The organism is Aureispira sp. CCB-E, from assembly GCF_031326345.1.
Classification (GTDB): domain Bacteria; phylum Bacteroidota; class Bacteroidia; order Chitinophagales; family Saprospiraceae; genus Aureispira.
Genome location: NZ_CP133671.1, coordinates 1,038,084 through 1,153,426, shown reverse-complemented (window position 1 = coordinate 1,153,426; position 115,343 = coordinate 1,038,084). Strand labels below are relative to the sequence as shown.

The 115,343-nt window shown below is 35.8% G+C and carries 83 protein-coding genes (1 of these 83 only partly in view); 40 read left to right on the top strand and 43 right to left on the bottom strand.

The window, feature by feature from the left end; all coding sequences use genetic code 11:
• Positions 1-10 precede the first annotated feature (10 nt).
• The 12 genes from aroB (at position 11) to QP953_RS04310 (ending at position 12,844) form a co-directional block, all read left to right on the top strand.
• A complete protein-coding gene (aroB, locus tag QP953_RS04365; protein ID WP_309554090.1) occupies positions 11-1,066 on the top strand; it encodes a 3-dehydroquinate synthase in 1,056 nt (351 codons plus the stop codon).
• Between the two features lie 5 nt (positions 1,067-1,071).
• Positions 1,072-2,151, top strand: coding sequence for a chorismate synthase (gene aroC, locus QP953_RS04360; RefSeq protein ID WP_309554088.1), 1,080 nt, complete (start codon positions 1,072-1,074; stop codon positions 2,149-2,151).
• A 95-nt stretch (positions 2,152-2,246) separates the two neighbouring features.
• Positions 2,247-3,587: a tRNA (N(6)-L-threonylcarbamoyladenosine(37)-C(2))-methylthiotransferase MtaB gene (mtaB, locus tag QP953_RS04355; protein ID WP_052594805.1), complete on the top strand. Its 1,341-nt coding sequence runs from the start codon at positions 2,247-2,249 to the stop codon at positions 3,585-3,587.
• 210 nt (positions 3,588-3,797) lie between these two features.
• Complete coding sequence (locus QP953_RS04350; protein ID WP_309554087.1) at positions 3,798-4,460, top strand: nitroreductase family protein; 663 nt, start codon at positions 3,798-3,800, stop codon at positions 4,458-4,460.
• Between the two features lie 110 nt (positions 4,461-4,570).
• A complete protein-coding gene (locus tag QP953_RS04345; RefSeq protein ID WP_309554086.1) occupies positions 4,571-6,271 on the top strand; it encodes a GldM family protein in 1,701 nt (566 codons plus the stop codon).
• A gap of 167 nt (positions 6,272-6,438) precedes the next feature.
• A complete protein-coding gene (locus QP953_RS04340) occupies positions 6,439-7,458 on the top strand; it encodes a hypothetical protein (protein WP_309554085.1) in 1,020 nt (339 codons plus the stop codon).
• Positions 7,459-7,466: 8 nt separating this feature from the next.
• Positions 7,467-8,498: a hypothetical protein gene (locus QP953_RS04335; protein ID WP_052594817.1), complete on the top strand. Its 1,032-nt coding sequence runs from the start codon at positions 7,467-7,469 to the stop codon at positions 8,496-8,498.
• A gap of 168 nt (positions 8,499-8,666) precedes the next feature.
• A complete protein-coding gene (gene hemC / locus QP953_RS04330) occupies positions 8,667-9,572 on the top strand; it encodes a hydroxymethylbilane synthase (protein ID WP_052594819.1) in 906 nt (301 codons plus the stop codon).
• Positions 9,572-10,258, top strand: coding sequence for a uroporphyrinogen-III synthase (locus tag QP953_RS04325; protein WP_052594821.1), 687 nt, complete (start codon positions 9,572-9,574; stop codon positions 10,256-10,258). The genes hemC and QP953_RS04325 overlap by 1 nt, the downstream gene beginning before the upstream one ends.
• On the top strand, positions 10,258-10,500 hold the full coding sequence (locus tag QP953_RS04320) for a 4a-hydroxytetrahydrobiopterin dehydratase (protein ID WP_052595041.1): 243 nt from the start codon (positions 10,258-10,260) through the stop codon (positions 10,498-10,500). Before QP953_RS04325 ends, QP953_RS04320 begins: the two co-directional genes overlap by 1 nt.
• Positions 10,501-10,504: 4 nt before the next feature.
• Positions 10,505-11,134 carry a 16S rRNA (guanine(527)-N(7))-methyltransferase RsmG gene (rsmG, locus tag QP953_RS04315; protein ID WP_309554084.1) on the top strand — a complete coding sequence of 210 codons (630 nt, stop codon included), beginning with the start codon at positions 10,505-10,507 and terminating at the stop codon, positions 11,132-11,134.
• A gap of 237 nt (positions 11,135-11,371) precedes the next feature.
• Positions 11,372-12,844, top strand: a complete 1,473-nt coding sequence (locus QP953_RS04310; RefSeq protein ID WP_309554083.1) for a hypothetical protein — start codon at positions 11,372-11,374, stop codon at positions 12,842-12,844.
• Between the two features lie 39 nt (positions 12,845-12,883).
• Here the strand turns inward: QP953_RS04310 and polA are convergent, their stop codons facing one another.
• The 5 genes from polA to gldN (QP953_RS04285) all read right to left on the bottom strand — a co-directional run bounded on the left by polA (position 12,884) and on the right by gldN (QP953_RS04285) (position 22,796).
• Positions 12,884-15,670 (bottom strand): DNA polymerase I, encoded by a 2,787-nt coding sequence (gene polA / locus QP953_RS04305; protein WP_309554081.1) that lies wholly within the window; start codon positions 15,668-15,670, stop codon positions 12,884-12,886.
• A gap of 277 nt (positions 15,671-15,947) precedes the next feature.
• On the bottom strand, positions 15,948-18,815 hold the full coding sequence (locus QP953_RS04300; RefSeq protein WP_309554079.1) for a hypothetical protein: 2,868 nt from the start codon (positions 18,813-18,815) through the stop codon (positions 15,948-15,950).
• Between the two features lie 787 nt (positions 18,816-19,602).
• The gene (locus tag QP953_RS04295; RefSeq protein ID WP_052594831.1) at positions 19,603-20,217 is read right to left on the bottom strand and encodes a hypothetical protein; all 615 of its coding nucleotides are present in this window, start codon (positions 20,215-20,217) and stop codon (positions 19,603-19,605) included.
• 206 nt (positions 20,218-20,423) lie between these two features.
• Entirely contained in the window at positions 20,424-21,788 is a 1,365-nt protein-coding gene (locus tag QP953_RS04290) for a hypothetical protein (RefSeq protein ID WP_052600389.1), read from the bottom strand.
• Positions 21,789-21,929: 141 nt separating this feature from the next.
• Positions 21,930-22,796, bottom strand: coding sequence for a gliding motility protein GldN (gene gldN, locus QP953_RS04285; RefSeq protein ID WP_052594833.1), 867 nt, complete (start codon positions 22,794-22,796; stop codon positions 21,930-21,932).
• 340 nt (positions 22,797-23,136) lie between these two features.
• On the opposite strand from gldN (QP953_RS04285), the gene QP953_RS04280 reads away from it, so the two are divergent.
• From QP953_RS04280 to QP953_RS04265, 4 genes are read left to right on the top strand one after another with little or no spacing between them, the layout of a single operon-like run.
• Positions 23,137-24,633: a cryptochrome/deoxyribodipyrimidine photo-lyase family protein gene (locus QP953_RS04280; RefSeq protein ID WP_052594835.1), complete on the top strand. Its 1,497-nt coding sequence runs from the start codon at positions 23,137-23,139 to the stop codon at positions 24,631-24,633.
• Positions 24,593-24,889: a TIGR03643 family protein gene (locus QP953_RS04275; RefSeq protein WP_052594837.1), complete on the top strand. Its 297-nt coding sequence runs from the start codon at positions 24,593-24,595 to the stop codon at positions 24,887-24,889. Before QP953_RS04280 ends, QP953_RS04275 begins: the two co-directional genes overlap by 41 nt.
• A gap of 37 nt (positions 24,890-24,926) precedes the next feature.
• Entirely contained in the window at positions 24,927-26,465 is a 1,539-nt protein-coding gene (locus QP953_RS04270) for a cryptochrome/photolyase family protein (protein WP_309554078.1), read from the top strand.
• A gap of 34 nt (positions 26,466-26,499) precedes the next feature.
• Positions 26,500-27,726: a DASH family cryptochrome gene (locus tag QP953_RS04265; protein ID WP_309554077.1), complete on the top strand. Its 1,227-nt coding sequence runs from the start codon at positions 26,500-26,502 to the stop codon at positions 27,724-27,726.
• A 155-nt stretch (positions 27,727-27,881) separates the two neighbouring features.
• Here QP953_RS04265 and QP953_RS04260 read toward each other — a convergent pair whose 3' ends face one another.
• The 12 genes from QP953_RS04260 to QP953_RS04205 form a co-directional block, all read right to left on the bottom strand.
• On the bottom strand, positions 27,882-28,613 hold the full coding sequence (locus tag QP953_RS04260; protein ID WP_309554076.1) for a GldM family protein: 732 nt from the start codon (positions 28,611-28,613) through the stop codon (positions 27,882-27,884).
• Between the two features lie 12 nt (positions 28,614-28,625).
• The gene (locus QP953_RS04255; protein ID WP_081909497.1) at positions 28,626-29,021 is read right to left on the bottom strand and encodes a GldM family protein; all 396 of its coding nucleotides are present in this window, start codon (positions 29,019-29,021) and stop codon (positions 28,626-28,628) included.
• 121 nt (positions 29,022-29,142) lie between these two features.
• Positions 29,143-30,756, bottom strand: a complete 1,614-nt coding sequence (locus tag QP953_RS04250; protein ID WP_052594847.1) for a GldM family protein — start codon at positions 30,754-30,756, stop codon at positions 29,143-29,145.
• A gap of 410 nt (positions 30,757-31,166) precedes the next feature.
• Entirely contained in the window at positions 31,167-31,994 is an 828-nt protein-coding gene (gene gldN, locus QP953_RS04245; RefSeq protein WP_309554075.1) for a gliding motility protein GldN, read from the bottom strand.
• A 170-nt stretch (positions 31,995-32,164) separates the two neighbouring features.
• A complete protein-coding gene (locus QP953_RS04240; RefSeq protein ID WP_309554074.1) occupies positions 32,165-33,760 on the bottom strand; it encodes a GldM family protein in 1,596 nt (531 codons plus the stop codon).
• A 185-nt stretch (positions 33,761-33,945) separates the two neighbouring features.
• Positions 33,946-34,554 carry a gliding motility protein GldL gene (gldL, locus tag QP953_RS04235; RefSeq protein WP_052594853.1) on the bottom strand — a complete coding sequence of 203 codons (609 nt, stop codon included), beginning with the start codon at positions 34,552-34,554 and terminating at the stop codon, positions 33,946-33,948.
• 803 nt (positions 34,555-35,357) lie between these two features.
• Entirely contained in the window at positions 35,358-36,620 is a 1,263-nt protein-coding gene (locus tag QP953_RS04230; RefSeq protein ID WP_052594856.1) for an SUMF1/EgtB/PvdO family nonheme iron enzyme, read from the bottom strand.
• 231 nt (positions 36,621-36,851) lie between these two features.
• Positions 36,852-37,823 (bottom strand): type IX secretion system membrane protein PorP/SprF, encoded by a 972-nt coding sequence (locus QP953_RS04225; RefSeq protein WP_063833046.1) that lies wholly within the window; start codon positions 37,821-37,823, stop codon positions 36,852-36,854.
• 171 nt (positions 37,824-37,994) lie between these two features.
• Positions 37,995-38,948: a protein kinase domain-containing protein gene (locus QP953_RS04220; RefSeq protein ID WP_052594859.1), complete on the bottom strand. Its 954-nt coding sequence runs from the start codon at positions 38,946-38,948 to the stop codon at positions 37,995-37,997.
• A 165-nt stretch (positions 38,949-39,113) separates the two neighbouring features.
• On the bottom strand, positions 39,114-40,487 hold the full coding sequence (locus QP953_RS04215; protein ID WP_309554073.1) for an alkaline phosphatase PhoX: 1,374 nt from the start codon (positions 40,485-40,487) through the stop codon (positions 39,114-39,116).
• 113 nt (positions 40,488-40,600) lie between these two features.
• Positions 40,601-41,875 (bottom strand): hypothetical protein, encoded by a 1,275-nt coding sequence (locus QP953_RS04210; RefSeq protein ID WP_309554072.1) that lies wholly within the window; start codon positions 41,873-41,875, stop codon positions 40,601-40,603.
• Positions 41,872-42,939, bottom strand: a complete 1,068-nt coding sequence (locus QP953_RS04205) for a DUF3089 domain-containing protein (RefSeq protein WP_309554071.1) — start codon at positions 42,937-42,939, stop codon at positions 41,872-41,874. Before QP953_RS04205 ends, QP953_RS04210 begins: the two co-directional genes overlap by 4 nt.
• A 328-nt stretch (positions 42,940-43,267) precedes the next feature.
• Between QP953_RS04205 and QP953_RS04200 the strand changes: the two genes are divergently transcribed.
• A complete protein-coding gene (locus QP953_RS04200) occupies positions 43,268-44,332 on the top strand; it encodes a hypothetical protein (protein ID WP_309554069.1) in 1,065 nt (354 codons plus the stop codon).
• Positions 44,333-44,357: 25 nt separating this feature from the next.
• Here the strand turns inward: QP953_RS04200 and QP953_RS04195 are convergent, their stop codons facing one another.
• The 4 genes from QP953_RS04195 to QP953_RS04180 all read right to left on the bottom strand — a co-directional run bounded on the left by QP953_RS04195 (position 44,358) and on the right by QP953_RS04180 (position 49,339).
• A complete protein-coding gene (locus tag QP953_RS04195) occupies positions 44,358-46,220 on the bottom strand; it encodes a putative porin (RefSeq protein ID WP_309554068.1) in 1,863 nt (620 codons plus the stop codon).
• Between the two features lie 536 nt (positions 46,221-46,756).
• The gene (locus tag QP953_RS04190; protein ID WP_052594871.1) at positions 46,757-47,308 is read right to left on the bottom strand and encodes a hypothetical protein; all 552 of its coding nucleotides are present in this window, start codon (positions 47,306-47,308) and stop codon (positions 46,757-46,759) included.
• A 184-nt stretch (positions 47,309-47,492) separates the two neighbouring features.
• Positions 47,493-48,971, bottom strand: coding sequence for a M56 family metallopeptidase (locus tag QP953_RS04185; protein WP_309554066.1), 1,479 nt, complete (start codon positions 48,969-48,971; stop codon positions 47,493-47,495).
• A complete protein-coding gene (locus QP953_RS04180; RefSeq protein ID WP_309554064.1) occupies positions 48,968-49,339 on the bottom strand; it encodes a BlaI/MecI/CopY family transcriptional regulator in 372 nt (123 codons plus the stop codon). Before QP953_RS04180 ends, QP953_RS04185 begins: the two co-directional genes overlap by 4 nt.
• A 515-nt stretch (positions 49,340-49,854) precedes the next feature.
• Here QP953_RS04180 and QP953_RS04175 point away from each other — a divergent pair.
• Positions 49,855-50,856, top strand: a complete 1,002-nt coding sequence (locus tag QP953_RS04175) for an SPFH domain-containing protein (protein WP_052594878.1) — start codon at positions 49,855-49,857, stop codon at positions 50,854-50,856.
• Between the two features lie 180 nt (positions 50,857-51,036).
• Positions 51,037-51,969 carry a sugar kinase gene (locus tag QP953_RS04170; protein ID WP_309554063.1) on the top strand — a complete coding sequence of 311 codons (933 nt, stop codon included), beginning with the start codon at positions 51,037-51,039 and terminating at the stop codon, positions 51,967-51,969.
• A 57-nt stretch (positions 51,970-52,026) separates the two neighbouring features.
• Here the strand turns inward: QP953_RS04170 and QP953_RS04165 are convergent, their stop codons facing one another.
• Positions 52,027-52,632, bottom strand: a complete 606-nt coding sequence (locus QP953_RS04165) for a hypothetical protein (RefSeq protein WP_156039695.1) — start codon at positions 52,630-52,632, stop codon at positions 52,027-52,029.
• Position 52,633: 1 nt separating this feature from the next.
• Positions 52,634-53,689, bottom strand: coding sequence for a hypothetical protein (locus QP953_RS04160; protein ID WP_309554062.1), 1,056 nt, complete (start codon positions 53,687-53,689; stop codon positions 52,634-52,636).
• 67 nt (positions 53,690-53,756) lie between these two features.
• Between QP953_RS04160 and QP953_RS04155 the strand changes: the two genes are divergently transcribed.
• The 4 genes from QP953_RS04155 to QP953_RS04140 all read left to right on the top strand — a co-directional run bounded on the left by QP953_RS04155 (position 53,757) and on the right by QP953_RS04140 (position 59,737).
• On the top strand, positions 53,757-54,299 hold the full coding sequence (locus tag QP953_RS04155) for a hypothetical protein (protein WP_052594886.1): 543 nt from the start codon (positions 53,757-53,759) through the stop codon (positions 54,297-54,299).
• Positions 54,300-54,472: 173 nt separating this feature from the next.
• Positions 54,473-55,738: a hypothetical protein gene (locus QP953_RS04150; protein WP_309554061.1), complete on the top strand. Its 1,266-nt coding sequence runs from the start codon at positions 54,473-54,475 to the stop codon at positions 55,736-55,738.
• Between the two features lie 321 nt (positions 55,739-56,059).
• Entirely contained in the window at positions 56,060-58,126 is a 2,067-nt protein-coding gene (locus QP953_RS04145; RefSeq protein ID WP_309554060.1) for a leucine-rich repeat domain-containing protein, read from the top strand.
• A gap of 72 nt (positions 58,127-58,198) precedes the next feature.
• Positions 58,199-59,737 carry a hypothetical protein gene (locus QP953_RS04140; protein WP_309554059.1) on the top strand — a complete coding sequence of 513 codons (1,539 nt, stop codon included), beginning with the start codon at positions 58,199-58,201 and terminating at the stop codon, positions 59,735-59,737.
• A 107-nt stretch (positions 59,738-59,844) separates the two neighbouring features.
• On the opposite strand, the gene QP953_RS04135 is transcribed toward QP953_RS04140, so the two are convergent.
• The 3 genes from QP953_RS04135 to QP953_RS04125 all read right to left on the bottom strand — a co-directional run bounded on the left by QP953_RS04135 (position 59,845) and on the right by QP953_RS04125 (position 62,815).
• Positions 59,845-60,549, bottom strand: coding sequence for a tetratricopeptide repeat protein (locus tag QP953_RS04135; RefSeq protein ID WP_309554058.1), 705 nt, complete (start codon positions 60,547-60,549; stop codon positions 59,845-59,847).
• 136 nt (positions 60,550-60,685) lie between these two features.
• Positions 60,686-62,095: an HTTM domain-containing protein gene (locus QP953_RS04130; protein WP_309554057.1), complete on the bottom strand. Its 1,410-nt coding sequence runs from the start codon at positions 62,093-62,095 to the stop codon at positions 60,686-60,688.
• A gap of 9 nt (positions 62,096-62,104) precedes the next feature.
• Positions 62,105-62,815: a hypothetical protein gene (locus QP953_RS04125; RefSeq protein ID WP_309554056.1), complete on the bottom strand. Its 711-nt coding sequence runs from the start codon at positions 62,813-62,815 to the stop codon at positions 62,105-62,107.
• A 393-nt stretch (positions 62,816-63,208) separates the two neighbouring features.
• Between QP953_RS04125 and QP953_RS04120 the strand changes: the two genes are divergently transcribed.
• A complete protein-coding gene (locus QP953_RS04120) occupies positions 63,209-65,719 on the top strand; it encodes an AAA family ATPase (RefSeq protein ID WP_309554055.1) in 2,511 nt (836 codons plus the stop codon).
• Between the two features lie 4 nt (positions 65,720-65,723).
• On the opposite strand, the gene QP953_RS04115 is transcribed toward QP953_RS04120, so the two are convergent.
• A complete protein-coding gene (locus QP953_RS04115) occupies positions 65,724-66,284 on the bottom strand; it encodes a hypothetical protein (protein ID WP_309554054.1) in 561 nt (186 codons plus the stop codon).
• A 94-nt stretch (positions 66,285-66,378) separates the two neighbouring features.
• Positions 66,379-66,969 (bottom strand): hypothetical protein, encoded by a 591-nt coding sequence (locus QP953_RS04110; protein ID WP_052594904.1) that lies wholly within the window; start codon positions 66,967-66,969, stop codon positions 66,379-66,381.
• A 159-nt stretch (positions 66,970-67,128) separates the two neighbouring features.
• On the opposite strand from QP953_RS04110, the gene QP953_RS04105 reads away from it, so the two are divergent.
• Positions 67,129-67,920 carry a hypothetical protein gene (locus QP953_RS04105; RefSeq protein ID WP_052594907.1) on the top strand — a complete coding sequence of 264 codons (792 nt, stop codon included), beginning with the start codon at positions 67,129-67,131 and terminating at the stop codon, positions 67,918-67,920.
• Between the two features lie 75 nt (positions 67,921-67,995).
• Here the strand turns inward: QP953_RS04105 and QP953_RS04100 are convergent, their stop codons facing one another.
• The 3 genes from QP953_RS04100 to QP953_RS04090 form a co-directional block, all read right to left on the bottom strand.
• Complete coding sequence (locus QP953_RS04100; protein ID WP_309554053.1) at positions 67,996-69,702, bottom strand: TIGR02594 family protein; 1,707 nt, start codon at positions 69,700-69,702, stop codon at positions 67,996-67,998.
• 266 nt (positions 69,703-69,968) lie between these two features.
• A complete protein-coding gene (locus QP953_RS04095) occupies positions 69,969-70,691 on the bottom strand; it encodes a YARHG domain-containing protein (protein WP_309554052.1) in 723 nt (240 codons plus the stop codon).
• A 32-nt stretch (positions 70,692-70,723) separates the two neighbouring features.
• A complete protein-coding gene (locus QP953_RS04090; RefSeq protein WP_309554051.1) occupies positions 70,724-72,016 on the bottom strand; it encodes a pentapeptide repeat-containing protein in 1,293 nt (430 codons plus the stop codon).
• Between the two features lie 555 nt (positions 72,017-72,571).
• Between QP953_RS04090 and QP953_RS04085 the strand changes: the two genes are divergently transcribed.
• Entirely contained in the window at positions 72,572-73,540 is a 969-nt protein-coding gene (locus QP953_RS04085) for an arginase (RefSeq protein WP_052594916.1), read from the top strand.
• A gap of 98 nt (positions 73,541-73,638) precedes the next feature.
• Positions 73,639-74,727 (top strand): hypothetical protein, encoded by a 1,089-nt coding sequence (locus QP953_RS04080; protein ID WP_309554050.1) that lies wholly within the window; start codon positions 73,639-73,641, stop codon positions 74,725-74,727.
• Positions 74,728-74,841: 114 nt separating this feature from the next.
• Here the strand turns inward: QP953_RS04080 and rpsT are convergent, their stop codons facing one another.
• Complete coding sequence (rpsT, locus tag QP953_RS04075; RefSeq protein WP_052594920.1) at positions 74,842-75,099, bottom strand: 30S ribosomal protein S20; 258 nt, start codon at positions 75,097-75,099, stop codon at positions 74,842-74,844.
• Between the two features lie 560 nt (positions 75,100-75,659).
• On the opposite strand from rpsT, the gene QP953_RS04070 reads away from it, so the two are divergent.
• The 3 genes from QP953_RS04070 to QP953_RS04060 all read left to right on the top strand — a co-directional run bounded on the left by QP953_RS04070 (position 75,660) and on the right by QP953_RS04060 (position 80,911).
• Positions 75,660-78,719: a 2-oxoglutarate dehydrogenase E1 component gene (locus QP953_RS04070; RefSeq protein ID WP_309554049.1), complete on the top strand. Its 3,060-nt coding sequence runs from the start codon at positions 75,660-75,662 to the stop codon at positions 78,717-78,719.
• A 123-nt stretch (positions 78,720-78,842) separates the two neighbouring features.
• Positions 78,843-79,403 (top strand): SRPBCC family protein, encoded by a 561-nt coding sequence (locus tag QP953_RS04065; RefSeq protein ID WP_052594922.1) that lies wholly within the window; start codon positions 78,843-78,845, stop codon positions 79,401-79,403.
• Positions 79,404-79,822: 419 nt separating this feature from the next.
• Complete coding sequence (locus QP953_RS04060) at positions 79,823-80,911, top strand: mannose-1-phosphate guanylyltransferase (protein WP_052594924.1); 1,089 nt, start codon at positions 79,823-79,825, stop codon at positions 80,909-80,911.
• Positions 80,912-81,120: 209 nt separating this feature from the next.
• Here the strand turns inward: QP953_RS04060 and QP953_RS04055 are convergent, their stop codons facing one another.
• The 6 genes from QP953_RS04055 to gcvT form a co-directional block, all read right to left on the bottom strand.
• Positions 81,121-81,438: a hypothetical protein gene (locus tag QP953_RS04055; protein ID WP_052594926.1), complete on the bottom strand. Its 318-nt coding sequence runs from the start codon at positions 81,436-81,438 to the stop codon at positions 81,121-81,123.
• A gap of 142 nt (positions 81,439-81,580) precedes the next feature.
• Positions 81,581-82,327 (bottom strand): tRNA pseudouridine(38-40) synthase TruA, encoded by a 747-nt coding sequence (gene truA / locus QP953_RS04050; RefSeq protein WP_052594928.1) that lies wholly within the window; start codon positions 82,325-82,327, stop codon positions 81,581-81,583.
• Between the two features lie 34 nt (positions 82,328-82,361).
• On the bottom strand, positions 82,362-82,571 hold the full coding sequence (locus QP953_RS04045) for a heavy-metal-associated domain-containing protein (RefSeq protein ID WP_052594930.1): 210 nt from the start codon (positions 82,569-82,571) through the stop codon (positions 82,362-82,364).
• Positions 82,572-82,833: 262 nt separating this feature from the next.
• Positions 82,834-83,277 carry an Hsp20/alpha crystallin family protein gene (locus QP953_RS04040; RefSeq protein WP_052594932.1) on the bottom strand — a complete coding sequence of 148 codons (444 nt, stop codon included), beginning with the start codon at positions 83,275-83,277 and terminating at the stop codon, positions 82,834-82,836.
• Positions 83,278-83,606: 329 nt separating this feature from the next.
• A complete protein-coding gene (locus QP953_RS04035) occupies positions 83,607-85,373 on the bottom strand; it encodes a hypothetical protein (protein ID WP_309554048.1) in 1,767 nt (588 codons plus the stop codon).
• 259 nt (positions 85,374-85,632) lie between these two features.
• The gene (gene gcvT / locus QP953_RS04030) at positions 85,633-86,724 is read right to left on the bottom strand and encodes a glycine cleavage system aminomethyltransferase GcvT (protein ID WP_052594936.1); all 1,092 of its coding nucleotides are present in this window, start codon (positions 86,722-86,724) and stop codon (positions 85,633-85,635) included.
• A 745-nt stretch (positions 86,725-87,469) separates the two neighbouring features.
• Between gcvT and QP953_RS04025 the strand changes: the two genes are divergently transcribed.
• The 3 genes from QP953_RS04025 (at position 87,470) to QP953_RS04015 (ending at position 98,118) form a co-directional block, all read left to right on the top strand.
• Complete coding sequence (locus QP953_RS04025) at positions 87,470-90,913, top strand: S8 family serine peptidase (RefSeq protein ID WP_309554046.1); 3,444 nt, start codon at positions 87,470-87,472, stop codon at positions 90,911-90,913.
• 615 nt (positions 90,914-91,528) lie between these two features.
• Positions 91,529-95,026, top strand: a complete 3,498-nt coding sequence (locus QP953_RS04020; protein WP_309554045.1) for a S8 family serine peptidase — start codon at positions 91,529-91,531, stop codon at positions 95,024-95,026.
• A gap of 56 nt (positions 95,027-95,082) precedes the next feature.
• Positions 95,083-98,118: a CHAT domain-containing tetratricopeptide repeat protein gene (locus QP953_RS04015; RefSeq protein WP_309554043.1), complete on the top strand. Its 3,036-nt coding sequence runs from the start codon at positions 95,083-95,085 to the stop codon at positions 98,116-98,118.
• 143 nt (positions 98,119-98,261) lie between these two features.
• Here the strand turns inward: QP953_RS04015 and QP953_RS04010 are convergent, their stop codons facing one another.
• The 4 genes from QP953_RS04010 to QP953_RS03995 all read right to left on the bottom strand — a co-directional run bounded on the left by QP953_RS04010 (position 98,262) and on the right by QP953_RS03995 (position 102,410).
• Positions 98,262-98,510, bottom strand: a complete 249-nt coding sequence (locus tag QP953_RS04010) for a hypothetical protein (RefSeq protein WP_052594943.1) — start codon at positions 98,508-98,510, stop codon at positions 98,262-98,264.
• Positions 98,511-98,691: 181 nt separating this feature from the next.
• Complete coding sequence (locus tag QP953_RS04005) at positions 98,692-99,645, bottom strand: DUF4382 domain-containing protein (RefSeq protein WP_052594946.1); 954 nt, start codon at positions 99,643-99,645, stop codon at positions 98,692-98,694.
• 652 nt (positions 99,646-100,297) lie between these two features.
• The gene (locus QP953_RS04000; RefSeq protein WP_052594947.1) at positions 100,298-101,260 is read right to left on the bottom strand and encodes a D-2-hydroxyacid dehydrogenase; all 963 of its coding nucleotides are present in this window, start codon (positions 101,258-101,260) and stop codon (positions 100,298-100,300) included.
• A gap of 106 nt (positions 101,261-101,366) precedes the next feature.
• Complete coding sequence (locus QP953_RS03995; RefSeq protein ID WP_052594949.1) at positions 101,367-102,410, bottom strand: lipopolysaccharide assembly protein LapB; 1,044 nt, start codon at positions 102,408-102,410, stop codon at positions 101,367-101,369.
• A 694-nt stretch (positions 102,411-103,104) separates the two neighbouring features.
• On the opposite strand from QP953_RS03995, the gene QP953_RS03990 reads away from it, so the two are divergent.
• From QP953_RS03990 to QP953_RS03960, 7 genes are all read left to right on the top strand, one after another.
• The gene (locus QP953_RS03990; RefSeq protein WP_052594951.1) at positions 103,105-104,523 is read left to right on the top strand and encodes a hypothetical protein; all 1,419 of its coding nucleotides are present in this window, start codon (positions 103,105-103,107) and stop codon (positions 104,521-104,523) included.
• A 373-nt stretch (positions 104,524-104,896) separates the two neighbouring features.
• On the top strand, positions 104,897-105,841 hold the full coding sequence (locus QP953_RS03985; protein WP_309554041.1) for a DUF6427 family protein: 945 nt from the start codon (positions 104,897-104,899) through the stop codon (positions 105,839-105,841).
• A gap of 229 nt (positions 105,842-106,070) precedes the next feature.
• Positions 106,071-106,517 carry a protein-disulfide reductase DsbD domain-containing protein gene (locus QP953_RS03980; RefSeq protein WP_052594955.1) on the top strand — a complete coding sequence of 149 codons (447 nt, stop codon included), beginning with the start codon at positions 106,071-106,073 and terminating at the stop codon, positions 106,515-106,517.
• A gap of 422 nt (positions 106,518-106,939) precedes the next feature.
• Positions 106,940-109,504 carry a protein-disulfide reductase DsbD domain-containing protein gene (locus QP953_RS03975; RefSeq protein WP_052594957.1) on the top strand — a complete coding sequence of 855 codons (2,565 nt, stop codon included), beginning with the start codon at positions 106,940-106,942 and terminating at the stop codon, positions 109,502-109,504.
• Between the two features lie 210 nt (positions 109,505-109,714).
• Entirely contained in the window at positions 109,715-111,412 is a 1,698-nt protein-coding gene (locus QP953_RS03970; protein ID WP_309554040.1) for a M3 family oligoendopeptidase, read from the top strand.
• Between the two features lie 161 nt (positions 111,413-111,573).
• On the top strand, positions 111,574-111,873 hold the full coding sequence (locus tag QP953_RS03965) for an HNH endonuclease (RefSeq protein WP_052594961.1): 300 nt from the start codon (positions 111,574-111,576) through the stop codon (positions 111,871-111,873).
• A gap of 155 nt (positions 111,874-112,028) precedes the next feature.
• On the top strand, positions 112,029-114,521 hold the full coding sequence (locus QP953_RS03960; RefSeq protein WP_052594963.1) for a zinc-dependent metalloprotease: 2,493 nt from the start codon (positions 112,029-112,031) through the stop codon (positions 114,519-114,521).
• A 74-nt stretch (positions 114,522-114,595) separates the two neighbouring features.
• Here the strand turns inward: QP953_RS03960 and QP953_RS03955 are convergent, their stop codons facing one another.
• Positions 114,596-115,343: the 3' portion of an outer membrane beta-barrel protein gene (locus tag QP953_RS03955; protein ID WP_052594965.1), read on the bottom strand. 170 nt of this gene lie beyond the right edge of the window; 748 of the gene's 918 nt are visible here — the last part of the coding sequence; its start codon lies off the right edge, out of view; it ends in the stop codon at positions 114,596-114,598.

Here is a 115,343-nt window from a genome sequence, read left to right as displayed (position 1 = left end):
AAAACACCGTATGATACAACTACAGGATTATTCTATTCATTTTCAAGATAAAAATTTTGCGCTCCTAAGAGAACAACTAACAACAAATGCTTACTCTAAAATTTTTGTCTTAGTAGACAGCAATACCAACCGACACTGTTTGCCCATTCTTCAGAATGCTCTAGAAGGGATAGAGTTGCATATTATTACCATACAAGCTGGAGAAATTCACAAAAATATAGAAACCTGCCAATTCATTTGGAAAGCTCTGATGCAACAAAAAGCAGATCGAAAGTCTGTTCTTTTGAACTTAGGAGGTGGTGTTATTGGCGACATGGGAGGCTTTTGCGCCAGTACTTTCAAGCGTGGAATTGATTTTATACAAATTCCAACCACATTGTTAGCTCAAGTAGATGCGTCTATTGGTGGTAAGTTAGGGGTTGATTTTGAATTGGTCAAAAATAGTATTGGTTTATTTAACAATCCCCAAGCCGTCTATTTGCATACCGATTTTTTTAAAACATTACCCAAAAACGAACTGTATAGTGGTTATGCAGAAGTTGTCAAACATACTTTGATTCAGAATAAAGAGGCATTTCTACAGCTCAATCAAATGGATTGCATAGAGCATTCTGATTGGGAATCGTTGGTAAAAGATTCTTTGTATATTAAGAAATCCATTGTTGAACAAGACCCTTTCGAGGAAAACATTCGCAAAAGCCTTAACTTTGGGCACACCATTGGGCATGCCATCGAAAGTTTGAGCTGGGAAACAGATGCACCTTTACTACATGGAGAAGCCGTTGCAATTGGTATGATTGCAGAATGCTATTTGAGCTACAAACTACTTGGTTTGCCCCAACATGAATTGGATTTGATTGGGCAATATTTAAAATCATTATACGCTAAATTTGACCTCCATAAAATTCATTCCACCAATATTATCACCCTCATTCAACAAGATAAAAAAAACGAACACCAACAAATCTGTTTCACTTTATTGAATAAGATTGGTGCATTCAAAATCAACATACATGCTTCTGAGGCACTTATTTTAGAATCCTTAGCGTATTATAATAATCTATAAAAATCATGGCAGGCAACACATTTGGAAAAATATTTAAAATTACCACCTTTGGAGAATCACATGGAACAGGTATTGGAGTTGTTATTGATGGCTGTCCAGCAGGAATAGAATTAAATTTAGCTTATATTCAACACCAACTCAATCGCCGCAAACCAGGACAATCCAAAATCGTCACACAACGCAAAGAGGCAGACGAATTTGAAATTCTATCGGGCGTATTTGAAGGCAAAACAACGGGCACCCCCTTAACACTATTCATTGCCAATACCAATCATAAATCAAAGGATTACGATCATATCAAAGATAAACTTCGTCCCTCTCATGCCGACTTTACTTATCGACAAAAATACGTCAATAGAGATTACCGTGGTGGTGGTCGTGCCTCTGCTCGTGAGACCGCAGCAAGAGTAGCAGCAGGGGCCATCGCTCAACAAATTTTGGAACAAAAAGGTATCGTCATTACCGCTTATGTCAGCCAAGTTGGTCCTTTGGAAATACAGCAACCTAAAGAAGAATTGGATTTTTCGCTAATTGAAGCAACCCCTGTACGTTGCCCAGATATTTCAAGAGCAAAAGAAATGGAGGCGTACATTAAGCAAATAAAAAAAGAAGGCGATACAACAGGCGGTGTCGTTAGTTGCGTCATCCAAGGTTGCCCAGTCGGATTGGGAGAACCTATTTTTGACCGTTTGCATGCTGAACTAGGCAAAGCTATGTTAAGTATCAATGCTTGCAAAGGCTTTCAATATGGTTCTGGATTTGACGGGGTTTGTATGAGAGGTTCGGAACACAATGATATTTTTATCAATGATAATGGTACAATTAAAACCACTAGTAATTACTCTGGCGGGATTCAGGGTGGTATTTCTAATGGTATGGATATTTATTTTAGAACTGCTTTCAAACCTGTTGCAACTATCATGCGCCCTCAACCTTCTGTTGATGTTAATGGCAATTCGGTTACTGTAACGGGCAAAGGTCGACACGATCCATGTGTGGTACCAAGAGCAGTCCCGATTGTAGAGAGTATGGCAGCACTAGTTTTGATAGATTATTATTTATTAGCGAGGACAGATCACTTCTAATATGACCATCTACTAACAATACTGTAATTACAAATTAGGAGAGTTCTACAAAAAAGCATATTTTTGTGTTTTGTTTTCATAAAAAATAAATTGTTGTGGCAACACCAAAAACCGTAGCTTTTCACACCTTGGGCTGCAAATTAAATTATTCTGAAACTTCCAGTATTGGACGTTTATTTGAAGAAGCAGGATATAATGAAGTAGCATTTAAAGAAGCTGCTGATATTTATGTAATTAATACTTGCTCCGTAACAGATTTTGCAGATCGAAAATGTCGAAAAACTGTTCGAAAAGCACTACGCCATTCCCCTAATGCCTTTGTAGTAGTGGTTGGATGTTATGCCCAATTAAAACCAGATGAAATTGCAGAAATACCAGGCGTTGATCTAGTCTTGGGTGCTGCTCAAAAGTTTAGAATTCTAGATTATGTAGATGACTTGAGCAAAGCTCCTTCCAAGGGAATGGTAAAGGCAGGCGACGTCAAAGAAGCTAATGAGTTTGTCAATGCTTTTTCGTTTGGCGATCGCACCCGCTCTTTCTTGAAAGTACAAGATGGTTGCAATTATAAATGTTCTTTTTGTACGATTCCTCAAGCTAGAGGTGCTAGTCGAAGCAATACCATTGAAAGTATTGTCCAAAATGCACAAGAAATTGCAGCTATGGGTATTAAAGAAATTGTACTAACAGGGGTTAATATTGGAGATTTTGGCAATGGTACGGAAGTTATTGAGGGGCTAAAGCCTAAAAAAGAGGCACTTTTTATTGATTTAATCAAGGATTTAGATTTGGTTGAAGGGATTGAGCGTTTTAGAATTTCTTCAATTGAGCCCAATCTATTGACGAATGAAATCATTGAGTTTGTAGCCAACTCCAACCGCTTTGTACCTCATTTTCACATTCCGTTGCAATCAGGTAATAACAAACAATTGAGAGCCATGCGCCGCCGTTACAAACGAGAATTATATGCCGACCGAGTAGCTTCTATTCGTCAGCATATGCCGCATTGTTGTATTGGTGTTGATGTCATTGTGGGTTTTCCTGGCGAAACCGATGAAGATTTTAAAGAGACCTATCAATTTATTCAAGAACTAGACATTTCTTATTTACACGTTTTCACCTATTCTGAACGGGCTAACACCCCTGCTGCCGAAATGGATGACGTTGTCCCCGTCCACATTCGAAGAGAACGAAACGAAATGTTGCGCATTTTATCTGAAAAGAAGCGTCGTCATTTTTATGAGCAATATATTGGCACTCAGCAAGTCGCTTTGTTAGAGGGTAAAAATGTAGAGGGCAAAATGACAGGCTTTACTCAAAACTATATTAAGGTTGCTGTTGATTATGATGAAAAACTTATCAATCAATTAGTTCCAGTACAATTGAACCAACTGACTCATCGAGAAGAGGAGTTGATGGTTGATGCTATTATTTTATAATGTTATATTAAGTAGTACTCCGTTGAAAAATTAACGGAGTTTTGTTGTATTAGTAGTTCGTTGATTTTTTACTTTTTTAGCTCGCTGCGCTCGTGAGATCGCAAGCTTAGTTACCAAAAAGATAAAAAAGCACATTTATATTAGTTTTTCAACGAACTATTGTTGTATCAAAAGCTAAAAATATTCTTGTAACTATAAAAAACACCACCAATGAGCAAGTATCCATTTATCCCTCATTCTCGCCCCGTCCTTTCTGACGAGCAACTGCTAGAAAACTCTAAAACTTTTTATGAAGAGATGGATACTCGTCGTACCGTGCGACATTTTTCTAGTCGCCCTGTTCCCAAAGAGGTGATTGAAAATATCATCAAGACAGCTTCGACGGCTCCTTCTGGTGCACACAAACAACCTTGGACATTTGCAATTATTAGTTCTCCTGACATGAAGCGCAAAATTCGAATTGCCGCAGAAAAAGAAGAGCAAGAAAATTATCATGGAAGAATGTCTGAAGAATGGATTAGAGATTTAGAACCCCTTGGCACGGATGAACACAAACCATTCTTGGAAGATGCTCCTTATTTAATTGCGGTCTTTAAGAAAGCTTATGACATTCATCCAGAAGGCAAACGCAAGAATTATTATGTAAATGAATCGGTTGGATTAGCCGCAGTTTTTTTGATTGCAGCCATTCATCAAGCGGGTTTGTGTTCCTTAACGCACACACCTAGCCCAATGAATTTTCTAGAACAAATCTTAGAACGTCCTAAAAATGAACGAGCTATCTTATTGTTGCCTGTCGGCTATCCGTCAGAAGAAGCGGTTGTTCCAGATATTCAACGCAAGCCACTAGAAGAAGTTTCTGTTTGGTATTGAACTTAGTTGATGCATTCAACCTAGGCGCAATATCATCACTTCGTTGAAACTACAACATTAGTAGTTAGCTACGCTGCTACTATTGAACATAAAACCTTAAAACAATTGACATGAAACTAACACTAACTTACCTGACCTTTTTTGTACTTAGCCTTGCTAGTATTTTCAGCTCCTGTGAGCAACCCCAAAACCCAATAAACTCCCCTTCTCCCGATGATGAAAAAGTACTTACTAAAAGGGAAGAGACCACTCCTTTATCTTCGACTACCTCCTATAATGATTTTATAAGTTCGATGCGTAATTTAAAAGCAATTAATACTTATATCGAATCGTCTAATCAGCAATTGGTCAGTTCAATGGATGCAACGGTAGTACATAAACAGCAATATCAACCACTGGTTTCTACTGCTTTTCAAATACAAAGCTTAACCACCGAATTTCATCAATATATCTATGCTTTAAAGGATTTGATGGCGCAAGAATCAAAAGGAGTTTATACACAATTTGATAGTGAAGCCAAAGCAAATTCTGACCTTATTGGAATGCCAAAAGATGGTGAGAACAAAGAAGTTGTTGAGCAAGTTTTTATCACAGGAAAATACGGCGGCGTGAACACTCAGGAACAACAAGGTCCTGTTCTCTACAACAAGTTAAATCAATTAATAAAAGACTATCTACATGTTGTTGGTAATCTCTGGAAAGACGGTGGTATTCGGGCAACTATATTTGCTGATCCCTACAAAAAAGAAGCCTTTGTCAAACGTATCAGTGAAGCTATTTTATTAAATACTTTTCATAAAAGCCTTGGCACATCCAATTGGGTGGAAGATAATTTTCAAAACAAAACGCTCCAAGAGGCTTATCTTAGTCTAACCTCATTGCAAAGTCAGGTTAACTTATCGGCAGCAGCAGTATTAAAACCGTTGTCTGAGCAAATGGGTAAATTAGAACTTACTTACGATCGGTTTGATGTCTTTACACAGTCTTCGAAGTCTTATGTTTTGTTAGGCGAAACTTATGAGAGTGAAATAATGCTAGGCGCCTATTCTTCTCAAGCCAATTTTGCGGTTTCTGTTGATGGACGTGGTCTTTCTGTCATAGATGGAAAAGCAATCTATTCTACTCCTACATCTAAGGTTGGGGAACACAAGTATACTGCCAAAATAGCTGTTCAAAATCCATTGACAGGAGAAACAGAAACCTTCAACAAAACATTCAAATATGAAGTCGGTCAACCTGCATTTACTGCCTCTGCCGACAAGCAAAATATACTATACATTGGCGTTGACAATCCTATTACGATTGCAGCAGCTGGTGTTGCTTCTTCAGCTCTAAAAATATCTGCTGTTGGCGCTTTCTTAAAAAAATCAAGCGCTACTACAGGATACATCGCTCAGGTTCAAAAACCTGGAGAGGTTATCATCACAGTAAAGGATATACAAAAAGGACGTGCATTTCCATTTAAGTTTATCGCTAAAAAAATCCCCAATCCTGTGCTTAAATATGGTACTTATACCGATGGGACGATTTCTTCAAAGGATTTCAAAGCACAAACTGAATTAATGGCTGTACTAGAAGACTTTGACTACGATGCTCAATGTACCATTCAATCTTTTAGGTTAACGTATACTAGAAAACGACAAGATGCCGTAGAACTAAATGGAAAAGGAGGGCATTTATCTGGACAAATTAAAAGTGCGATTCAACAAGCCAAACCTGGTGATCAGTATGCTTTTACAGACGTACATGTCCGTTGTTCTGGAGACAAAAGTACTCGTCGAATCAGTGGTCTAGCATTCGCTATCAAATAATATATATAGCATCTTGTATTCTTTTTAGAATTTTTCATTATGAGATCGTAAAGCATAAATTGTATTATGTTTTACGATTTTTTTTGATCTTATTTTCTTTATAACAGGCGAACGTACAAGCATTAACAAAAAACTTTCTTTTAAAGTCATCCCTTAATTCCATTTCTATGAAAAGCACCTTGATTTATATTCTTATAACTCTTGCCTGTTGTACAATGAGTTGCCAAACAAGTTCCTCCGATACAATGATTCTACAAACGTTGCTTCAAAACAAGCATCGGCAAAAAAATACGCTAATAATACAAGACAATACCTCCTCCATGTTAAAATCATTGCAAGAAATCACTGAATATAAAACACAATGTCGCCCTTTGTATTCAAAATGTTATGAAATTCGCCAATTAGCAGACAGTCTTTCAGAATACATCGACCATCTAAAAATAGACCTCATTAATTCTTCTGGAGGTTATTCCAACTCAGACGCCCCCTTACCTATGATGTTAACTAAAATTCCTAAAAATGCCCAAGCAACAGAAATTGTTCAGCAAATGCTGCTCACCGATAAGCAGCAAGTTGCTCCAACTCAAATCATAACTCGTAAGATTCAATTCTTCTATCAGTTCTGTATAAACTTGCTCAACGACTCTTGGAAAAATGGAGGTATTAAAGGGACTATTTTTGCAGACATTACCAAAAAAGAGGCTTCTAGCCAATCCATAAAAAAAGTATTAAATAGTCCATTTCTTTATAAAGTTAGAACAATCCCCGATCAATTAGATCAACAACTTCAAGGCAAATCATTGGCAGCAGCTTTATCACTGCTAAGTCTCATTCAAAACGACATTTATCTTCAAGCACATCATATTACAAACTTCTTTTCTGCTCAAATATCATATATGCATCACTACACCTTCTTGCCTGGCTGTATCTCAGCAGCTAAACAAAGTGTCCGTTTGGGCGAAACCTATCATGCTAAGATTTTGTGTGGAATACCTACCAATGTTGATATAAAATCTGCCCGTATAAATGGAAAACATACAACTATTGATAATAACAAAGTACTCTATTCTACCCCTGTTACTCATGTTGGAGGGCACACTTATCAAGTTAATTTGACGTTCTCAAATCCTTACACCAATACGATTGATAGTCTGGAAAAGAGCTTTTATTTTAATGCCAATCACTAATATCCATCATGAAAACATTATCATTTAGTTTAATAATTATAATAGGCTTGCTCACAACGGGTTGTCAACCCTCTTTTGACAATCACACAATTATCGAATATTTAGATTCTACTCAGAGCATGGAAGAAAGCAATGCATTGTTAGAGCAATCTAGTCGTCGATTAGTGTGGGACATTGCTGAAATGGCTAGAGAAAATTTGGAATTAAAACCCTTGGAGGACAAAGCTAAAGCATTTTTAGAAATAGGAAAAACATTGGATACATACATTGAACAACTGAAAGACTCTTTACTTGGTCCAACAAACCATCTATTTTTAAAAGATAAAGTATCTGTCTCTCAACAAATATCCATGTCTCAACTACAACTTGCTAAAGACAAAGCTATTGTAGAAGCACTATTTTTCAGCAACCTGTTTAATGGAACATCACAATTACCACAGGCGACCATTTTAGATTCAACCATTCAACATGTTCAGCACTCTTACCTTGACTTACTAGAGTCCTGTTGGGAACGGGGAGGTCTCCCTAATACTGTGTTCACTCAAGCCCGTCAAAAGGATAGTATGGTTCATTATTTGACACAAGATTTGCATTTTTATGGTGCTCAAGAAGCTCAGAATTGGGACACATTTTGCTTCAAAAATCAACCTATGGCTGCTGCTCTTCTAACATTAACTACTATTCAAAATAGTATTAAAATTTTTGAATATACAATAGTCCGTTTTTTAAAACAACAGACGACTTATGGGGCTCTTGTCTACGATAAGTTTGAGCTTGTTGCTCAAAGCACCTCTCCTAATCCTCGCTTAGGAGAGCACTATGAAGCTCAGATTAGTCTGGTCACCTATGCTTCTAAAGCGTCTATGCAAGTCGTTATTGACAATGATACAATTCCCGCTATTGATGGAAGCGTCTATTATAACATCCCAACCTCTAAAGTAGGTTGGCATCGGTATTCTGTTCATTTTATTTTGACCAATCCATTAACTAATGAAAAAGAAACTTGGAACCGAAACTTTGCTTTTGAAGTCATCCCTTAACCCTCAAAATGTCATCAAATTTCCATTAAATAAAGAAAAAAAACTTTTAGCTATCAATTTTCCTTTGAAGTCGTGAAATAAAGATAAATTTGTAGTGGAAACATCCATTATACAATAGCAATTGTAAATTTAGCAACTGCTTTTTTACAACTTGACAGATTTTATACAATGAATAAACTAATCATAGGAACTAGAGGGAGCAAACTCGCTCTTTGGCAAGCATACTATACTCAAGACCGTTTAAAAGAAATTGGCGTTGAATCAGAGTTGAAAATTATTAAAACCAAAGGAGATAAAATTCAACACCTGAGCTTTGACAAAATTGAAGGCAAGGGCTTTTTCACAAAGGAGATTGAAGATGAACTGTTAGCAGGAACAATTGATTTGGCAGTACATTCTATGAAAGATATGCCTACAACACAACCAGAAGGACTTTCTTTGGCGGCAATCTCTTACAGAGAAGACCCCGCAGACTGTTTGGTCATTCGCAAAGACGCAGCTACACAAGGTAAAATACTTCAATTGCCAGACAATCCCATAGTTGGTACTTCTTCTGCCCGACGCAAAGCGTTGATCAAATCCATTCGCCCCGATGTTGTACTCAACGATATTCGAGGCAATGTTCCTACCCGCTTACAAAAACTAAAAGAAGGTCAATTTGACGCTATTCTATTAGCAATGGCTGGCATCAAACGTTTGCAGCTGGATATGAGTGCCTTTGAAACCATTCGCTTAAACCCTAAAGAATTTGTCCCAGCTCCAGCACAAGGGGTCTTAACATGGCAAACGAAAACAGACAACATGGAAGTACGTAGAATTTTGCGTAAAATTCATCGTTCTGACGTGTTGCAATGTACCAATGTAGAACGCAAAGTTTTAAAATTATTAGATGGAGGTTGCCACTTACCACTGGGCGTATATTGTGAAACAGATGATATGGGCTACTATCATGTTTCTGCGATTCTTTCTGGAGGTTTGGATCAAGAACTAAATGTTGTCAATCTTTCTTCTAGTACAACTAATAATTTGGCGGAAACTATTTTTGAGCAATTGAAGCAAGGAGTAAACTTATAATGCAACCGACCGAACAACCAACCATTTTTATCTCTAGAGATTTAGAGCAAGACAGTGTTTTCGCCCAATACGTTGCTCCCAAGGCAACAATTATTGGGAGCTCTCTCATCGAATTTAAAGCGGTACATTTTGATAAGTTACCTACTTGTGATTGGTTGTTTTTTTATAGTAAAAAAGGGATTCATTATTGTTTATCTCAGCTAGAGGAGAAAGCGTCACTCCCACCTATTGGTGTGATTGGACAAGCTTCTGCTGATTTCCTGTACTCCAAATATCAAATTCAAGCCCAGTTTGTAGGAACAGGACATCCAGAAGAAACGGCTCTAGCTTTTTCAAAATTGGTACAGGGCAAGAAGGTTGTATTTGCACAAGCATTACATTCTAACCAGTCTGTACAACAATTGTTGGATAAAAATGTTATTTGTTATAATATGATAACGTATCAAAACGAGGTAAAAATTGACTTCAAACTCCCTCCTGTTGATGTATTGGTTTTTACAAGTCCTTTAAATGTAAAAGCTTATTTTGACCAATACACTTATCATACTTCGCAAAAAATAATTAGTATTGGTCGTGTTACAGCCAAAGCACTAAAGGCAATTGGAATTACGACTTTCACCATAGCAACAGCGCCCAACGAACGTGCTTTGGCAGTTGCTTGCTTACAAGCTATCCAACAAAAATGATGTTTAAAGAAGAAAATAATTGCTTAAAAGCTAGTTTTAAATTTAATGATTTTATTACTGCTTTTTCTTTCATGACAGAAGTTGCCTTTTGGGCAGAAAAACAAGCCCACCATCCTAACTGGAGTAATGTTTATGATACAGTTGAGATTGAATTGACGACACATGACGCAGGCAATACGGTTACAGAAAAAGACCATCAGTTAGCTAAAAAAATAGCTCAACTTTACGAAAAATATAACTAAATATATGGATACTATTTTAAAGTACTTTCCTGATTTAAGCCCTACTCAAATTGAACAGTTGAGCCAATTAGGAGATTTGTATACCGACTGGAATAGCAAAATTAATGTTATTTCTCGCAAAGATATTGAGAATATTTACCCACATCATGTCTTACATTCTATGGGCTTAGCCAAGGTTTTTCAATTCAAAGATGGTAGCAAAGTGATGGACTTGGGTACTGGTGGTGGTTTTCCTGGTATCCCTTTAGCTATCCTATTTCCAAAGGTCGATTTCTTATTAGTTGATTCTATTGGTAAAAAGGTTCGTGTGACACAAGAAGTTGCAGATGCGATTGGCTTGGAAAATGTACGCACTCAACAAGCTAGAGCTGAAGAACTAAAAGAAAAATTTGACTTTGTCGTTACGCGTGCCGTAGCAGTATTACCTAAATTGGTCGCATGGACACGTCGAATAATTAGTGACAAACACCAACATGGCGTACCGAATGGAATTTGGGCACTCAAAGGGATTGATCGTGCGACTGAAGAAGCAAAAGCATTGGGAAAAGGTGCTTACACAGAAATATATCCAATGAGTGATTTTTTTGATGAGGAATTTTTTGGAACAAAATGTGTAATCTATACTCAAAAGTAAATATAGTTTCGTGCCTTTCTAGCGGACTATTGTAAAACGTAATGGTCTATTCCCCCGATTTTAGTTGTCTTGCCAGTTGTATAGTAACATCATCGGAGACTTTTATTTTTTGCGAACTTTGTTTGGCAGCGACATACCTTCTGCCAAACTCCAAGGTTTCATTTACGCTTGATTAGATAAACATCCATTTTATAGACCTACTCGTCATAAAAGGATACGACAGAATGGAAGATCGACATGAACAAAGAAATAAAACACCTCTACCAAGAACTTACCCCTGCTCACAAAGAAGCACTGCAACTTACATTCAAAAAGTCACCTAGAATGCTTCGTTATATCCAAGCTTTGGATGATTTAGGTTATGTTTCCACTCAAAAAGCCATACAGCTGATTTACTCGGACGATACAAGGCATATTGATGATGCAACCTTAATGAATCGTTTCTACAAATTGAGGCGAAATTTGCACCTGCACTTGCTTCAAGTCTGCCAAAACAATTTAAAAAGTTCGACAGATGAAGAGATAGAGTTAAAGTTTTTGCAATTGTTATCACAAAAAAATGAGCATGCTTACCTTTTAGAAAGAGCCCAAAAATTAGAAAAAAAGTGTTGGGAAGATAACCTCTTTGAGTTATTACCAGATTTACTAAATCTCATTATTTCTGCCTTGCATTTTTATCAACCTGAAAACACCAAAAAGATAGCTGCTTATATAGAAAAACTAGATCAGGCCAATGATCTACTTTCTGCTCTCCATAAGTTCAAAAATTATATTAATACATTTCGATTACAAACAATAACTGCCAATAATTATGAAGAACTCGCAACACATTATTCTTCTATTATTAATAAAATGCGACGCAAAGCAAACCTACTAAAACCATATGCTAGGTTTAATTTAATTTATCATTATACTGGATTTCTTGTTGGTAGTCAACTATACAATATCGTTTACAAAACAGGTAATGTGCTCTCTCGTCATTTGAACCAATTGGAAAAGCTGCTTGCACAACATCCTCATATGCCCATCGTCAGTTATATTCCCAACCATCGAGTATATAGCCTCAATTCTATTCTTATTAATCGTGCTGTTTACTGGTATCAAAAAGGAAATTCTACTAAAAGTTATGAATCTATTCTCCAATATGAGCAACTAATTGACCAGCACCCCGATGTTTACATTAGGAATACCGTCAACGAATTTCACAATATTCTGCTCTGTTGTTGGGGAGCCAAAGAGTACAACGCTGTTTTAAAATACGCTCAAGAGTTAAAAACATTTCAATCCATCAACTCCTCTATTGAACGAGAGATGCCCTATTATATTTATGAAATGATGGCGTATACTGGCTTATATCCTAAAAAGAAACATACCAATCCTCTAAAATTGATTGCCTTGGGGGGCAAATTTCTTAAAAAAAGTGACCAAAGTTGCGTATGGATGTATGAAGCTGTCGGTTCTTTTGCCTTAGTATATGGCTTTTTTGAACAAAGCAGGTATTATCTGGAACATCCATTATTATTAGAATTCCAAGCAAAAATTCCTAAAGACTTGCGTACTGTTGAGTTGTTAAATTTGGCTGAAGCAGATGACAAACGAGGACTTCATAGCTTCTTACTCAAGATCAAGGCAAAGAAAAAAGAAGTATATCCTCGTACACTCTTGACCCACTTTAATGAATTAGAAATGCTTACAAAGTTATTTTTATGATAACTTTATAAGCATTTTGTTTTGTTCTCTTTTATTGGATTAATGCGCTTCAAGCCAATTGGCACCAGTATCCATTCCAACCAAAATAGGTACTTCTAATCCTGGCAATGCATTTTTCATATGCTCATCAATCAAGGCTTTGGCTTGCTCTAACTCGTTGAGTGGAACATCAAAAATCAACTCATCGTGTACTTGTGAGGTCATCTTAGTTTTTAAACCTGCATCTTGTATTGCTTTATGAATTTTGATCATTGCCAATTTAATCATATCTGCCGCAGATCCTTGAATTGGCGTATTAATAGCATTTCGTTCGGCATGAGAACGCATCATAGAATTTTGAGAATTCAAGTCTCTCAAGGTACGGCGTCTACCTTTTAACGTTGTTACATAACCGTCTATTCTAGCTTGAGCCACGACGTTTTCCATATAATTTTTCAGCCCTTCGTACTCATTAAAATACTGACTAATCAAAGCCTGTGCCTCGGAGCGTTTGATGCCTAAATTTTTAGACAAGTTCGTTGCTCCTGCACCATAAATGATACTAAAGTTAACTGTTTTGGCATTGTAACGCTGCTCTTTGGTTACCTCATCCAATGACACATCATAAATTCTAGCAGCAGTAGCTTGATGAATGTCCAAACCATCTTGAAAAGCTTGAATCATAGCCTTATCGCCACTAATTTCGGCAACTAAACGCAATTCAATTTGAGAATAATCCGCTGCCAATAAAATATGTTGCTGATCTTTAGGAATAAATGCTTTTCGCACCTCTCTTCCTCGTTCAGAACGAATTGGAATATTTTGTAAGTTGGGGTTTTGTGAGCTCAATCGCCCCGTTGCGGTCAAAGCTTGATTGAACGAACTGTGTATCCGCCCTGTTTTCTTGCTCACTAATTTCGGCAACGCATCTACATAAGTAGATTTTAGTTTTGCCATAGATCGATAAGTCAACAAATCAGCAACAATTTCATGTTCTTGTGCTAGTTCAGACAATTTTTCCTCATTGGTTGAAAACTGTCCTGTTTTTGTTTTCTTCCAACGGTAAGGAATTTCCAACTTACCAAACAAAACCTCTCCTACTTGTTTGGGAGAATCTAGATTAAATGTATTGAGCCCCGCCGCATCAAATATTTTCTTCTTAATATCAGCAATTTCTTGATCTAATACTTTGGAGTAATCTTTTAAAAATGCGACATCCAAATTCACACCATTGTACTCGATTTCAACCAAAACATCAATTAATGGCTCTTCTATTTCGTTGTACAGCTGAAGCAAGTCTCCTTCCAACAACTTATCCAACTCCAATTTGATTTGTAGGGTAATATCAGCATCCTCTCCAGCATATTCTTTAATTTTTTCGGGTGCGACATCACGCATAGACAACTGATTTTTGCCTTTTTTACCGATCAATGTCTCAATTGCTACAGGAGAATAATTTAAGTACGTTTCTGACAAATACGTTAGGTTGTGTCTATTTTCTGGTTCCAATACATAGTGCATCAACATTGTATCCCAGTACTTTCCTTTCACCTCTACCCCGTACCATTTCAACATCAAAACATCGTATTTGATATTTTGTCCTATCTTATCAATTTCAGGATTTTCAAAAAGGATTTTAAACTCAGCAATAATGCCTCTCGCTTCCTCTTGATTTTCAGGAATAGGTACATAATACGCTTCATGAGGTTTAACCGCAAAAGCAATTCCCACTAATTCTGCTTCACTCACATTCAATCCTGTTGTTTCTGTATCGAAACAAAACCCTTTTTCCGTTCCAAGCAAAGCAATTAATGCAGCGCGCTGTTCAGCTGTTTCAACCAAGTGATATTGATGTTCTACATTAGCAATATGCTTATCAGCGATACTGCCAACTTTCGCAGGTGCTTTTTTTGTAGATGATTTTTTAGCTACTACATTTCCAAAAAGATCCGTTTGTTTTCCTTCTGTACTCGAAGCAGAGGCTCCAATAATACGCTTCATCAATGTTCTAAATTCCAATTCAGCGAATAGTTCTTTTAGAGCATCTCTATTAAAGTCTTCTACTTTGTATCGTTCCGCATCAAATTGAATGGGACAATTCGTGTCAATAGTTGCCAATTGCTTAGACAATAAAGCATCTTCTCTCCCTGCCTCTACTTTTTCTTTTTGTTTTCCTTTTAATTTATCTGTATTGGCTAAGATACCTTCAATAGAATCAAATTCTGCGAGTAGTTTCACGGCAGTTTTAGCCCCAACACCTTTAATACCTGGAATATTATCCACAGCATCTCCTTGCAATCCCAAGATATCAATAACTTGATCCACTCGTTTGATTTGCCATTTTTCCAAGACTTCTTTTTCGCCTAAAACACTCACAGCATTCCCCATTCTGGCAGGTTTGTACAAAAACACCTTGTCCGATACCAATTGGGCATAATCCTTATCTGGCGTCATCATGTACACTTCAAAATCCTCCTTTTCAGCCTGTTTGGCCAACGTCCCAATTACATCGTCTGCCTCGTACCCTTCACAGAATGCCACAGGAATATTAAAAGCCTCTATAATTTTTTTGATATAAGGAATAGCTGTTGTAATATCTTCAGGTTGCTTTTCTCGATTGGCTTTGTATTCTACATACATTTCATGTCTAAATGTAGGACCAGGCAAATCAAAGACCACTGCAATATGACTTGGTTTTTCTTTTTTGAGCACATCCCACAATGTATTTGTAAATCCCGTAATAGCGGAAACATTCAAACCTTTTGAGTTGATCAATGGTCTGCTAATAAATGCAAAATGAGCTCGGTATATTAATGCAAAAGCATCTAGTAAAAATAATTTTTTCATAAAAATATAGGCATTTTTTTGTTGCCGTAATCTATTCCGTGTCCTTAATAGGATGAAACTTAACGTTTTTAAATTTTAGCAAAAGTACAAAAAAAGTAAGCAAAGACGCTATTAATTTACAGTCCATTCTTTACGAAAAAGAACAGAGGCTCTATTCAAAGATATTGCTTTAATCTATAAGCAAATTTAATTCTAGCTAGTCCTTGATTGCTCTTCTGATAAAAGTAATTTTCGATTGCTTATCAATTATTTTAGAATCACTATACTAGATTTCGATCTACCGAACCAAATTAATCAACACTTGATAATCATCGTATTTTGCATTTCCGCCCTTCATTTCCAAAAGATCCATAAATTCAGAAGGATCCATTGCATTTTGGCTAATTAACTCTTCCAATTCTTCATGTGTTAGTTCGGTTCGAACTTCAATTTCGCCTGCTGCAATTTGCTTCATTCGCCACTGGTATGTTTTCTCGATGCGATCCCAAATCGTTTTATGAACCTCTCTAAAATCTACGTCTTGTGCAACTACTTCTGCATTCTTAAAAGCTATGTTATTCCTAGCAATGATTTTTCCAGACTCGATAATAAAATAGGCGGTATGCGCCCATCCTTCGTGTCGTTCCAACAATTTTGAATAAATAACCAATTGCAAATCCTCCCCATTTCTCAACTGTTCTTTTCGATAGGTTGCTCCACCCCACTTCAAATCAACAATTGCCTTCTCGTAAGACGTTCCTTTTTTTCGTTGCAACACCAAATCAACCACACCTTTTAATTCTTGTGTAGCTACTTTGCCACTAATTGGAAGTTCTGTATCTACTATTGTCCAACCATTTTCTTGAATAGCAAAAACCAAAGCCCAAGCAGCTTGCTTAATCCGATTGGTCAAACCAATTCGCTCTGCCTCTTGCCCATACATTAATAAGACCGCTCCTTCTCGTTCAAACAAGTCGGATATATGCCCTTCTACCCACTCTACCACTTCCTCTTTTGACCAAGTTTTTTCTGAAGTTTTGATGGTATTAAAAAGCCCTTCAAAAACGCTGTGTGCTATATTTCCTTTTAAGATACGATCTTTGACAACGCTAAGCATGGATGACTTTTTGAACTTCACTTGATAGCGAAAAATCCATTGATAAGGATAATACAGCAAAGAATCTAAGCTAGAGTAGGATTCCGTTTCGGTTTGTTGAATGTTTTTATCACTTGGGATATAAAAATAAGGCTTGGGATGCCCTAATACATTTGGCATCAAAGAAATAAATCCAGGTAAAGTATAAAACTGTCCTAAAAATTGAATATTCTCTTGTGTGTCTAAGTTAACAATGATTCGACTCAAGTCGTTTTCACCCAAAGCAGCACACAAATCTCCCCACAAAGGGTGTGGTAGTTGTTCTTTACCTTCTATATATTGAGGCATTACCAAAATCAACCGCCTTTGTGTTCGCAACACGACCTGCATGCGTTGCCAAAGCAACCTAAGATTTTCTTCCGATGGCGTTTCGATTGGCACATCTTCCTTTTCCAAATACGTGCGTTCCTTTCGATACCATCGTGCAAAACCTGTTTCCCGTTCTATATCTACAAAATTCCACCAAAACACATCTTCTGCCGGTCGAACAATGGCACTCCCCTTGTAAACATAAGGCAAATGCCCAATTTCTTCTGATCGAAATCGAATAGCGGCCGGTTCGTTAATTGTTCTGACCAAGCGTTCCAATCTTAGATTGGATAAATGCGTATCATTCTCAGGTAAAGCTTCCAATACCTGTACGATATTATTTGATTGAATTCGCAAGCCTTCCAAGGCAGGTAGTCCATTCTGTAAATCTTCCTTGTAACGCTCAATTTCTTGAATTTTATTGTGGGGAGTACTAGGACTATCTAGTTTTTTTTGAAGGCTTTCGATCAATTTTTTGTGTTCATCTTCCTGCTTTCTCGCCCAAATAGACACATATCGGTACAAATCAATTACCTCTGATTTGGGAACAGCTTTAGTCGTGTCGTAGCGTCGTCTAGTAAACCAAAAGCGATACTCCTCTTGCGCTTTTTCTTTTTCTTCCTCTAAAGCCGCTCGATTTTCTGGATTTTCTTGTATTTTTTCATCATAATAATCAAAAAATTGACGCACCATGGCATTCCATGCCCCACTAAATAAACCTGGTTTTTGAGCCATAATTTTAGCAATACCTCTTGCTAAAGCAGGGTGAATAGGTGTATTGGGCAAAGAGACGAACTCCAATATTTTGTAGGGATTAATTGGACGCCACAAGAAGGTGCTTACTAATTTTAAAATTTGCAAAGTTGGTCGTGCAATAGAAGCAGATAAAATCCCCAAACTTGGTAGCCCTTCTTCAACCAAAGTATTGTCTAAGGTTCTATTTTTATCTGGAATCAAACAAACAGGTCGATAAGAAGGATTTTCAACAAAGACTTTCGCCCAATATTCTGCGGCATATGTTTCTCGCTTGGCTTGAATAATAATTAAAGAGCCATCTGCTTTTACCTGATTTCGCTGGTAAGGTTCTTTTAATAAAGCTTTTTGAAAGGTTTGTAAATCACCTGCCTCTTTTGCTATTGAATGCTTTAACTCTATTAAATCAATGCCTGTATTTTGCAGTGTTCCCAACAGTTCTTGCAAATGTGGCGGCAACAAGTACAACGGTTCATTCAAGTAAATTTTATCCACAGGCAAAGGCAGTATATTTACAAAATGTAAAACTCGACGAAAACGCTCTGCGAAACCATCAAAAAGAGCCGTTGGCTCTCCATTTTGGACTAAGTTTTCAATCTCCACTAATGTCCGAAGTCGAGTGGGCATATCTTTTTGATATGCAAAGTTCCACCCATTTATCAATAATTCATCCCGCCGTTGCAACAAAGCAATGGCTGTTGCCATATTATCTGCTTCAAAAGAAGCTCGGTAAAAAGCATTTGGGTTTAATTCCAGATGCACCGTCAATATTTGGCGATATTGCTCATACCTCAAATAGTCGTGACGTTCTGGATAACTAATTCCTAAATGTTTTTCTAGATAAGTAATTAGACTATTACTATTACAACACAAGTCGACCTCTTCCGGTATTTTGATATAAGTTGGAAAGGTTCTTTCCTCTATTTCTAATCCAAATTGTATAATCATGTTGAATATTTACTCTAATCTGCCGAAATCACGTTTAATTCTAATTGAATGTTTATTGTTTTTGAACGATTACTTAATATAGTAGTTCGTTGATTAGCTCCCTGCGGTCGTGAGATCGCTATCGCTTAGTTGTTTACTTTTTTACCAAAAAGATAAAAAAGCACATTTATATTAGTTTGATAATCAAAATTTTAACATAAAACACAACAAAGACACAACTTGCTGATTATCAAACTAATAAAGTTTAGCTTCGCTGCTACTGCGTGGTTTCAACGAACTATTGTTAATATCAATAGACTCATTTCATTAGACTACAAAACAAAAGTCTTTTGATTCTTATCCAACTACATTACTCCATTAAAAAATCAACGGAGTATTACAACTAGAAACACCCAATAAATTTAAGCACAAATAACTTGTACTTTAGCTGTTAACTTCTCCAAACAGTTTGAAGAATGTTTCTCAAACCTCTATACATCACATTTGCCAAACATGAAGGTAAACAATCCTACTTCATTCTCCAATCAAGTTTCTATTTTTGAGTATTCTGATTATAGACTGTTGTCTAATTCATCAAAGAACTAACCTTCCAATGCCTCAAAAATAAGTTGAAGCTATTAAAATAACAAAGGCGCAAGCCTCCTTAACTTGCGCCATTTAACTGGGTTAATAGATCATTTTTAGTAGAGAAGTAAGTAAAAATGGCTAACAGTTAGCAAAGTAGCACGGAAAATTAATAACTGTTGACCATTTTAGTCTTATTCCGTTAGTATACTATAGCATACTATCAAGAACACTTTCTATTGTGAAATCCAATGGGCAGTACTTCCGTTTCAACTTGTTGAAACATTTCGTCCTTTAGGTATTTAAACTCATCTATGTTCACAATATTTTGGTTCTTTAGCCAATCTAGATTATGCATTTTTTGGTCGTAACAGTCTACGCAATCCCAATATTTTTCAACTAAAAATATTTTGCGTTGCTCTAACAATTCAGTAATAAATTCATCTGCTTGTTTTTTATAATTGGCATCTCTAAAAAAGCCAATAGAGCCATTTTCTATCGTATCTAAGTATAAAATTTCTTGTGCATTTCTATAAACAATATAAAATAAGAGACTAGACATAGCTACTCCTAGAATTGGTGCAAAAAGATTCGTAACGCTGCCTGTTCCATAACCTATAAAATTTGCCATAGACAACCAAAACAAAATAGAAGCCGCTACAAACAAAATATAATTAGGTTGGCGCCTAGTCCTTCGTTCGCCAATAATATCTTCATACCTCAACTCTACTTCATAACCACTCAATAAACCCATCTCCTTAAAATGTAGAATTCCATCATCTAATCTAAATTCTTTTTCTTTCCATAATCTTTTTTGAACCATTTTACGAGTCTCCATTGTCAAGATTTTTATTTGTAGTAATAGATAGTATCTCTGCCAATATTTCTATTTGTTTATTGTTAGTATAGTATACGTTTTTTGAAAAATTTTGTTTCAACAAAAAGATGCAAAATTCAACAAAATAAAACTTTTTTGTTTACAAAAAAACAAAAATCTATCAACTACCTCATTAAAACACTTTCTTGTTTTAAAAAAAACATGAGTCATCCCGAATTTTCTAAAGCACATTGACAAAATAAAAATGTTAAGATAAAATGGATGGCTTTTCTAAGTCTGTAAATCGGCATCGAAGTCTTTCGGTGCCGATTTCCTGTTCTAGGACACCAAATATTAATGATAGTAGTCATAGTTGCTCTAAAGTTCCTCAACATCCGAAACAAAAAATCCATTACCAAAGTAACTAACATCAACATTTTAAGACGATTTTCAAAGAACCAAAGCCTAGGAGACTCCATACCCAACTCTGATTTTCCATATCTAAAAACCTGTTCAATATCCCATCGTTTCATATAAGAATAGAACATTTCCCATGCTTTGCCACAAGTGTCAATTACTTCATTGGTTAGCAAGTACATAGGAGAAGTGCCTTTGCGTTTATCACGAACAATAACGAGGTATAAATCTGTTTGGGGAAACCATGGATGAGCTACTTTTCGGTAGAGTATTTTGACGCTTCTCGTTTCTTTCCGAATATTATCCCATATTAGGCGATGATCCTTAGCTTTTTGTCCCAGAGAAAGACGATAGGTATTTTTCTTCACTCCATTTTCATCAATCAAATTATTAAGCTTTTTCCAACGAACTAGAAACTTTGCTTTAAAGTTGAGCATACGTTCTACAAAAACACCATTGGCATAACCTCTATCAAAGACATGAAGCACATCCGCTTGTGTAGATGCTACACGTTTATTTAGAGCATTAAACATCCGATAAAATATCTCCGAACTTTCCTCTTTATGTTTACCTCTTGTGGCAAACCAACGCATTTTAGATATTTGAGGAACTTCCTTCGCATGCAAGGAGGTTAAAACTGCACCCGACCACTCAAATCCAGGAACACAAATACGTTTATGCTTATCATAATAACCTGGTTTTATTCGTGTTAACCGTTGACTCTTCTTACTGTGTACTGGGCTTAGCCCTTCACTAAACCAACTTTCGGGCTTTTCTAGTACACTATCATCCCAGAGCATCAACCAACTTTTTCCTAATTCTTGCTTATCTTCCAATCTAGCAACAAACTCTTCTTCTAAATGTTGATCTATTATTTGGTAATCCCATTTCTTACTGCGAAATAAATTACTCACACGTTTTACTCCTGCTTTAGCTTTTTTAGGACCAAGAACTAAGGCGCCTAACTCGGTCAATAGCAAGGCATCTGAACGATTTCTTGACATTAAAACTGCTATAAATACATTATAAAATGTACGCACCAAACGTTTATCTAAATCTTCATCTAGTTTTAAGAGTAATTTAGACAAGTATTGATGTGAGCGATGTAAAATTGTCCATCCTGCTCCATTCTCTTTATTGATATTTTCTGTATCTTGTAGTTTATTATAATACATAGGAATCTCTAATTTTTTGTGGTAATTAAATCTAGTAGATTCCTATCTTTTTTCCAAAAAAAAAGTCATCGCCGAAAAATTCGGGATGACTCATGTTTAATAATAAAAACGCTAATTTTTATGTAAGAGGTTATTTTACTTTTAGTACGTCCAAAGATCGTGTTCAAAATGAAAAATCCCTTCTTTTATTTTATCAGACTCCAATAATACAGCCATTGGTTCGTTCTTATAATCTTTAATTCTACGATCGTATACGTTAGACTCTTTGGTAATGTAGCCTGAGAACATACGAGCTTCAAAAATATCTTCCCAACTCATACGAGCAGCGTCATTTTCTGTATTAAACGCCTCTGTGCGTGCTAAGGTCTCTCTTAATTCTGGGTAGTATGCCCAAAACATAGGTCCTGAATTTAAATAGTTTCCATTGTCATCTCTACGATCTATAATTGGAGCAATTCCCAAAATGCGAACATCCATACTTGAGGTTTCTTCATCAAAGAAATAAACTTCCTTGATACGATATTTCGTGATGTCTTCCCAATTTAATTCATTGCGAACAATTACGGTTTCTTCTGTAAAATCTTCTGGTCTAAAAATAATTGTTGTATCAATAGAAACGCCTATTGTTTCTGCTTCGGCTTGAGTCATTGGTGTAGAAAATTCACTACCAAAAGAATGGTGATACAAGGTGATGTCTCCTGATTTTCCTGCTTCAATCAAGATATTGATAAATGGAGCTTGTTCATTTCTAAAAATATGGTTTCGCTTTTCACGTGTATCAATCAATCTCCAAACACGTTTTTCCCAAAATACATCCTTTTCATGGATATAGTCGTATGGCAACACTTGTTTTTCTTTGTGCAGGTAACGATCATAAAAACCATCTCTAGGACTTGCTTTTTCTATATTTCCTGATTCTGTTACATTGTTATTCTGCGCAAAAGTTGTTGTCCCAACTAAAAAACAAAAGCTCCATACAAAAGCAGACATTATTTTTTTCGTCATCATTTTTTTTCAATTTTAATTATTAACTAATCAAAAGTGTTGGAGTAAAAGGCAAAGAAACTCGTTAGCACTCTTTGTAGTCATAATTACCAAGCTTCAAAAGGTTACAATTATTCAATTTATTTTTTTTAGTTTTTAAAATAAAACGCTTAGTGACAACTCTATTTCTTGATTCTGAATACGTTCTATTTCTTCAAGCCTTAACCTATTAAAGCTTTATAGGCATATATATAGTATTGTGATAATCAAAATCAATGAGCATCTTTAAATTGATTGATTTTTAATTCGGTAATTAAAAAATTAGTGTGAACATTATTGTACAACAATGGTTAAAATTATACTTATGAAAAAGGAAATTAACATAGTATGGTTAAAAAGAGACGTTCGTTTGCACGACCACTTACCACTTCACAATGCAATATTGGATGGGGTTCCTATTCTGTTGGTCTATTGTTTTGAACCTCCATTAATAGATATGCCTTTATACAGCCAACGGCATTGGCAATTTGTTGTAGAAGGACTTAGAGACTTGCACCTTCAACTCAGAACACTACACCCACACAACCTTCAAGTTATTAAAGGTGATTTTTTACGTTTTTTAATCGCTTGTCAAAAACACTTTAGAATAAAAGCGCTCTACTCTAGTCAAGAATCAGGCATACAATGGACATTTGACAGAGATAAGAGGATTAAAAAATTTTTAGAAAGTAAAAAAATACCTTGGTACGATTATGCTACAGAAGGCGTTAGGCGTGCCGTTTTTAATCGAGACAATTGGTTTAAAGATTGGTATATCTATATGGAAACAAGCATTCCAGTTACAGATTATACCCAAGCGGAATTTATAGCTCTGCCTAGTAATTTATCAACGACTTTTGATGCTACCCATTTTACCAAACAATTTCCTACTATCAATAAAAAACAAGCTTTTCAAATAGGCGGTGAACGACTTGGATTAAAAATCTTGAAAAGTTTTTTAGATAAGCGTTACGAGCACTATAGGTGGCATATTTCTAAACCACTAGAAAGCAGAACAAGTTGCAGTAGGTTATCGCCATATTTGGCTTGGGGACATATCAGCCTCCGAAAAGTTTATCAAGCAACCAAAATAAGACAAGCACAACATACCAATGGAAAATTATTGCGTGGTTTTATAGATCGATTGACTTGGAGAAGTCACTTTATTCAAAAGTTTGAAGATGAAATTACCATGGAGTCTTTACCTTTAAATCGAGGCTATACTGCTCTAACAATAGACCATAATCCATCTTACATAAAACGTTGGAAAGAAGGTCAAACAGGATATCCTTTAGTAGATGCGTGTATGCGTTGTTTGATTCGAACAGGTTATATTAATTTTAGAATGCGAGCCATGCTTGTTTCCTTTTTCACCCAACATCTTTTGCAAGATTGGAAGATTGCAGCAGAATATTTAGGCGCATTGTTTTTGGATTTTGAGCCAGGAATTCATTTCCCTCAAATTCAAATGCAAGCAAGCATTACAGGAATTAACATCGTTCGCATATACAATCCTATAAAACAATCATTGGAACACGACCCCAAAGGTTTATTCATAAAACAATGGGTGCCTGAGTTGCAATCCATTTCTCATGAGTACATTCATATGCCCTGGACATTGCCTCCCTTAGAAGCATCTAGAATCAACTTTGTACTCGGCAAGCATTATCCGCTGCCTATTGTTGATACCGCCCAAACAGGCAAACGAGCAAGAGATTTATTTTGGTCTATAAAAAAAGACCCTATTGTTAAACAGGAAACAAAAAGAATATTAAAAATTCATGCAAATCCAAGAAAAACAGCTAAAAGAACTGAGTCCTAGAGAAAAGGATAGAATTATAGAAATGGCTTGGGAAGATCGCACTACTTTTGATGCAATTGAATTTCAGTTTGGACTCTCAGAAGCTCAAGTTATTCAATTGATGCGCCAACAAATGAAGCCTTCTAGTTTTAAAATGTGGCGCAAACGAGTTTCTGGTAGAAAAACAAAACATGCCAATAAAAGAAACTTTGAAGCAGGACGCTTTAAATGTTCTCGGCAACGCTCTGTCTCCAACAATAAAATTTCTAAACGATAAATCAATAGTTAGCTGTGCTGCTACTAATAAATAATACATGAGGACTTATACTACTTTGCGGTTAATATTAGGTGATCAACTGAACGAACAACATTCATGGTTCAGACAAGTAGATAATCAGGTACTTTATGTCATGATGGAAATTGAGCCCGAAAGTGCTTACGTAACCCATCACATACAGAAAATTGTTGGCATTTTTGGAGCAATGCGTCAATTCAATACTCAGCTGAAGGCAAACGGGCATGCTGTCTGTTATTACAAAATATCTGATCAGAATAACCAACAATCGTTTGCTGATAATGTTGATACATTAATACACCAATATCAAATTCAACATTTTGAATATCAACTACCTGATGAGTATCGTCTAGATCAACTGCTTCGCACTTATTGCAATCAACTAAATATTACCTCCCTAGCAGTGGATTCCGAACATTTTTATACTCAAAGAGAAGACTTAACGCTCTTTTTCAAACAGAAGAAAGCAACCATTATGGAGTCTTTTTATAGAGCCATGCGCAAAAAGCACGACATCTTAATGGAGGATACCGAACCCGTTGGAGGAATTTGGAATTATGATAAAGAAAATCGCAAAAAAATCCCTCGAAAGCATTCTATCGAAGCACCATACCTGCTAAAGCATGATGTTGGTTCTATTTATAAAGACATCCAAACTGCTAACTTAAAATATATTGGGCATATTGTCCCCAAAGCATTTATATGGCCCTTAAATAGACAAGAAGCCCTAAATCTTTTAGACGATTTCCTACAACGAATGCTTCCTTTTTTTGGTCTTTACCAAGATGCAATGCATCAAGAACATTGGAGTTTGTACCATAGTCGATTATCTTTTTCACTTAATATTAAACTTATTTCGCCTAAAGAGGTTATAGTAGCTGTAGAAAAAGTTTATCGACATAACAAGGTGGTTGATATTGCTCAAGCAGAAGGTTTTATTCGCCAAATATTAGGATGGAGAGAATTTATGCGAGGAATCTATTGGAGAGAAATGCCCGGCTATCAACAGCTTAATAAATTAGATGCTCAAAGGGATTTGCCAGCTTTTTTTTGGACAGGCAACACAAAAATGAATTGCCTACAAAAAGCGATTCAACAATCCCTAGATTATGGATATGCTCATCATATTCAAAGGTTGATGATAACAGGTAACTTTTGCCTGATTTCTGGCATCAATCCTACGGATGTGGACAATTGGTACTTAGGTATTTATATGGATGCTTTTGAGTGGGTAGAAATTACCAACACTAGGGGAATGAGTCAATTTGCTGATGGTGGTATTGTTGGCACCAAGCCGTATTGTGCTTCTGCTAATTATATCAACAAGATGAGCAATTATTGCCAAAATTGTCATTACAATAAAAAAGAAAAAACAGGAGATAAAGCCTGTCCTTTTAACGCCTTGTACTGGAACTTTATTCATCAACACAAAAACCTACTAAAATCTAATCCTAGAATGAGTATGGTATATCATATCTGGGAAAAATTTGGCTCAAAAGAGCAGGATATTATATTACAACAAGCTTCTAAATATTTAAATAACATTGAACAACTGTAATCTAAATACTTGTCTATACCTCTTTCAAAACAACTTGCGTTTACAAGATAACCCATCTTTGTACTACGCCTACTTCCATTTTTGGAATGTAGTCCCTGTACTTGTTATTCCCGAAAAAGCAAATACTCATTTGAATGAAATTGGTCAAGAAATGGGCACATTTAGACGGCAATTTTTAATAGAAGCTGCTCTCGATTTAAAAGCATCTCTGGCAAAAGAAAAGATTGATTTAATCATTCTAAAAGAAGATAAAAATCTAGTTTCTAGACTCAAAACTATTTGCAAAACTTATGACATAGAATATACGGTTACTTCCTATCCTAGAGGAACCTATGAAGGAAACTTGTTAGGGGCTTTCTGTGAGTTCACGGCTGTTTTTACTTGTGAAGATGATAATTTGGTTGCTATGGAAGAATTACCTTTCACAGAATTGCCCAAAGTATTCACCCCTTTTCGCAAAGAAATGGAAGCCAACTTGGATATCCGTGACAAAACTCAAAAACCATTGTTAAAAAAATTCAAAGACAGTCATAAATTTTCAGATACCCTAGAACTGATTCAACACCCCAAGCACCCTAATTCTGCTTATCCTTTTATGGGTGGAGAAACGGCTGCTCATGAACGACTTAATTATTATTTGTGGGAATCTAAAGCTATCACGGATTATAAAGAGACTCGAAACGAATTGATTGGCGAAAACTATTCCTCCAAACTTTCGGCTTATTTGGCTTTAGGCAATTTATCTCCCGTACAAGTATATTATGCGATTAAAGACTTTGAGGCACAAGTAGAAAAAAATGATAGCACCTATTGGTTATTATTTGAATTGCTTTGGCGGGAATATTTCTTGTTAGTAGCTCTTCAAGGACACACCAAAATTTACTCTATCCAAGGAATTCAGGATAAGGAACCTAAGAATTATTCCAACGATATTAAGAAATTTGAGCAATGGTGTATAGGTAATACCGACCACCCGTTTATTAATGCTAACATGAAAGAATTGGTTGCTACAGGCTATATGAGTAATAGAGGACGCCAAAATGTGGCGAGCTATCTTGTTCACCATCTAAAAATTGATTGGCGTTGGGGAGCTTCATTTTTTGAGAAACACTTGATTGATTATGATATTTCACTCAATTGGTGCAATTGGATGTATGTAGCAGGTGTGGGTAATAATACTCGTAATAAAGTATTTAATCCAACCCTTCAGCAAGAACGCTATGATCCAGATGGTACGTACTGCAACTTGTGGAATCAATAATATATTTATAGGATCAAAAATCTATTTTGAATGCCCTACTACAATGGGCATTCAAAAGTAGTATCATTCATTTTTTGAGAAGCATTTGATTGATTATTATAAAGATATTTCTTTTGTAAAAATATCGACAGCGTATTAAGTTTTGTCAGCTTCTGCTATTTAATCTGAAATGCCAAGCCATTGATTTTTCTCCCAATAATATCTCCAGGGCAACGTACTTTTATATCTGCAAACGCGTATTGATCTCCTGGTTTGGCTTTTTTGATTACATCTGCAATAGTTCCCGTAAAACGTCCGCCAATCCCTTTATATTCCAGCACATCACAACTTTTACAAGCGTAATACAACGTATAGGATTGTATGGCACATCTTAGGTCCATATCAAAATTATTCAACCTTGCTACCAAACCTGGTTGAGCTTTAAATTCGCCCGACCCAATTAAGCCATTCATTTTATTTGCTAAAACAACAACAGGATCAGGGATTCGTTTTACTCTGAAATTAGCGGTTTGAGACTGACCAGTACTTTTATTAGTAACGGTTATGGTTGCTTGCCCAGGCTTCTGACAAGTTACGGTATAATGCCCGTTTCCTTGTTGGGTAATTATCGCTCCTTCTGATTTGATAGATAAATTATTATTATCCAATCCTGATGCAGCTACCGTAATAGGGTTTTCAACACCGATATAAAATACATTCATCTTGTCTGCTGCTACCGCTAATGTTCCTATTCCTGAATTAGGGTCTTGCACACTAGTTTTCCCTATAAAACTATAATCATTACTAGGCGGAAAGACGCACAATAGCCCCTCCATAAAAACACTTAAATTACTAGCAAGCAAAATCATAAAAAAAGCTGTAACCCCTATTGATTTGATTGTGTTCATAAACAAATCATTTTATCGTATTTTGAAATATAGGCTATTGGCAGGACGCCCAACCGTATCGCCTGGGCATTTTACTTTTACATCGGTAAAGGTATATTGGTCACCCGAAGCAGCTTGTTTGATAATTTTGTTCACCATCCCTTTGAATTTTCCTCCTTTCGCTTTTAGAACAATGGGATCTTTTCTTTTTGCTGTATAATACAAAGTATAAGAATCAATAAGGCATTTGGCATCAAAATCAAAGTTATCTAGCCAAGCAATTAAACCAAGTTGTGCCTTAAATTCAGCCGCAGTAATATTTCCAGTTTTATTAAAATTTGCAGTAGCAGGTACAGTACTCGTGCTAGACATCAATACAGTGCTCAATACCACCAAAGGTAAAAGCATCCTTCTTTTTGTGAATATCATAATTTTTCAGTTTAGGCAAAAGAAGGGCTATGCTGTTTTGGGCAGCACAACCTTCTCTCGATTCATTATTTAAAGGGTGGGCAGAATGAACTCCCCAATTGGAATAAGTAACAATCTTTTATTATCGAATTGTAAACGACAAACCATTCACACGGCGCCCCACAGTATCTCCAGGACATTTTGCTTTTACTTCTGTAAACATATAGGTATCACCAGGCTTTGCTTGGCGCACTACTTGAAGCACTTGTCCTGAAAATCTAGTTCCAGAACCTATTATTTCAACTGGATCTTGACGCTTTCTAGTATAGTACAATTTGTAACTTTGAATAGTACACTTAGCATTAAAATCAAAGTTTTCTAAATTAGGTATCAATCCTAATTGAGCTTTAAACGTTCCAGATTTAATGGGACCATCTACCTTGCCAGCACATTTAACCACAGGATCAGGAATTCGTTTTACTCTAAACTCAAAATCTGTTTTTGCCAAACCACCTCCAGAAAGTGTGATTTTAGCCATTCCAGTTCTTTTAGCCGTCACTATACGTTTTGCACCTGAGCCCTTCATTGTAACCCCAGTACTGGTTACTTTTAGCTGAGAAGATGGCACCCCTGCTGCCGTAACAGTAATTGGATTTTCCACTCCTACATAAAACACATTCATTTGATCTGCCGAAACCGTTGCCGAACGCATCCCAACCTCATACTCAAATGTACTCGTTCCTGTTTTCACTTCACCTGTCAAAGGATTTCTAACTTTACAACCCAAAGTAAGTTTTTTACTACCTGCAGAAGTGGTGTTTTGAGTTAGAATAGCCTTTCCATCTGCTCCAATTTTCAACGGAGAACCATTAACGGTAAGTTGTATATTGGCAGGATCCAATTGAGAACTATAAGATCCCAATGAAATTTCTGCTTTAAAAGGTTCTCCTTTTATGACATAAGATTTTTCGGCATTGATAACAGGAAAAAACTGATCAATTACGATCGTTTTGCCTCCTGCAATCGCTGTCAAATCATTAACCATGGTAGCTTCTGCACTTCGGGCATTAGATTGAATTTGGCTCAACAAAGGCAACACAGCAGCCAAAGGCATTTGTCTAAATTTAAAATCTGCCCAACTTTTCTTATCACTATGTGTCCACTCATCGTCAATATTAAGCGTTATGTTTTTTTCTAAGCCTTTAATTTTCAGCTCTATTTCTTCTTCTTTGAGATCAAATGCTTTTCCATGCTCTCGCAATAAATTGGTATATAACTCCAACAAATGCTGTTTGGATGTTATAATCTTTTGCTCCAACTCATTGCCTTTCCCACCGTCTACTAAAATTCGAGTGGTGATGTCTTTATTTTTTTTGCCTTTAGGAACCATTTCCCCATGGCTCTCTATAAAGTCTCCATCATCTTTTTGACCATTTATATTTCCACCTTCATCAATCAATTGATCTCTGATTTCTTCAATATAGGTAATCAAAGCTTTGGTAGTGTTTCGAATGTCTTTTACAGCAGGTACAATTGGTTTAAAGTTCTGCTTTGATTCATCTGCTAACAATTCCTCTAAACCCTTTGCGGTCGCATCCAATTGCTTATTAACAATATTCATAGAGTCCTGATTTCCTTTATCTAAGGCAAAAAAAGCATTAATAATCTCCGCAGAAACATTTAAAGCTAACATAGCCGTTAACACTAAGTACATCAAATTAATCATTAACTGTCTCGGTTCTTTAGGTATTGACATAGTTTTATTTTTTCTAATTAATAAATAAACCCATGACAGCTAAATTTTTCTTTATACAACCCACCTTTTGTAGGCATATCTATTGCTTTTTTGTTAATCCATCATTTTAATGAAACAGATACATGATGTTATACTTGACACTAAACATAAATAGTAATTATCAAGTCAATAGGATCTATTTTAACCAATCACTAAATGCAATAATTAGCAGGATAACGGTAGGGGGTTATACTACAAAATTATTGTTAAAGAGCAATGATGAATAACTTGTATATCCTTATAATTCTACTTTCACGAAAGGTTACAGTTTGGAACAGCATAATTGTATTTTTATAAAAAAAATTGCCAACCCGCTACGCAGATTGGCAATTTTCATCAATATCAACTCTTAAAGAGTACTTTATCCGATTTTAATAAGACCAAAGATCATGCTCAAAATGGAAGATTTGTTCTTTAAGTTTATCAGATTCTAATAACATATCCATCGGATTTGTTTTGTAATCCTTGATTCTTCTATCATACACGTTAGATTCTTTGATAATATAAGAAGCAAACATTCTCGCTTCAAAAATATTTTCCCAACTCATACGTGCAGCATCATTATGAGGATTAAATGCCTCATGACGCGCTAGGATACTACGCAACTCAGGATAATAAGCCCAGAACATTGGTCCTGAATTTAAGAAGTTACCATTATTATCAACACGATCAATAATTGGCGCTAAACCTAAAATACGTACATCCAATGTAGAGGTTTCTTCATCAAAGAAGTACACCTCTTTGATACGATATTTTTTGATATCCTCTGGGTTCAAATCATTTACTACTACCTGTACAATTTCTTCGAATGTTTCAGGGTCAAAGGTAATGATTGTATCTACTGAGCTACCCAAGTTTTGCATTTCTTCTTGTGTCATAGCTTGAGAGAACTCATCATCAAAAGTATGATAAAGCGTAATATCTCCTGTTTTGGCATGTTGTAGAAGGATGTTAATAAATGGCTCCTTCTCATTTTTGAAAGGATGATTCATTTTCTCACGAATATCTATCAGACGCCAAATTCTTCTTTCCCAGAATACATCTTTTTCGTGGATGAAATCATAAGGGATAACTTGTTTCTCTGTATATAAATATCTGTCGTAGAAATTATCTCTTGGTTTAACTTGATCTGTGTTACCAGATTCTGTTACATTAGGATTGTTTTCAGGTTGAGCCCAAACAAATGCAGGCGTTATCACTGTTAGAACCAGTCCTAAAACGAAGAATCGTAAAAATTTATGATTCACATTCATTAGTTTAATCGTTTTGAGTATTACCGAATAATAAAATTACAAAAAGTTGGTTGCTTACGTTATTAATAACGCAAAACAACCAACTTGTATTTTATCAATCTCAAAAAAATTTGAAATTATCTAATCTTGAAAGTCAAACCGTTTACACGACGACCAGCACTATCACCTGGACATCTAGCTTTTACGTCTGTAAATGCATATTGATCACCTGGTTTTGCTTGTCTAACAGCAGAAGCAATTTGACCAGAGAAACGACCTCCTTTTCCTTTTAGTTCTACTGCATCTTGACGTTTACGTGTATAGTACATAGTATATGATTGCACTTGACATCTCGCATCAAAGTCAAAGTTTTCTAACCATGCAGCCAAACCTGGTTGAGCTTTGAACTCACCAGATCCCATTAAACCATCCACTTTCTTACCTAATTTTACGATAGGATCTGGAATACGTTTAACACGGAACTTAAATGGAAACTTCTTACCGTTTTTAGTATCAGTTACAGTAATTGTTGCTTCACCTGGTTTTTTAGCTGTTACGATATAGCTAGTTTTTCCTTTAGATTTCAAAGTACCACCAGTCATAGAAACTTTCATAGCTGAAGTTGTGATACCAGCAGCAGCAACTGTTACTGGGTTGTCAACACCAACATAGAATACATTCATCTTGTCAGCAGCAACGTTCACAGAAGGTTGACCTACTTCGTAAGAGAATTCTTTTTTGAATGTTTCTACCTCACCTGTTTGTGGATTTTTTACAGAGATAGTAGCTGTATATTTCTTCTCACCTACACTAGATCCAGAAGCTGTATACTTTGCTTTACCATCTACTACATTTAATCTGCTACCACCAACAGAAACAGAGAAATCAGCTTGAGAAGAGTACGCTCCCAATGCAATTTCTGATTCGTACTTTTCACCTAATAAGATGTAAGGCTTAGAAGACTGAGAAAATACGTCAAACTTATCATAAGTCAACTCCATTTTACCCATTTGACTAGCCAAGAAGTTAATCACAGCAGCCTCAGAAGTTCTTGCATCGTTTTGGAATTTACGCAACATTGGATAAATCGCAGCTACTGGCATGTGCCCAAAAGTAAATTCTTCCCATGATTTACCTTCGTGTTGTTCTGGATTATATTTTTCGTCTGCAACTAAAGTCATTTCAGACTCCAAACGCTTCAATGTTTCGTCTTTTTTGTTTTTATCAGCAAAGATAGTTCCTTTGATACCACCATTGTCCCAAAGACCACCTACGAAATCAAGATAAGCTTGTTTTAGCTTTTTAATTTCAGCAGCAAGAATTTGACCTTGAGGTTCTTTTTTCTCACTACCATAGTCTCCAGATACAAAGATACGTTGAGGAGTATCTTTATCTTTTTTACCAATAGGTTTTCCTGCCAATTCAGGATGACCTTGTGACTCAGCCTCTTCAGCAGTATAAGCTCCACCAGACTCTTCTACCATACGCTCTCTCAAACCAGTAACGAAAGTATTGAATCCAACAGTAATATTTTTAGCCTCTTTTGCTTTTTCTACTAAAGGTTGGTATTGTGTTTTAGTTTTTGCAGTTTCCGCCATACTCTCAATAACACTGGTTACGGAGGCCTCTACAATTTGATTATTTTTCTTTATACCCTTATCGAGCATAAAAAACGCATTTATGATTTCAGCTGATACATTCAACGCTAACATAGCTGTCAAAACCAGATACATCAGGTTAATCATCAGCTGTCTTGGTTCCTTAGGAATTGACATGCTTCTTTTTTTTTTGTCTAATTAATGTTTTTTCTTCTGTTTTCTCCAATCAGATTAAATGGTTTCCATACTGAAATCAACTATGGTTATAACGCATCAATCTATTAAAGTTACAGTTTTTTGCCTCTTAAAAAAGAAAGATATTATCCTTTCATAGCAGTTAGCATACCACCGTATACTTTGTTCATGCTAGATAAGTTACCATTTAATTTCTTAAGCTCTTCTCTGTAAACATTTACGTCTTCAGCAGAATCCGCAACATTTTGAATAGCGTTAGAAAGAACAGATACAAATTTACCAGTCTCTTTAGTTAATTTTCCTACATCGTCAAAATCAAGACCAGCAAAGATATCCAAGCTCTTCATAGTTTTAGACATAGTTTGTAGCTCTGCTACCATTTGGCTTTGTTGAGACTCCAATGGAGTAACAGCAGTTTTCATTCCGTTCATTGCCTCAATTAAAGCTTCTGGATTTGCAGATCCACCACCACCGTTACCAGCTTGGTCGCTAATATCTACACCTGCTTTATCCAACCCTGGGTACAATTGCTCCCAGTAGTAATCTTTGTGTGGAGGAAGTACTCCTAGCATTAAGAATAGGCATGCCTCTGTAATTAGCCCAACAGTTAACATCTCAGATGCAAAAGGCCAACTTTGAATCTTAAAAAGAGCACCGACAAGTACAACAGCTGCACCCACACCGATGATAAGATTCTTTACATAAGCAAACGTTGAAGAATGTATGAAACTCATGATTTAAAAAAGTTTAAAAAGGTTATATAAAATATAAAATAAAGGGTCTCTAGAAAGAATTCGGATGGTGTTTTTGTTGATAAAGCAAAACATCACTTTCCAAAAACTTTCGTAAGTATAACACTATTTTATATAAAGGTTACACTTTTTGAAAAAAAAAAAGTTTTTTTTTTCAAAAAAAATGCGTCTTAAACAGTTTACACCTTCGATTCATAAACAGATAAAGCAATTTATCCAAACTAAATTTTGTCTTTTTTTTCATCCTCAAAGTTTCCTTTCTATTTGCCTGTTTTTTGTTTTATCAAATGCTATTTTTAGCACCTCCTACAACAATAAGCTAATCAACAAAATACACATAAACATTTTGATTTTTAAAATTATTTTTTTTGAAGTAGAACACTTACTTTTATTTTTTTTGAAACGATAAGAATGTACATCAAACGATTGCAATTAAAATCTTATTTGGTCTTTGCTAAAAGACATGTTTCTAACCTTTTATTTTGATAAAAAAAGGAAATTCTATTTTTTCGACTATTTTGTCAAATTTTTGACATAAAATGCTATTTCTAAATTTTGGCATTTCTCCTATTTTGGATTCAGACGAGGAAATTTATTTATAAAAGGCAAGATTTTGTGTCTAAAGAATCGAAACAACTAGCAACAATAATTCCTACTCTAGATTACTAAATAAACATACAAGAGCAATATAAATTTGACCTGTAAGTAACCTTCATAGAATAGAAAAAGTCGTATTACTCATTCGTGAGCAATACGACTTTTTTATTAGAATCAAACGGACTAGTTTAGTTAAAATCATTCATTGAACGTCCCAAGAATGTCAATACATTACGGAAACCGATGTATGATTTTGTTGTATCTTGGAATTCCCAGTGACGAGTTCCTGTTTGAATGTAGTACATAATATCTTTCCAAGAACCACCGCGAATTACTTTACGTTTCCAAGCTGTAGGATCTTCTTCTTGAGCATCAAAACGAATATCTGGTTGCAAATCGTGCAAGAAAGCATAAGCATTCTCATAATAAGCAGAAGAAGTCCACTCTGCTACGTTTCCAGACATATTGTATAATCCATAATCGTTTGCAAAGTAAGCATCTGCACGTACTGTGTACAATCCACCATCTGCAGGATAATCTCCACGACCTGGTTTGAAGTTAGCTAACAAACATCCTTTGGCATTACGCACATAGTAACCTCCCCATGGGTAAGGTGCCATATCATGCCCACCTCTTGCAGCGTATTCCCACTCATGCTCTGTTGGCAAACGGAAATCTTCTGTATTTACTTCTTCAAAGTTGTTCCAAAGGTTTGTTCTCCAGTAAGAGAAAGCATTTGCTTGTTTCCATGCAATACCTACAACAGGATAATCATCAAAAGCAGGATGCCAGAAGTAGTTACGCGTCATTGGCTCATTATAAGAGTAAGAGAAATCGCGAATCCATACTAAGGTATCTGGATAAATTCTTGTTGCATCTTTTTTGATATAATCTGAACGATTGTGTTTTTCTTTAGAATGTCTGTTATAGTCATCAGACCAAGAGAAATCTTGTGCCGCTCCTTTCCAATCGTACCATTGGTAATCAAATACCAATTGACGAATATCTAAGTTACGAGAGCTACCAAATTGTTCATCTCCTTGATAGAACATTCCGTCTAGTTCTCCACCAGCAGAATAATCTAACTCTTGTTCCCAATCTACTCCTTGGATTCCTCCAGGATAATCTCTAGTATGACCCAATTGAATGTGAGCAATAGAATCGCGTACCCATTCTACAAATTGACGATACTCATTGTTTGTAATTTCGGTATCATCCATAAAAAATCCTTGAATAGAGATTTGTTTTGGACGTTGTACTAAAGAAGAATTTACATCTTGATCACTTGGTCCTATATGTAAAGTTCCAGAAGGAACATACTGCATACCATAAGGTTGGATAGGCTTCCATGTTGGTCGTTCTAATATCCCCGTCAATTGACCAGATTCTACTTTTGCACATGAAGCAAAAAGTAAAGTGATGAATAAAATAGCTAAAATTTGTTTTTTCATGTTCGCACCCGAGTTTAAAACCGTTTTTCTTAAAAAAGCACTAACTATATTTTATTGGAAAGGCGACCGCAAATATAGCTGTAAAAAAGTTAGTTATCAAATAAAAGGCTTGTTTCTTATCAGACAAGGCAACATCTGATGATAATATTAGAAACGTGTTTTGATTACTAACGGTAATAATGGTCTTCTTATTATCTACTTTCGTAAACTTTCAAAGTTTTTTTTGTGAAATTATAAAAATCTAGGGTTATAGATAATTTTTGAAGGTATTTCTTTCCCAATTTTTTTATTAAGATTGTAATTTAACACTACTTCATGAGATCCACTGTTGTAAGATTGAAGACTTCCTACAGACAAATCATAGGAGTAGGCTAACATTATATTTTTGGTAATTTGCATTCCTACAAGAAAGACAACAGCATCTGTCGAAGTATTATCATACCCTCTAAACGCTACTCCTCCAAAAATATTGTTGTTCCATTTTAAAATAACGGCAATTTCTGGTTGAAATTTTATAAAATCTGTTTTTAAGAGAAAAGAAGGGTGCAAATAGAACTTGTCTGTCAACTTGATATTTCCAGCAGCACTAAAGAAATAGCCTCTATTGTAAGTTACAGAAGCATCTGTTGCCAAATCTAATGTAGGCTGGGTCAGATTAATAGCAGCTACTCCTATTTCAAAAAAACGATGTTTGTAATAAGCCGCTGCATCCATACTAAAAGACATTCCTGTTTCATTCGCTATTGGCACATTAGGGTCGTTGTGGTCAATTCCTAGTTCGTAGTTTCCTTCGGGTGTAAGCAACTTAGAACCGTCCAAACTTTTTTGCAAAAATCGCCCTGCCACTCCCAACGACAGCTTTCCACTTTTGCCTAAGTCTACAATATAACTGTAAGAGCCTCTAATGGATAAGTTTTGATAAGCTCCTATGGCATCGTATTCAAATCCCAATCCAACTCCACTACTGATATATTCAATTGGCAAATGTGCATTAAAATTGATATTAAGAGGACTACCAGGAAATCCGACCCACTGTTTTCTAAATACGCCTGTTATACTAAGCGATTCATCTAAGCCATTATAGGCATTATTATAAGCATACTTATTTAGCATGTACATAGAATATTGAGTCGGTTGCTGCGCCCAACTTTTTGTTGTGATAAACAATAAACAACCAAACAGTATATAGTTAAGTCTTTTCATAAGTAAAATTATAATAAGTGTTTGCTGATCTATTTTAACAAACCACCAACAAACCAGTGATAATTAACAGTTTTTTTTAGTTTGGTTACACTAATTCCCTAAAACTATACTAGCAGACTCAATTTCCCAAGACTAATTTTAAGCAAGGTACCTTTTATAAAGAAGCTCTCTTTATCCCAAATAATAGCCTAGTATTGCTGCTAAGATAAATAGTAGAACGACCTGCCACCAGACTACAGGTCGATTGGGTTTTCGCAAAAATCGTCTCGTCTCAATTGTCTCCTCTTCTTCCAAAACTAAAGGCACATGAGTTGGTGGTTCCCAGTTTTTTATGACCGCAATAATTTCTCCACAATTGCCCCAGCGCATTTCTTTTTCTCTTTTAAGGCACTTTTCGACAATTTTTTGATAAGGTTGCGGGATTTCATCCAACAAACCTAATTCCCAATCCTCCTCTCCCACAATTCTATCTTGTATTTTAGCATTGGTTAAACTGGCACTTTTCTCACCAAAAGGCAAACGTCCTGTCCACAATTTATACAACAATACACCATATGCCCAGATATCGGTTTGCTCACTAACTTCTGCCGTCTGCTCAAACTGCTCAGGTGCTAGGTATTCGTAGTCTGAAAAAAACGCTAATGGAACTTTATTTTTGTTGCCATAATTGATAAACACAGGAACATAATTACCAAACTCTTTTTGCAATAGAATGTGCCTAGCAGATAAATTTTGCCACACAATTCCTTGGGCATGCAGATAATAAAGTCCATCTAAAACTTGATCTGCAATCAACTTCTTGTCTGCGTTTTCTAAGTACAGTTGTTGGTTTAAATCTCCTAAATTTAACAATGGCATCAAGGCAATTGTTGTTATAATCCCCTCTGCAAAACGATAATTTTCCGAATAAGGCATTAAGTTGGGATGTTCCAACTCCTTAGCTGCGTGATATCGCTCCTCAAAAATCCCTTGATCAAAGTTAGGATGTACTTCACTAATTTTGGCTGCCCAAACCTTATTTGTTTCTTTATCTATAGTCTTATAAACGCTCCCAAAGTTTTTTTGGTCCAGTGAGGCGGTTTGATCTACCTCGTATTTTTCAAAAAAATCCTTTAAAGTTTTCATTGGTATTTCTTCCTTCGTCACGATATTAACGATATGCTATACAATTTTGGGACAATCATGGTTCAATTCTTATTGTTTGTTCTCAACCTTTCAACAAAGCTCTTCTATTTTATTAGATTTGTCAAGTCCCCTTTTGTTTTTGTATAGAAGTTATAAAAAACGGTACTATTCATGCCATTTACTCCAATCACCTGTAATTGCTAAGGTCAAGCCAGGCACTTGAATATTTACAAATAGCGTTTTTCCCGATGGAGAAAAACAAACACCTGCAAATTCGGATTGATAACCTATGTTTTCAGCAATTTGATAAAATTTTCCTTTGGGAGTAATTCCAAAAATTCTCGGCTTAATCCCATCCTCACAAAACACCACATCGCCCCAAGGGGCAACTGTTAAGTTATCACAATACCTAAGAACAGAAGTATCGTTGGGTTCTGCGTACAACTCTAATCTACATTCATTCCCTTTTCGTTCCTCCTTATACGTGCCCTCGTATTGGCTTGGTATATACTTAAAAATTTGCCCTGTTTTTAGTTGACCACCATTGGTACAGGCAAAGTACAGTTCTTTTTCACCAAACCAAATCCCCTCTCCTCGTGCAAAAATAGCACTGCCTGTGGCATGTCCACGAATCCTCAGATCATCTTTGTCTGTATCTACATCTTCCATATCAATCCACTTAACAGCATACTTTATTCCTGGTTTTAGCCGAGCTTCGTCCCAATTGCGCGTATCCATTCCTGATTTCCAAACAAATGCCAATGCTTGCAACTTACCACGCTTGTGCAATTCTCCTTTTACATTTGGAATAAAACGATAAAACAGACCTTCGTGTCTATCTTCTGTTAAATAAACAATACCTGTACGAGGATCGACCGCAACAGCCTCGTGATTAAAACGCCCCATAGCTTTGAGAGGCACAGGGTATTTTAATCCTATTTTTTCGGTTGCAGGCACTTCAAATACGTAGCCATGCCTTTTTTCATGTACGTCATCTTTAATATAAACGTATTCCTCACAAGTCAGCCACGATCCCCAAGGTGTCACCCCTCCAGCACAATTTCGCCCAGTTCCTGCCAAACTCATAAACACTTTTTCTACTTGTTGTGTTTTTTCATTATAAATACTAGTAGTAGTCCCTCCCAAATGAGGATACTTATTATATCCCATGTCATAAATTCGTTTTGAATTTGCTCGGTGCAAATATTGATTGCTATATCCAAAGGGGGAATCGGTCAAATAGCCTGGTGAGTTTTCATGATTTCGAATTAAAATGACTCGACCATTTTTTCCTTCAAAAGTCCCCATTCCATCCCCTCTTCCTGGCAACAATAAGCCATCGTGCATGGTTGAGCCTTTCTCTGCAATAATCTTAAAAGAAAACCCTTTGGGTAATTTCAATATTCCTTGATCTTCTAAAGGTCCATACCCATTTACCAACAAATCGTGTTTGAGTTCATGTGCAAAAGTTTGCAATCCAGAAAATCCTAAACTGACAGCCCCCATCATTTTTAAAAAACTTCTACGCGTTGATTTCATATTGTTTATTTTAAGAAGTAGTTAGCGATGCTGCTACTTCGTGGTCGTTGATTTTTTAAGCTATACCAAAGATGGCATCTCCAACCATGGCAATAGCATTTCGTTCTTTAGGCTTATTCCTCAAAACCATGTTTCTTTTTTTTATAACAAATGACTGCAAGGAATACTAATATTGTTAAAGATAATAATTGAAACGTCCATCGCCAATTACCAACTCGTTTTTCTGCTGCTTGGATAGGAACAACATTCGCCCATGCAATAAATGCATCTGCAATGGGTTCCATTCCTAGTACATATCTTTTCTCTTCATTAGAAGTATAAGCAACACCAAAACTCTCTATACAATTTCTCAAACCTATTGCTGTTTCTGTTTGGTTGTATAGTGCCATTGTTCGTTGCCCTACTAATGATGCCGCTCCCCCTATCTCTAAAATAATTGGTCCTGAATCAACATCTTCCATCCCTTTCTTTCCTTTAGGATATTCTCGAATCCCAGGCAAACCAAAACGATAATCTAAAAATTGCTTTTGGTATTTTTCAAATTGTTTGCGAGCAAAAGTAGTATCTAAATCCAATAAGAAATTAAGCATTAAACTTTGTGATGACCCCTTAGCTCCTTCGATCACTTCTCCTGTTTCAAAATCAACTTCATGAGGAATTAGTCCCGTTGTTGTATCCAAATGCTGTTCTACTTGTCGCAACCATTCTTCAACAAAGTTTTGATAAATGGGAGTATCTAGTTGATTGTATAACCTCAACGATGCTATTGCAACAACATTATCAGCAGGCCAAGCCAAACCTTTGTAGGACTCCAAATAAGTTTTGCCGCTTGTTTTATACGCCGTATAAATCTGCTTTGATTGTTCTTTGAATTGTTCATACTGTTCAGAAGGAGGATCTAGAGGGGCATGAAGTAACAACTTCTGACCCAACAAGTAGTTTTTCCAGCCCAAGTAAAAAATACCACGTTTAGGAGTTAATGCATACGGAAAGTTCATTCGTGCATATTGACTATCCAGCTCGTCCAATACCCAATTTATTTTTTTGAGCCCCAAAACTCTTGTTGGGTGTGTAGAAGGGAGTTCTGCTATAAAATCTGCCCACGTTAAGCCATATAACACATTGAGAAAAATAAATCCTTCAGGATATTTTTCCTGCGCTAACTTACCTCCTCCCTTTTCTAACATAGTTCCAAGGTAATTGAGTTGATAATGCACATCTTTATTAATCCCCTCTGTATAAGTTGGCTGATAAAACAACCGAACATTAAGGTAAATTAACAATAGGCATACTAAAAAGATTAGTAGGTAAAGTATAAAACTAACGACAAGCTTTAACATACCTTTAAAAAAGTGCATCAATGACTGAATTTTACGGAGATGTTTCATTCTTGCAAATTAAGTCTCGATTGAGCTTCTGAGTGACGTTTGCTCTGTTCATAAGCTTGGATTCTATCTCTTGCATTTTCTCTAATATTCTGAAAAAAGAAACTATAATCGTACAAGTGATAATTTCCTTTTCCCATTGGCATTTGCAACGTAGACTGATTGGCTGGAGGCGTAATTTTCAAAGCATCATTTTCTATTTTTGCATCACAATAATCTAAAATAATTTCATCTATTTTTGTCTTTTTGTTGGGTTGTAGCGCCCCTAAATTTTCTGTTTTGGGAACGTATGTCGTATCTAGATTCCAAGACAAAGGATTGACACACACAATCGGTTCTCCTTCTCCAATTTTTTCAACCAAACTCAATTTGGGATTCCCACTTTCCGTGTTCCACGAAACAAGGCAGCCCGTTTGGGTTGCCGTAGAACAAACGCCAATAGGTAAACTTTCCTTTACATAATGTTCTTTGATGGGCCAACCTAGTACATAGGCAACGATCAATTTGGATTTTATCAAAGAATCTTGCAATACTTCTGCTAACAAGCGTTGACTGTGGTAAGAACCTTGACTATGAGCAGCTAAAATAAAAGGTCTACCTTCGTTCAGGTGTTCTATATAATAGTAAAACGCTTTTCGAACATCTTGATAAGCTACTTCCAAAGCTTTTTTGCCATTCTCTTTTTTATCAACAAAAGAATAAAAAATAGCTTGTCGGTACTTCGGTATAAACATTCTACAATCTTTATAAAATGTGGCAGCTTGATAATTTAACGGCAATACCCTCGTCCTCCAATTAACATGCTCATCGTCCAACGCTTGATTCCATCCTTTGCCTGTAATATATGTGGTAGGGTGCACATAAAATACATCTGTTGTTTTATCTTCTCCTCTTAGATGGGGTTTGTGCCAATTGTTATAATCCGAATAATCGGGCGCTGGCGGAACCTTCTCCGTCTGAAACTTAACTGGTGGTTTGATAAACACCATCAACGACAAACGACTGCAAGAAGTTAACAAGGTGCAGTTGATTATTAGTATAGATAATTTTAAGAGACTAGTTTTCATCGTTGGTATATTTTGATTAGAAGAAGGTAAGATATTTATTATTATTTTTTTTTATTTTAACAATTTTTAATTCTATCTAGTTTATCACAAGAGTTTTAACTGTTTCATCAATCTAATCAACCAACTTCCTGCACTAAGGATCATCCCCCATAGATTTTATGTAAAAAAAAATACTATAGCGCACCATATAACCCTATTTGCGATAATCATTGCTATATCTAAAATAAATTTAGTTGAGAAAAGTCAATTATTTTTTGTACCTTTCCGAGTGTATATTTTTTTAAGAATTCACTTTGTTTTGTTGTCAACAAATTAACTTCCTTCCAATATGAGTTTCCATTCTGCATTTGATGCTTTTGTTCGTTCTTGCAAACAATACCAAAAACAGGTTGATGAAAAAGGACTTCATTTTAATGAGCCTTATCAATCCATCTATTTGGATATTAATAAAGTATTAAAGATTCATACCGAACAGAAACTTGAATTAGAAGCCATGGCAGCAGGGGAACAAAGCGCTCCTGGTTTTCCTACCTTGACACCTGCTAGAAGGGAGTATTATGAGCTAGAAGCAGAGGTTCCTTCTTTTTTGGCTAATGGAGGTACAGCATATTACTACCTGCAACGTTACAAAATCGCCTGTACCTACTTGGTCAAAACGTTTAGTTATTCGACTTATAAAGGTGACTGGGAAAAAATGCGTCATTTGGGAAGCTGGTTAGCAGCTATTTATAACCAACAACAACAAAGCAACTCTAAAGATTCTTTAGAAAATAGCTTGGAAATCATTAAAGATTTAGGTGACTTTGATAATTTGGATATCAAAGAATTGCAACGCTTGGAGGAAGAGGTTCGCAATATTCAAGCTTTATTGGTAGAAAACTCTAACCTACAAGAAGAGTTGACAGCTGAGGATGCCAAGTTGTTGCAAGAAGCTGCGGATTATATCAAAACCAAAGAAGATGTATTAAAAGGACTGCCTGAAATAGATGATAGTTTTAAATACGACGAACCGCCTGTGATCGAAGTGGTTGCTTATCGTTGTAAACAACTAACTGTTTTGCTTGACCATTTTCATGAAAACCACCCTAAAGAAACGCTTGTCACCGAACTAACAGCCTTCAAACAAGAATTGCGAGATAGCTTTGATTTGCACGTTGGCATTTGTGCTGATATTTACAATTCGCTTATCGATGCCTTGGGATCATTACAATCGTTAGACATTAAAAAGCTTTGTACAATACTCCACAAGGGATTAGAACAATTTCTGAACGAAGAATTTTTGTACGAACGTTATGGTTCTACAATCTCCGTGAATCACATTATCGCTACCCAAGGTATCCCCGATACGATTCACTTGGAAGTCTTATTACTAATCGCTATAGGGGCTATTTAAATAAGAAGTCGTTCAACAATGGGTTCTAATCAAACAAACGCCAAGAAATGCCAAAACGCACCACAAAATTTGTCACAGGATGACGATAGGCAGTTGCATAATTTCGTTCGTAAACAAAATACAGCAAATTTTCAGCCCGTGCAAAAAATCGGAATTGCCAAATTCGGAAACTAGCATAAAAATCTAAACGAGGATCAATGCTTGTTGTAAAACTGTTTTGATTGTAAAAAGCCCCTGTTAGAGGAGCGTATCCATCTGCCTTATAAGGCGTATGATAATAAAACAAAACTCCAACTTTTGCCAACATCGCACGTTTAAATATATAACTTTGGAAATACAAATTATGCTTTAGCAACAGCTCTGGCAATCGAACATACTCTTCCCCTGCCAAAACAGGCTGCCAAATGACTTGATTGTCTAAGTTCAACTTCCAAATTCTAAAATTCCCCTGTGCTTTTACTTGTAAAATATTGACAGATTCTGTCGCTTGATGTACCTGACTAGAGTCATAATAAATCCAATTGCTCAAGGTGTGATTGAGTACCTCGCCTTTAAAATCTAATCCCCAGTTTTTCCGATCTAACTTGTAAGTATAAGTTCCTCCAAAATTAATTTCTTGAACCTGTTTGAATGATAAATTATTATCCCAAATTTGATCCCAAGATACATACAGTTGTCGATCTATCAAACTAGGCTGGTAGCGCTGAAACAAGGCACTCCCTTCTAAATAGCCCAATACCCCCAAGTCATATCCAACACGACCTTTAGCAAAAAAGTCCAACTGTCTTTCTGCCCAAGTCAAACGCCCTTCTAACCTATATTTAAATTTAAACTGAGGATTGTTTTGGGCAATCAGCCCGGCTGTTATATTGTGAATATCAAACGTGATTGGCTCTTGATATACAGCATTCCAACTATGGCGGACATAGGCTTTTACCCAAAGTGGTGCTGAAGTAAGACTACCTCCCAATGCTTGCCTAAAACTCAATTCGTTTTCTAATAATTGATGCCTTATAAACTGCCTTATGCCTCTAGGATTGACATAAGCGATTCCATAAATTGCGCCATTGGTTGGAGGCAATTTATCAAAAAATTTATATCGGTTAAATTGGTAGGTTATTCGATGACTCCACTCATTTGTAGCAGCTGTCTTAGCTTTTATAGAGTCTGTTTTATTGTTGTACAAAAAATGCGTATAACTAACTTCGGTAAGGTTATATTGTGTTTGAGCGGTTGTACTGTTAACATTCACATTTGCCAAAAAATCTGTTCCTAAACCAATAACAGTATCTTGCAATACACCTCCATTATTTTCATGTTTAATGGCATTGGTAAAAAAGTTGAGATAACCATGGTACTTAAAGTCATTGGAAAGAAAACGAAGGGTTGCCCCTACATTTTGATTTCGTAGTCGTTGATGGCTAAAAAAACCTGTTTGGTTCGCCAAACTATATTGTAATGCTAGATAAAAATTTTCGCTAAATTTATGGGCAAAATCTGCTTTTACAAAGTTGTTCTTTTGATTTATTTGCGAATAATACAAATCTGTATAAGGGCGGTTATCTTTTATTTGATAATACTTTATATCGTTGCGTCCTAATTGATATAACTTAAATTGGTCTAAGCCCACTCTAAATCCTCCTTTTAGTTCAGGCTGATAGACTAGATCAAAACTTGGTGTTGCCAACAACCCTGTTAAACTTACGTACCATTTTCTTTCGTTCCAAGTTGCATTTACCTCTTCAAATTCATATAAACTTGAATCTACTAGTAGTCTTTCCGTAGGATTGGATAAGTAAGTGTAATAAACCTTTGTGGTATCTCCTATGATTTTTATTTTCTTACTCTTTCTAGAAGCAACTCTCTGCTGTGCTTGCAAATCAGACATTTCAGCAAATAGACCAATGAAGCAAATCAACCCGAGTATTAATCTACCTTTGGTTATATAATCGTTATAATTGACCAATGTAATTTAAATTTATAGTTAGGACTCAAATTCCAAAATTACACAGTTTTCAAGAAAGTTCAGCTTTTTTCGGAAATAGCTAACATTACTTTATTAGATTTTAACATTACATTCCTAATAATTAATAGTTGGTTATATTGCTTAGTAGTTCGTTGATTAGTTCGCTACGCTCATGAGGGCGCAAGCTTAGTTTTTTACTTTTTTACCAAAAAGATAAAAAAGCACATTTATATTAGTTTGATAATCAAATTTTTAACGCAAAACACAATAAAACTATAACTTATTGATTATCAAACCAATAAAGTTTTTCAACGAACTATTGGTTGCTAGTCTATGTTTTTTACAAACTAGTGTATAACTTTAGTAAAAAAAAGCGAAGCCTTTCTGGAAGACTTCGCTATCAAGTTTTATTTATAATTGGTTCGTTTGCTTTGTTTAATGCTATTCTCTGTTAGAATCTAAAACGCATAGCGTGCTGTAATAGCAGCCTCGTCGTACCAGACGCCCAAGTACTCAAAAAAGTGGAAACTAGGCTTTATATCTGCTTGCAAGGTTAATGGGATTTTCTCAAAAGTATACTCAACACCTGCAACAAAATCAAGCCCTGTTAAAACATAGGGTCGAGTATCATCATCAAAATAAGGATGATCTACATATCCTCCCCATACACCGACATGTCCACCACCACCAATAAACCAATTAAACCCTCTTACCCTTCCTATGGGAAAATGCCATTCGAATAAAGCGGTAAGGTTAACGCCTGGTGTAGTATTCCAATGTCCATAAGCATATCCTCTTGGGACAGGACCTCTTCTATAAGGCCCAAAATAGCGGCTGGTTACTAAGCCTTCAAATGCGACACGCTCTGCAAAAAAATGCTTTAAAGAAAATCCATAGCTAGGTCCTAATCGACCACCTATTGACGTATTGTAATTTTTTTGGGCATGCGCCTGTTCTGTACTCACTAACAATAAAATGGTAGCAAGCAATGTACTAATTGCATATTTCATAAACTAAAAATTTGTTTTGTTCTATGAACGATTATTATCTATAAATTCGTGTGTTTGGATGTATAATTTTATCATTAAAAATTATACTGATAACAATCATCACTGAGTATCTGATTAGACCTGTAAATAAAACACTTTTTTAGTCTTTTTGTTTAAAATCAAAAGTTTTTTTTAATGACAGCAGTTATCTATCCGCTCTAAAACGACCTTCTTTTTTGAGTCTCTCTACCTCCTTATTGGCAATTGAAACATAGGAAGCATCTATCTTATCAGCCTGTTCTTTTGACATCAATGCACGAGTGGCCACTAAACGTGCTAAATCTTTTTCTTCAAGTCTTTTTTCTTCGTTCGGCTGAGCATTATAATGTCTTATAATAGCATTAAATTCTTCCATCATTCCTACGGTTGCCTCCCTTTTAGGAAACTTTTTAGGTTGAGCTTTAGGTGATGGATAAGCCTCTGGGAATGGCTTTGGACTTGGTGGTGGTGGCGCTAGCGGAGTTGGAGGGCAAGGTGGTGGTGGTGGCGGTGGAATGTCTCCATTAGCAGCCATACTAATTCGTACTTTATTGTCTTGATCTAAATACACCAATGTTCCTTCAGGAAGAGGTTTTAGTTCCTTCGATTGATCTTGCATTGGTGGCGGTGGTGGCAACATACGCTTCTTTTCCTCAGTTAAGGTATTATAAGATTTATATACCTTCTGATCCTTGTTTCTAGAAATTACAAAGGTTGCATGTTGAAAATACATCTCTTTCAACTCTAGTTCTTTTTTTATCTCCGTTTTACTTGGAGTTATTTGGGCTTCTACTTTGTTGCTAAACAAAACTAGTAACCCACAAAATAGCGGTATGGTCATTGAAGCAAGGGAATACGCCTTTAACCATGAAGTGTTTTTTGTCATCATTGTTAAACGTTTTTTAGTTGATAAAAAATTAAAATTACTGGTTAGTGATACAGATTGTTTTTGTGCTATTTTATCTAGTAAAAGATGTTGGTAGGAGGCTATTGTGGGGAACTCTTGAATCACTTGGCTGTCTGCTAAAAATTCGTGATTGAGTTGAATTACTTTTTTATACAGTATTAAAATAGGATTAAACCAAAAGAATACTTGAAGCACTTCTACCACTAGTACATCTATGGAATGCCATTGACGCACATGAGCGAGTTCGTGTAAGTACAACTCTTCTTCTATCTTTCCCATCCGATATAACTCTTCAGAAACAAAGATGTATCGACCAAACGTATATGGCAGATTATCCCCATGCAACAAAACTAATTGGGCACCTCTAAAATTTACCTGCTGGTGCTTTTTAATTGTTTGCCACAAATTATTCAAGTGATAGCTCAACCGAATCATCAAAATAAATACAACTATGCCATACCCCATTGTCAGATAATACATCCAATTCCAACTTTTTTCTTGAGGTACATGATTCGCTGTCATTATATTTTCATCGAACAAGTACACAGGTATAGACTCTATTTCTGAAACAATTACAGTGTATTCAATACTAATAAGTGGTACAATAAAAGAATACAGCAATCCAAATAACAAAAACCACCGATTAAATACAGCCATTTTTTCTCGTTCTAAAAACAATCGATAGCCCCCTAAAATAAGTCCTAGGCACAATCCTGATTTTAAAATATAAAGCATCATTCGTCTTTCTTTTTAATCTCTTCATCAATGACTGCTCTTAAGGCTTCCAATTCGTCTTTTGTCAAATCTGTTGATTGTGTAAAAAAAGAAGCAAATCGACTGGCAGAGTTTCCAAAAAAATTTTGAAGCAAGCCTCTAAAGTGCTTTCCAAAATAATCCGACTTACTAACTAGAGGATAGTACTTCCTAGACTTTCCAAACGTTTTATAATCTATAAATCCTTTGTCTCGAATTCTCTTTAGCAAAGTAGCTATAGTTGTTGTTGCTGGCTTAGGCTCCTCATAGGCTTCTAGAATGTCTTTCATAAACACATTTTCCAATCGCCAAATATGCTGCATTAGTTCTTCTTCTGTCTTTGATAATTTCATAACTAGTTGTTCTTATTCTATAATTTAGTAGTTAGCTGCGCTGCTACTTCGTGGTCGTTGATTTTTCACGAAGTATTGATTAAGTATCGTAATTGTTCCTTCTCATTTCAAAACTTACTCTACAAATGTAGAATAAAAAATTTAATTCTACAAGTGTAGAGCTAAAAAATAACATTTCAACTAAAAAAAAGTCCCCAACCTCTAAATAAAACTCATGCATAGTATTAGGTTATTACAGCACTAACAAACAATTAATTTTCAGTATATTACCATAATTTAGATCTTTTTATATTCTATGAAAATAAATTCTTATTTTTCTAATGATCAGACTTTTACAACAGCAAAGACACTAAGTCTACATTACTGATAATCAATACTATGAAACTTTCACAAAAAGTAATATGAGGTCAAAATAAAAAAACAAATAAGATAGGGAACTAAATAAACTTATTCTTAGTTTAAAAAACAAACTAAGTAAAAAATAACTTTTAAATAGACAACAAAATCAACACATTATGTTTGGATTTAAATTTATCAAATTCGATGCAATGACTTATGTCCTTCAGTATAAAAATGGAGGTATTAAGCAAGAAGGCAGAGGGCTTTCATTTTGGTATTATCAGCCAACAACTTCCATTGCTGCGATTCCAATGGGTAGTGATGATGCTCCCTTCATTTTTGAAGACTCTACCAAGGATTTTCAAACGGTTACCGTGCAAGGGGAAATCACTTATCAAATCACAGATCCCAAACGATTGGCGGATTTACTCGATTTCACAGTCAATTCCAAAGGGAAAAGAATATCCGACGATTATCAAAAATTATCACAACGTATTATTAATGAAGCACAAGCCGCAGCTAGTGTTTTTCTAGGTAATAACACCTTAAAAGATGCGATGGCAGGTTCTAAAGTTCTAGAAAAAGCCATTCTAACACAACTTCAAAACTCAGAAGCCATCCAATCAATAGGTATTCAGCCACTAAGTATCATTGTACTATCTGTAAAACCTACTCCTGAAATGGCTCGTGCATTAGAGGCTGAAACTCGTGAAGCGCTGCAAATTGAATCGGATGAAGCAATTTATAAACGTCGCAATTTTGCTGTAGAACAAGAACGTGCCATCAAAGAATCAGAGCTGAATACAGAAATTGCCGTAGAGGAAAAGAAGAAGCAAATTGCCGACAAAAAAATGGAGGCAGAAATCAAAAAGGCAGAAAATGATAGAGCACTCCGAGAAATGAAACTCAATGCAGATATTGCCGTAGAGGAAAGTCGCAAACAGCTTATTGAATTACAATCAGAAAACAAACGAAAAGCAGCTGATGCAGAAGCTTACCGACTAGAAAAAATGCTTGCTCTATACAAAGGTATGGATTGGAAAACCATCATGGCTTTGAATGGCAAAAGTGATCCCAAATTAAATGTGGCACTTGCCTTTAGAGAACTAGCCGAAAACTCAGGCAATATACAGAATCTCAACATCAGCCCTGATTTACTCAGCGATCTAATCAAGTAAGTAAGTGGACAGAAAAAAGTATAGTTAAAAATGTAATTGTTTTTAGTGCTGTTCAAAGAAAAGAATTGAAGTTTTAGCGGGCTAAAACGAGATTTTTTGATGAAGAACAGTGCAAAAAGAATTCTATTTTGCCTATAAATTTTTATGAACGATTACTTAATATAAATTAAACAACAAATCATGGGGTTACAAAAAGATAACTTAATCATTATTAAGGGCGAATCTAGAATGAAGCAACTCAAAAAACGCTTCAATACCAAGAAGCAGGCTAAGTTCTATATGAGTAGCAAAGGTATCAATATAGATCAGGTAGAAAGTGAAGATGAGGCCATAGAGCGTTCGGTCGAAGCAGCTCAAAAAATATCCACCAACATGATGCGGACGCAAGTGGTCGAGCAAAACTTTTTGCCTAATTTCTCATTTGGAGAGGATGATGTTGTTGTTGTTATTGGGCACGATGGATTAGTTGCCAATACCGCCAAGTATGTGCACAACAAACCAATCTTGGGGGTCAATCCTGATCCCGAATTATACGATGGCATTTTGCTGCCTTTCACATTAAACAACTATCAAAAAGCGGTTGAAAATGTCAAAAAAAACAACTACCTGTCCAAAAAAGTGACCATGGCAGAAGCAAAACTCAACGATGGGCAAAGGCTACTAGCGTTTAATGATTTTTTTATTGGGCACCAGTCTCATAAATCGGCACGATACAAAGTCCATTTTCAAAATAAAGAGGAAAATCAGTCTTCTAGTGGCATCATAATTTCCACTGGTGCAGGGTCAACGGGTTGGCTGAGTTCTTTGATTAATATGGCCAACTGCATTTCTGCCCAATTTGGAAATAGCACCTCGATACAGCAACAACGACTATCATGGGAAACCGATCAGCTTGTTTTTATTGTTCGAGAACCGTTTTTGAGCCGTGCTTCTAATATCCAATTAACGACTGGTTTTATCACCCATCAACATCAGTTACAACTAGAATCAAGTATGCCTAAAGAAGGTGTTATTTTTAGTGATGGTGTGATGGATGATTTTATAGAATTCAATTCTGGTGCCATTGTGCAAATTGGCATTGCTAAAGAGAAAGCGATTTTGGTAACGGGCTAATATGGGTACAAAGAGTTGATGCCTAACTAGTATTGGATAGTAAGTTATTCTTTATCATCAAGATATTTCTAAGAACTTTACTTCCCATACTGTTTCATTCGTCCGTCCAAATTGCTTGGTTACTCTCTTGAGTAAAAACTTGATTCGAACAAGTACTTCTTTCTCTTTTTTAAACTGTGTTGCGCCTTTCTTTTTTATTTGAATTTGTTGGTAATAAGCTAATTCTCCTTGATAAGTTTCTCTTGATAATGGATGTAGTTTTTGCTGTATTTTCACTTTCCTACTTCCTACTTTCAACTCATAAGGAGCTTGTTTTAATAAGTCGCTTAATAGACGTTGGGGCACACACTTTTGCGGCTCAATAGAAGTGGCATTAGACAACCAGTTACAAGACAAACTAGCATTGGCATCAAAATTAGACAGGGCAGCTTCCATCGCTGCTTTACGTAATTCTAAGTTGTATTGAGAGCTGCTTATAATCTCTATATAATCCAATACATCCTGAAGTTTTAAGACCGCTTGTTCTTCATAAACGGCTAAATTTTCCCGTTCCAATTGTACAGATTTCAAATCAGACAAAGCATGGTCAGGTACAGCAACCGACTGCCCAAAAGAAAATACTGTTGCCCCAATCAACACGATAGTTACCAATATCTTTTTCATCTTATTTTTCATTTTGTACAAATCGGATTTCAATGATTTTCTTGCCTTTGTATTTGGTTTCTAGAATATTGATATTTTGCAAGCTTTTAATTGGCATGGTCATTTTATTGATAAATTCCTCTTTATTATACAAAGCCATGCCTCCGCCTGTTTGACTGTGGATTTGAATAATTTGCGCTTCGTCACTCAACATTACATCCAATTGCGCCCGTCTTTCCTTCCAATCTTTCATTTTATTCATCGAGAAATAATGAATCATCAAAGCATAATCGTCTTTTTTTAGCGCAATTCTCTCTTGCTTCTTGGCACTACTAATAGAACGATGAATCAACAACGGCTGGTAATAAAGTGCTTCGATCTTTAATTTTATTACCTCCCCTTCTACATTTTCTACCCGCAAGCAGCTCAAACTATCTACGGTTAAAGCAAGCGGTGATTCCCCTTTCTTTAACAAGAAAGCCTCAATATTCTTAGCTGCAATTGGCATTCCGTCATCCTGATCAACAATGCAGAACTGATAAGTTGTTTCTTTATAAAAAAATGAGCCCAATAAAAATACTCCTCCTATTACTAATGCAAGCAATGGTAGTAAAATAGTTGTTAATTTAGAGGAAGGTCTTGGAGTATCATCAAGCCACTCTTCCTTCACAACAGGCTCTAGTTCTAGATTACTCAAAAAAGCTTGCCAATCTGCAACACCAACATAACGAGATAATAAATTGAGCATATCTATTCGAGGAAGCTTTTCATTTTTCTTTACTTTCAAATGGGTATAAAACCACTTCTCACTAACATAGCCACCTACTGTTTCACTTAAAGTATCTTGGAACAATTTAATTTGCTTTCCTTTCCACTCGTGAATGGATTCTTGACAAGAAATCACTTGCTGCCGAAACGTTGCTTCTACCTCTTGCTTTAGCAACTCAAAGCCTCTTAATTGTTTTTCGGTCATGTTGTATAAATTTCTAATCTCATAATCGCCTGTTTTCTTCAACTCTACACCATTTTTTCTTTGCAAAACCCTTGTAAAATAGTTTACAAAGCGTTTACAAAGCATTTTTTAGCCGTTTTGGGGTGCGAATACTACTTTTGGTTTATTCTTTTACAAAATAAATAATTATTCCATGAAATCAGTTTTCTTAAGTTTTGGGCTTCTATTTATTGGCTTCAGTTTATGTTCTGCTCAAACCAAAAAAATTGCTTTGCGCAGCCACAGTGGCGCCAACTCAAGTTTTACAATTTATGTTCCAGATGAATTTGGTTTAGGACCTATTGACTATCGGATTCCGTCCCAAGTTAAAAAGAAAAAATGTCCGATTAACATCAAACCAATTACATCCAATAAGATTCCTTTAGAGGATTCTTTGGAGAAAATTCAACCTTGTAATCCTCCAAAATTTAACAAAAAATCCCAACAACGTCCTATTCATTCCAAACCTAAACCAAACCTCCTCCCCAAAAAATCACATCAAACCCTACAAAAAGATTCAACAGTAGATAAAACAGAAACTGTCTCTTCCTCCAACGACACCACTTCTATAAAACTAACTACTGTTCCCCCTCAAAAATCTAGGGCTCTTATTTTAATCCTCCTCTTATCTACAATTTCACTGATAGGTTTCTTTTCTATTCTGATGAAACCGACAGTTTCTAATACGACTCACTAGCTTTATCGGTAGCCATTCAGACCATTACAAAGCCCCCCTTGCACTACGGATTATAAGCAGGTAATCTAAAAATCATGTATTAATCTAAGATTAAAATAGCACTTTATTCATTGTACTGCTTTGCGGTTTCTGTCATTTTTTCTGAATGGCTACTACTTATCAAAAAACATACTATGTCTATTAAATCTGCGCTTGGTAATAAGTCCTCAATAAAACAATACACATGGAGAAGCACCATCTTATTTGTTTTATTATTTACCATTAGTTTTTCCACCCCTACTAATTATATTCCTACCTTTCGAACGTACTCTGACCCTTTTTTTGAGCAGCTTGTCTTATGGACAGGGCATTTTATTTTTAATCTCCAAGAACCATTTATTTATCAATTAACATCAGATTCGACAGGAGCATATCTTCATACCTTTAACTTATTGATTATTTCGGTTGTTATAGCTTATTGCTGGAAACAACGACAACCCAAACTTAATGAGGCTAAATTAGCCTATGCATTCTATACATATGTTCGGTACTACTTGGCATTGCAGTTATTTTTATATGGATTTAACAAAGTATTCAAATGCCAATTTTTCCTACCAGAACCGAATACATTATACACATTTGTTGGGGACACTCCTAAAGACTTGTTGTTTTGGTCTACTATGGGGAGTTCCTATATTTATACATTTTGGGGAGGCGCGTTGGAAGTTCTTGCAGCCAGCCTGCTGTTATTTAGAAAAACCTATTTGATTGGTAGTTTATTTGCCCTAGGAATTTTGAGCAATGTTCTTGCTATCAATATAGGATTTAATATTTCTGTAAAACTCTATGCTAGTTTTTTTCTCTTCCTCTCGTTTATTTTGATTCTACCTTACCTCCCTTCACTATATGCTTTTTTTATTCATCAAAAATTAGTCCCTCCTAAGATTTGGTGGCCTGCATTTGAACAGCATCCCAAACGACTTGTATATGCTACGGTCAAAACCCTTTCAATTTGGCTTATCTTATTTGAATGTCTTATTCCTTATTTTGAAGCGAATAACTTCAACGACGACATGCAAGCTCGTCCTCTTTTTCATGGTGCTTATGAAGTCAACTCTTTTTTAGAAAATGATGTTCCTATACCTGCCCTATCTAACTTCACCAAACGCTGGAAAAGGGTATTTGTACATCGTCGCAATTATTTTATTGTTCAAACCATGGATGATAAGATGCAAGATTACAAATTTCAATACAATCCAGAAGAACAACTATTCTATTTGACTCATACAGGCACTTTAGTTGAATATCCTTTCAGATATCAAGTGACCAATACGGGGGATTTAATATTGATTGGAAACCAAGAAGGACAATCTATAGAAATACGGTTAAAAGAGTTAAATTGGAGAAAAATGCCCCTTTTAGCTCCTAATTTTAGTTGGACAATTGATGCCATTCAATAAAAAAAGGCTAGAGTACCTTGCAGTACTCTAACCTTAGAAAACTAAACCCTAAAACCCATGAGCTACAAATATAGTAATATTTTTTTCTTTTACAGCTATTCTCTCATTTTTTTTATAAAAAATAATTACTAAGGCACAAAAAGACACTTAAACAACTAAAAATAAATGACTTACCAAGATATTAATGTTGTTTTATAACCTACTTTGTTATTTTTTTAATTATATTGTATAATAATTCTTCTAGCAAGAGTTCCATTTACCATCAATGAAGGTGTAGGATTCCCCCTAATAGCTTCACTGGAAAATTAACACACATAAGGTATGCGTGATTATTTATATTGCTGTGTAAAATGGTTAATTATTGTTTGTTTGCTTTTAAGATCTACCACCTCCTTAATAATATCTCAAACATTATTACCCCAAAATCTTCTAGCTTCACAACTAGAGTATACTTCTATTGCCCAAATAGAAGCTGCATTGTCGAAAGGTAAAAACATCTATCGCGTCAATCTGAGTAATCAAACCCCTAAATTAACAAGCATTCCAACCATTATCTTTACGCTTCAACACTTGCAAGCACTCAATTTGGAGGGAAATTATATCTCTATACTGCCTAACGAGCTAACAAACTTAAGCCATCTCCAATATTTAAACTTATCTAATAATGGCGTACAAGGTTTTCCAAAAGATCTAAAACCTTTAAAAAATTTACAAAAACTCCATTTAGAAAAAAATGGTTTACAAAAACTACCAACTGCTATAGGGCAGCTTGAGCATTTACAAGTATTACTATTAAAAGATAATGAATTAGAATCCTTGCCTTCAGAAATTGGCACACTAAAACAGTTGCAAACACTCAACCTAAAACGCAATCGATTGCACTCTATCCCCAAAGAAATTGGTCAAATCGAGACTTTAGAGGTACTTAATTTGAGTTCTAACCAACTACAAGCTATTCCTCTACTACATTTGCCTGCCTTAAAAATATTGGATATAAGCTACAATAGGCTAGATACGCTTTCTGATGTTATTAACAATCTTCAGCAATTGCACACACTCAATTTATCCAACAATCGCCTCAATTCTTTTCCTAAACAGATTTTGAGTTTAGAACAATTACAAATTTTGGATGTTTCTTCCAATCAAATTCTAAGCCTCCCCGAAACACTTCATCAACTGCAAACATTAAAGCACTTGTATGTCGAACGCAACCGATTAAAAGAACTTCCGTTGACGATTGGGAACTTACAACAACTTGAACACTTAGGATTAAAAAGCAATCGGCTACAAAATCTTCCTGCTTCTATTGGTCGGTTGACCTTGCTCCAAAATTTGAATTTGACGAATAATCAACTTCAAGAGCTGCCCTCAACAGTAGCTCAACTAACCTCACTCACGAGCTTAAAAATAAGCAATAACTCCATAAACACCTTTCCTGAAGTCTTAGTTGCCTTACAAAAACTAGCAAGCTTAGACCTCTCCTTTAATAAAATCGAAATTATTTCTGATAAAATCCTAGCTTTAAAATCGTTAAAGACACTCAATTTGAGGGGTAATCAACTCACTTTATTACCACAAAATATAGCTTACTTCAATCAGTTACAAAATTTGAATTTAGCTGAAAATAAGTTAACTCATCTTCCTTCAAGCATTGGAAAATTACCCCAACTTCAAGTATTAACCCTTGAAAATAATCAACTAAGTCACCTTCCTAATGAAATTGGTACCGCAAGCAGCTTAACTCACTTAATGGCGAGAAACAACCAACTTCAAAATATCCCCGCCACCATTGGGCAGCTAAAACAACTACAACTACTTGACCTTAGTAAAAATCTTTTATCCGAACTACCACAAGAATTTAAGCACTTAAAAACCTTGCAAAGCTTAGATCTTAGCAAAAATCAATTCGCATCCTTTCCTACTGTGTTGTTTCATTTAAGCAACTTGGTTGAATTGGATTTAAGTAGAAATACAATTTTAAGTATTCATGGAAATCTTGCCAATTGGAAAAAGTTAGAAAAATTAGATTTGCATGCGAATAATATCAATAAAATTTCCACAGACCTTAGCCCCTTAGAATATTTAAGGGAAATCAATCTTGAACGCAATGAATTGAGTGATTGGCCGATAGGTTTTGATCAACTAAAACGATTAGAAATTATTGAAGTGACCAACAATCAGTTGACAACAATTCCTGAAAGTTTCAAAAACCTAACGCATTTAACAGCACTCTATATCAACAACAATAGGTTAACGCAAATACCTGAAAGTTTGGCCCAGTTAAAAACATTAAAGATGCTCTACCTAATGGGCAATCCCTTAGACACTTCAACTGTGACCATCGAAAAAATCCACCAATGGTTACCAGAAACGAATACCGATTTATAAACTATTTAATACACCTTGATTTGTGCTTTTTTAGTAAATCTATAAAGTATCAAATTGAATAAACCTCAAGTTATGATAAAAAAACTATTACTTTTTTCTACACTAGGCTTCTGGGCTGTTCAAACCAACCTACAAGCACAAAATGTAGGGATTGGAACCAATGCCCCCACCGAAAAACTGCACGTTGTAGGAAATGCTAGAATTACGGTGCTTGGAGGCACAGGAACTCGCATGGTTGTTGCCGACCCCAATGGCGTTCTTGCAACTCAGGCAATCCCAGCAGGAGGAGATATTACAAGCGTTACAGCAGGCGCAGGTCTCGTCGGTGGAGGAACTACGGGAGCAGTTACCTTAACAGCTAGTGCCGACAATGGATTGTATGTCAATGCTGGTGCTGACCGCATTCGTATGGGGGGTGCTTTAGTTGAAAATACTACTATTACACAAGGCAATTTTAATTTAACATACAACCTTTCTGGAACGGGTGATTTTGTCGTTCAAGATAATGGAATCAATAAATTTACAGTTCTAGATAACGGCACCTCTCGATTTGGGGGCGATGTAGAGTGGCGAGACGAAAACACAGGAGGTACCTTGTTAGCTAACTTATTTGACGATGGCGATGATGGTCGCTTCATTATTAGAGAAAACGGTGCTACATCTATTGATTTGGATGCCAACACACAAGTTATTTTCAATGAACAAGGACTAGATCGTAACTTTAGAATAGAATCTGACGGGATTGCGAATATGTTTTTTGTCGATGCAGGCACCAACCGAGTTGGTATTGGTACAGGCACGCCTGTTGATCGTTTGGAAGTAGCTGGTGGCCGAGTAGAATTTACCGCAACAACTGATGCAACAGGTACTGCTGGCTCTGGTGTTTTAGAAATTGGGAACACCTTAAGAATTGATGGCAATGAAATGATTACCAATGCCAACACACCTCTCTATTTGCAAAGTGATAATGGTGGAGACTTAATTGTAGATGGCAATAGTCTGATGGTAGATGCTAGTACCAATCGAGTCGGTATTGGAACAGGTGCTCCTAGTAGAACACTGGATGTTAATGGTACAGTTCGTATTCGTGGTGGTGGTGCCACTGCTGGTGATGTCCTACTATGTCAAGATAATGCAGGTAATGCTATTTGGTCTAATGCAGGTTATGGAATGGTTCCAATCGGATCCATTGTTGCTTGGCACGGAAATATCGGTGGGGGACTTCCTGGTTTACCTGCTGGTTGGGTGGAATGTGTCGGGGGAACTGTTGTAGATGCAGCTAGTCCTATCAATGGTCGTCCTATTCCAAACCTAAACAACAATACAACTTCAGTCTCTGGTGATGTATCTAGGGGTCGTTTTTTAAGAGGAAGTACTGTCAGTGGACAATTTCAAAATGATGATGCCAATAATTTTGAACAGGTACAAGCCGATGACTCGGATCAAGGGATAATCAATGGTGTTAGCACAATAGATGATGATGGAAACTGGGGTAGTTATATGGCAACGTCTAGAGATGGTGGCGATAGAGATCCTTTGCGGTTTAGAGTAGCAGGTATTGAAAACCGAGTAACGAATATGAGTGTTCGTTGGATTATGCGAATTAAATAAGCAGCTCTCACTCTATATCATGTGTTCGTAGCCTAATATTAATTCTAACACCAACTTTTAAGATGCGCCTAGATGAAACATTACGTTTTAGGCGCATTTTTTATTTGTTACTGAATGGTTGTTTTTTGCTGCATCAATTGTAATAATATTTGATAGTTTTGTTGAGCTAGAATAAACGAAGTATTATCCTGAAATAATTTTTTATACGTTCTTTGAGCCGCTTCCAAATCGTTTGCTTGTATTTGTATTGCCCCTATAAAATTTAAGCTAGCATGATAATAAGTAACGAGTTCGCTTTCTCCATTTTCTAAAATGATTTCTCGTTGTAACAATTTAGCCAAAGGATCATCAAGGTTCTTCTCCATTTGCAAGACGGCATTCCCCAAATCACCATGTGCTTTATATAAAACTGCCATCTCATAACGATACTCTAAGGCTCTTTTAGGTTCTACCTCAATCAAAGCCATATAAGCAGCCACAGCATCAACATAATTTGTTTGTTCAACCAATGATTTTGCTTTTAACAACAATAGTTTTCGTTGTTCTAATTCATTAGCCTCTTTTAGAGCTATATCTACGGCTTTTATAGCGGAGTCGTAAGCTCCTACTTTGAAGTAACAATCGGCTAACCTTTTGTACACGCTGTTGTTGTTAGGATCTAAATCTTCGATTTCATGCAAGTACACAATAGCGGTATGATAATCGTCTAAACTGAGTGCTCTATTGTATTTGTTCTCAATATGAGAAACTGTTTCTGGTGCCACACAAGCCCATAACAGCAAAAAAAATGAACAATATATCAAGTATTTCATAACTCTATTTTGGGGGTATATAATCATGCTTGTCCAATACATTATTCCTATAATGTAACGAACCGTTTATTCTTCTTTATTCTTCCTTAGTAGTTAGCTAAGGTGCTACTTCCTAGGACAGCCTTAAATTATCAGATTACTTAAAATAACCATCTTCATCTGAATAGCGTAAAATCCAATCGTTGTGTTTCCAGTAATGCGTCTCGACACTTGCTAAATCAACATCGGGATGAACAATGGGCACAAAAGGGCGCTTATTTCTTGAGACAAGTATTTCACCTCTAATTTCAACATTCTTAAAACCTGCCAACTCAGCTTCTTTTTTTAGAAATCGAGCAAACTGAGGCACTAAAGTCGGCCAGATTCCTAAACTCTTAACCTGTCTAGGGGATAAAAAATTCTCAGGTACTAATTCAGAATAACCCAACTCTACTGTTTTTGTATCGTCCATTTCGACAACACTCATTTTAGCATAAACATCACTACTACCAGACATCATATGCCAGCTGTATAATTTTCCTTCCTTCGTCCAAAAAACACTTCCATCTATTGCCCAACTTCTAAAAGGGAATAACAACTGAAAAACAACAAATACTCCCAAGCTTATCATTACGACTGATTGATATACCAGTGACGCTGTTTGTTTCTCTACAACTTCGGCTTGTCCTTCGAGCTGTTTGTTTCTAAAACGTTTGTTAATAAATGCAGCTAATTCAACAGGAGGAATAAATAAAACAAATGACAGCAACATGGTATAAGGAAACGTTCCTATTCTCAAAAACAAAGCATTCGTCATATTAAAACTAACGACAAGAATAAACGCCAGCCACAATGTTCTTCGACATAATAAAAGTCCTCCTATGAATAGGTCAAAAAATATTCCTCCCCAAGTAATTAACATCGAGCAAGGATAAATAATGTGATGTTTGACCGACCAACCTTTTAACGCAAAACTATTCTCTACCAAAGAATAACCTGCCATATTATCAATCCAATCTTTATTTTGCAACTTAGAAAGTCCTCCATAAAAGTAGATCACCAGAAACTGGAATCGAAACAAATACAACTGCCACCTAGGAATTTTTCCACTCAAGCCCAAACGCCACTTATCAATTGAAAATGCCTGATGTGCATCGGTTGTAGCAAAAAAAATAGCTACTAGTGCGTAGGCATAATAATGATTGTTCCAATAAGAAACGTCAATTAAAAATACATAGATGTAGACAACTGCCATTGCAATACTAGCAAACCGATAATAAACTCCTAACAGTAACATAACAGCCAAAATACAGCCAAGATACAAGGTAAAATTCATGAGTCCTGGCGGAAGAATTTCTAGCCATTCAAAACCAGGGTATCTAAAATGAAAAATAGGATCAATATAGCGCAGTTTGCCAAGATTCGTCCACAAAATGAGCTTCCCAAAAAAGTAAAACATAATCACGCCCCAAGCCATTCTAAAAAGAGCTAAAGACTCAGCAGGAACAGACTCAAAAAGGTGTACTCTTAAACCAACTTTTTTATCGATGTTAGCTACTTCTGTCATATACAAGTTTTATTTCTTGGCAGTACTTGCTTTTAATTGTTCCAACAATTTTTTGTTTCCTGCGGCCAACTTAAAGGGAACCCCCAAACGAGTAATTTCATCATAAATAGCGGTGGCAGCATCAAAATCATTGGTTTCAATTTTTATATATCCGATATAATTGAGAGCCGCTAAATAATAAGAGACATTATCTTCTCCCCAATCCGAATGAATTTTAGTTAAAGTTGTTTTACTCGTTGGCAAATCCCGCACCTGTTCCATTGTTTGAATACCATTCTGAATATCTCTTGCTTGAAAATACAGGACACCAATTTCATACAAATATTCCAACGCCTTCGTTTTATCTAGCCCTTTGAGTACATTGTAGGCAGCTATTGCTTCTGGATAGTTTCGAGATGCTGTCAATGATTCTGCTTTTAATGTCCATAAAACTAGCTGTTCTTCTAGAGTTACTTTAGGTATTAACTCCTCTGCAACTTTGATTGCACCAGCATAGTTTTTAGTTACCTTGTATAATTCTGCTAATTGTATCGCTGTAGAATCAAGATTGGGGTTGATTGCTAATAGCTCGTGGGCATAGTAAATAGCCGTGTAATAATCATTATAACCAATTGCTTTGTCCAATTGTACTTGCAACTGTTCTGTAGATGTAGTATTATTGTTGGTACACGAAACAAAGAGACCAAACAGAATGCTGTATAAGGTTATTTTGAGGTTCATAGACTTTTTTGTATTAATTTAGTAGAGATTATCAATAGCTCGGGTTTTAATACGCTCTAGTTTTTGAAGGAGTTGTTATTAGTTAGTCATTCGCACTCCACGCCCTCACAAAACCACTAACTATCAACAAAATACACCTTCAATCAGATTAATATTTTGTCATCCTAATGGTGCTAATAGATAATTTCAACGACCACAAAGTAGTCGTGCAGTTAACTAACTATTGTATTAAGAGAATCCTAACAAATATAACATTATTACGCAATTTTCCTTCTATAAAATTTATAACAATCTTATTTCTCGTAAATCGACATTAACAAAATAAAATATCGCCCAATACACATTCCTTAATAAACCACTAATACGAATCAACTACAAAAAACCAATATATTCATGGAAACTTTTATTGGAATTATACACCGAGTAACTTATCACAATACAGAAACGGGGTGGACTGTTTTAAAAGTTAATCCAATGCAAAGTTTGCACGAGTTAAGAACGGTTACAGTCCATCAAGCCAATGTTTTTGCGGGGGCAACGATGGAATTTGAAGGAGAATGGGTACAACACCCTAAATTTGGCGAGCAGTTCAAAGCTCATAAAATTATTGAACGAAAGCCCGCTACTGCCTCTGCTTTAGAAAAGTACTTAGGTTCAGGAATGATTCGTGGAGTAGGTCCCAAAATTGCAAAGCGCATTGTCAACTATTTTGGAGCAGATACCTTAGATATTTTTGAATATAAAATTGAACGGTTAACGGAAGTTCCTGGAATTGCCAGTACAAAATTGCAGCAAATTACCAATTCATGGGTCGAGCATCGAGAAATTCGAAATGTGATGCTATTTCTTCAAAGTTATGGCATTAGCACCCTATTTGCAGTGAAGATTTTTAAGCAATATGGCAACGATGCGATCCGTATTGTTCAAGAAAATCCTTATCAATTATCCAAAGATATTTATGGCATTGGTTTCTTTTCTGCTGATAAAATTGCCTTGAATATTGGTTTGGAAAAAGACAGCCCTCAACGAATACGAGCAGCAATTAGTCACGTTTTGGCGGCTAGTAGAGAGCAAGGACATTGTTATTTGGAGTTAGCAAATATTCAATTAGAAGTAAAAAAATTATTACAACAGGATTTTACAACATTGGTTCTTCAAGAAATTGTAGGTATGGAGGCTGATAACGAGCTAAAAACAAGACAACAAGATACCTTAACGTGCTACTACTCCAAGAGCTTATACTATGACGAACTCAATACCGCTCATTTAACCAAACAACTACGCCAACAAAAAATCCAAATTGATCTAAAAAGAGTAAACAATTGGCTAGGACGTTATAATCAGCGTCAAAAATTTCCGCTTAGCCAAGAGCAATATCACGCTGTACTAGGTGCTGTAGCGCAGCCTTTTTCTATCTTAACAGGAGGTCCTGGTTGTGGAAAGACCACCACCACAAAAGCCTTGGTTCAACTCCTTCGTGCTATGAAAAAGCGTATTTTATTAGCCGCACCAACTGGTCGAGCTGCACAACGCATGGCTGAAGTTATTGGTATGGAAGCTCAAACCATCCATCGTTTATTGGTTTGGCAACCTGGCTCTGGGCAGTTTCAAAAAAACGAAGAAGAGCCTTTGGAATGTGATTTCATTATTATTGACGAATCGTCTATGTTAGATATTTCTCTGGCTGCTTCCTTACTCAAAGCCATTCCAACTAAAGCCCAAGTCTTGTTGATTGGAGATGCCGACCAATTACCTTCGGTAGGCGCAGGAAATGTTCTAAAAGACTTGATAGATAGTCAAGTTATTCCTACGTACCAGCTCTTGAAAATTTTTCGCCAAGCACAAGAAAGTCGCATCATTCAATACGCACACCAAATTAATAAAGGACAAGTACCTAAAATTGAGTCGCCTATTCACCAAACTAATGCATGGGAACAAGGTATTGATTGCCTATTCATTGATTCGGACGAAGCGACCAAAGATCAATTGAAATTCATCCAGAAAATCAACAAAACGATGAAAGAGGTGCTTGAAAACAATAATATTGCCTTTGTCAAGGAATCGGATGAAACCTACAAATCTGTTCAAATGAAAAAAGATTTCTACATCCAAGAAACTTCAGAAAAAGAAATAGATGCGATTCGACGCAAAGGAGTTCGTTCTTATGTTTTTAATATTCCTGATAAATATTTAAATGCTGATTTGAATGCGCTTTTAAAATCGTCAAGTGAAGCAACAGCTTTAAAACAAGTTTTGCAAAATATTCATCCGTGGTCCTCGCTTCATTATGGTTTGACCGCAGCAGAAATGATCGTTCGTTTATACACCAAAACAATTCCTAACAAATTCTCTACTCTATTAGAAACACAGATTTTAGCTCCCATGAAAGTAGGCAGCATGGGAACCAACAATCTCAATCAGTTGATTCAAGCAATGGCAAACCCCGCTCAACAAGGCAAAGCGTCCATCGAGATGGGGAGCCGTGTCTTTAGAATAGGCGATCGAGTTATTCAACGCCGAAACAATTACGATTTAGAAGTTTTTAATGGTGATATTGGAATTATTACGTCCATCAATTCTTTAGATATGGTATTAGCTGTTCAATATCAAAATGGCTCTGAAACTAGAATTGTTGAATATCAAAAACAAGACATTATTGACCTAGAGTTAGCCTATGCCATTACCATTCACAAATCTCAAGGAAGTGAATTTGATATTGTTATCATTCCATTGGTTTTACAACACTTTAGCATGTTGTATCGCAACTTGATTTATACAGCATTGACCCGAGCTAAAAAAATGGCTATTTTTGTAGGTACTCGAAAAGCATTGGGTATTGCGGTTCGGAATATTGACAATCGTCAACGAAAGACCATGCTAAAAGAACTTTTGCTACAATTATGACCAATTACTGAATGGCTGCTATCAATATTTCCCATTCATCTGTCTGTGCCTTATCCAAAACAACGGCTTTGTTCTCTAAATCAACCGCCTTATCAAAACTTCTTAAATCGCCATCTTTAAAATACAACTTCACCTGACGCTTTTTTGTTTTGTCTGCCTCGTAAGCCGCTAAGTTTGCAGGGGAAGCATTGTACTCTTCCAAAGTGTAGAGTGCTGCTATTGGTTTTCCTTCATGGTAATAAAAAACAGCTTCTTGTGCTTTCATTCCTCCTGCAAAACAGAACACATATTTTTTTAGATCCTTATAATCTTTAACTGCACACTCATGTATTTCTTGAATAGTAATATTGCGCTCAATCGGTTTAAATTCCGCTGTTTCTTGATCAATTTTTTGAATTAGTTGATCTACATTTAATGTTGTAGTAGCAACAGTAGGCTTTGAAGGGGCAACTTCTACCTTGACATTCACCTCCTGCGGATTGGTTGTTCTGTCCTTCGTTTTCTTGGTTCCACAACCAATTAAAATAAAAAGCCCTGTGCCGAATAGTAGTTTGTATACTTGCATGTTACGTTATTTATAAATTAAGTCGGTTTATTTTCATAGAAAAATCAAACATCTACGAAATCTTCAGTTGTAATACAACGATTAACAAATTTCATTACAACATCTTAACCTTTATAGTGTGTGTTTTGTTTTTCATTGAATTGACTTCTTCTATCAAAGCATTGGCACTAAATATATTATTATCCGAAGACGTTCTACTACTATAAAAATTAATTGTAATCATATAATTAGGATTCTGCAAGGCGTCCAAAGCTTCCTTACTAATGTTTAAGTTTTCAATGTGCATGGTTTGGGTCTCATTCTGTTCATATAACAATGCGATACTTTTAAGGTATATTTGTTCATCCTCTTCATTATAATAATCTTTACCAGCAACATTTGACACATCTTTGGGCAATCCGCTTAAAGCAATATCAACAACCAAACGCTCTTTACCACTATCCAATATCTTTTGTACACCTTCTGAAAAATCAAAATGAATGGCAAAAGATGGCACAGGAATGCTATCTGGAGGATTCGGAGTTGCTTGGTTCTCATCAGACACTGTTGTATTTTCTTCCACCTCTCGCAACACTTCTGTATTGGTTGCTAAAGTATCCGTTACTGTCTCTACATTAGTCGATGGGCTTGTTTCATTAGCGCAAGCAGTTAATAAAAATAAGAAAATTAGATAGTAAAATTTCATGACTTAGTTTTGTGTAAAAAAGTTATTTAATATCGCTACGAATACAATTTTTAAGCATTGTAACCACCTCTTTTAGTAGCAAACAGAGGTAAATCTCCAATTAAAATGGCACTATTAATGTACGATTAACTATCATTATTAAATACAAAATCCAATATTATGCATCAGTCCATTTTAAGCCTCTTTTTTAGTTGCTTTTTAGCACTTTATGCTCAAGCTCAACTCCAAAACACAGGTTCTCAAAAACCTCCTTTTGAAATTTTGCATGACCAAACAAAGGAATACTGGTTTAATCAAATAGAAAAGAGGCTACAAGAAAACGAGCTCTCTAATGAAGAAAATTTCACATTTAGTTTTGTAGATTTAGATGGCAATAAACAAGTTGAACTAATTACTTTTTCTGGAGATGAACATTATAAAATTACTAGAGTTTTTAATCTTGTTTTTTTAGAAAATGGGAATATACAATTAAAAAAAATTCATCAGTGTAATGATGCCTATTCTTTAATTCTTGACTTGGATAAAGATGGCATTCCTGAATTATTGGAACCAGCAGTTACCCCCCAATTTTTAGCTCAGTTTGACAGTCCGTTATCCCCAGAAAATGCTTCCATTCAAGACTATATCGAGACGATTTTTAGTACAAGTCCTTCCTCCTATTCTGATGTACAGGCAATCCATCAAAAAGCAGAGCATGAATTCTCAAAAATTATTAATGATCAAGATCAAAAAGCAAACTACTTCCAAAACTCTAGGTTGTTTTTTCGAATGCCCATCCAAATTCTCACATACCAAGATGGAAAATTTGTTAACGCAACTTCGTTTTATAAAAATCATCTAGAATGGAAAGCAGCCATACTCGAACAACTAAAAAATAAAACGACAACACTACAAGCGAAGCAGTTTCTTGATTTGGTTCTTAAAGACACTCAATTGATGTTAGAAAAATGACTTTACTCTAAAGTACAACGTACTATTTGTTTTAGACAAATAGTACGCTGCCGACCAAGCCTTAATAAAAGAACCTTAATCTAAGTAGTTTTGTTCAGGAATATTCCAACTAGAAGGTACTTTATAAGCAATTACTTGCCTTCTCTCCTTTTTGATATTAACAGAATTGTTCTGGTTACCTCCCAACATTGTAATTACCTTAGTTTTCTTGTTGTATCCTACAACAAAACCAATATGCCCTGCACCACCTCTTTTAACAATTGCCAAGGCTCCATAAACAGGTCTGGAGACTTCTTTTCCATATTTGGCGGCATATGTTTTGGCTCTCATGCCATCAAATCCAGATAAAGGAGATTGTCCTGTTTGTTTAAAACAATAAGAGACAAAAGCAGCACACCAATTGGCATCGCGCACTGTTTGAGTTTTTGCCCAATCATACGCCCCTAAGCTTTCAAACAACATTTTAACCCATGGATCATCTTTTACCATTCTAGCAGTTTCTTTTTTTCCCAAATGCTTTTCTGCCTCTCTAATCCACGATGGTTTAATGTAGCCACCTTCTGCCAATTCGGTCTCTTCCCCTTCACTGGTTTTGCCATCATCTGAAACATTACCACCAGAGGAACTACCTCCTTTTATCATAATCGTCTCCCCAGCATTAAAGCCTTGCTCTCCATTGCCATAAGTTTTTAATTTGTCCGCATTCCATTCCTTCAACTGCTCTACTGTCACCCCATGCTCCTTTGCAATTCGCAACAAGCCCCAACCCGAAGGCACCTCAAAGGTATTTCCTGAATTAGACTCAGTATTAGATTCTGTATTCTTAGTTTCTTGCTCACCACCTTTAAATCCAGTCAATCGAGCTGTTCTATTTTTCCACCCTTTGATATACTTACCAAACTTGGTAGGATTCTTTTTGACCAATCCATCGTAGTACTCATTTTGGTACACTACAAATTTTTCAACCAATTGATTAGCATTACTAGCATTGATTGCAGCAATTTCAGCTGTTGTAAATTCGGAATTATTCACAGGGAATTTATTGTTAGAATCTAATGCATTTAAGGCTCTTTTGATGTTCTTTTTAACAATTCCTGGCGTCAAAATACTTTGGTCAAAAATAGCATTGATAACCTTGGTACTCTTAATTTTATCCAAGCCATTTTGCTCAAATCTAGTCTTGATATAATATTCGTCTACCTGTTGTTTCGTAATATCCTTAATCAAGGAAGGATTATTAACATCTAAACCAAACATTTTTGCAAAAGCAGGCCATTCTCTTTTTTCAGCAATTCCATATTTGGTTTTTCCTCCTGGATCATTAGGATCATCCACATAACCACCTTCTGATTTATGAATACCAGTTAAAAACTCTTTTACAGCGGGGGTTTCGGCAATTGCAGCATATTTATCCTGACCTTCTTGTATTGAAGAATTATCATTTGGACTAGGTTGATCATCAACTCGTGGGGTAGGATTTTCGTCTTGGTTGACAAGAGAATGATCTACTATATCATCTCTTTTGCTCAGCGAATCACCAATATTTTCTGTCGTTTCATTAACCTTATTGACAATCTTTCCACCAAGTTTCAATTTTTGCTGCCTTTGAATAACATTATCTTCTATTTTTTGAATAGCAGCGTTCAACCGATCCAATTTAGAACGTTCTTGATCGTCAATAACGCCATCTTCATTAAATAGTTTTTCATAATAAGCCAGTGTATCTTTGTATTTTCGAACTTGACCTCTTAACGTTTTTAGTTGTTTTAATAACTTAGACATAATAGTGTGTTTTATTAGGTGTAATGGTTTTATAGCAATGAATTCAAGAGATTTATAATCTCAAAAAAACAATATACAACTATTAAATCTAGTATTTTTTTACCAAAAAAACAAACAAAAATATCTTTTGATCAAGAGTCTAATGTTTTATTATAGATAAATTAACCTATAATTCATCTATGCAGGGCATTGTAGATAAACAATTAAAAATCAAATTGAAGCATAAAAGCGCATAAACATAACATAAAAATTAACCTATATATGCTTTAACGCCTTCCTTCTATTTCCTTAATAAGCTTAATATTTCGTTTCTCCAAGGAGGTTAAAAACTTGGTAACATCTGAATGTTGAGGTCTATACCAATCTTGCTGCCTAAAATAAGTATCCATTTTCCCCCCCTCGATAAATTGATATCCGTATCGAGCAAAGATTTCGTTTCTCATAATTTGAAGTGCTTTAGAAGACATCTTTTCAAGGTTTTCAGGAATTAGATTTTCAAACGAAGCATTTGCATACTCTCCATAAAACTCTTCTGATATCTTACTATTTACCCTACGCCCAAGCTCGTATTCTTCTTCTTTCTCCGATAGATTACTCCAAGAATCATAAATTTTCAAACACTTTATTCGTTTTCCATTATTTGTATAAATAACAAATTCCCCTTGATACTTATCTGATTCGAAGCGCCCATTTTTATCAATTGTAACATTAGTTAAATTTTTATAGACACAAATCCTCTCGGCTGTTTTAGCATCAACGTCCCATAGTCCACTTTTTATTTGGGCAATTATTTCATTACCCGTATTGAATAATACCAAAGTAGACTCTCCTTCCGAATCCCCAAAATGATACACTCCAAAGTATTCCATTTTAAATTTAGGACTCCATTTAGTAACATTAGCCGCATCAATTGGTGAAGCCCCAAGGTATTGCCCCCAAATGGCATTAGAAACAAACACTACTATTATCAGTACAAGTAATTTTTTCATTCGAACTATTGATACATTTAAAGCTGGCAAAATCACCAAACGACATCCTTCAACACAGCTCCCCTAAAGCGGCTTCCCTCTAAAACAGCTCCTCTAAAATCGGCTCCTGTCAGATTGCAATTTTCAAAATCAGCTCCTCTAAGGTTTGCATTTACAAAACTCGCTTTTTTGAGATTAGAGCGAGAAAAATCAACATTTTCTAAGTTAGCATCTGCAAAGATAGCCTGCTCCAAATTGGCATCCGTTAACAAACTTCCAGTAAAATCTACATCACTAAAATCTTGTGCTTTGGCATAAACGCCACACCAACTAGAGTAGGGTAAAAACAATTCTTGCAATTCTAGATGATGCTCCATTTTTTTCATATCCAAGATAGCCTGTTTCCCCCGTTTGTTTTCGTTCCCTTTATAAATGCCCAATGCCTGCCCTTGTATCGCTATCAATTGCCATTTTCCGCCTACTCCACCTGAATTTAGAAAGTCTTGGTGCGCTGCAACGACTTCTGCCAATTCCTCCGCACTGAACGCTCCTGCTTGATAGGCTTTCTCTTGCATTTTTTGAGTTTTGATAGGCATTTTTCGAGCTAGTTGATCTGCTAAAGGAAAATGTTGTGTCAGAACCAATATATCCAATGACCAATACTGCTGAATTTTAGGGGGCAACTTCTGAATTGGTGTCTGCTTGTAACCTTCTGGTATTCCAAAAAATTCTTTGCGACGACGCCCAAATGCTTTAGAAGCCAAGACAAAGTCTAAGTACGTAGCAAAATTTGTCCATCTAGAATCCTCAAAGCAAGTGCCTGCCTCATCTCCCAAAAGAACTAGTGGCGATTGCCCTTTTCTAAAGAAGAAAGCCATATTACAATAATAAGAGAACTTATCAAAAGGACGAATACAAGCATGGAAATCAACGGTAGAATATATTGTACTTTCTAATACGATATCATCTTGGTAAACATTAGGAGATACTACATTTCGCAAAACATCCTCTAATGGCAGTAACAAGACACAACCATCTTCTTTTTCAAAACTTTCCTCTGTATAATCCCATCCAACGGGAGCAATAGATCGGTGAAATGGCGGGTATTTATCGGTGTGATAGGCAGGATTGTTCTTAAACATCCAACGCAACTGTAGACCATTGGTTTGGCTATAGAATCGACGTATAGCCTCATCAAATTGACAATTGTACTTTGCTTCCAAGGCTTCCAGCTCTCGTTCTGTTAGCGGGGCAAAAGTATGGTAACCTAACAATTCAATGTTTGAATGTCGGGCCAATTCCTTAGCTAAATTATTGAAAGCTTCTATATAGTTTTTTGTTGCCAAAAGGTTCTTTTTATAAAGAATCGAACTGCATAAATTGATGCACACAAGCACTAATATAAACTATTTTAATGATTTATACAAGCCTTCAATTTTAAGACCTTAGGTTTTTATTCCTTGCTTCTTGTTCTCTGTATTTATAATGGCTTCTTCATTTATCCAAGAACTTAAAAAACTTTATTAGCAGTGTTTGTATTTTAAACCAAATTTAGCTAATATCGTTGTTTACTTGTTAAAATCAATGGAATTCCCTAATGTGCCTTTTTTAAAGGTGTTTATTTAGAATGAATGCGATGAACTTTATATTCACAATTCATTATGTAATCGTTCAGAAAAGATTTAATACTTATTTATAAGTAATCGTTCAGAAAAAACTATTATAAAAAACAACCTTCTTTTTGTACTATTCTACATCAAAATTTGCTTCCGCTCTATGCGCTAAAAAATACAAGCATCGTAGATTAACGTCAAAAAGAAGACAATCTTATCTCTGGTTACTGAAACTAAACAACTTAGGTTTTCCTCAAAACTTATCGTTGAAAAGAAAAAAGAACTGTCATGACAAATAAAAATGATAAAATCAGAATACTAGAAGTTCCTTCTGAATTAGGTGCTGGAACTCGTGGAGCCAGTCTAGGAATTGGCGCCATAAAGGTAGCTGCTTTGAATGCTCAAAATAAATATTTTTCAAAATATACCTCTACAATCATCCCGAATGAAAATGAGTTACTCTTTGAGGATAGCCCTACTCAATATGCCAATTATATAGATGGTATTGTCAAGGTTTATAATTATGTCTCGCATTATGTTTCGGAAGAGGTAACTTACAACAAACGCTTTCCAATTGTTTTGGCAGGCGATCACTCTACAGCAGGAGCAACGATTACAGGAATCAAAAAATCAAATCCTGACAAACGTCTAGGAGTTATTTGGATTGATGCGCACGCTGATTTACATACACCATACACAACTCCTTCTGGCAATGTACACGGCATGCCTTTGGCGGTCTGTTTAGGAATTGATAATATAGAGCACCAACGCAATGACATTCCCAAAGAAATTGCCGAACATTGGCATCAATTAAAACATATGGGCGGGGTTTATCCCAAAATAGAAGCCAATGATTTGGTTTTTATTGCTCTACGAGACACCGAAGAGGAGGAAGATTTTTTGACCGAACGTTTAGGCATTCGCAATTTTGCGGTTAAAGAAGTACGAGAAAAAGGAACACAACAAACGGTAAAAGAAGTCTTGGCTTACCTCAACAATTGTGACATGATCTATGTTTCTTTTGATGTCGATAGTATGGATTGTGAATTGGTCTCTAAAGGTACTGGAACACCTGTTCCCAACGGTTTATCAGAAGAAGAAGCAACGGATATTGTTTGTGGATTGGTAGCAGATCCCAAAACTTGTTGCTTGGAAGTCACAGAAGTCAACCCTACCTTAGACAACAAACAAAATACCATGGCTGAAACAGCATTTCGTGTTTTAGATCGAGCCACCAATATTGTGAAAAACAGATAATAATACATTTTTCTACTAAAACCTTGACACTTTTGAGGCTTTGAAATGAACAATTCAAAGCCTCAAAAAACACCAAACACCTATTGATAACATACATTATGAGTTACAAAGCAATTCTAGTTGCCCTTCTTATTTTTATTCCCTTTTTAAATTATAGTCAACAATTAATTTTTGCACATCGACCTTTTCATGATGCTCAAATATCTGCGTGGCGGTATAGTCAAGATACAGTAGTCTTTAGTCCAGAAGCATTGATAATGGGTTTTGTAAATTTACCCCATGCTGATGCTCAAAATCCTGAACTGAGCATTGTAATTGACAATCAGTCTGGCAAGCCTATTACAACGACCTTTAGATTAGTTCGATTTGATCCCAGCAAATTGCGTTGGAATGCAGAAGTCAAACGTTTACAAAAAGCCATCTTGAGCAATAAGAATTGGTATTATTTTGAGATAACTCCCAAGCCTTCGGTAACCGATGCTTATAATGGCGTAGCATTTTTGGGTGCTATTCATCAAATTGCAAAAAATAATAAACCAGTAACTCTAACTTACCATATTTCTGGCAAATACGAATCGAATGTATGTACCATTGATTTTAGTCAACAACAAGGTATTTTTGAAGCACTTTGGGTCAAATTGGATTACTATCAAACGCTGCTCAAAAAAAAGGAAAGTATCGAACAACAACAAGCCAAACTTGTGCAACAATGCCGCCCCTATACATTTAATGAAATTAGTAAATGGGCAGCCAAAGCGACTGGTTTAAAAACTAATTTAGCGGCAACAGATTTGGACTTGTTTAAGGTAGTCGAAAATTTAAAAATTGTAACAGAAGCCATTCCAAACTCTATTTCGCCTTACTTAAAACGGGAGCTACACGCTTTATTTTTATTAGATGTTGCTATTGTAGAAATGGCAGATGGGCGCAATAAAAATCAAAAAATTCGACAAAAAGAGGATTTGCTCAAACAACTATCGCTGTACCCCGAATTAAAATCGACTTTAGATTTGTATAAGAAAACAACAGAGAATGTTCTACTCTACAAAAAAACAGAACAAGCACAGCAAAAGGAGCTGCAAGAGTTAACAAAAAAATATCGCCCCTATCAAGGCATCTATACGACGCATCAAGAACTTCAGGCAGAATTAGATTTGCTAGAGGTTGATTTACAATATTTCGATTAACAATAACTAGCTACCTCAAAATTACAACCTGCGTATACTCGTATACAAACACAAAAAAGTACACTTACTTTAAATAGTAAGTGTACTTCCTTAAAAGAACCTTAGTTCTTTTAATTATTTTGCCAATCCACCAACGTGTTTAGCTAATTTTCCTTTAAGGTTAGCCGCTTTGTTTTTGTGGATTTGATTTTTCTTAGCCAAACGATCAATCATAGAAACAACTTTTGGTAAGAAAGCTTCTGCTTCTTTGTGATCTTCCATACCACGTAATCTACTAATAGCAGTACGAGCAGTTTTTTTGTAAAAACGATTGTGTAATCTTTTTTTTGCGTCTTGACGCATGCGTTTTTTTGCTGATTTATGGTTTGCCATAATTATCTATAAGTTATGATTCTTTCAATTTTTCTTTACAAATGCCTTAAATAATTCCTCTAAGGGCATGCAAAGATAATAATAGTTTCAAAAAATTCAATGTTTTATCAAAAAATAATCATTTTTTCTTCCTTTATGACCTATTATCACTCATTTTTCAAGTAGCTCGTTCTCTAAACTTTATCAATAAATAAATACAGAATAAAAGGTACAACCTCTAACAAACTTCTATAAACCCTAGCCATCGCTTTCTATTCAATGATTTTAGGGAAATAAGCTTGGGAAGTAATTATAACTTTTGTACCTTTATTTTTTAATATAATGATAGGTTTTAGCGGCTGTAATGAATCCTTTTTTTAAAGACGTATCCAATCAATTATTAACCGTTGATTAAAGACCTAAAAAAGAAGAAAAATGTTAAGTTGATGGACTTGATTATTTACAATAATAAGTAATTGAATGTTAAATAACATAAATCCACTGCTTAAATATCATATAACAATAGTTTGTTAAAAATCTATTGACAAACTACTAATGTAAAATGTAATCGTAAAAACAAAATGGATTATTCATTTATTTCCAATGCTCATCCAGCCTATATAGAAGGCTTGTATCAACAATACAAAAACAATCCTGAATCTGTTGCCGATGGATGGAAAGAATTTTTTGCAGGCTTTGACTATGCGACTCAACACGAGAATGGCTTAGAAACAACAGACAGTGCTCCTACCAATCGAGCATCGTTTTCTTCTCCCAAGGAGTTAGCAGTTCTTAATTTGATTCAAGCATATAGAATGCGTGGTCATTTAGTTTCAACAACCAACCCAATTAGAGAACGCAAATTTCGATTCCCTAGCTTGGATTTGGCATATTATGGGTTGTCAAACGATGATTTGAACGCCCAATTTATTGCAGGTAGTGAGATTGGTTTGCCAAATGGCACCTTAAATGAAATTTTAGACAAACTAAAAACCATTTATTGTAGTAATATTGGCTTCGAATTTGCCCATATTGACAATCAAGATAAATACCATTGGCTAAAAAATCGCATTGAAAAAATCAAAGCAGGAGATTACGGTCATAGCTTGGATAAAAAGAAGCGAATTTTAGAAAAATTAAATGGTGCAACTGGCTTTGAAAATTTCTTAGGCAAAAAATATGTTGCTCAAAAACGTTTTGGATTAGAAGGTGGTGAATCTGCAATTCCTGCTTTGGACGGAATCATCAACACAGCCGCTGCTTTAGAAGTAGAAGAGGTGGTAATTGGTATGGCGCATCGTGGGCGTTTGAATGTTTTGGCCAATATCATGGGCAAAACCTATGAATACATTTTTAGTGAGTTCGAAGGAAATATGCCTAAAGATACCATTTTTGGAGATGGTGATGTAAAATACCATTTGGGTTATTCTTCTCAAATCAAAACTCCAGAAGGCTTTGATGTACATCTCAAACTTGTACCCAACCCTTCTCACTTAGAGGCTGTAGGTCCTGTTGTACAAGGTTTTTCGAGAGCAAAAGCAGATTTGCTTTATAATTCTAATTTTGATAAAATTCTACCAATCCTAATCCATGGTGATGCGGCTGTTGCTGGTCAAGGGGTTGTTTACGAATTGGTTCAAATGAGTGAATTGGAGGGTTACTACACTGGAGGAACCATTCATTTTGTTATCAACAATCAAATTGGTTTTACAACAGATTTTGAAGATGCTCGCTCGTCTACTTATTCTACAGCAGCAGCAGCTTTGGTTCAAGCACCTGTATTTCATGTCAATGGAGACGATCCTGAGGCAGTCCTATTTGTTGCTCAACTAGCCGCTGAATATCGCCAAGAATTTAATACTGATGTTTTCATAGACATGGTGTGTTATCGCAAGCATGGTCATAACGAAGGAGATGACCCAAAGTTTACACAGCCACAGTTTTATGAAAAAATCAAAAAGCATAAAAATACCAGAACCATTTACAGTCAGAAATTGATTGCTAATGGGGAAATTGAGGCAGCTCTAGCCAAACAAATGGACAAGGAGTTTGACGCTTTGCTACAAGCAAAATTTTCGCAAGCGAAAGAAGAGGCTCCTACTTATGAATACCAAACGCCAGAACAAGCTTGGCGTAAGTTAAAGAAACATACTATTCCAGAAGACTATGTTCTTTCTCCAGATACAAGCATCAAAAAAGAAGTCATTACATCAGTATTGAATTCTTTGCAAACGATTCCTGAAAACTTTACACCTCTGCCTAAATTCAAGCGTTTATTAAACCGTACACAGGATTTTATAGATAGAGGATTGATTGATTGGGCAATGGGAGAACACCTTGCGTATGGTTCTTTACTTTTAGAAGGGTACGACATTCGTATTAGTGGTCAAGATGTTAAACGAGGAACTTTCTCTCACCGAAATGCAGTATTGTACGATGCAAAAACAAACAAGCAATACAATCGCTTTAATGATTTAGAGAAAAAACAAGGTCAATTTAGAATACACAATTCTCTACTTTCTGAGTTTGCTGTATTGGGTTTTGAGTTTGGCTACTCATTGGCTAGTCCAGATCCACTTGTTTTGTGGGAAGCTCAGTTTGGTGATTTTGCGAATGGTGCTCAAACTATGTTTGATCAGTTTATTTCTTCGTCTGAAAGCAAGTGGCAACGTATGTCAGGTTTGGTTATGTTACTTCCTCATGGTTACGAAGGGCAAGGTCCAGAGCATTCTAGTGCTAGATTAGAACGCTATTTGCAGAGTTGTGCCGAATTTAACATGACTGTTGCCAATGTCACTACACCAGCCAACTTCTTCCACCTGTTGCGTCGTCAACAAGCTCGACCATTCAGAAAACCATTGGTTGTGATGAGTCCCAAAAAACTCTTACGTCCGAAGGATATGAATCGTCCTGATGAAGAGGTGTTATATAGAGAATGTGTTTCTTCTTTTGAAGACCTAACGCAAGGTTCTTTCAAAGAAGTTTATGACGATCCTAAAATTACGACTACCAAACAAGCTCAAAAGATAAAACGCGTACTTTGTTGTAGCGGAAAAATCTACTACGAATTACTAGATAAAAAAGTAGCTGATAAGAGAGACGATATTGCTATTGTTCGCTTGGAGCAATTGTATCCGTTCCCTAAAAATCAAGTAAAAGCGGCTATTGAAAAATATAGTAATGCTGAATGGTTCTGGGTACAAGAAGAACCTTCTAACATGGGAGCATGGCAATACATTTTAGCCTTTTATCGTCATTATGACATTCAGCTAGTCGCTAGAAAATCAAGTGCATCGCCTGCTACTGGTTTCAAAAAAGTACACGAGGCTCAACAAGAAAATATTTTGTTGCGCGCTTTTGGTGAATTGGAAAATACGAGTACCTCTTCTAGAGAAGCTAATGTCATGCACTCCCCAACCAACAGTCCTCCAACGAATGGAAACAAACCAGATGACTTAACAGCTTTAAAAGGACTTGGGAAAGTAGTTGCTAAACAATTGGAAACAGCAGGAATTACAACATTCAAGCAATTGGCTAAATTATCTAACAAGGAAATTCATAATCTAAATGATCAAATCCCTGGATTTGGTGCCAAATACAAACGTTACGATTGGAAAACACAAGCACAAGTGCTGAACTAAAATTAGTTATTTCAAAGACAGTAGTTTTGTGACTCAACAATATAAATAAGTCGTCTAGCTTTAGTCTAGACGACTTTATTGCTTCTTTCAAGCAGTGCAAAACTCACAGAATTAGTAAGACGAATGCCGACACTTTTTATTTTATTTACACTTTTAGGTTTCTTTTTTCTAACCATTGTTTTGGCGGGCTTGTTTTTGCCTTCTACTTGGATTATAGAAAAAGCCGAACTCATCCATGCCACTCCTTCCGACTTATTCTCTTTAGTCAACTCTTTAGAAGAATGGTCTAACTGGACGGTTTGGTCTTCAGAGGATAAAGACTCTAATTTGACCTTTGAATACCCTGATCAAAAAGAAGGCTTGGGTGCTGTTCAAATATGGAGAAACAATCGAATCAATGGAGTTCTAACCATTACGGAAAGTGTTGCAAACAAAGAAATAAAGTACCAATTTGATATTCAAGAAGGCAATCTAACCTTATTGGGCACTATCGTTTTGGCACCTGCTGATACTAACTATACACAAATTGCTTGGCGTTGTCAACTAAAGGAGTTAACCGACAACAACCCCATTCGACGCTATCAAGCATATTTTTTAAAAAATTATTTTGATACGACTATTGAAGCAAATTTGGCATCTATGGCATCTATGTTTAATACAACAGATGATGCTTCGGACGTATAATTAGATAGCTTGGTTTGTCCTATATATATAATAGTTTGTTAAAACTATGTTAGTAGTAGTAAATTAACTTAAGTGTAGCGATCTTACACTATCATTAGCCAACTAATTACTTGAGGCTGTACTCACAAATAAGCAACTCTCTTGGTATAATGCATTCTTGTTACTCATGTGTATAGTTTGCAGCCATGAACCTATGATCTAAAAAATACAACAAAGCATTTTGTATATAATTGATTGTTAATACGACATTTAATTCAGAAAACCTTAAATAATTCATTTCATACATTTTAGCTAACTGTTGTTAGATATACATTATAATAAATAACATTCTTTGCAGGTTTAGCTTATCCACCAAAGTGTTTGATTTACTTGTCTTTGTTCAAGAATTAAGCTGCAAAGAGTAACCATTCTTTTATCTTATGAACAATAATAACTATGTTGTTATTATGGCTGGCGGAATTGGTAGCCGCTTTTGGCCTAGTAGCCGCAAAAAAAAACCCAAACAATTCTTAGATATTCTCGGACTAGGAAAAACGCTTTTGCAATTGACATTCGAGCGTTTTACCAATGTTTGCCCTGCTGAAAATATCTTTGTTGTTACCAACTTGGAATACAAACACCTTATCAATGAACAGCTCCCCCAATTAACGGATCATCAAATCCTAACCGAACCCTCTAGAAATGATACCGCACCTTGTATTACGTATGCTGCTCTAAAAATTCAAAAAATCAATCCTAAGGCTAACTTTGTCGTAGCTCCTTCAGATCATATTATTTTGAAAGAGGAACAATTTGTTAATAGAATTAAAGAAGGATTAGATTTTGTAGAAAAAAACAACGCATTGCTTACCTTAGGTATTCAACCTCATCATCCCAATACAGGATATGGCTATATTCACTTTGATAAGGAAAGCCCTGCACCTATTTACAAAGTCCACCAATTTACCGAAAAACCCGACTTAGAAAACGCAAAGAAATTTGTTGCTAGTGGTGACTATCTATGGAATGCAGGTATTTTTGTTTGGAACGTTACTACAGTTTTGGACGCAATAAAGAAATATGCCCCAGAAGTTTATAATATACTAAATCAAGGTGAAGCTCATTGGTGTACGTCGCAAGAACAAAATTTCTTAAATGAATATTATCCTACAACGCCAAGCATATCAATTGACTATGCAATCATGGAAAAAGCAACCAATATCTACACCTTGCCTGCAGATATTGGTTGGTCAGACTTGGGAACTTGGGGCTCTTTACATGAGCAATTTGATAAGGATGAGCACGACAATGCCATCAGTAGCCCAACCCCTGAACTTGTTCAAACCCTAAATACATCTAATTGCATGCTTCGAGCTACTAAAGATAAGCTGGTTGTAGTGAAGGATTTGGAGAACTATATTGTTATAGAAGAAGATAATGTTTTATTAATTTACCCTAAGGATAAAGAACAGGAAATCAAGCAGGTTTCTAAAGAACTAGCAGCTCGTTTTGGCGAAAATTATCTCTAATACGAACTTGGTTATCAAAAAATAAAGTTAAGACTCTTGTAAATAAAGAAGCTCATCAGTATACAACCTGATGAGCTTTTTTATATTTCAATAATTCACCGAAAATTCTACCAGCTTAATAGTCAAAAAAATTACAATCAACCACAAAGTAATAGTACGGCTAACTACTAGTATCTTATAAATAGGTACAAAATGGTTGAAACTAGCTCCTATTCTTTTATCTTATCACTTCTTCGACCTCCAAACAAAAAGAAAGCCAATACACAACAAGCTAATAGTACCCAAAGACCACTATTATCTGTTTCTGTAGTATTCGTAGCCAACAACAAGGGAATGTAACTTGCAAACAAAAACAAATGCTTCCTTCCTGTTCCTTCTACAAAAAATCGATGATCAATATAACTCTCTATTTGACTATTTTCGATGGGAGCTTCTAGTCCTATGGCAATGCCTCTATTTCTATTTAGAACCATGCGTTCTGCCGAGTAACTAGCCGCAGCTTCTGGACAATTTTCTATTCTTAGCATAGTACATTTAATTTTAATAATCATTATACAACTATTCCTAGCATCCTAATAGCTCTTATATTGTTAGCAACTATTATTAGCTAAAGAAATCTGTACTATATACAACTTAGATTTTAAAATAATCGTTCAACTACACCTATTTTCAATCAATATAATCGTATTTGATATCCATTAAAAACAAACCTTCGGCAGGAGCAGAAAGGGCATTTTTGAGGGTCTTTTTTTCGTCCAAAGCTGACTTTACTACATCCAGAGACATATTTCCTTTTCCTACATTAAGGCACATTCCAACAATCAGACGAATCATTCCACGCAAAAAACGATTGGCAGTCACTCGATAGATCAACTGTTTTCCATCTTCTTCGATTCCCCATTCAGACTGGCGCAAATCACATAAATTCGTTTTATTATCGGTTTTACTTTTACAAAAAGTTGTAAAATCGTTATATGCTAAAAGCAGTTGAGCTGCAGCTTGCATTTTATCAACATCTAAGTGTTTTCCAAAACGGCAATAATAAGCCGTTTCTTGTCGAAATGGATTCTGCACTAAATCAAGCACATATTGATAACTTCGAGAAGTCGCATCAAATCGAGCATGAGCATCATTTGTCACCTCGATCAAACGGTAACACACAATATCTTTTCCCAATAAACTATTCAAGCGATAGACAAAATCCTTTTGCAGACCTTCGGGACCATCAAAATGTGCAAAATATTGAAGTGCATGTACTCCCGAATCCGTTCGACCACAACCCACGATTTTAGTGGGTTCCCTCAAAAGGATAGCCAATGCTTGTTCTATTTGAGATTGAATAGTAACTTGATCGGGCTGCTCTTGATAACCACAAAACCGAGTTCCATTATAAGCTAGTTCTAAAAAATATCGCATGCTATTATTATTATGATAGGGTTAATAGTTCAAATTATAGCAGTGCAATTTCAAATCCAGCATTATAAACCCTTGTTATAATTTCTTCCGCTGTAACCGTATTCGTTTCTACTGTCAATATTTTTTGTTCATTGCTTGTATCTACAGACCAATCGTGTACTCCTTCTATTTCATCTAAGACAGGTGTAATTTTTTGAACACAGTTGCTACAATTAATATTCGTTTTAAAATGTATTTTGTTCATTATTTTTATTTTTCAATAGTTTGCTAAAACCACATAGCAAGTTGTATGAGTTAACTACTAATTTTTGTTAGTGGTATTTTTGATAGGCTACAAAAATAAAAAAATCGAAGTTACTGAGCAGTAACTTCGACTAATTTAATAACCCTAAAACCTTTCCCGAACCACTGGGATAACCAAAACTTGTTGTATACCATATACAACCTTATAAACCCTTTATATATTTTATCGCACTTTTTTCTTGTATTTCTATCTAATTAGATGCTTACAATACTTGTACTTTTATTTTACTTTTCTCTTCCTCTGTTTTTTTAGGAATGGTTACCAATAACACTCCTGCCTCGTACTTTGCTGTAATGTTTTGATAATCGAATTTATCAGTTAAACAAAAGGTTCTTTTAAAAGTTGAGTAATTGAACTCTTTTCTTTTAATTTTTATTTCTTCTGACGCATTTTTGACAATAGCGTTGGCAGAAATAGTCAAGATATCCTCTTCGATATGCAAGTCAAAATCTTCTTTCGCAAGTCCAGGTGCTGCTACTTGCAACTCTAGATAATCAGGGTACTCTAGTGAATTAACGGGTGGAATTGTTTTGGTTGAATCTGTTCCAAAAATATCATTTACCTTGATGTTGTTGACAAAATCATCTACAGCTTTTCCTAATTCGTCAAAATTAAAACCAAATGAATTAAACTTGTAATTACTCATAACTTGTTGTTGTTGTTGTAAGATTATCAATAAATGGCTCCTTTCTAGTTGTTGAAGTAAGAATTGTTTGCTATTTATTGAAGAATATTAGGAGCTAGACTTGAAAACCGGTGCGTCAAATGAAAAACTTATTAAATCAAAATGCTAGTCCTAATATTCTAAAAAACTATTTCTATTAATGATTGTGTTGTTGCTCTACTTAGGTCAATCCTTGTACCAAAACTAAAAAGCTGCCATTAAGTCCATTTTCAAACAAAAATAAGTGACTTAATGGCAGCTTCGGATTACCTTTGGCTGCTTTATTGGCAAATGAGAACAAATTTAAGCCATTAATCAGGAAAATCGCCCCAAGGTTTGCCAGCAACACACTCATACCGAACTTTATTCCATTCATCATAAGCGTATTTATCCTTAAAATCGCCAAAACTAGCTTTTTCAATCAATCCCCATAAGGCTATATCAGCATTTGCAATTTGCTGCTCGTCTTGTCCTTCAAATATAAAAGAACCATATACCGTACGAGCTTTCCAATCGAAAATCGTAAAGTAATACTTTACACCATTTTTGCCCTCTATCTCTATCTGGTATTCAAAAGAAGTTTTGTACCCATCCCCCTTGCCTGTTGGACTTCCAAATAAAAATTGCAATTTTGCTCGAACTTCTGCAATGTGATTAAAACTATGAGACGACAATCCAAAATATGTTTTAATATCTTCGCCAATTAATTTTAATCCATCCAATCGTTTTTTCTGAATCGGTAATTTGCCTTTGGCTTTTCGAATAAAAAATTCATTCTGTTGGTATTCTTCAGCAAATTTGATTTTCCCATCAGGTTTTAGAAACTTTGGTATTGCAGCCAATCGTTTAGCTTCTAACTCTTTTGCTGCTATCCTTGCTTTTTCATCCTCTACATCTTTAACGGCTGCAACAGCTGCAACTTCTTCTTCATCAACTATAACTTGCATCCCTATATCTTCGAAAAATGCAACTATAGATTCGGGATATTCTCGTTCTTTAGCATGCGCCAAAGCATTTTTTCCTTCAAAAGTAACATTAAGATCAGCTCCTTGATCTATCAAAAATTGGAGGGGTTCTACCTTTATAAATTTCTCACGAATCAACTTAATCAACAAAGGCATGCCATCCGAGAAACAAGCATTAACATCTAATTCTTGTTGAAACAGCACATTTCTAAATTTGAATTGAGGATCGGCATATTTTAATACTTTAAACATTGTCGAAACCGAAATAGACATTCCTGCTTCTAACAAAAGAGCCAAACAAGCTGCATTCCCGCCTGCAATAGCAGCATCTAACAAGTTGGTATTCACTCTTGCTCCTGCTTGAATCAATAAAGCAACCGCCTCACTATTGCCCATTTTTAGCATACTCAGCAACAACTTAGACTGATCTACATTAGGGTCAAACCCCATTCCCAACAATAATTCTAATAATTTTAGATTTCCTGTTTTCTGTAATTCATAAAAAATATCGCTTTGCCCCTTCTTATTAGGCAAGGGATAACCTTTATCTATCAACAACTTAGCAACAAGAGGACGACCATGCTTTACAGCATAATACAACAAACTGCTAGTAACATATTGTTCATTAAAAGCATCTTTAAGCATTTCTTCGTCCAATAAATTTTCAAAAATATCTTGAAAACCATCCTCTATCGCCTTTACCAAATAATACTTTTTACTGTATTGGTTTTCTTTTAATTCTTGCAATAGTTTTTTACGCCTACTAGGCTTGATTTTAGGCTCAATCCACTGCGGCCAAGCAACTCGTTTTACAAGGTCGCTAGGATCTGAATGATAAGCAGTATGTTTTGTAGGGTCGTACAAATCGCAAGAAACAATGTCTTTACAATAAATACGAATTCTTCTAGAAGACAATTGGCGCGTTTTTTCAATAGCATATTCCAATTCCAAATCACCTAAAGGTTCAATAATAACAGCTGTCTTATTGGTTGAATAATCCCTACATTGCTCAAAACCTGTCACCCAATTATTATTTTTTAAATGAATAACAATTGGCTTTTGTGGAGCAACGCTTCTAAAAAGTGTTAACGTAGAAGAGTGATCTTTTTTCATAGTATTGTTTTTATAAAAAGCTTGATGCTTAGAATGGAGATAAATCCTTAACAAGGTGCATCAACTAATTTAGTTTTGCAAGCCAATTCTTTGATGTTATATAACTTTTCAGAACCTTTCAAAAATCACAACCACCTAACTAGCAACCTATTAACCAATAAAAAAATCAACTTTCACTCTTAAAAAATAAAAAAAAACACAGCTATAATCTTTAGATTTACAGCTGTGTCAAAATATATTCTTCTAAAAATAGATTTTTTTATTTTAGTTTGTGAAATGGCAAACCAACTATTTTGGCTTCCATCCTTTTGCCTCTAGCGTCAATAAAAATCGAACTTCCTTTCTTAGAATGCTCCTTGGCAACATAGCCCATTCCAATAGAAATATTAACAGAAGGTCCTTTGGTTCCAGATGTTACAACTCCAATCTCATTTCCATTGGCATCTAGAATAGGGTAAGCATGACGAGGAGGACGTTTTCCCAACACCTCAAAACCTACCAACTTACGTTGAACACCTGTAGCCTTTTGTTCAATCAAGAAATCCTTATCAACAAAGTCAACATCCTTTTTCAGTTTAGTTATCCACCCTAACCCTGCTTCTAAAGGCGATGTAGTATCATCTATGTCATTTCCATACAAACAATATCCCATCTCTAGGCGCAATGTATCTCGTGCTCCCAAACCAATTGGTTTGAGACCGTATTCTCCTCCAGCCTCCATAATTGCATCCCAAATTCGGGTAGCATCTTCATTGGCAACATAAATTTCAAAACCTCCAGAGCCCGTATATCCTGTCGCAGAAACAATCACGTTATCGACACCTGCAAAAGTTCCTCTAACAAAAGTATAGTACTTCATCCCTTCTAGGTCAATGTCTGTCAAAGATTGTAATGCTTTTATCGCATTAGGTCCTTGTACTGCCATCAATGAAGTAGCATCTGAGATGTTTTTCATATCAACAGCTGCAGTATTGTGAATTGTCAACCAATCCCAGTCTTTCTGAATGTTAGATGCGTTTACAACCAACATATATTCTTCCTCCCCAAGGTTATAGACCAATAAATCATCTACAATTCCTCCCTTGCCATTGGGAAAACAAGAGTATTGCGCATCGCCTTTTCCTAATTTAGAAGCATCATTAGATGTAACTCTTTGAATCAAGTCCAACGCACCTTCTCCTCTAATAATAAATTCTCCCATGTGAGAAACATCAAACATTCCAACTTGCTCTCGTACCGTATGATGTTCTTCAATTATTCCACTATAAGAAACAGGCATATCATAACCTGCAAATGGTACCATCTTAGCATCTAAGCTAATGTGTCTATCGTATAAGGCTGTTTTTTTCATTGCGAAACAGTATTTAGAAAATGAAGTAGTTAATTGAGTTATTTTTTATAGATGTCTTTTTAAGAGTCTTTCCTTGTCTATCAAAAAAATCTACCTTTTGATAACTTTTGTAGTATTACGAAACCGCTTTTTTGACGCACAATTGGAAGCATTAGTAGACGTAATTACGCCTCGTTTTGCTTAATTCATAATGCTAATTCTACTAATTAAGTAATCGTTCAAAAAATAAGTTCAGTTCAATAAAACACTTATTGCCGTGAAGTTAAATTTTGTTTTGGACAATTCGGCTAAATTTTTGCTATTAAATTTCTATTTAAACCAACTTCCAAAGCAACCTTTCTCATTCTGAATTGTCCTTTTAATAAAGGGACATTATTAAAAACAACCTTTTTATTAACTTTTCGCACAAACAAACCGCCACACACTAAAACAAACCCAATTGATAACCAAACCACTAAATCAAAATAAAAATAGTTTTAATCTAGAAAAAATGATTATCAAAATAATGTAGTAGTGCTTTTTTCATTTTTTTCAAAAACAAAAATTAGTACGCCACTCATTCACAATAAGCAATATTTATACATAAAACATCTATTGCAACAACATTTAATACGGATAGTTGGTTGAGTAAAAGTCTCTAAATTATTTATCCCCAAATAAAAGAAGTTTATAGATACTTCTTTTTTTAATTGTAAACACAATTCGAACCTTTCACCGCACAAAAGGTTATAAAAACCATTTACGTATGAAACTTCTCAAATGGCTTTTGCCTGTTGTACTGATTCTATTGTCCTCTGCAACTAGCTTTTCTCAAATTAATATTAATACCAATGACTCTATTGCGGTTATCGAGTTGCGAGATAACTTAGGTCTTAGTAGTGTTGCAGGTATAGCTTCCCCTAATGTATCCACTTGGATTCCAACTTATATAGATACCATATACGATCCAACAACTGTTTCTTATAAAGTAAAAAGCATTAATTTTGATGGTTTAGTGGCTGCTCCTGCTACAACAACAACGATTTTGCCCGATTCTATTATTACCGATATACAACTAAACTTTTTGGAGTCCTTATCCTTAAAAAATAATGGAATTGACGATATGGAAGGGAATTTATATGTTGGCTTAATCCCTCCTAGTCTTACCGAAATCAACCTTAATAACAATACAATCGCCAATACTACGGACTTCTTTGTCTTTCTACTCCAAGGATTGACCAATTTGGAAGTGCTCAATGTAAAAAACAGCTTGCTGTCCAATGCTTCTCCTCTGACCAATTATACGATACCTAACTCAGCGGTTTTAGAACATTTGGATATTAGTGACAACGACTTTACAGGAACACTTGACGTAACAGGGCTCGTTACCAATAGGTTTCCTGGATTGCTTTTTTTATATGCCAATGACAACGATTTTTCTACTTTAATAACTCCTACCACCTTTTCTTCAACGGTTATTTTAGAAAAACTAAGCGTCAACAACAATCTATTACAAGATTTCAAGCCTTTTGAAGATTTACTTAATAACGTGACAACTCTAAAGTGGCTCTATGCTCACAATGCTTTAGATACGGTCTCGATTCAAGATTCACTGGAATTTTCGATTACAACACCTCTTTTAAATCTCAAAATTTTAGACATTTCTTACAATCTTCTTAGAGGAGTTCTTCCTGCGGATATGGTGGAACGTATTCCTAATATAGAGGTATTGTATATTAATAACAACCAAATTAGAGGCAATTTGCCGCAACCTATAGGTACTATTCCTGCCCCAATAAACAACAGCGGCTATGAAGGTTTTGACAACTTGAAAGAGTTAGATATTAGCAACAATTTATTAAAAGGAGAGCTTCGCATAGATTGGTTATTTGGCAATCAATTGTTTAACTATACATCCAACTCAACAATGCCTATTGAGGCATTCTATGCCAATGGCAATAAATTTAATACTGTAAAACCTAGTTTAAACCATCCTTTAGCCAACACTATTTTGAACAATTCATTTGGTGGTCGCTTTGACAATTTAGAACAACTCGAAGTAGGAAATAATATTTTAGGTTTTAGCGATTTATTCAAAATCAAACGAATATTTAATTTAAAACAAATATCAGGAGTTTCTTTTAACCACTACATTCCTCAAGAAGGGATTGATTCAACCTCCTTCGTTTATGCTCCTCAAAAAGAGATAGGAATCGGAGGAATACGTCGTCGCACACCTGGTAGTAGTATTTTATTTACTGCTGGAGCAGGTATTATTGCACAAGAGCAGACTCAAACCAATTACATCACCAACCAATATACTTGGGAACGCATAGATACAGCTAATATTGTAGGGGGTAGTACTGGCAACCCTGTTGTTCAAACCTTAGGTTTGGCAGCCCAACAAGGTGGTACAATTAATCCCAATTTAACCTCTAATAATATTGTTGGAGATCCTTCTTTTGTTTTTGGCGTGGACACAACGGCTGTCAATATTCATCGCTTGGCAATTTTGCCTTTGGATTCTGCCACTCATAGTAATTGGTTGTATAGGGCACAAATCAACAATGATTCTTTCCCTAGCTTGACTTTGTATAGCAAACCCAAAAAAGTAGAGGTAGGCTTTTGTACCGATAGTTCTGGGGCAAATATTTTTTGCCAATCTATTATTGTACAATTTGATCCAGATAGTTTAGCACAGTTTTCGACACAGCAAGAACAAGATTCATTTAGGACAGCACTTCGTGAAAGTTTGGGAGTGGAATTGATTGAAGAATGTTTGTGTGGGAATATAGAGCTTTGGGCACTTTCTGACACTGCTAAGGCGATGTTAGAATCCAATGGAAAAGGAACCAAACGAGCCGCTTCTGCCGCTTCAGGAAAACCAGAGTTGTTAAGTGCAGACCCCAATTATCCTCTGCTAGAAAGTTCTTCTTCACCTAATTCCAACAATGCTAACTTACCTACTGGTGCGGGCAATTCAACCGCTAGCACCTTAGTAGCTATTATCGACTCAGGAGTGGATTATGACTACACTCCGCTCACTCCTTATTTATCGGAAGGTGCTTCTACGACTACAAGTTGTTTACCCAATGCTACCTTTGGTTATAATTTTGTTGATGACAACAATAACGCCACAGATGATCATGGGCACGGCACCTCTGTTGCAGGGATTGTAGCAGGTATTAGCCAACAAAATATCCTTCCTGATACTGGAAATCTAAAAACAGATATAGGTATCTTACCTTTAAAATATACGGATAAAAATGGCGCTGGCTCATTGTTCCATGCTGCTTGTGCCTTACGTTATGCAGCAGATTATGAACGTCCAACAACAACAGGAGGTACCGCAAAAGTGCGTGTGATCAATACAAGTTGGGGATATTATGGGGATCCCTGTATTGTTTTAGAAAACGTCATTGAATACGCTGCTGAAGAGTGCGATATTTTAATTGTCGCTTCTGCAGGAAATGATGCCACTCAGGTTCATGGTAGCAAAGAAAGACGCCACTGGCCCTCTAATTCTATTTTTGATCCCACGAATAGCATTGTTGCCGACAATATCTTATCTGTAGCAGGTGTAACCCCTAATGGTGCTGTTTTGAACCCTAATTCTAATTATAGCAACATTCATATTGATTTGGCAGCTCCTTGGAATGATGTAACCGCATTGGCGGGGAGCAACAATAGCTTCCATACGGTTGGAGGAACTTCATTTGCTGCCCCTCAAGTAACCCGAGCAGCTGCTTTATTATTTGACAAATATCCTGATGCTACTTATTTTGCTGTTAAGCATGCCTTGATGGAGGGGGTTGACATTTTACCTAGTGCCGATAGCGCAAAACTAGTTTCTGGTGGACGAATTAATTATGCAAAAGCAGATTCTATTCTCAATATTATTACCAACAGAGCAACTTGTACTCCTAACATAACTGTAAATGTTGACAAAATAACGGAACTAAGTCATTCCATCAAAATCTACCCTAATCCATTCTCCAACAACTTAACACTTGAATTTGATTATGAATTGAGTACGCACCCTATTGAACTCAAGTTATTCAATATTAGTGGTCAAGAAATTCACTATCAAAGACTAACGACAGGTACCACCAATACCAATGTTACTACAGAAAACTTAGCTGCTGGTATTTATTTTATGCAAGTCACTATTAATAACAAACAATACAGCCAAAAAATTATTAAATTTTAATTGTACTCAACAATAGTTAGCTGCGCTCACGAAGTACCACGTATAGCAGCGAACCGAGCTATGCGAGTTCACGACAGTAGGGAGTAACAAAGCTAACTAAAAGCGCAGCGCTCACGAAGTAAACTAATATAAATGTGATTTTTTATCTTTTTGGTAACTAAGCTTGCGATCTCATACACTACTTTTAATTAAACCGCAATACAATTAAATAGTAGTTCTACTGCACGACTACTACGTAGATTAAGCGGACTAATTCTTAAAATAGTGTATGAGGTAGTATAACAACCCTAAGCTTCACTTTTTGTCTTCTATAATGGCATTTTTCTAAGGCAAAATAGCGGACTCCTTTTAACTGCACACACATTTTTGACAATTTATTTAGACACCTATCAGGGTTTAATTAACTTTGTTGGTGGATTATTGCGTCTTGATAACAAATTTAGAATCAATACACAATAGAAAATCATGAGTATTACTCAGTTGTATTGGAGTAGACTAAAAATAAGCGGTTCCCCTCAATACTATTTCAAATTTCTATAGTAACCATGATTATTTTTTAACGGCTATTGTTGCAAATATTGTAATTATTTGTGCTTCGCCATTCGTTTAAAATTTATGATGTCTATCACAAAAAAAACACGTTCTTACCTTCTCAATTCATTACTAGTAGTAGTATTACTTGCACTTGGGAGAACCATAAGCTTGGCACAAGTTTGTCATCCCGATGATCGTGCAGCTCTAATTCGCCTACGAGATGCAACCAATGGTGGAGGTGGAGTTGGTTCGTGGAATATTGCCTCCAATTTACCCAATGGAATTACCAGTCGTTGGATTGGTTCTAATGTTTATGAATGGCATGGAATTGATACCATGCACGACGCAAGCTTTCCTACTTATTATCGAATTCGTACGATTAATTTAGATGGTAATAATTTTGTTGGTGCCAATCCCAATTACTTAGAGAATGACCTGCCTGACTCGCTCTTTGTTGGCGACGGATTGCAAAAAGTAGATTCTCTAATTCTAAGTAATAATAGTTTAACAGGAATTCAAGGATACTTAAAAGCACAAATTCCATTTTCAGCACACCAGTTGAAGTATTTAGCACTAAACAACAATAACTTCTCCCACAGCAATACCAATACATTTACTTATTTATTTAGCTTTTTTGGTAGCCTTTCTCGAGTTTATATGTCTGGTACAATGGGATCAGGTAGTGCAGCATTGAGCACATTTTCGTTGCCAACTTCTTTTACTTTAAATAAATTACATTTAGAGAATAACAATTTTACAGGCACCCTTGAACTGTTTACGATCACCAATAGTATATGGGAAGGCTTACAGTATTTTTATGTAGGTGACAACGATTTCACAGCCATAAACATCACGTCAAACACTGTTGGAAACCTCACGATTTTGAATATGAACAACAACAGTATCCAAAACTTTCAAGACATCTCCAACTGCTTAGAGTTTGTCAATAACCTAAACGAGCTTCATGCCATCGCAGCAATGGATACCAATACGGTTAACCCTTTTGCCTTGACCACAACAAGTTTTCCAAACAACTTAGAGGTAATCAACTTATCTCACAACAAACTATCAGGAACCTTGCCGCTCTCCCTTTTTGAGGAAATTCCGACACTCAAGCATCTTAATTTGGCAAATAACAATCTTATAGGCACCCTTCCGTTGCCAAGAGACAGCTTTTCTACTGGAGCATTCATGGGAATATACGCTTATCAAGGGCTTCCCGAGCTGCGTTTTTTGGATTTAAGCAGCAATGATTTGCAAAAATCACTCAACCTAGATTGGTTTTTCTTGAGTCAAATTGAGAATTATAGTGCCAATGGAGGTTATAATATTCCACTAGAAGTTTTTCGTGTACGAGACAACAATTTCTCAGAAATAAAACCCAAGCTTATTAGAGGGCATATTACACAAATATTAAACTACCCGAACCGTTTTCGCAACTTTATTGACATTGATGTTGCTCAAAACAGATTCGACTTTAAAGATTTGTTTCGTTTGAAGCGTTTCTTTAGGTTCAAACAAACAACCATTGCCTCGCAAGATCATTATGCTCCTCAATCAGGTACAGCACCTATCAACTTTAGATATTCTAACCAAGATTCCATCGGTATTGGTGGGGTAAAAAGGAGAAATCAAGGTGATAGTGTTATTATAGAAGCAGGACGCAATGTGATAGAGTCCGAACAAGCAAAGGTACACGTTCTTAGAAATAAATACACTTGGGAACGAATCAACCCAGCCATAGGCATTCCTCTACATATTGGTACGGTCAACCCCAATGGTACGTTCACCGCAGGTTTGGGGGCACATAATTCTTATGCAGGTGCTTTAGGCTTGCTCAACGATTCTACCCACAGCCACAAACTAGCTATTTATAATTTGGATAACACCGATACCGTACACCACAACCGCTTATTTACAGCTTGCGTTAGCAACGACTCCTTCCCTTTGTTAAACCTTTGTATGAAAAAGAAAAAGATAGAGGTAGGTCCTTGTACAGATTCTACGGGGAGACCAATTCAATGTCAAACAATGGTGGTACAATTTCACCCTGACACCTTAGCGCAATACAGTCCTGAGCAGCAAGATTCTATCAAAGAAGAAAGCAGAAATTCTATTGGTGCTAAGCCTGTTGCTTCTTGTGTTTGTGGTAATTTGGAACTCTGGGAAATATCAGATACTGCCTCTACAATGACCGAGGCAAACGGAAAAGGCACCAAACGTTCTGCTTCTGCGGCAAGTGGCAAACCTGAGTTGTTGAGCGCAGAACCCAACTATTCGTTAATGGCAGCTAACAGTGGTCCCTTGCCCGATACGGTAGACTTACCTAGTGGTTCAGGAAATACAACTTCCAAAACATTGGTTGCTATTATTGATTCTGGATTAGATTATGAATATAGTAGTTTGGTACCTTATGTGTCAGAAGGCGCTTCTCAAAATAGTAGTTGTATGCAAGATGCGGTCTGGGGGTACAATTTCTTAGATTCTACCAATAATGCTAGTGATGATCATGGTCATGGTACCGCCATTGCAGGAGTTGTCACAGGGTTAAGTCAACAAAATCAACTACCCGATACAGGTAGCATTGCAGGTAGCATAGGTATTTTACCACTAAAATATACTGACAAAAATGGCGAAGGAACGGTTTTTCATGCCGCTTGTGCTATGTATTATGCTGCGGATTACGAACGAACAACCTCTAATGGAGAAACGGCTCGCGTTAAAGTCATTAATAACAGCTGGGGCTATTATGGAGAGCCTTCTAATATTTTAGAATATACGATTGACTATGTTGGTAATGATTGTGATATCTTAGTCGTTACGTCGGCTGGAAATGATAATACTCAAGTAAGTGGAGCCGATTCATTAATGCACTGGCCTTCCAACTCTATTCATGACCCATTAGATACCATTCATACTGATAATATCTTATCTGTTGCCGCTGTTAACTATGCTAATAGCAACACCTTAGCTTCTTATTCTAATTATGATAATACATTTATTGATTTGGCTGCCCAAGCAACCGACAACACGACCCAAGCAGGAAGTGTGAATGGGTATGTTAGTGTTTCTGGAACTTCTTTTGCAACGGCACAAGTCTCTAGGGCTGCTGCTTTATTGTTCGACAAATATCCTGATGCTACTTATTTTGCCGTTAAATATGCCTTGCTAAACGGGGTAGATGTGTTGCAAAGCAACGATAGCTTAAAATTGGTATCTGGAGGACGACTAAATTATCAAAAAGCAGATTCTATTTTGAGTAACATGCCAGATCGAACAATTTGCGAAGAATATACAACTCCCAACTCTATTACTAAAATTATAGATGCTAATGCTGCTTTTTCTATTTATCCGAATCCTACAAATCATACATTAACCGTAGAGTTTGATCAATTTATCGATGCTACGACGATTGAAATCCGTTTATTCAATGCTCATGGTCAAACAATTACGACAAAAACGATCGTAGGGGGAAGCTATAGCACTCAATTGCCAATGCAGACGTTAGCTGCTGGAATTTATTTTATACAACTACACGTTGACGGTAAACAATTTAGCCAGAAAGTCATCAAAGAATAGATTGTTCATCGAAACATTGTAGACCATTTCCCAACAAGTGTTAATTTAATTTCATTATGAAGAATTTATTATATCTCTTGCCTTTCCTAATCCTTCCTTTGTTCTCTTTTGGACAGGATGCTAGTGCTTTAGTTCAACAAGCCAACGAAGCTGTAGATGCAGAACGTTTTGAACAAGCTAATACGCTTTTTTCAGATGCTGCAAAACGCTATGCTACAGATGGAAATTGGGATGCATATTTTGATTGCGGTGTTAATATTATTTCTAATTGGATACAATTAGGCAGCTATGAAGAGGGCTTAAGTTCAGCCAATGACTATATTAGCAAGGCAGAATCGGTTAACTATGAAGGTTTATCACTGTCTTTGATCTATAAGAATATTGGTAGAATCTACTATGCTCAAGATGATTACAAAGCTGCATTGCCTGCATTAGAACAAGCTCTACTAATTAGAGAAAAAATCAATGCAGAAGATCCTAATTTGGCTCGTGACTATGGCAACTTAGGTATTGTCGGACGTTTATCCAATCGGAATAGTAGAGCCACTGAATTTTTAGAAAAGGCTATCGCCTTGCAAGACAATGATAATGTATTGGCTCGCTTATATACTGAAATGGGAATCAATTACAAGAATATTGGTAATTTTCGCAAAAGCCTAGATTATCAAAACCAAGCCCTTCGACTCTTGGAGTCAGATACATCAAAAGACTACTTTGCCATTGGACTGGCTTATCTTGAAAAAGGTGTTACATTGACGGAATTAAAACAAGAAGGGGAAGATATTATTGCCCTCCAACAAGCATTGGCTTTATTCAAAGGAGCTGCCTTTGATTATACTAACCAAGTTAATTGTTACCGAAACATTGCCTATTCCTACTTGCGATCTGGGCAAGGAAAAACCTATGATGCTGCTTACTTAGATTCTGCTCAATTTTATTATGAGAAAGCATTAAAAATTGCAACCTCTGAATTGCCAGAAAAGAATGCTTATAGTACTCAAATCTTATTTGATTTAAGCTCTGTACTGGTTGCTAAGAAACAATTTACAGAGGCAGAAGCAGCCCTAAACCAAGGCACTAAAATGAGCATCCATGCATTTGATTCTAAAAGCCTTGAAAACTTTAAGGCTCTAGCCAGCACAGCATCCTTTTATCGTTCTAAAAGAGACTTTGAAACGGCTCTTAATTTTCACCAGAAACAATTGATTAGTATCATTCAAGATTATGACAATACAGATTACTGGCACTTGCCCAATTTAGAACAAAGCAAAAGTAGTTTGAGTTATGATGCCATAACAGATGTTTTGGCTGCCAAGGCACGTACTTGGTTTTTATATTATAAATATGGTCATGGCGACTCCAAAAAACTAGATGCGGCGCTAAAAACAATCCGCCTGTTTGATGAAATGGTCAATCACATTCGCGCTGATTTCTCTACTAGTGGCTCTAATATAGCTTGGTCGGACTTAACCTTGGATGCGTACGAAAATGGTATTGAGATTTGTCTAGCACTTTTCAAGGAGAAAGGAGACCCTATGCACAAAGAGTTGGCGCTGTATTACTCTGAGAAAAGCAAAGGCTTGACTTTATTAGAATCTTTTCAAAATACGAAAGCCAAAGAAGTCGCAGGACTCCCCGAAGCTGATTTGATAAAGGAGCGAGAACTTAAATTGGATATTGCTGATTTGCAACAAGAAGTCTTTTTGCTAACACAACAGAACAATCCTAAATTAGCAGACCAAATAGCAGCATTAAAAAAGCGTATTTTCCTAAAAAAAGAAATTTATCAAGATTTCTTAAAAGAGTTAGAACGCAATCACCCACAGTATTATAATACCAAATACAAACTTGAAATTCTTAATTTGACCCAAATGCGTGAATTATTAAAAGAAGACCAAGGTTTTGTAGAGTATTTTGTCGGAGATTCAAGTCTTTTTGCCTTTAAAATTACCAAAACAGAATTTGAAGTTTTCACCTTAGATGTTCAAGAAAATATGCTCCATCAAGTTGGCGATTTTAGAAAAAGCATTTATGGGTACTTTTTGTCTAGCAAGGATCGTAGCGAACAGATGAAATCTAAATATGCCAATCTATATGCCGATCAAGCATACCAACTATATCAAAACTTAGTTGCGCCTCTAGGCACATTGCCACATCGCTTGATAATTATTCCTGCAGGGCCAATGTGCGACATGCCATTCGAGCCTCTCTTGACTCAAAAAGTTGACGAACCTGAAAACTATCAAGCGCATCCTTATTTGTTGCACGACCATTTGATTAGCTACTGTTATTCGGCTACGCTTCTCAAAGAAATGATGCACAAACAGCATCTACCAACAGACTATACCTATGTTGGTTTTGCTCCTTCTTTTGGAGAAAGTGCGGTTAGTATTATTCGAGGTAAACGTTTTGCTTTATCTCCGTTGGCTTATAACAAGCCTGAAATAGAAAACATCAACCACCTATTGGGAACAGGAACTATTTTCAAAGATCAAGATGCTACCGAAAATCAATTTAAAGCAATTGCTTCGGATTATAAAATTATTCATTTTGCCACACATGGTATGGCCAATAGTAATGATCCTGATTATTCTTTATTGGCATTTACAGAGGTAGAAGATGAGGAAGAAAACGAGTTTTTATATGTAAGTGACTTGTACAATTTAGAGCTCAATGCAGAAATGGTTGTTTTAAGTGCCTGCGAAACTGCCTTGGGAAAAAATTTTAGAGGAGAAGGGATTATGAGTTTGGCTAGAGGTTTTTCGTATGCAGGTACCAAAAGTATTTTTACAACATTATGGAGTGTTAACGATCAATCTACTTATAACATTATTAAAAGTTATTATACCTACCTACAACAAGGAAAAGATAAAGACGAAGCATTGCGTCTTTCTAAAATTGATTATATTCAAAAAGCATCGCATTTTACAGCACACCCCTTCTTGTGGAGTCCGTACATTCTCATTGGAGACACGGACGAGGTTCCTGCACTTCAAAAACAGAATGCTTGGATGTGGATTGGTGGTGGTATCGTTGTACTCCTACTATTAGGAGGACTCCTTTTTTCATTTCTACGCAAAGAAAAGCAATAATTCTATCTCTCCCATAAAATTAAAAATCCTATTGAGTTTAAAACTCAATAGGATTTTTTTTATAGTCAAAGACAAAAGCAATCGATTTTTATTCATTCGAAAACCTTTGAATATTTACTTGATTTCTAGCGATACTTTCAGAATTACTTAATTCTACAAGTATACCCTTCTGCTTCATAAGCATTTTTGTACTCTGCATTGGTAGAACCACTACTTACTGGTATTAAATTACAAACTCCTCCGCCTTCTGGTGTAGCTGTTTCGTCACAAATTTCCACATCACATTTAGAAGGATGTGTACATTCATAACAGAATACATTTTCTGTTTTTGTACAAGAAGACATTCCGATTGCAAACGAAGCACATAGTGCTAAACCTAATAACTTTTTCATTTTTGGTGTATTTTTTTTGTATTGATTAAATTAGATAGTTCTTTTTTTGAGTAACTGGGCATATATCTGTTAATTGTGATTTATGAGTACTAATAAATTAGAGAACTATACTATTTTCTTTATAAAGCACTTGCTGCTATTGAGCAGCAAGTTAATTATTTCTTTTCTGATGATTTTATGCTTACAGAATTAATGCAGTAAAATCAAAGTTTAAACTGGCTTGTGCCTGTGCATTAACAGTTACAGCTCCTAACACAGTTCCGCTTAACAAACCGCCTATTTCGAGTGTTCCTTTAAAAACAGCTTTGTTCTGTGCATCGTACTCATAAGAAGCAAATACGACATCATACTCCCCATCTTTTAAGTAAGATAATTGGAAATCACCATTGGCATCGACAACAGAACTACTGACTGCATTTTTAAATCGAATATTGCTAGTTCCCTGTGGGTTTTTCTCAGAACTACTGTACGATCCCTTAGTATATATGTAGGCAACTACTTTATCATTGTTAGAACCTGAATTATTGGTTGTTGATCCTTTTACAGTTCCTGTTTCATGTTTAACAACCGTTCTAACAGAAGAAGACAATTCAGCAGAACTTACAAAATCATAATCGTTGTTGTTAGCACCATTCTTAATTGCTTTACGCAGATCAAAGTCTAATACAACCTCTACAGAAGAACGTGTTTCTGTCGCCAAATCAATAGCGCCCTGAGAAGTTACCTCAATTGTCCCTGTAGCTGAACCTGCTAAAGACTCTTTGGTTCCATTGGCGCGCTCAATATAGCAGCCCATTGCATTTCCTTGAGCATCAGTATCTAAATCTAATACTAAGGTAATATTACTGTATGCCTTGGCATCTAAATCAGCTGTTCCCAAAGCATCTACAGAACCATTTTGCAATGCTTTTACATTGATTGTTTTTTTGCCTGAAAAACCACTAAAAGTTTGACCATCAACTTTCACTTCTGCGACAGTTATAAATACAGCATCTACATCTGCATCATCAATAGGAGCGTCTGTTAATTGTATAGATACTTCTTTTTGTTCTTCTTGCGTGTCACTATCTTGAGTACATTGTACAAATGCAAAACTACACACTGCAAACATTAACAAATACTTCATTTTTAGCATAACTATTCTTTTTTTTTATTTGGAAATACTCCTTAAACTTTAAGTTGGGGTATAGAAGATGCATCTTAATAACAAGTAGTTATTAGTATAGAAGCTTAAAAAATATTTCTCTGAATTTGTTTCTGGTAAGATCTTAGGAATCTTGAATCATTTATTTTTTGATCTGTATTTTATGTGAAATAATTTTTGAATTATATAAACAGAAATCAATAAATGTAAGTAATTAAGCAGAAAAAATATAGACTTATTTTTATATAATTCTTTCTGAACGATTACTTATTTAAATGTAATAACTAACTATTGTTATTGTGTTCATCACTGTAATTAAAACAGCTTAAGTTTAAAATTGTTTAAAAAAAATAGATTTTTTCTATTTTAATTAGAGTCTATATGCACCTCTACCCCATTGTTCTTTTTTATGATCAAAGTTTATCTTTTGTGAACACTTCCTCCTTTTTTATTAATGCACCTCATTCCCAACAAAACATACTAAACTAATTATCAAACAATAATAAAATAAGCCATCCCAAAAAAAATTGAGATGGCTTATCTAAAAAATAATAGTTCCTTGATTATCTTTTGGATTACTACCATGCACAAGTCTATTTGGCAAACGTAGTTGAAAAAAAGATAAAAACTCTATCTATAATGTTTAATTATCTTCTCCAAAAAAATCGATAAAAGTATCGGCCAACTCCAAACCAATATTGCGTTGTGCTTCTAAAGTTGAAGCGCCAATATGAGGCGATACAGAAATCTTAGGATGATTCAAAAGCTCAGGATTAGGAGTAGGTTCATTGACAAAAACATCCAAAGCAGCTCCTGCTACTTTTCCATTGTTAAGTGCCTCCAACAATGCTTCCTCATCAATTGTACCTCCTCTAGAGGTATTGACTAGAAATACGCCATCTTTTAGCTTCTGAAACTCTTCTGTTCCTATCACAGGTTTATCGCTACTCGGAACGTGAATGGTAATATAATCACTATCCGATAAAACTCTAGACAATGGCACTGTAGTTAAGCGAACTGAAAAAGCAACGTCTGCTGCACCTGGCGTACTTAAATCTATATTGACAGTATTATCATACAAATCAGAAGCCAAAACACGCATACCTAAGCCCAATGCCAAACGAGCAACCTCTTGACCGATACGACCAAAACCAATAATTCCTACTGTTTTGCCTCTAAGTTGCACACCACCTGCATACTGCTTCTTCAAAGCTTTAAACTCTGTAGCTCCTTTGGTCGCCATATCTCTATTGGCACGATGCAAAAAACGAGACAAAGTAAAAAAGTGCCCTATTACCAGCTCAGCCACAGCTTGTGACGATGCCTTTGGTGTATTAATGACCTTGATACCTTTAGAACGAGCATACTCGACATCAATATTATCCATTCCAACACCACCTCTAGCGATAACTTTTAGATTAGGACATTGATCAATCAACTCTTTGCGAACTTTTGTTGCAGAGCGAACAATAATAGCATCATAGTTCGGTAATTTTTCAGATAATTCTTCTTGAGGAATCTTAGTATCATCAACATGATATTGTGCTTCTTCCATAAGCAGTTTACCATCTGGGTGAATACCATCATTAACTAAAATCTTGATCATAATTTTTTTATTATTAGGTTGTTTGAATGTGTTGATTAGATTCTTTCTTAAAGGTAAGAGTACTTTGTGGATTTTTTAGTTTTCTTGCTAGGAAAGAATGAAGCAATCAAAATTTACCTAGTCGTTTTAGAGCATCCTCTGCCCGATTGAAACGATTGTTATTATTCACTGCATTCTTATAAGCAGTTACTGCTTCATCTATCTTGCCCAAATTTTCCAAAGCGAGTCCTTCAAAATAATAGGCATCACCAAACGTAGGATCATATTGGGTTGCGACATCAAAGAAGTGTGCTGCCTGTTCATAATCTTTTTCCTCCATAAAAAACAAACCATAATCATAGCTACCATTTGCCTCTTGCGGGTGATGATAAATTAAGCGCTCGTAAGCTTCCTTGGTTTTTTCCAAATAGCCGTTGTCTTTTGTATAGTTTTGGTGATAAAACGCTGCTTTTCCTTTGAGAGCCTCGTAAGCAGTCGAGTCAATTCTTAGCGCATTATCATAATATTGTATGGCAATTTTTTCTTTCTTATCTGAGAAAATATCTGCCAATTGCATGTAAGCATCAATATGATCTGCATCCTGCTCTACTGCTGTCTGAAAATTACCAATTGCATTCAAGGTATCTCCCATATACTTAAGAATTTGTCCACGCATGAATAAACCCTCTACGTTTAATGGAGATAGTTTTAATACTTTTTCAGCCGAAATCAAAGCTTCATCATAGTGTTTTATCAGCAAATTCATTTCAGAATGCACCAACAAGAGCATCAGTGTATCTGGGTGAATCTCTAAGGCATGCTCTAATATTTTGATCGCTGGCTTAGATTTATTATTCTCCAAATAAGCCCACGCCAACAACCGAGCTGCTTTCCAGTTTGTTTTGTCGTTCTCATAAATCAAGCGAGCTTCTGCTTCTGCCTCCTTCAACATTCCTTCGGCAGTATACGCTTCGTACCGAGCCACCCGCAACGTCATATTTTCTGGATCCGCTTTAATATCTCTAGTCAAGGCATCGATAGTTGGTATTCCAGTCAATTTACCATGTTCTGGTTCTAAATCGTTTGGTCTATCTGTGCTTTCTCCACAACCATAAATAGATATCCAACAAATAAATAAACTAACAATAATAATTATTTTTTTTGTCATCATAAAGTATTCAATTTTGTTCTAACACTTCTCATTTTTACAACTATCCAAATTAGGGGTTTTACTTGCTTTTAGTACTTGTTCTGTCCCAAAAGAGTAAGTATTCATTCAAATAAGTTTGCTTTAATAAGTTTTTTTTCTTAGATTTATTATCGCCCTACAGCGTTTTGTTGGTAAATTTTGAAACAAATGTACGAATTTCATAGTACCTATATATAATAATGGTTTATGGATTTTTTGATTTTTACAGTCAAGTGTACAAAATACAACCTTAGATAATCACTTCCCTTCTTCTAATGTTGGTTCACTAATCTAAACAGCTTGTAAAAAGGGCAAGTTTATTATTACTCATATCGTTGTTTTAATACTCCGTTGATTTTTTAGTTTTTCTATGCCCCTGAACCGAACAAAGCAAGCTCACAAAGCATAGCAAGTAACAAAGGTTTACCAAGGAAAAACATAAAAAAGCATCTTACATTAGTTTGATTATCAGATCTCAAGACCAAAATCAGCAAAAAATCTTGTTAATAATCAAACTAATACGATTTTCAATAGAGTAATGTGTTTTCTACACGACATCTTTTCATCAAACTTTCTAATCTTTTAATTTGTTTAAAAGAAAGCCCCCTTGTCTCCAATAGAGTTTGATGGCATGATGGAACTTCGATGAGCTTGACTTCACTAAAATATGTAGCTTATGAAAAAATATCTTATCTTTTTTTTAATTATCGGTAGCCTCCTCTTAGACTACAACTTGCTTTTAGCTCAAAAAGTACAAATATCAGAACCCGTAGATGTTGCCAACGAAGTTGATTACGAACTAATAGGTCGTTATGAAGATCACTTTTTGCTATATCGCAAATCAGAAACCAAATTTTATATTCAAAGTTTTGCCACCAGTGATTTAAAACAAAACTGGGTCAAAACCATCGAGTTTAGTAAAAGAGATATTACGCCTTTTAAAATTGTACCTCACAAAGAAAGTTTTTCTATTCTATACTACTTTCATAAAAGAGGTAAAACCTATATTGGTGGAAAAGAGTTTAATAACGAAGCACAAGAAATAGGAGATTTTAATATTGGCTATTTGAACAGTCCTTTGATACTGCACCGCAATCAAATTGTTCATTCTCAAAACAAGCAGTTTTTCTTGTTGTATGTACCAGGTTACAATGGCAATGTTGAAGTGATTAATTTTGACATTTTTGATAAAAAGATGGTTTGGCAGAAAAATTTCAAATTCTTAGAACTAAGCAAACAAAGAGAATTTGAACAAGTATTGGTCAACAATATGGGAGAGTCCTTTATCATCTTTAATGAAAACAATACCAAACGTCAACGCCAAAATCATCAGTTTGCAATTCTAAAAGTAACTCCCAATAGATCGGAGTCTAGTTATACCGTTCCTTTTAACAACTATATTTCGCATGATATGAACATCCAATACGATGAAATCAATCAGCAACTGGTAGCTTCTGGACTATATACCGATCACAAAAATTCCATTAATGGCATTTTTTACTTCAACACTGACTTAGCGCAGATCCCAACCATTCAAACTTCTGAATTGGAAGAAACTTTTATGCGCAGCCTAACGGGCAAAAAATCTAAAAAAATAAATGGCATTCAAAACTTTACCATTTGCCAATTGGTCTTGCGCAAAGATGGCGGTGCTCTATTGGTAGCAGAACAACGTTTTGCTTACGAATCTTCCATTGCATTTTATGAAGAAGAAAGAAGAAAAGCACATGCTGATTATCTTTATGAGAATATTCTAGTAGCCTCTATACATCCATCAGGAAAAGTGTATTGGAAAGATGTTCTGTTCAAAAGTCAGAGTTCTGAAAATGACAATGCTCGCTACTCTTCTTTTTTTGCGGTAAAAACCAACTCAAGTATTCGTTTTGTATACAACAATGATATTTCTTGGGATACCAGTATTTTTGAATATGTTATCAACAGCAGTGGCAATGTACAAAGAAATGTCATTGCACATCAAATTAGAAAAAGTGGTGTGTTACCCCAACTAACCAGCAGTATCCAAGTTTCAGCATCAGAGGTCATTGCTCTATCTGAAAGAGATCGCAAATTGCGTTTGCTAAAAATTAATTACTAAAATTAAATAGCAATAGTTCGTTAAAACCACGCAGTAGCAGCGAACCGAGCTATGCGAGTTCACGACAGTAGGTAGCTACCACGAAGTAGCACCGTAGGTAATCAACGAACTACTAAAATAGAGTACAAAGCAAAATAGTTTTGATAATTTGAATACTTGATAGGCACTGTCTACTAGAAATCAGTGGTATCAAATATTCAAATTATCAAATAAATTAAACCTCTTTTTTATAACTTCTCCCTAAGGCATTGTATTTTTGGAATCTTATGTAATGCAAATTATTGGCATTTGCAGAACAAGTATTTCAATAGATAGAAAAAATACCTACGTGCTACAACTTTTCCGAGACAACCAAATTTTCACAATCTTATTTGTGTTTCTATATTTTCTTCTCTTTGGAGCAAATATTTGGCTATATCCTAATGATTTAACTCTTTTTGAAGAACTCCCTAGTACCCTTAGTACATGGGGCATGCAATGGCTTCTTCATCCTACGAGCAACAAAATGGCTTTTAGCATCTTGTTATTGATTCAGGCTTTTACAGTCAATTCAATTGTCAACAACTTCAAACTGACCAAACACTACTCCTACATTACAGCCATTTGCTATATACTGCTACATTTTAGTTATTTTAACATTGATAGTTGTTCGCCCGTAATGCTAGCCAATACCTTTTTATTGTGGTCGTTGTATAGTATGTGCAACAGCTATGAAAAAAGAGTTTCTTTAGGCACCATTTTTAATATTGGCTTTGCCGCCGCAATAGCAGCTCTATTTTATAATGGTTTTATTAGTTATTTTTTTTGGATTACGATTGGTTTGTTAATTGTCCGATCATTTGATTTCCAAGAATTTTTATTATTGATTGGAGGGTTCTTTATTCCTTTTTTCTTGTTGGGAACGTACCATTTTTTAGGAGATAGTTTTGACCAATGGATAGACCAAGAACTAATGTCTCACTACTCAACTATGATTGTCCATTATGAGACCAATACAGCGCTGTATTTATTATTAGGCATTATATCCACCCCTTTGTTACTGGCCATTGGCAATCTACAAGCTTTATATTTTAAAACAACCGCTAGAGAAAAAAAATACATCCATACCGTTTTATTAATGCCCTTTATGGCTTTGTTAAGTCTCCTATTTCAAGATCAGCTATATAGTTATCATTTTGTTATATTCATGGTTCCGATGAGCATTTTGTTGAGTATTACGTTACAATCTTATAAAAGTCTAGCAGCATCAGAAGCTGTTCATTTTATTCTTTTTATGCTTTGCTTAGGCATTCAATACCAAACTTTCTTTTTTCAGTAAAATGGACAAAGAAGCCATTTTTAAAGTAGGCTTTGGCACAGTATTTTGTACGATAAAGCATCAATACCCATTGACCAAATTTATATTTATTATTATTATCCAAAAACAATCGTTCGTTGAGATTACGCAGTAACAGCTACAACAGAGTAAACTTTCGTTAATATAGCGCAAAGAAGTCCCCTGTGAACGTAGTGAGCTAATGAACGAGCTACTAAAAAATAAAAGCATCATGAAATACCTTTTTTCTATTTTATTAGTAACATTTTCTGTACTTACTTATGCCCAAAATAACAATACTGTTTCTTGGTCGTTTGAAAGTAAAAAAACGGCTTCTAATGAATATACGATTCAAATGAAAGCGACCATTAAAGATGGCTGGTATGTATATTCTCAATATTTAGAAAGTGATGATGGTCCTATTCGTACAGCAATTGTTCTAGAAGAAAACGCAGGAGTCGAATTAGTAGGAAAAGCTGAAGAAGAAGGGAATAAAGTTTCTGGATTTGATAGCCTTTTTGATATGGATATTACCAAGTATAAAAAACAGTTAATTATTACTCAAAAAATAAAAGCATCGAAAGTAAAAACGCTAAAGGGATACATTACTTTTATGACTTGTAACGATGAACAGTGCTTACCACCAACAGATGTTCCTTTTGAAATAAAATTAAAATAAATACTTCTTACATACAAGATTTATAAAAGGATAAAGTCGCCAACTTTATCCTTTTTTTATAATTGCATAACCATCAATAATTTGCAAAAAACTTCATTAGCCTTATAATTAACAAGTGACAAGCTTATCACCCCTTACACAAAAGCTTTAATCATCAACTGCGCAGCACTCATGCAATACCACGAAGTAGCAGCGCAGCTAACTACTAAATCATAGTATTCTACTTAAAAAAACGTTAAAACAGTTTTTTATTTCAAACCCATAGGAAAATATCAAAATATCTTCATATCTTTATAAGCCTTTCTCACAAGAAGCAATGAATTCCTCTTAAAAAGAGGCTGCGCCTTGCTATTTTTTTCTATTTTTGTTTTGTGAGAATCTTCGATTCCTTTATTTTGTTACTTATAATAACTAACTATTTTATGAGACACCTTATCTCCACTTTTCTGCTACTTTGCCTGACTTCGATTTGCTTAATGGCACAAGATAGCCCTGTAAAGTACACTTGGGAAGCCCAATCCCTTGGTGGCAATGAATTTGAAATCACCTTTAAGGCAAAAATTCAAGATGGGTGGTATACCTATTCTCAATTTTTAGAAAGTGAAGATGGTCCCATACCAACGACCATTACATTTGAGTCGAACAACGAAACAAAAAATGGAAAATCGACCGAAAAAACAAGCAAAGCATCTAATAAGGTCTCAGGTTTTGATGAGTTGTTTGAGATGAATATTACTAAGTACAAAAAGGACTTAAGTATTCAACAGAAAATTACCGTAAAAGATATTAACAAACCTGTTACTGGTTTTTTGGAGTACATGACTTGTGACGATACCAAATGCATGCCTCCCACTGCGGTAGAATTTGAGTTCATTCCTGCAAAATTAGTTGCTGCCGCTAGCAATGACAATGCTACCGCAACTAATGACATAGCTTCCACAAACACCGATGAGCAGCCAGCAGTAACCGAAGAACCGATATCTACTCCCAGTGCTAATCCGGCACAACCTGTTAGTTGGGTAGTTGAATTTAACAAAGTTTCTGAAAACGAAGTGGATTTAATTGCCAAAGCTACTATTGGTGAGGGTTGGTATGTTTACTCTCAAACATTAGAAAGCGAAGATGGTCCAGTAGCAACAAGCATCAATTTTGAAGGGGATGCTGTTGTTGAAGAAGTTTCTAACGTAGAATCTGCCAGTAAACCAGAATATAAATTGCAAATGATGGACGAGGTGTTTGATATGGAATTGACCAAATACAAACATGATTTTACCATCACACAACGCATCAAAGTTAAAGATCCCAAAGTTCCTGTAAAAGGCTATTTGAACTATATGACTTGTGATGCTACTAAATGTATGCCTCCTACCGATGTAGAGTTTAGTTTTAGTTTTATGGGAGGTAATGGTGTTACAGGGAATGAATACAATGGTACTATTAAAGGAGATGTTTTTAATCCAAGTCGTGAAAAATTACTTACTTCTTTAGAAACACCACTAGGAAAATGCGATGGCGAGGTTGGTATGACTGTTAACAACAATGTAGATGTTGTAGGTATGAGCCTTTGGACTATCTTTATTTTAGGTTTTGGAGGCGGTTTGTTAGCTCTCTTGACACCTTGTGTTTTTCCTATGATTCCGATGACCGTTTCTTTATTTTCAAAAGGTAAAAAGAGTAAAAAAGAAGGGATTAAAAATGCACTTATTTTTGGTGGTTCTATTATCATAATTTATGTTGCTTTAGGCTTATTTATTACCTTAACATTTGGAGAAAATGCTTTAAACTTACTCTCTACTCACTGGGCAATGAACCTGACCTTCTTTGCACTATTCACTATATTTGCATTCTCTTTCTTTGGTTACTTCGAAATCACTCTACCATCTTCTTGGGCGAACAAAGCCGATCAAGCCTCTATGAAAGGTGGATTGATCGGGACATTTTTTGGAGCTTTTTCCATTGCTTTGGTTTCATTTTCTTGTACAGGACCTATTGTCGGTACATTATTGGTTCAAGCTGCTGTTAACGGTGGTGTTGTCGGACCAACAGTTGGTATGTTAGGCTTTTCTATCGCTCTAGCATTACCATTCACTTTATTTGCTGCTTTTCCTAGTTGGCTACAATCTTTGCCAAACTCAGGGGGTTGGATGACTTCAATGAAAGTTGTTTTAGGTTTTTTAGAATTGGCTTTAGGTTTGAAATTTTTGTCCACAGCAGATTTGACAGAGCATTGGGGAATTCTACCTTACGAGTTATTTATTGGTTTATGGGCAATCATCTTCTTAGGAATGACGTTGTATTTATTCGGCATTATTCGCTTTCCACACGACAATCCTAATGCTAAGATCACAAATAAGCGTAAAGCCTTAGGAGCATTTGCAGGTATTTTGACAATATCTATCTTGTCTGGATTCATGACAAATCCTCAAACTAATGCCTTCAAAACTCCATTTTGGCTAAGTGGGCTAGCTCCATCTGCTTGTTACTCTTACATTAAACCTTGCCAAACTCCTGCTAATGAAAGCTCTGAATTTGCCTTTAGTGACCACTGCCCTCCTGGTATCAATCAATGTTTTGATGACTATGATGAAGCCTTGAAATACGCCAAGTCTGTCAATAAGCCTATTCTAGTAGATTTTACAGGTTATGGATGTGTTAACTGTCGTAAAATGGAAGAAAATGTTTGGATTGATGAGGAAATTAACAAAATGCTTAACGAGGATTATGTTTTGGTCTCTTTGTATGTAGATGATCGTAAAAAACTAGACCAAGTGTTAAAGACACCTGAAGGGGTAAAGATTCGCAATGTTGGAAATAAATGGGCTGAATTTCAGAAAGTAAATTTCAAAAAATCGTCTCAACCTTACTATGCTTTAATTACTCCAGATGAACAGGTCTTAAATACACCTAGAGCGTATACACCAGATATACCAACTTACCATAATTTCTTAAAATGTGGTCTTAAAACATTCAAAGAATCAAGCAACTAAGCAATGTAAAAAGCTTGTTATATAAAAAAAAAATACATCCAAAAGCGATTGTTTATTCTTTTTGTTTGTATAAAAAACTTAACTTTGAGAGAGGAGAAATACTAAAATGTGTTTCTTCTCTTTTTGTTTATCCATCAATGTTCGGTATACAAAGACCTCGAACCAAAATATAGCTTTACGTGTACCTCACATTTTAATATTATACAGCGCATGAAATTTAGTGATTTCACCTACGAACGTCCTAGTGTTGAAGCATTCAAAAACTCATTTATCAACGAGTTGCAAGCTTTTCATAATGCAAAAACTTTTAAAGCTCAAAAGGAAGCCATTTTGGCGATCAATCAATTGAGAAGTGATTTTGATTCAATGTATTCTTTGGCGAGTGTTCGCTATTCTATCGACACCACTGATCGTTTTTATGAAGGTGAGAATGATTTCTTTGATAACAGCTATCCTGAGTTAAACGAGCACACCAATAGTTATTTTAAAGCCTTACTAACGTCGCCTTTCCGAAAAGAGTTAGAAGCAGAATTTGGACCACAGTTATTTACGATTTCAGAGTTGCGCCTAAAAACTTTTGAGCCAACAATAATTGAGGATTTAAAAGAAGAAAACAAACTGGACTCTCAATATAGAAAAATTAAAGCTCAGGCCATTATTCAATTTGATGGACAAGAATACAACTTATCCTCAATCAACCCTCTTGAATTATCTAAAGATAGAGCAACAAGAAAACGAGCTGCCGAGGCTAAATGGGCATTTTATGCTGAAAAAGCAACTGATATTGAATCTATTTATCATAATATGGTTCAGTTGCGCCACAAGATGGCAACTACTTTGGGGTACAAAAATTATGTTGAATTAGGTTATGCACGAATGCTGCGTTCGGACTATAATGCTGAAATGGTGGCTAACTTTCGTCAACAGGTACAAGAGCACATTGTTCCTATTGCGACTCAATTGCTAAAGAGACAAGCCAATCGCCTAGGGCTGGATTCCTTAAAGTACTATGATGAAGGATTTAGTTTTCCATCTGGCAATCCCAAGCCTAAAGGGAGTCCCAAATGGATGGAAGATCAAGCTCGTATTATGTATGCGCAGTTATCGACAGAAACAGATGAATTCTTTCAGTTCATGAGCGACAAAGAATTAATGGACTTAGTAGCCAAAGATGGCAAACAAACAGGTGGTTACTGTACCTTTTTAAACAAGTTTAAATCACCGTTTATTTTTTCAAATTTCAATGGAACTAGCCACGATATTACAGTATTAACACATGAAGCTGGACATGCTTTTCAAGCTTACTCTACTAGTAATAATGGTAAGTTGTACGATTACCTTTGGCCAACTTATGAAGCGTGTGAAATTCATTCTATGAGTATGGAATTTTTCACTTGGCCTTGGATGGATTTGTTTTTTAAAGAAGATACAGAAAAGTTTAAATTCTCTCATTTAGCGAGTTCTATTTTATTTTTACCGTACGGAGTTGCTATTGATGAGTTTCAGCATATTATTTATGAAAATCCTACAATGACGCCTTCAGAGCGCAATGCTGTTTGGAGTGATTTGGAAAAGAAATACTTGCCAACTAGAGACTATGCAGGTAACAAACATCTAGAAGAAGGTCGTTTTTGGCAACGCCAAAGCCATGTTTTTGGTATGCCTTTTTACTATATCGATTATGTATTGGCTCAAATTTGTGCCTTCCAATTTTGGCAACGTAGTCTTGAAGATAAAACGGGTTCTTGGAAAGATTATATCAACCTGTGCAAGGCGGGTGGTTCTAAATCGTTCTTAGGACTGGTACAACTCGCCAACTTAAAGTCTCCTTTTGAAGATGGTTGTCTAGCAGAAGTTGTCAAACCGATTCAAGCGTATTTGGATAGTGTAGATGACTCCAAATTCTAATAAAATCCATAAGCTCAACGCTAATTGAGTCATAAAATAAGTGCTGTGTAACCTTTATTTACACAGCACTTATCATTTAAAAAAGGGCTTTTTGCCTCTTTTCTTCTATTCATGGGAACTTTTGCCCAAGTGTAAAGGTTGCTTTCAAAAAAAATAATACGATGGAAGAGAAAAAAATATGTCCTATTTGTTCAAGAGAAATTGCACCACCAGCTAATTTACACCATCTTCTTCCTATATCCAGAGGCGGGGCTGGCACTCCAACCGTTCTGTTGCATCAAGTTTGCCACAACAAAATTCACTCTTTATTTAGCGAAAAAGAGTTGGCAAAAGATTTTGACACGATAGAAAAATTACTAGCCAATGAAGAGATGCAGCAATTTATCAAGTTTATCCGCAAGCAACCTCCTACCTATTATGATAGAAATAAACGATCAAAAAACAAAGGTCGTCGAAGATAACTTACAGTTTCTCTTAAAAAGTTCTTAATACAAGTCCTTAAGCTCTTTTCCTTCCTTCATTTTTTATATTTTGGCTGTGTTTATATCGACCTATCTTTGGGTCTTTAATCCATTCTGATTTTTATAAATAAAAAATAGAGACAACAGCTAAGATTATGAGAACGTATATTCTATATGCCCTTATCTTCTCCTTTGCATTACTAATAATGCCTTTGGATGGATATGCGCAAAAGAAAAAGAAAAACAAAAAAAATCAAGAACCAGAAAAGACAGAAAAACCTGCTGCCAAAAAAAAGGCGCCACCTAAAAAAGGAGCCCCAAAACCATATAAACAAGTTATTACAAAAAAAGCCATTACTCAAAAGGGGCTAATTACAACGCACAAAGTTGATGAAAAGTACTACTTTGAACTTCCTATGAATTTGTTGGAAAAGGAAATTATGGTGGTTAGTCGTATTTCAGGTTATGTAAAAAACTTGAGTTTTGGAGGTGCAGGAATGAAATCTCGCCCACAACAGGTCATTCGATTCGAAAAAGTAGACGACAGAATACTAATGCGTTCGGTTTCTTATCATAGCGTTGCCAACGAAAAAGAGCCCATCTATAAGTCTCTAAAAAACAACAACTTTGAACCTATTATCCATAGCTTTCCTGTTGCTGCTTATAACAAAGATAGTTCTGCCAATAAAATGTCAGGAGTAGTTTTTGAAGTAAATCCTTTTTTCACCACTGATATTGCTCTAATTGGAGCTTTAAATGATGGGCAACGAAAACGATTTGCCATTGGAGGTGTCGATAGTAAACGTAGCTTAATTACCAGCACAAAAAGCTTTCCTACTAATACGGAAGTAAGGCATATATTGACCTATAGGGGCAAAAAACTGCCCGATAATTTCCTGACTCAGACACTTTCTGTCGAAATGAATCAATCTTTCATATTATTACCTGAAACATTGATGCAACCAAGATTTTATGATGGACGTGTAGGGTACTTTTCTATTCAACAGACCAACTATAGCTCTGAAAGACAAAAAGCACAAACGCAACGTTTTATTACCAAATGGCGTTTGGAACCCAAAGATATGGCTGCTTTCAAAAGAGGCGAATTGGTAGAACCTAAGAAACAAATTGTCTATTATATAGACCCTGCTACTCCTGAAAAATGGCGTCCTTACCTAAAACAAGGGGTGAACGATTGGCAAAAAGCCTTTGAAGCAGCAGGTTTCAAAAATGCCATTATAGCCAAAGATCCTCCAACCAAAGAGGAAGATCCAGATTGGAGCCCTGAAGATGTCCGTTATTCGGTTATTCGTTACATTACTACGGATATCCCCAATGCCCAAGGACCACACGTACATGATCCTCGTACGGGCGAGATTTTAGAATCTGATATCTTGTGGTATCATAATGTGATGAACTTATTAAGGAATTGGTATTTGATTCAAACAGCTGCAATTAATCCAGCTGCTCGTAGCGTTCAGTTTGATGATGCCGTTATGGGAGAATTGATTCGCTTTGTGGCGGCGCATGAAGTTGGACACACGTTAGGATTGCCTCACAACATGGGTTCAAGTGTTGCTTACCCTGTCGACTCGTTGCGTTCTCCAACATTTACAGCTACGCATGGAACAGCACCTTCTATTATGGATTATGCCCGTTTTAACTATATTGCGCAACCAGGAGATGGTGTCAAAAGCTTGGGGGCTAAAATTGGAGAATACGATGTTTGGTCTATCATTTATGGTTATAAGCCAATTCCTAGTGCCAATAGTGCTGAAGAGGAACGTAGTACTTTAAATGGATGGATTAAGGAAAGAGCTGACGACCCTGTTTTTCGTTTTGGCGCACAACAATGGCGTGTCGTAGATCCTTCTTCTCAAACAGAAGATTTGGGAGATGACGCCGTTAAAGCCAGTACGCTAGGAATTGCGAACTTAAAGCGAATTTTGCCTAAACTAATCGAGTGGTCGGCAGAAGACGGCAAGGATTATAGTGACTTACGGGAATTATATGGACAAATTTTTGGTCAACTAAACCGCTATATGGGGCACGTTTCGTCTAATATTGGTGGTGTTTACCAATATACCAAAACGCACGACCAAGAAGGAACTATCTTCTCTCACGTTCCAAAAGTAAAGCAAGAAAAGGCGATGTTGTTCTTGAATAAAGAGTTGTTTCAAACACCTAAATGGCTGATTGATCCTGCCATCTTAGATAGAATCGAATCGACAGGCATTGTCAATCGCTTGTTAAGCATGCAAAAAAGAACACTCAATAACTTATTTGATCCCGCTCGATTGGCTCGATTAGCGGAAGCAGAAGCCACAGAAGGCAGTGACAAAGCTTACACCTTAATTGACTTGTTTATGGGGGTTAAATCTGGTATTTGGGAAGAACTCAATAGTGGTACAGCAATTGATCTATATCGTCGTAACTTACAGCGTGCTTATATTGAGAAAATGGAGGCTTTAATGAAAGATCCTAAAGATCAATCGGATGTAAAAGCGATTTCAAGAAGTATGTTAAAGCGGTTAGAGAAAGACATTAAGAATAATATTAGCAAGCAAACTAACGCTATCTCTACTGTTCACTTAGAAGATATTCTAGCAAGAATCGATGCTATTTTAAACCCAATTGGCATCAAATAATAAACCATGAACTAGTAATTCGACGATTGAAGAAGCGAACCAATAACTTCAATTCGTCGAATTACTAATCATTATTACTCTTTTCCAAAAGTATATTTTATCCCTACACTAAAAGAAAAGGCATTAAAATTACTAGTCTGTGTCGGTAAATTCAATGGTTTGTCTCTATCAACATTTCCGCTAACTCGGACAATTACATCATCAGGAACATCTGGCAAAATATTAATTCCTGCCGTGGTATTAGATTCTTGTGTTAGTTCATCCTGAAAGACGATTTGTGTTACCAATACATCTGCTGTTTCCAATTCATTGGTTACTTCTCCGTTAGGTGAAACTGCTTCATCCTTTACCACTGTTGCTTTATCAGAACGAATTCTCAAGCCAGTATACGTTGCCTGTAAATAGATCCCTAAATTATTATTTACGTTATACTGCACTCCAATACTTGATTCAAATCCAACAGAGAATTTACCATCCACATCCGTTTGTTTTGCTCTTGATCCTCCTACTCCATACTCCCAAGACTCTTCCAAAACAGTCTTTCCCCAAAATGGCAACAAAACGCCAAACTTGGCATAAGGCTGAAACTTGCCTTCGGGAGCTTGAACAACCAAAGAAGGCGTAGCTCGCATTTGATAAGAATATCCTGTTCGGCTATATTGATTATTTTTGCTGCTTATGCTGTTATCACTACCATATTCTTGCTTAAAACCTTGGAAATAATAAATCTCCAATTCCACACCAAAATAAGGTGTTATCATATATCCTCCCGCCACAGAAAATCGTGCCCCCTGCCCAAATGAACCAAAGACTGTTCGTTGA

What these genes read in the sequence shown, in the direction of transcription:
- QP953_RS03965 (WP_052594961.1), top strand. Translation starts at nt 111,574, where the DNA reads ATGGAAGAGAAAAAAATATGTCCTATTTGTTCAAGAGAAATTGCACCA.
- QP953_RS04005 (WP_052594946.1), bottom strand. Translation starts at nt 99,645, where the DNA reads ATGCTAAAAATGAAGTATTTGTTAATGTTTGCAGTGTGTAGTTTTGCA.
- QP953_RS04010 (WP_052594943.1), bottom strand. Translation starts at nt 98,510, where the DNA reads ATGAAAAAGTTATTAGGTTTAGCACTATGTGCTTCGTTTGCAATCGGA.
- QP953_RS04175 (WP_052594878.1), top strand. Translation starts at nt 49,855, where the DNA reads ATGTTTGGATTTAAATTTATCAAATTCGATGCAATGACTTATGTCCTT.
- QP953_RS03990 (WP_052594951.1), top strand. Translation starts at nt 103,105, where the DNA reads ATGAAAAAATATCTTATCTTTTTTTTAATTATCGGTAGCCTCCTCTTA.
- QP953_RS04340 (WP_309554085.1), top strand. Translation starts at nt 6,439, where the DNA reads ATGAAAAGCACCTTGATTTATATTCTTATAACTCTTGCCTGTTGTACA.
- QP953_RS03980 (WP_052594955.1), top strand. Translation starts at nt 106,071, where the DNA reads ATGAAATACCTTTTTTCTATTTTATTAGTAACATTTTCTGTACTTACT.
- QP953_RS04295 (WP_052594831.1), bottom strand. Translation starts at nt 20,217, where the DNA reads ATGGAGACTCGTAAAATGGTTCAAAAAAGATTATGGAAAGAAAAAGAA.
- QP953_RS04310 (WP_309554083.1), top strand. Translation starts at nt 11,372, where the DNA reads ATGAACAAAGAAATAAAACACCTCTACCAAGAACTTACCCCTGCTCAC.
- QP953_RS03995 (WP_052594949.1), bottom strand. Translation starts at nt 102,410, where the DNA reads ATGATGACAAAAAAAATAATTATTATTGTTAGTTTATTTATTTGTTGG.
- QP953_RS04165 (WP_156039695.1), bottom strand. Translation starts at nt 52,632, where the DNA reads ATGAAAAAGATATTGGTAACTATCGTGTTGATTGGGGCAACAGTATTT.
- QP953_RS04210 (WP_309554072.1), bottom strand. Translation starts at nt 41,875, where the DNA reads ATGAAACATCTCCGTAAAATTCAGTCATTGATGCACTTTTTTAAAGGT.
- QP953_RS04150 (WP_309554061.1), top strand. Translation starts at nt 54,473, where the DNA reads ATGTCTATTAAATCTGCGCTTGGTAATAAGTCCTCAATAAAACAATAC.
- QP953_RS04020 (WP_309554045.1), top strand. Translation starts at nt 91,529, where the DNA reads ATGATGTCTATCACAAAAAAAACACGTTCTTACCTTCTCAATTCATTA.
- QP953_RS04100 (WP_309554053.1), bottom strand. Translation starts at nt 69,702, where the DNA reads ATGTCTAAGTTATTAAAACAACTAAAAACGTTAAGAGGTCAAGTTCGA.
- aroC (WP_309554088.1), top strand. Translation starts at nt 1,072, where the DNA reads ATGGCAGGCAACACATTTGGAAAAATATTTAAAATTACCACCTTTGGA.
- QP953_RS04215 (WP_309554073.1), bottom strand. Translation starts at nt 40,487, where the DNA reads ATGAAATCAACGCGTAGAAGTTTTTTAAAAATGATGGGGGCTGTCAGT.
- QP953_RS04200 (WP_309554069.1), top strand. Translation starts at nt 43,268, where the DNA reads ATGAGTTTCCATTCTGCATTTGATGCTTTTGTTCGTTCTTGCAAACAA.
- QP953_RS04325 (WP_052594821.1), top strand. Translation starts at nt 9,572, where the DNA reads ATGCAACCGACCGAACAACCAACCATTTTTATCTCTAGAGATTTAGAG.
- truA (WP_052594928.1), bottom strand. Translation starts at nt 82,327, where the DNA reads ATGCGATATTTTTTAGAACTAGCTTATAATGGAACTCGGTTTTGTGGT.
- gldN (WP_052594833.1), bottom strand. Translation starts at nt 22,796, where the DNA reads ATGATGACGAAAAAAATAATGTCTGCTTTTGTATGGAGCTTTTGTTTT.
- QP953_RS04105 (WP_052594907.1), top strand. Translation starts at nt 67,129, where the DNA reads ATGCATCAGTCCATTTTAAGCCTCTTTTTTAGTTGCTTTTTAGCACTT.
- QP953_RS04065 (WP_052594922.1), top strand. Translation starts at nt 78,843, where the DNA reads ATGCCGACACTTTTTATTTTATTTACACTTTTAGGTTTCTTTTTTCTA.
- QP953_RS03960 (WP_052594963.1), top strand. Translation starts at nt 112,029, where the DNA reads ATGAGAACGTATATTCTATATGCCCTTATCTTCTCCTTTGCATTACTA.
- QP953_RS04230 (WP_052594856.1), bottom strand. Translation starts at nt 36,620, where the DNA reads ATGAAAAAACAAATTTTAGCTATTTTATTCATCACTTTACTTTTTGCT.
- QP953_RS04250 (WP_052594847.1), bottom strand. Translation starts at nt 30,756, where the DNA reads ATGTCAATACCTAAAGAACCGAGACAGTTAATGATTAATTTGATGTAC.
- QP953_RS04160 (WP_309554062.1), bottom strand. Translation starts at nt 53,689, where the DNA reads ATGCTTTGTAAACGCTTTGTAAACTATTTTACAAGGGTTTTGCAAAGA.
- QP953_RS04170 (WP_309554063.1), top strand. Translation starts at nt 51,037, where the DNA reads ATGGGGTTACAAAAAGATAACTTAATCATTATTAAGGGCGAATCTAGA.
- QP953_RS04255 (WP_081909497.1), bottom strand. Translation starts at nt 29,021, where the DNA reads ATGATATTCACAAAAAGAAGGATGCTTTTACCTTTGGTGGTATTGAGC.
- QP953_RS04185 (WP_309554066.1), bottom strand. Translation starts at nt 48,971, where the DNA reads ATGATGCTTTATATTTTAAAATCAGGATTGTGCCTAGGACTTATTTTA.
- QP953_RS04055 (WP_052594926.1), bottom strand. Translation starts at nt 81,438, where the DNA reads ATGCTAAGAATAGAAAATTGTCCAGAAGCTGCGGCTAGTTACTCGGCA.
- QP953_RS04000 (WP_052594947.1), bottom strand. Translation starts at nt 101,260, where the DNA reads ATGATCAAGATTTTAGTTAATGATGGTATTCACCCAGATGGTAAACTG.
- QP953_RS04290 (WP_052600389.1), bottom strand. Translation starts at nt 21,788, where the DNA reads ATGTATTATAATAAACTACAAGATACAGAAAATATCAATAAAGAGAAT.
- QP953_RS04040 (WP_052594932.1), bottom strand. Translation starts at nt 83,277, where the DNA reads ATGAGTAATTACAAGTTTAATTCATTTGGTTTTAATTTTGACGAATTA.
- QP953_RS04275 (WP_052594837.1), top strand. Translation starts at nt 24,593, where the DNA reads ATGCAAATCCAAGAAAAACAGCTAAAAGAACTGAGTCCTAGAGAAAAG.
- QP953_RS04195 (WP_309554068.1), bottom strand. Translation starts at nt 46,220, where the DNA reads ATGTCTGATTTGCAAGCACAGCAGAGAGTTGCTTCTAGAAAGAGTAAG.
- QP953_RS04125 (WP_309554056.1), bottom strand. Translation starts at nt 62,815, where the DNA reads ATGAACCTCAAAATAACCTTATACAGCATTCTGTTTGGTCTCTTTGTT.
- hemC (WP_052594819.1), top strand. Translation starts at nt 8,667, where the DNA reads ATGAATAAACTAATCATAGGAACTAGAGGGAGCAAACTCGCTCTTTGG.
- QP953_RS04095 (WP_309554052.1), bottom strand. Translation starts at nt 70,691, where the DNA reads ATGAAAAAATTACTTGTACTGATAATAGTAGTGTTTGTTTCTAATGCC.
- QP953_RS04130 (WP_309554057.1), bottom strand. Translation starts at nt 62,095, where the DNA reads ATGACAGAAGTAGCTAACATCGATAAAAAAGTTGGTTTAAGAGTACAC.
- QP953_RS04225 (WP_063833046.1), bottom strand. Translation starts at nt 37,823, where the DNA reads ATGAAAAGACTTAACTATATACTGTTTGGTTGTTTATTGTTTATCACA.
- gcvT (WP_052594936.1), bottom strand. Translation starts at nt 86,724, where the DNA reads ATGAAAAAAACAGCCTTATACGATAGACACATTAGCTTAGATGCTAAG.
- QP953_RS04205 (WP_309554071.1), bottom strand. Translation starts at nt 42,939, where the DNA reads ATGAAAACTAGTCTCTTAAAATTATCTATACTAATAATCAACTGCACC.
- QP953_RS04260 (WP_309554076.1), bottom strand. Translation starts at nt 28,613, where the DNA reads ATGAACACAATCAAATCAATAGGGGTTACAGCTTTTTTTATGATTTTG.
- QP953_RS04335 (WP_052594817.1), top strand. Translation starts at nt 7,467, where the DNA reads ATGAAAACATTATCATTTAGTTTAATAATTATAATAGGCTTGCTCACA.
- QP953_RS04180 (WP_309554064.1), bottom strand. Translation starts at nt 49,339, where the DNA reads ATGAAATTATCAAAGACAGAAGAAGAACTAATGCAGCATATTTGGCGA.
- QP953_RS04240 (WP_309554074.1), bottom strand. Translation starts at nt 33,760, where the DNA reads ATGTATCTGGTTTTGACAGCTATGTTAGCGTTGAATGTATCAGCTGAA.
- QP953_RS04070 (WP_309554049.1), top strand. Translation starts at nt 75,660, where the DNA reads ATGGATTATTCATTTATTTCCAATGCTCATCCAGCCTATATAGAAGGC.
- gldL (WP_052594853.1), bottom strand. Translation starts at nt 34,554, where the DNA reads ATGAGTTTCATACATTCTTCAACGTTTGCTTATGTAAAGAATCTTATC.
- polA (WP_309554081.1), bottom strand. Translation starts at nt 15,670, where the DNA reads ATGAAAAAATTATTTTTACTAGATGCTTTTGCATTAATATACCGAGCT.
- QP953_RS04060 (WP_052594924.1), top strand. Translation starts at nt 79,823, where the DNA reads ATGAACAATAATAACTATGTTGTTATTATGGCTGGCGGAATTGGTAGC.
- QP953_RS04345 (WP_309554086.1), top strand. Translation starts at nt 4,571, where the DNA reads ATGAAACTAACACTAACTTACCTGACCTTTTTTGTACTTAGCCTTGCT.
- QP953_RS04120 (WP_309554055.1), top strand. Translation starts at nt 63,209, where the DNA reads ATGGAAACTTTTATTGGAATTATACACCGAGTAACTTATCACAATACA.
- QP953_RS04280 (WP_052594835.1), top strand. Translation starts at nt 23,137, where the DNA reads ATGAAAAAGGAAATTAACATAGTATGGTTAAAAAGAGACGTTCGTTTG.
- QP953_RS04350 (WP_309554087.1), top strand. Translation starts at nt 3,798, where the DNA reads ATGAGCAAGTATCCATTTATCCCTCATTCTCGCCCCGTCCTTTCTGAC.
- QP953_RS03975 (WP_052594957.1), top strand. Translation starts at nt 106,940, where the DNA reads ATGAGACACCTTATCTCCACTTTTCTGCTACTTTGCCTGACTTCGATT.
- QP953_RS04135 (WP_309554058.1), bottom strand. Translation starts at nt 60,549, where the DNA reads ATGAAATACTTGATATATTGTTCATTTTTTTTGCTGTTATGGGCTTGT.
- QP953_RS04035 (WP_309554048.1), bottom strand. Translation starts at nt 85,373, where the DNA reads ATGAAAAAAGATCACTCTTCTACGTTAACACTTTTTAGAAGCGTTGCT.
- QP953_RS04140 (WP_309554059.1), top strand. Translation starts at nt 58,199, where the DNA reads ATGATAAAAAAACTATTACTTTTTTCTACACTAGGCTTCTGGGCTGTT.
- QP953_RS04115 (WP_309554054.1), bottom strand. Translation starts at nt 66,284, where the DNA reads ATGCAAGTATACAAACTACTATTCGGCACAGGGCTTTTTATTTTAATT.
- rpsT (WP_052594920.1), bottom strand. Translation starts at nt 75,099, where the DNA reads ATGGCAAACCATAAATCAGCAAAAAAACGCATGCGTCAAGACGCAAAA.
- QP953_RS04190 (WP_052594871.1), bottom strand. Translation starts at nt 47,308, where the DNA reads ATGAAATATGCAATTAGTACATTGCTTGCTACCATTTTATTGTTAGTG.
- rsmG (WP_309554084.1), top strand. Translation starts at nt 10,505, where the DNA reads ATGGATACTATTTTAAAGTACTTTCCTGATTTAAGCCCTACTCAAATT.
- QP953_RS04045 (WP_052594930.1), bottom strand. Translation starts at nt 82,571, where the DNA reads ATGAACAAAATACATTTTAAAACGAATATTAATTGTAGCAACTGTGTT.
- aroB (WP_309554090.1), top strand. Translation starts at nt 11, where the DNA reads ATGATACAACTACAGGATTATTCTATTCATTTTCAAGATAAAAATTTT.
- QP953_RS03970 (WP_309554040.1), top strand. Translation starts at nt 109,715, where the DNA reads ATGAAATTTAGTGATTTCACCTACGAACGTCCTAGTGTTGAAGCATTC.
- QP953_RS04300 (WP_309554079.1), bottom strand. Translation starts at nt 18,815, where the DNA reads ATGATTATACAATTTGGATTAGAAATAGAGGAAAGAACCTTTCCAACT.
- QP953_RS04080 (WP_309554050.1), top strand. Translation starts at nt 73,639, where the DNA reads ATGAGTTACAAAGCAATTCTAGTTGCCCTTCTTATTTTTATTCCCTTT.
- QP953_RS04110 (WP_052594904.1), bottom strand. Translation starts at nt 66,969, where the DNA reads ATGAAATTTTACTATCTAATTTTCTTATTTTTATTAACTGCTTGCGCT.
- QP953_RS04085 (WP_052594916.1), top strand. Translation starts at nt 72,572, where the DNA reads ATGACAAATAAAAATGATAAAATCAGAATACTAGAAGTTCCTTCTGAA.
- QP953_RS04270 (WP_309554078.1), top strand. Translation starts at nt 24,927, where the DNA reads ATGAGGACTTATACTACTTTGCGGTTAATATTAGGTGATCAACTGAAC.
- QP953_RS04015 (WP_309554043.1), top strand. Translation starts at nt 95,083, where the DNA reads ATGAAGAATTTATTATATCTCTTGCCTTTCCTAATCCTTCCTTTGTTC.
- QP953_RS04320 (WP_052595041.1), top strand. Translation starts at nt 10,258, where the DNA reads ATGTTTAAAGAAGAAAATAATTGCTTAAAAGCTAGTTTTAAATTTAAT.
- QP953_RS04145 (WP_309554060.1), top strand. Translation starts at nt 56,060, where the DNA reads ATGCGTGATTATTTATATTGCTGTGTAAAATGGTTAATTATTGTTTGT.
- QP953_RS04220 (WP_052594859.1), bottom strand. Translation starts at nt 38,948, where the DNA reads ATGAAAACTTTAAAGGATTTTTTTGAAAAATACGAGGTAGATCAAACC.
- QP953_RS04155 (WP_052594886.1), top strand. Translation starts at nt 53,757, where the DNA reads ATGAAATCAGTTTTCTTAAGTTTTGGGCTTCTATTTATTGGCTTCAGT.
- QP953_RS04025 (WP_309554046.1), top strand. Translation starts at nt 87,470, where the DNA reads ATGAAACTTCTCAAATGGCTTTTGCCTGTTGTACTGATTCTATTGTCC.